The organism is Sphingobium sp. LF-16, from assembly GCF_003711185.1.
GTDB classification, from domain to species: Bacteria; Pseudomonadota; Alphaproteobacteria; order Sphingomonadales; family Sphingomonadaceae; genus Sphingobium; species Sphingobium yanoikuyae_A.
This window is the reverse complement of the sequence record NZ_CP029335.1, coordinates 2606636-2718775: the sequence shown is the minus strand read 5'-3', so window position 1 is coordinate 2718775 and position 112140 is coordinate 2606636. Positions and strand designations below refer to the sequence as shown.

The window sequence follows — 112140 nt, the reverse complement described above, 5'->3', positions numbered from 1 at the left end:
AAGCGCGCTCTATTCCTTTGCCGAGCCGGTCACGCCCAATGCGGTCGAGGCCACGGTGTCGCGGCTGCGCCGCAAGCTGGAGGAGGCTGGCGCGCGCGGCATGCTCCATACCGTGCGCGGCGTCGGCTATATGCTGAGGGAGCCGGCGGCATGAGCCCGCGTCGTTCGATCGCCCGTCGGCTCTTCATCGGCCTGTCGATCGTGGGCTTCATCGGCACCACGCTGCTGCTCGTCTTCATCATCAACGAACATCGGCAAAGCTTCACCGCGCTGGGCGACCCGGCGGCCGCCCGCCATGCCTTCCGCGAATTGTTCGAGCATGTGATCCTGCCGATCCTGGTGCTGATCATCCCGATGGGCATGGCCAGCCTGATGGTGATCCGAAAGGCGCTGGCGCCGCTGGGGGAGGCGGTCGCCCAGTTGCAGGTGGCCGAACGTCATCAGCGCGGCGTGCTGATCGATCATGCCGCCTTCCCGACCGAGGCGGTGCCCTTCGCCCAGGCGGTCAATCGCCTGCTCGGCCAACTCGACCAGGCAGCGCGTGACCATGAGGCGTTCGCCGCCGAAGTCGCGCATGAACTGCGCACGCCGCTCGCCGTGCTGGCACTGGAACTGGACGGGCTCGACCATCCCGACGCGCCGCGTCTGCGCGCCGAGGTGATCGCGATGCGCCGGCTGATCGACCAGCTGATGCTGCTCGCGCGGGTCGAGGCGCAGAGCGTGGCCCAGTCGATCCGCGACAGCGTCCGGCTGGAGGATGTGAGTGCCGACATCGTCAGCCTGATGGCGCCCGGCGCGATTGCGGCCGACAAGATCCTGTCGCTGACCCGCGTCGGCGATGTCGCGCCGATCATGGGGCAGCGCGAGACGGTCGCGGCGGCGCTGCGCAACCTCGTCGAAAATGCGCTGCGGGTAACGCCGCCCGGTGGCGCCGTCACCGTGATCGCCGGTCCCGGTCCCCGGCTGCGAGTGAAGGATGGCGGTGCTGGGTTGACGCCCGAGCGGCTGGCCGAACTGGTCCAGCGCCATCGCCGCGCGGATCATGCCAGCAGCGAAGGCGCCGGGCTGGGGCTGGCGATCGTCGCCCGCATCATGGCCGCGCATGGCGGCACCCTCTCCAGCGTGGCCGATGCACAGGAACTGGTGCTGGATTTCGCGCCGCCACGTTGATCGTCCGAAAACCCCTCGTCAGGGTCTCGTCAGTTTGATCCCATAGGGCAGGGCCATGGTCCCGCTATTCCGATTCGTGCGCCTGCCCGGCGCCCTCGCTCTCCTGTCGCTTGCTGCCTGTTCGGGGGAGCAGGCCACGCCCGCCAATGACAGCGCTGCGGCGCAACCGACGGACGGATCGATCCCGCTGACGGCGGACAATATCGCCCGGCTGGGTTTGAAATTCGGCGCGGCCGTCGCTGCCACCGAGGCGCCGATCGCCGTCGTGCCCGCCCTGATCGCGCCGCCGCCCAACGCCCGTGTCGCGGTCGCCGCTACCTTCCCCGGCGTCGTCACCCGCATCCTGGTGGTCGAGGGCGAGGAAGTGCGGCGCGGCCAGCCGCTGGCGATCGTCTCCAGCCGCGATGTCCTGTCCATGGGCGCGGACCTCAATCGCGCGAGCGCACGGCTGGGCGTGGCGCAGTCGAGCGCCGGCCGCCTGTCGCAACTGGAGCGCGAAGGCATCATCGCCGGCGCCCGCGCGGACGAGGCCCGCGCTGTGCTGGGCGAGGCCCGCGCCGATGTGTCGGAAAAGAGCCGCATCCTGACGATGGTGAACGGATCGGGCGCCAGCGGCACCTACACGCTGACCGCGCCGATCGCCGGCCGCGTGACCAGCGCCGCGATCCATGCCGGCAGCGTCGTCGATGGCACCACCGCCCCCTATGTGATCGATGCGGCCGGCCAATATGAGGCGCAGGCGCAATTGCCCGAGCGGCTGGCGGGGCAGGTGAAACCCGGCATGACCGTGGCGCTGGGCGATGATCTGCGCGGCACGGTGACCGCCGTCGGATCGACCATCGATCCCGCCACCCGGTCGGTAACATTGAAGGCCAGGCTGCCGGCCGGCCCCGGTGCCATGGCCGGCCGCGCCACCAGCCTGTCGATCTTCGGCCCGGCACCGACCGGTGCCGCCATGGTGCCCGCCGCCGCCGTCACGACGCTGCCCGGCGGCGACACATTGTTCGTGCGCACCCGCGCCGGCGTCGTTGCACGTCCGGTCAGGACCGGCGGCAAGGATGGCGACCATGTCCTGATCCTCTCCGGCGTGAAGCCGGGCGAGCAGGTCGTCGTCGCCGGCACCAGCGCGCTCAAACCGCTGGCGATGGGCGAGTAAGGCCGGATGCTCAAATCGCTAGCCGCCTGGGCGCTGTCCTATCGCCTGATCGTCATCGCGCTCGCCTTGCTGACCGCCGGGCTGGGCGCCTGGGCCTTCGTCAACCTGCCTGTCGATGCCTATCCCAACATCGCCCAGACCCAGGTGAAGGTGATCCTCAAGGCCCCCGGCATGACGCCGGAAGAGGTGGAAAGCCGCGTCATCACCCCGATCGAGATGGAGATGCTGGGCATTCCGGGCCAGGCCATCCTGCGTTCCTCGGCCAAATATGCAATCGCCGACATCACCATCGATTTCGTCGACGGCACCGACATCTACTGGGCACGCCAACAGGTCGCCGAACGGCTGTCGGGCGTGATGGGCGATCTGCCGCCGGCGGTATCGGGCGGCATGGCGCCGATCTCGACGCCCTTGTCCGACATCTTCATGTTCACGATCGAAGGGCCTTTGAGCCTGGAGGAAAAGCGCACCCTGCTCGACTGGACGATCCGGCCGGCGCTGCGCACCGTGCCCGGCGTCGCCGACGTCAATGCGTTGGGTGGCTATGTCCGCACCTTCGAAGTGCGGCCCGATCCCATCGCGCTCGCCAGCGCGAGCCTCAGCATTGCCGATCTTCAGGAAGCAATCGAGCGCGGCAACCGCAATGACGGCGCCGGCCGCCTGTCGCAGGGCGAGGAATCGCTGATCGTCCGGGCGGTCGGCGCGATCCAGTCGGAAGCGGACCTCCAGTCGATGGTGATCGCCACGCGCAATGGCCGCATTGTCCGCATGGGCGACGTCGCCACCGTCGGCACCGGCAGCCTGACCCGCTATGGCGCGGTCACCGCCAATGGCAAGGGCGAGGCGGTGCAGGGGCTGGTGATCGCGCTGCGCGGTGCCGATGCCCGCGCCGTGGTCGATGGCGTCAAGGCGCGCGTCGCCGAACTGGAAAAGACCCTGCCACAGGGGACGAAGATCGCCGTCTTCTATGATCGATCCGACCTGATCGGCCGCGCCGTCGGCACGGTCGAAAAGGCGCTGATCGAGGCGACCATCCTGGTCATCATCCTGCTGATCCTGTTCCTGGGCGACTGGCGCGCGGCGGCGATCGTGGCCGCCACCCTGCCGATGGCGGCGCTCGTCACCTTCCTGATGATGCGCGGCATGGGCCTGTCGGCCAACCTCATGAGCCTGGGCGGCCTGGCCATCGCCATCGGCATGCTGGTCGACGGCGCGGTCGTGGTGGTCGAAAATATCGTCGAACGGCTGAACCATGCGAAGGAGGACGGCCCTCCACGCCTCAACACCGTATTCCGCGCGACGAGCGAAGTCGTGGTGCCGGTATCGGCCGGCATCGTCATCATCGCGCTCGTCTTCCTGCCCCTGCTCTCGCTCGAAGGGCTGGAGGGCAAGCTGTTCGCCCCGGTTGCGCTCACCATCATCTTCGCGCTGGCGGGATCGCTGCTGATCGCGCTCACCCTGGTCCCGGTGCTGGCCTCGCTCGGCCTCAAGCCCGGCCATCATGGCGAACCCTGGATCATGCGCAAGCTGACGCCGCGCTATCGGGCGCTGCTCGACGGTGCCTTTGGCCGCAAACGGCTGGTCTATGGCCTGGCTGCGCTCGGCCTGGTGCTGGCGGGCCTGGCCTATGGCGCGGTGGGCAAGACCTTCATGCCGTCGATGGATGAAGGATCGGTGATCGTCCAGACCGCCAAGCTGCCGACCATCAATCTCGACCAGTCGGTGCTGGGCGACACGGCGGTGCAGCAGTCCCTGATGAAGGATGTGCCCGAAATAGCGCAAATCATCGCCCGCGTCGGCACGGACGAGATCGGCCTCGATCCGATGAGCCCGAACGAGACCGACAGTTTCGTGGTGCTGAAGCCGCAGAAAGAATGGCGCGGCGACAAGGCATTCGTCGTCGATGAAATCCGCAAGTCGCTCGACAAGCTGCCCGGCATCGAACCGACCTTCACCCAGCCGATCGAGATGCGCGTGTCGGAAATGCTGACCGGATCGCGCGGCGACCTTGCCGTCAAGATTTTCGGCCCGGACCTCGCCACCCTGTCGAACCTTGCCGGACAGGTGCAGAAGATATTGTCGAAGACGCGCGGCGCTTCGGAGGTGATGACCGTCGCCAACGATCATGTCGACTATCTCCAGCTCGATATCGATCGCGCCGCCGCCGGCCGTTTCGGCATGCCGATCGACCAGATGCAGGACACGCTGCGTGCCCAGATCGAGGGCGTGCATGCCGGCGTCGTCGCCGACGGGCAGAAGCGCGTACCGATCCTGGTCAAGGGCGACGAGACGATCCGCAGTGACGCGACCCGCTTCGCCGACCTGCCGCTGCGCACGCCGGACGGCACCGTCGCGCGAGTCAGCGACATGGCGCGGGTCGAGCGCACCGAGGGGCCGGTCAAGCTCGACCATGAAAATGGCTCGCGCTACGCGCTGGTCCAGGCCTTCGTCTCGGGCCGCGATCTGGTCGGCTATGTCGATGAGGCGCGCGCCACCGTCGATCGCGAGATCAAGATGCCCGCCGGCTATCGCATGGTCTGGGGCGGCCAGTTCGAAAATCAGCAGCGCGCCTCCGCCCGGCTGATGTTGGTCATCCCGGCCGCGCTGCTGCTGATCCTGCTGGTGCTGCTCATGACCCTGCGCTCGATGCGCGCGTCGCTGCTGATCCTCGCCAACATTCCCTTCGCCATGGTCGGCGGCATCATCTCGCTCTGGGTATCGGGCCAATATCTCTCCGTGCCTGCCTCGGTCGGTTTCATCGCCCTACTCGGCATCGCGGTGCTGAACGGCCTCGTCCTCGTCGCCTATTTCCGCCAGTTGCGCGAAGAAGGGCAGAGCATGGCCCAGGCCGTGCGACTGGGCGCCGAACGCCGGCTGCGCCCGGTGCTGATGACCGCCAGCATCACGGCCTTCGGCCTTGTCCCGCTGATGTTCGCGACCGGGCCAGGGTCGGAAATCCAGAAGCCGCTCGCCATCGTGGTGATCGGCGGACTGGTCAGTTCGACCCTGCTGACCCTCATCCTCCTGCCCATTTTGTTCGAGCGCTTCGGTGAAGGCGCCACGGAAGCCCGATCATGACCGACATGTTGCTGACCTTCTATTGCGCCGCGATCGACCGCGACGGCGTGGCCGACGCGCTGCGCGGCCACGCCCAGGCGCCGCTCCATCTGCGCGACGAGCAGGTGCTGGGCCGCGATTTCGCCGATGCCGGCGCAGGCGAGCAGGTGCGCGGCACGCTGCGCCGGGCGGCGATCGACCTGATCGTGGCGGCGGACGATGTCGCCCCGCTGGTCGCCGCCGTCACCGATGCGCGGCGGGGCCATCCGGTCCGCTGGCACGCCTGCCCGGTCGCGGCACGGGGGCGCATCGCATGATCCGTGCGCTTCTCCTGTCGGCCACCGCCCTCATTACCACGCCCGCCTGGGCCCAGCGCACCGACCTGCCGCCCGAACCCTTGGTGGTCGAAGCGCTTGATAGCCATCCCGCCGTGGCTGCGGCACAAGCGCGCGTGCGCTCGGCCGAGGCCGGCGCCGCCATGCTCCGCCGGGGCAGCCATGAGTTTACCTTCCAGGGCACGGTCTCCCGCCGCTCGGCCGAGGGGGAGGGTGATTATGGCGAATATGACGTCAACCTCACCCGCCCGTTCCGCCTGCCCGGCAAGGCGTCGCTGGATCGCAAGGCCGGCGAACTCGGCGTCGAGGTGGCGCATAACCTGATGGAGGATGTGCGGCATCAGACCGCGCTCGCCTTTTCCGATCTCTGGCATGACTGGCTGGTCGCCAGTGCCCAGCATCGCACCGACCTCGATTCCGCTGCCAGCCTGACGCAGGACATGGCGGCCGTGCGCCGCCGTGCCCAGTTGCGTGACGCGTCGCTACTGGACGTCGACCAGGCTGAAGCCGCGCTGGCTCAGGCGCAAGCGCAGGCCGCGACCTCCCGCGCGGCGCGGGATGAGGCGCGGGTGAAGCTCGCCGCCGGCTTCCCCGGCCTCGCTCTGCCTGAAGAGGCGCCCTTGCTTGCCGATCCGGCCATGCCCGCCACGGCGCTGGAGGATCTGCGCAATCTGGTGATCGAGCGCAGCCATGAAATTCGCGCGTCGGAGCGGGAGGCGCAGCGGCTGGCCATGGTCGCCCGCCGCGCCTCGGCCGATCGCATCGCCGATCCTTCATTCGGCGTGCGCGTCTTCAGCGAACGGGGTGGGCTGGAGAAGGGCGTCGGTCTGGTCGGCTCGATTCCGCTGGGCGGTGGCTATCGCCGCGCCGCTCATGACCAGGCAACCGCAGACGCCAGTGCTGCCGAACTGGAACTCGCCCGCGTGCGGCGCGAGATAGAGGCGACCGCTGCCGCCGACCTCAGCAATGTCCGCGCCCGCGAAGCGGTCTGGCGCAGTATGGAAAGCGCTGCCGCCAGCGCCGCCGCCGCCGCGACCCGGACGAAGAGAGGCTATGAACTGGGCCAGATCGACCTCGCCGATACGCTGCTCGCCCGCCGCCAGGCGAACGAGACCCGGCGCCAGGAAATCGATGCCCGCGCCACCCTGCTGCGCGCCATCCTGCGCATCCAGATCGACGCGCATGAGGTCTGGACCTCGCAGGAAGGGCATGAGGACTGAAGTCTACAATGGGCGCGAATCTGCCATCGACGACTGGCTGCGCAATCCCATGTTCTGGACGGTCTAGGATTTCGGCAAGTGGCAGAAGGCATCGTCATCATAACGTCATCGCTGCGCACCGTAGCCGGCCTCCCCCCATTATATTCCTTCCTTCAAAGATGGCCGCCATTGTAAGCAGATGATCCGGCAGCATGTGGCGCGCCGCCAGCAGCGCGCCACATGCTGCGACGATCAGATCTTGTAGCGCAGCGTCGCCAGGACGTTGCGTGGTGCCCCGATGAAGTTGGAGCCGGTAGGTGCCCCGACATTCTCGTAATAATATTTGTCGAAAACATTGTTCACATTGACCGTCACCGTCGCCCGGCTGGATACGGCATATTTGATCGACAGGTCGAGCAGCGCGTAACCGTCCTGTTGGACGAGGCCCCCATAGGGCGCGCTGTAGATCTTGCTCTGTGCCTGCAACGTGCCGCCCAGCGTCCAGCGGTCGAAGGCACCAGGCAGATTATAGGTCGTCGAAAGCTTGAACAGCCCACGCGGCAGGTTCGTGCCATAGCGCGTACCATCGGTATAGATACCGGTCGGATTATAGCTCGAACTGCTCAGATGTTTTGCAGTGTTGTAGGTATAGCCGCCCGAAAGCTGCCAGCCCTTGGCGAGTTCGCCCGACACTTCAAACTCCACGCCGCGGCTGCGGACCTTGCCGGAGGGGGCGTAGCAGGCGGTGAGACCGGCAGCGCATTCCGAGGCGAGCAGTGCCATAGGCAGGTTGGTCAGTTCGATCTGGAACAGCGCCAGGCTGGTGTTGAGGTGGCCGTCCCAATAGCTGCCCTTGACGCCCACTTCGTAATTCGCGCCCTCCTGCGGAGCGATGATCGCGCCAGTCCGGGTCAGGTTGTTCTGCGGATTGAAGATCCGCGTCCAGCTGGCATAGAGCGAGTGGTTGCGGTGGAAATCATAGACCACGCCGACATAGGGGGTGAACTGGCCCTTCACCTTGTAATCGGCGGTGCTGTAGATGGCGCCGGCCCAACCATTGGCCAGTTCCTGCTTGAACCAGTCGAAACGCCCGCCCAGGATCAGCGTCAAGGGTTCGGCCACGCTCAACCGGGCGGTGGAGTAGACGCCGATCTGCTCGCGCTTCTGATCACGCAGATACATGGTCCAGTCGCCGGTGATGGTGGGCGTGGGCACGGAACGCGGGTCCCAGTCCAGCGGGTCGAAGCTGACGGCGGTAAAATCGGTGGGAGCGCCGATATCGTCCCATGTCGCCTTGCGATAGCTGCCGCCGACGACCAGTTCGTGGGTCTGGCCGAACAGGGTCAACGGACCGGAGGCATAACCATCGAGGCTCAACTGGTCGCGATCATAATGATAGGCGAGCGCCGCGCCGCCCAGATTGAAGCGCGTTTCACCGGCCGTGGAGGTGGCATAGGACAGGAAGGTGCCGATCATCGACATCTCGCTCTGGATTGCGGTGGCGGCCAGCCGCGCCTTCCAACCATTGCCGAATTCATGGTCCAGATTGGCGAAATAGGTCGCGCTCTTCTTGTCCCAATAGGACCAACTGGGGCTCATGCGGGTGGAGCGGGCTATGTCCAGAAAGCTGCCGTCTGCGGCCGTGCCAAGGCCATTCCAGTCGACGCCGGGATTATCCTCATTGCTGTAGCTGGCGCCCACGGTCAGCAGGGTAGAAGAACCCAGATCCGCCTCGACTATGCCATAAAGCGACATGCGCTGATTATGGTAATCGTCGATGAAGCTGTCCTTGTCCTGATACGTTACCACGGCACGGGTGCGCAGCGTGCCTGCGCTGTTGACGGCGCCGCCCACATCCATCGTTCCCAGAAAATTGTTCCAGCTTCCTGCACTGAGCGTGAAGATCGCCTGCGTCTCCCGCGTGGGCCGCTTTCGGACCAGGTTGATCGATCCGGCGGGTGTGCCAGCCCCCTCCATCAGTCCCGCCGCGCCGCGCACGACCTCCACCCGGTCATACATGTCGAGAATGCCGGTGGAGAGCGCCGCCTCCTCATATTGCACCGGCATGCCATCGATCATCAGGTTTTCGAGCTGGAACATGCGGGCATTGAAGCGATAGCGCTCGCCGCCCCATTTGGTGAGATAGAGGCCGGGCGTGGCGCGCACCACGTCGCTCAACGTGGCAAGGCCCTGATCCTCTATCCGCTGGCGGGTGACGACCGTCAGCGACTGGGGCGTTTCACGTGGGGATAGCAACAGCTTCGTGGCCGTGCTCATCGCGGGAATGGTGTAGGAACCGCTGGCTTCAGTCGCGACCGGATCGCTGGTGATGCCGGCGAAGCTGCCCGAACCGCTGCCGCTATCCGCGCCTTCGACCCGCACCGGACCAAGCTGCACGGTGCCATTGGCAGCCTGCGGAGCGGGGTGCAGTTCGACCGACTTGGGGCCGATGAAGCGAAAGGTCAGGCCGGTGCCGCTCAGCAGGCGGCTCAGCGCCTCGGCCGGGGCGAAATTGCCGGCAACTGCGCTGCTGATCTTGCCGTTCAACAGGTCGGATCCGGCCGTCACCTCGACCCCGGACTGGCGGCCGAACAGGATGACGGCATCGGTCAATGGCTGCGCGGGCACATTGATGCGGCGCTGCGCGCTGTTGGGTGATGTTTGCGCCATGGCGGGCGACAGCAGGGCCGTTCCCGTCGCCGTTGATGCGAGCAGGCCGATGGCCAGCGCGCGCCCGAAATTTTGCCCCAATATGCTAACGTCCGTCAATTCTGCCTCCAACTGCACGAGGAGGTTGCTGACATGCTATTGCCTCGCAAGAACTCCTCTCCCTCGCTGGACGCCTGAGCGATGGAGCTTTTAACCAGCGACCGTAATTTTCCGTCGAAAATCTTTCCCGCGCGGTCAGCGGCCGGAAACGATCAGCAGCCATGGCGTGATCCGGGTGACGCGCCCGCCATAGGGATGGACCATGGTTTCCAACGCCTTCGCCGGATCATTGGCATGATAGATGCCGCTGATCGGGCGGGCTGCAAGACTGGGGTCGGTGACGATGATATGGCCGCCAAACCATGGGCGCAGTTCGTCGATCGCGGCGGCTATGGTCAGTCTGCGCGCCAGAATATCGCCGCTCTGCCAGGCACCGATAAGGTCGGGCTGTTCGGTCCCGGTTTTCAGCGCAGTGTCGGCGGCGGCCATGGCCCATTGGCCGGCCGTCAGTTCCCGCGCCGGCGTGCCCAGGGCCTCCACCCGCACGCGACCGTGACGCACCGCCACCGACGTCGCCGTGCCGATCATCCGCACGTCGAAGCCGGTGCCCAGCACGCTAGTGGTGACATGGCCCGCCATGACCCGGAAAGGCCGGGCCTTGTCCGGTCGGACCTCAAACCATGCCTGCCCGGACAGGAGGCGGATGTCGCGATGCCCCTTGTCGAAGGATGTCGCGATGGCGCTGTCCGGACCCAGGCGGATGTGGCTGCCGTCGTCCATCGCTACCATCAGGGTTTCGCCCGCGCCGGTGCGATGATCGGCGCGCAGGTGCAGCAGCAACGATGGCCCAGCCAAGACGCCCACGCAGACTGCCGCCACAGCCGCGATGGTCAATCTGCGCCGGCCATGGAACCGCCAACCCGCATGACGGGCCTCGGGCGCCGGACGCGATGGCGGAATGACGCCGGGAGCAGCATCCCACCTGTCCCGAAACGCCGGTTCGCCATCGGCGATGGCATCGGCCGTTTCCGCCATCCTGGCCCAGGCGATGACATGCCCGGCATCGGCATCCAGCCAGTCGTCGAAGGCATCCTTCAATGCTGCGTCGTCGGGGCGCTCCTGCAGGCGGACGAGCCAGTCGGCGGCCGCAAGGCGCAAGCTTTCTTCCGTCACAGACCACCTCCATCGCCAATCCGGCACGCCCGAAAAATCGAACGACCGGGCATGGCGCTCCTCCACAGGACCACAGACGATCGGCCTGCGCGGAATTTAAGCGGACGGAGGAAAAGGTGCATGGGCCGTTCACTCATCGCGATAGTCGTCACAAGCCGCCAGTCCCTTCACGATCAGGCCATGAACAAAGGGAATGGACACGCCCAGCCGCTCCGCAATCTCCCGCAGCTTGTAACGGCCGATGCGGTGCATCTCTATGGCCAGCCGCTGGCGTTCGGGGAGGCGCGCCAAAGCCCTCTGCACCCGAGCCAGTTCCTGACGGGCGATCAGGGCCTGCTCCGTTCCTGGCGCATTGTCCTGCACCGTGCGTTCGGCCTCTTCCATATCGCCGCCTGCGATCCGATCATAGCGCCTTGTCCGGCGCAGGGCGTCGATCGCCAGGTTGCGGATCATCCGCCGCAGGAAGAGATCGGGATTCTGGATCCCATTCTGATCTTCGATCGATGCGAACGATATCCAGGCATCCTGTACGATATCTTCGGCCCTGGCCCGATCACCCAGGATGCTGGCGGCATAGTCAACCAGCGCCGGGCGCTGCGCCGCATATAATCGCGCTGCTATAGTCGCTTGTTTCAACGCCCGCGGCTCCTGCGAACATGCGCAAGGCCCGTCCGGCGAAGAGCATTTGCGATCGATTCTCAAAAAGGCGCATAGAGGAAGAGCCTGATCGCTGCAATCCATCCCGCCGCGGACGTTGAGTCGTTACCAACCACTGCCCCTGCCCATCAGCCAAAAAGCAAGGAACAACGGGGCATATGATTGAACGCGCCGCCCCGATAGTAGTCATGAACAAGCGGCACATGAGTTGTTGCGAACGATTATCAATGCACGTAATGCGTCGGCAGATAGCGATGCTCAACAACGCCGCCGCCCTTACGCGCCTGCTCCTGCAAGAGCGCACGTCGCTCCTGCGACTTGTCGAAAGCATATTGCGCGATCGGCCGGCAGCGGAAGACGTCACGCAAAGCCTCTGGTTCAGGGTGCAGCGTATCGAGGATGATCCGCCAATCCTGAACAAGCGGGCCTATCTGTTCAGGCTGGCAGCCAATCTGGCGAAGGATCGCATCAGGGCGGACGGCAGATATGCTGCCCTGTTCCACGCCGCCGATACGCTCTCCGAGGAAATCCCGGCTGACATGGTTGGAGCCGATACCGAACTGTCCGATCGCCAGCGTCTGGCCGTGACGATGCGCCTTCTGCCTCAGATCGCACAGGCAGCGCTTGAGGCTTTCCCGACAGGCTTGAACGAGCCCGAGCCGGGCGAAGCCGACGCCTATTCTTACGACATCGTCATCACCTATGCCGACGCGCTGCAGGACAAGCTCGCGCTCGGTCGCTTCCTTCTCGAACCGGGGGTCACGCTGCCATGAGCTTTCAATATTTCAGCGGTCAGGTTCGCGGCCTGCGCGGTCCCGGGCTGACCGCCGAACAGGCTGCGGATGTGGCGGTCGCCGTCGCGCTCGGACCGACGGTAGAAGAACATGGCGAGCGTATCGATGCCGCCGAAACCGAGCTTGCGACCAAGGCCAATGCGGGCGACGTGAACACCGGTCTCAACACCCTGCAAAGCAACCTTAACGGGGTTGATGGGCAGTCTGTCGCCCGCGATAATGCTCTCGGCGGCAGGATCGACGCCGCCGAAACCGCGATCGCGACCAAAGCCAATGCGGGCGACGTGAACACCGGTCTCAACACCCTGCAAAGCAACCTTAACGGGGTTGATGGGCAGTCTGTCGCCCGCGATAATGCTCTCGGCGGCAGGATCGACGCCGCCGAAACCGCGATCGCGACCAAAGCCAATGCGGGCGACGTGAACACCGGTCTCAACACCCTGCAAAGCAACCTGAACGGGGTTGATGGGCAGTCTGTCGCCCGCGATAATGCTCTCGGCGGCAGGATCGACGAGGCCGAAACCGAGCTTGCGACGGAGGGTGAAAAGCGCCTGGGTGCCGATAATCGCGGGTTCGATTATGTCGGCGCCATCGTCGCCTCTGTGCGGGCATTCGTTATCCGAATGGTTGGTAATGCCGAAAGCCGCCTTGAGGGCCGCGCGGACCTGCGCGCTATCGCGGCAAGGGATCTCATGCGAAAGCGCACGGGCGCGGTGCAGAGCCTGTCCATCGACATGACCGGCTCCATGCGCTCGGTGCGCCGTGAAGGCATGCCGGCGACCGCGCTGGAGATCGAAGACGTGATCTGGTCGGTCACCGGCAATGTCGTCGCGCTGCAGGCCGGGCGCACTGCGCTGCGCTCCGCCGGCCGGGCAATCTATCCGATCGGCAGTGTCTCGATTGATCCGATCGCCTCTGCTTCGATTGTCGGCGAAGCTGTAACGATCAATTATGTGGCGAACGCGGCGGCGGCTAGCTTCGCGCTTGCCGGAACGGGGCGCCTCGCCCATGCGCGCGCATCCACCGTCGTGGTGCGCGACGCGGCGACCGATGCCGTTCTGGTATTGGGCACCGATTATCTGCTCAACGCCGAGCAGGGTGCGATCCAGCGGGCTGCGGCGGGATCGGCGCTGGCTGTCGAAGTCGACTATGATTATTCGGAAGTGCGCTACGACCTGATCGAGACGGACATCAACGGCGCGCTGAGCGTCAAGAAGGGGACCGCGCGCAACCGCGATGTCGCCGAATATCTGCCGGCGCGATCGGCCGGGAAATATCCGCTGCTGATTGTGCGCGTCACCGCCGCCGGCATGACAATCTGGCGCTGGCAGGATCAGGAACGGTCGCAGGTTCAGGCGCCGGCGATCATCCAGCGGGGCCGCGCGAAGGTGCTCGGCAACTTCCATCGCGCATTGCGGGATGGCGGCACGGTTCGGATTGCCGGCTACGGGACGAGCCGGACGAATCTGGGCGGCGTGGCGGCATCGCTTTATGCGGCGAACGGGCAGCAGCGCGATCGCATGGCCGACAGCGGCTTCATGGCGGCGCAGGATGCCGCGTTCATCGCTACCCTGCCGCTGTTCGATCATGGTGACGGCGCTGGACAGGTCCATACACGCGTAGGCTGGAACTGGACGCTGAAGGCGGCGATCGAGCAGCGCTATCCCAATATCGTCGAATATCTCAATTTCGGGATCGGCGGGACCACCAGCGGCAACACCGACAATGGCGGGACGGTGCCGGCGCGCCTGGCCGGGTTGACCGGCAGCGGTGCGCATCTGGCCGTGATCGAATTCGGAATGAATGAATTGGGGTCTGCCGGGGCCGACACGATCGCCAACCTGATCGCGATCGGGGAAGCCTGCCGGGCAGCAAATATCGACCCTGTGTTTATCGCGCCCGCCCGGCCCAATGCGACCTATTCAGCGGACATTCTGGATCGATGGGTCGTAGAAAATCGGCAAATAGCCGCCGCTGCGGATTATCTCGCCGCCCCCTTCATCGATACAGCTTCGGTGTTCGGCGTCGATCGCCTGGGACCGCTCGACCCTCGCGACATGTGCGGCTCCAACCTCTTCAATCATGACAGCGTATTCGAGCTCGGCATGATCGGCCGGGCGCTCACCTCCATCGTTCTCGGCTGAAAGGATCTCCCATGCCTCGCCCTCTTCGCTCGCCTGCCTTTCCCAACGGCCTTGTGCGGTTCACGCCATCGGACCCGGATGAAGCCTATTTTGTCGATCACCCGAACCTTGTCGCGTGGATCAGCGGCAGCGGTCTGGCCATCCGGGAGATGGATAATATCTGGGATGATCTGGCCAAGGACACGCTGAGCTACCGGACCCCCGGCACCGTTGAAACCGGCGCCAAGCCGTCCATGGCCTTCGGCTCGCGGCCGACCATCCGGATCAATGGTGCGGCTGCGCGACTGCTCGGCTCGCTGACCATGCCTGCCAGCTTCACGGTCGCGACTTCCTTCGTGATGGATAACCCGGTGGGTTCCCAGCAACTCCTGGCCGCCCCGGCCAACAGCTCGCCGCGCATGTCCTTCGGGGCTCAGGGATCCGGGTATCTTCAGTTGAATTTCAACACCGGAAGCACCGTCGCGGCCGTCGCCCAGGGCGTAATACCGGCGGCGGCAAGCGTGGCATGGGCTGACTTCAATAGCTCCACCTTGACCGCGCGCCTTGGCCTCAACAATTTCACCAGCGGGGGCACCGTGCTTTTCGGCGCAGGGCACTCAACGCCCGCAGGCATTGGCATCGGCGCGTTTGGTGACGGCAGCCAGCCGATGACCGGCGACATCGGCGATCTGCTGATCTTCAATGCGGTCCTGTCCGATGCCGATCGCGGCAAGCTGCTGGCGATGCTGGGGCGTCGTTCGGGCATCGTCGTGGCCAACCTGCCCAACGTCTGAGCGCGACGCGCCTCGCATCACAGATAATACCATCCACCCACCAGCAGGCTGATGACGAGGAAGGCCGCGGTGACCATGACGAATGTCAGGTTATTGCGCGCTTCTTCGTCCAGGCCCAGCGGGCTGTTCATCGCATTGTTGGGATCGGCCTCCTGCTCGGCGCGATCGCGCTCCAGCAGGGCGTTCCATTCCTCGTCGCTCAGTTCCTGTGTTCGTTCGCGGGTCAAAGCATCCTCCTTGCGTCCTATGCCAACACGCCACGCAGGTGGCGGGTTTCATGCTGCGCCGGGCTTTCCAATTTTCAAAGGGGTATAGTGCCGGTGAGTCCTGTGTTTGAGGCCGTGGTGGCCAAATATAGCTGGATCTGGATAGGCCTGACGTTCGGCTTTGCCGCCAAATATGCGATGCTGATCAAACGCGGCATTAAAGTGCAGGCGCGGCTGGTGGTCGCCGATCTGCTGATCCTGCCCCTGGTGGCGCTCATTTCCTACTCGCTGTGCCGACAGGCCGGAGCAGAAGGCGAAGCGGCGGCGATGGTGACAGCCTTCGTCACCGTTTGCGCCGACCGGGTGATCAAGCTCTACACCGAGCGCTTCATGCGTCAGGTCGAGGCCGTCACGCTGCGCGACGTCGCCAAGGAAGTGATCGAGAGCAGCGGCGAACTGCGGCAGGCAGTCCAGAAGGTCGAAAGCGCAAAGGCCGTGGCGGCCCGTCCGGCACTGCCCGCTGATCATCAATCCTGAAATCAATAGGAGCATTCATGGACACGAAACCGGTGCAACTCCGGTTGCAAGCGGCTGGCCATTATTCCGGCCGGATCGATGGCGACTTCGGGCCGCTGAGCTATGGCGGCCTCTTCTCCTACACCGGCGGCGCTGCCAGTGCGCTTACGCGCGATCTGGGCAAGGCGGCGGCTGAGATGTTCCCGCGCTATGCTATCGTCACCCCGCTGCGCCTGGCGCACGCGCTGGCTCGCTGGGCGGTCGAGACGCGCGGCTTCCGCGTCATGGAAGAAGATCTGAACTATTCCGCCAAGCGGATCGTCCAGGTCTGGCCCAGCCGCTTCCCGACGATCGCCGACGCGCAGCCCTATGCCGGAAAGCCGCAGGCGCTGGCGAACAAGGTCTATGGCGGCCGCTATGGCAATGACAATGTCAATGACGGCTGGCTCCATCGCGGGCGGGGCCCGACCCAGTTGACGTTCGAGGACAATTACCGCCAGGCGAAGGACCTGACCGGCATCGATGTCGTCGCGAAGCCGGATCTGGTGTCCGAGCCTCACACCGGCCTGCTGGTCGCCTGCGCCTATTGGGATGCTCGCAAGATCAACGCTACCGCCGATCGCGACGATGTCGTCGCCGTGTGCCGTCTGGTCCAGGGCGGTACCGGCGGACTGGCTGAGCAGCGCGCCTATCTCGCGAAGTTGAAGAAGGTTCTGGGCGTATGAACGTCGGCAAGATCCTGATCTCCATCGCGCGCTTCGGATGGAAGAAGATCATCAGGCCCGCGGCTGTCGAGTACGGGCCGCAGATCGTCGCAGATGTGGTCAGGGATCGGGGAAAGCGTGCCCCTGACACGCGCCGCTATGACGATGGACCGCGCCAGGGGTCTGGCGGGGATAGCGACCCCGGCGAGGCATAGCAACCAGCGCGGACGATTCGGCGTCTATGCGAATCAACGCTGTTCGCATTATGTTCCGCGCATGCCGACGCTAAACAAGAACGACACCGCCATCATCAAATTGTCGCTTCAGATCCTTGCCAGTGCTCGCGATGACGGCTCGCAGCAGGCAATCAAGACGGATGCCGTTCGCTTAGCTTTGCGCTGCCTGCGTCCATATATGCGGGAGCAATGGCCGCTGCACACCTTCTGCGACTCCAGCGAAAGCGAGAATGAGCTTGGCCGAAGTGCGAGCACGACCGCCAGCTTGAACGGGGTCGTCCATCAACTGCGGTCGGCAGGGATTAAGGTGGATGAAGGGCTGGTTTAGATGACGGCCACGCTTGCGATGGCGGCGGCCTAATCTGGTTGCAGGGGCTGGATTTGAACCAGCGACCTTCAGGTTATGAGCCTGACGAGCTACCGGACTGCTCCACCCTGCGAAGTGCTTATACCAGATCCCCGGCGGCAAGGGAAACCCTATCGGGCCGCCTTGCACACACGCGCCAACCGCTGGCCGTTGTCCCATTTGGCCTCATACACAGCATACCCGCGCAGCAGCTGCTCGCAGACCAGGTGCTTATCGCCCGAGTAAACTTGCGCGACCGGCCGCACATAGCGGTCGCGCAGGCTGGTCCAATCAGAGATAAATCCGACCTGCATGGTTGACCGTGCTATAGTACGGAATGACACATCCCCAAATCGAACAAGCCAGCCATGCTCTCGTCGCTGAGGTGCAACGGCAGACCACCAGTCATCAGGCGTTTTATGACCCGGAGGGGGACTTCCATTTAAGCGCAACGGCAATGGTTCGCGCTGTTCTGACTTCTATCCGGAACCCGAATCCGGCGATGATCGAGGCGGGAGTGTTCGAGGGCGGAACCGACCCCAGTGATTCAGTCCATCGGATCTGGCAGGCGATGATCGACGTGATGCTTGAGGGGCATTGATTGGAGATGAAAACCCCGCCGCGAGGTGGTCGGGCGGGGTGGGGTTTGGACACGGGATTTCTTAAGCGGCTAAGCGAAATTGACCTACATCGAGGGACCGAAACGAAACCCGTTCGCCAGCCATAGCAAGTAGGTTCATTGCGTCAGCGGGCCAGTGGTCTTGGTCGTCGTCGTAGACCAAGATAGGGCGCGCGCGGATTTCAGGCGCCTGCTTCGCGTCCAGGCTCTTCACGATCGCCGCATTCACAGACGACAGGTCGGGACTTACAGCGTCCAACACTATGACTTCGTTCTCCGTCTGGAGGCCGAAATCAAACTTTTGCAATCGCGCCTTTCCGTCAACCTTGAAATCGGTGCGGCCAGTTGGATAGCGTGTCAGCATCGAGTTTTTCAGTCTCACGTCTAGCGGCAGGCCAGTCTTCACCTTCGCATGTGAGAGCATGAACGCAGCTGCGCGCAAGGAAGCGTCCGCTACCAGCGCAACGCCGACGCCGACCTGGGATGGGTCGATATCATGCCTGAAAATCTCCCCAGTCGGCATCAACTGGAAATCAGTTTCAGCCAGCATTCGCTTTACGCCGCCGTTAGATTTCAGTTCCCCACCGTGCCGCGCCAATTCATCAAAGGCAGCCCCGTTGTCGTGGATCGACAGCTTGCCATCGCGCAACTGGATGTGGACCCGTATAACAGCCCCGGAAGGCATCATGGTGTCTGCTTTGACGCTAAACCCGTCATGGACTGGCTTAAAGGCGCGCGCTTTGCAAAGCGCTTCCCTGATCTCCTGCCAATCCATTAGAAAAGTCCTCCTTGGTCCGGCCAACGCACCGGAAGCCAGCCCGGCGATTCTATGCCAACCCGATCTAAAAACCAAGTAAATGCCGCGTCCCTACCCTCGATTTCGGCGGGCAGCGGAACGCAGTACGGCATACTCGCTGCGACCCTAGCTGGCAGATGCCTGTTCATCGACCAATCATGAAAATGAGCACCCTCTATGGCTTCACCAGTGATGCGATTGTTGTGTTCTACGTCCAATCCTATGCACATTCTTGCGATGCAAGGCGGCGCTATGAGAACGGCAACCAAATATTCTCGGTCGGATGACTTCAAGGTCATTTCCAACTCAATTTGAGAGATTGCACCATTGGCTTCTATTGGGAGGCGAGCCTTCTGCTCACCCACGCGAGACGAATGATCGCGCCAAGCAGGCGCGGCAGGCAAGCGCTTCTCCCGATCGGAAAAGAACGCCTCAATCTCTTCTGCCGTCAACCGCTTAGCCCCCACTTATCCACAGCTAAATTCGCGCGCCCACTTAATCGATGTTCAACGTCAGCGGTCGATTCGGTCAAGCCGCATCCGCCTGTCGTCGCAAAAACACCTTTTCAAGATGAAGCGCGCGCTTTGTCCTCATCACGAGCCGCAAAGTCCCAAACCTCGTGAACAGGTCAGTTGGGTTCGGCATCGATGGCTGGGCCGGCATTCAGCCGGCCGGGAGTTGAAACATGGAAACGATGATCGAAGAGCGTTGGAAGCTGTATAAAAACGGTCTCTCGGATGCCAAAATCAGCGCCATTCAAAACGTTACTCGGAGCGCAATTGCGCAGTGGCGCAAGAGTCACTCATTGAAAAGTAACGTGCCTAAAATTTCGAACGGAAGGCAGTTGGCTCCTATGCGCCATCTTCTGACCGAACTTGGATGGGGTAAGAGAGCGATCGCAAAAAGCCAAAACGTTTCAACAACGGTGATTAAGGATTGGCGTCAGCGCCATAGTGTGAAACCTCGCCCCGGCACACGGGCGATGACTGAGAGGCAGAGGCACGATCAGATCCATTCGTTGCAGAAGCGGGTTGTCAAGGCCGTCGGTTACGGCTTGCCTTTTGACATTGCTGCTGACGCCGCGGCAGAGTTGATGCTGGCGGTGATCGAAGGAAACGTGCCGATCAACGCCATTGAGGAGCAGGGGCGCCGCTTCGGAAATCAGGCGCTGCAAAAGTATGCAAATGCCTTCACCACGAAATCCCTGGATAACGATCTTCCCGGGCATGATGGCCTTACACTGCTCGACACGTTAGTCGATGAGTCATCCTCAATCTGGCTGGAACAAATGGGGGCGACGATACACTGACGAGGAGTCGAGGTGCGGAAGGGGTTGGAATGTGGCCCCATCCGCACCCAGGCAAATCCCCTCTGACGCTAGTTTGCCAATGCGCCGCGTGACAAACCCAGAGCCTTCGCGCGATGCTATTTGATGGCCTGCCTCGTGGCGGCACAGATATCCCAGTCGTCTAGCAGTGGTCGCCCTTCACTCGCTTATGGGCGAGATCGCCATAAACCTGCAAAACGCGGGCAGCATCTTCTGCCGTCCGACAAACCACTATTGTGCCAAATCGCATGCCTTCGGAAAGCAGCGTGTAATGGATTCCTTCCTCTCGGCACCGCTGTTTCACGGCCTGTGGGGTATCATCGACGCACACCGCATTTGCGATCCCGTTCATGCATTCAACCACTCGGCTTCAGCGTCATCAAGCGCTTCAAAGCTGTCGCCCTCGGCGCCCGCGTCATGAAGGCGCTTCCTTAGATCGTCCGGCGTGAGAGATTTCTGAAACTTCGGATCGTTCTTGGCCTGCTTCGCCAGTGTGCCGATCCAGTCATCGCGGCCGGCCTGCTTTAGTAGCCAAGCTCCGAAAGCCTCGCCCTGCTCGTTGGTGTCCATGGGCGATTCTCCGTAAGTTTTCGGCACGACAATATCATCATCGGCGCGGGCCATCCAGCAGGCTGCCGGCCGGTAGCATTCCCTCCATAAGCATGTCGGCCCATTCCTGCGCCAGCTCGCGCCGTCGCGGCATGTAGGCGGCCCGGTTATAGGCCGCCTCCACCTTGTTAGTGGGGACGTGCGCCAGCATCAGGTCGATGATGGCCCGGTCAGGTGATGCACCCCGGTGCCCGGATGCTCGCCAAACTCGGTCGGCGCGCTCATTCATGACTGTGGAGAACGCCGCGCGCCAGCCGTGCGGCACATGCCGCCCGTGATACCCGACCCGGTTATAGAGATAGCCGATCGCGTTCTCACTCAATGGGCGATGCGCATGCCGCTGGCCCGGAAATACCAATCTTCCGCGACCGGTCAGCCGGCGCACCTCTCGCAGGATGTCGACGGCCTGCCAGGGAAGGGGCACGATGTGCTCGAAGCTTTCCTCATCCTTTCGATCAAGGATCAGCTTCATCCGGGCGGCTGGCACGCGCCAGATCGGCAAGCCCGGCCCGACCGCATCGCCGGTCCAGTCGATCCCCTCGAACTCATCCCACGACACGCCCCGCACGACGGCCGGACGCACGGCGGTCAGCGCAAGCAGCCGCGAGGCCAGTTTCGTGACCGGCGATGCGCCCGACGCCTCTGCCGCGACCAGAACGCCGCGAAGGTCCACGAGTTCGGTCAGCGCCGGCTGCTTGCCTTTCTTGGGCAGGGGCTTGAGCGCCTTCGTCACGATCGCGGCAGGATCGTCCTTGGCGATGCCCTCCGATATGGCGTAGCAGAAGACTGATGATATGCGCTGCCGCAGGCGTCGCGCGGTCTCGATTGATCCGCGGCCCTCCACCTTCCGCAGCGTCCCTAGTACCGTCGGCGCATCGATCTCATCTAGGGCGAGTTCGCCAAGGTGGGGAAAGACGTCGCGGGCCAGGCTGTTGATCACGTCATCGGCATGCACCGGTGCCCAGCGCGGAGCCTGCAGTTCATGCCAAGCGCGGGCGACCTCCTCGAAGGATAGCTTGCCCGCCCGCTCCAGCCGCTCGGCTTCTTTCACAGCCTTCGCCTTTGCCCTGGCGCCGGACGGGTCGACATGCTCGCGGATTTGCCGGCGTGCGTCGTCGCGCTTCTGCCGCGCCTCCGAGAGGGACACGTCAGGGTAGGGCCCGAAGGTCAGCAGCTTCTCCTGCCCCTGGAAGCGGAACTTCATGCGCCACGACCGCAGGCCTGTCGGCGCGACGTAGAGATAGAGGCCGCCAGAATCGGCCATCTTGTATGGCTTTTCCTTCGGCGCCGCCTTTCGCGCCTGTGCGTCGGTGAGCATCGATACCCCGATCCTGAATTTGATACCCCAGATCATGCCCCCTGATACCCCGCGTTTGGACGCTGACAGGTGAGAGAACATGAGAGAGAACATAACAGGAAGGGTGGCTGAAATCAGCCCCTTTGATGCTATTTGAAATGGGTTGAATAGGGGTATCTGGCGGAGCGGGAGGGATTCGAACCCTCGATACGCTTTTGACGTATACTCACTTTCCAGGCGAGCGCCTTCGACCACTCGGCCACCGCTCCGCAGAAACCCCATCGTCGCTGTAAGCGGCGTGAATCGGGTTCATATTCCATCGCACTGGAGGCGGCTCCCTATCGCGCGACAACGCACTAGGCAAGGGGATGCTTTACTTTCTTGCGCGGCAATTGTTTGATCGGGTCATGACCCTTCCCCGCCGTGCCGCGCTGCTCGCGCCCTTCATCGCCATCCTGCCCCTTGCCGTTGCCGATGCGGCCGATCCGCCGGCCACGCCCAGCGCGGTCGTGGCGCAGGCGCCGGCCAGTGCCTGGCGTGCCGTCCCGGCGCAGGATCTGCTGGTGATGACGATCGAGGGGGGCAAGCGCGTGCTGATCCAGCTGGCGCCGCAATTCGGTCCGCGCCATGTCGCCAATATCCGCGCGCTCGCCACCGCCCATTGGTGGGACGGCACGAGCATCAACCGGGTGCAGGACAATTATGTCGTCCAATGGGGCGACGCGACCGAAAAGAAGCCGCTGCCCGCCGGCCTCGCGCCAACCAGTCCGGCCGACTATGCCCAGTCGCTTGGAGGCATGAAGGCGAAGCTGACGCCGCTGCCCTATCCTGATCCCTATGCGCGCGCGACCGGCTTCATCGATGGCTGGCCGGTGGCGATCGACGGGGACGCGGCCTGGCTGCCGCACTGCTATGGCATGATCGGCGTCGGCCGCAACATGTCGCCCGACGCCGGCACGGGCGCGGAACTCTATACCGTCATCGGCCAGGCGCCGCGCCAGCTCGATCGGAACATCGCCGTCGTCGGTCGCATCGTCGAGGGGATGACGGCCCTCACCAGCCTGCCGCGCGGCAGCGGTGATCTGGGCTTCTACACCGATGCCGAGCGCAAGCTGCCGATCGTCTCGGTGCGCCTCGCAAGCGATCTGCCGCAGGCGGAGCAGCCACATGTCCAGGTGATGGATACCGGCTCGGCCAGCTTCGCCGACTATCTGCGGCTGCGCGCCAACCGCAAGGATGATTTCTACGACCGGCCGGCGGGTGGCGTCGATCTGTGCAATGCGCCGGTGCCGGTGCGATTGGCGCCCTAAATAGGAAGATCGCGCAGCCGATAGCCGCGCCAGTCGCGGATGCGGCGGATGGCGAAGCTGGTGCGGATCGCCGACACGCCGGGCAGGCGGGCGAGGCAATCGCGGTGGACCGCGTCGAAGCCCTTGAGGTCGGCGGCGGCGACCCGCAGCAGATAGTCGGCCTGGCCCGCCATCAGATGGCATTCCAATATTTCCGGGAAGCCCGCGACCGCCGTTTCGAACCGTTCCATCGCCTCGCGGCTCTGGCTGGTCAGCGAAATTTCGACAAAGGCCTGGAGTGTCAGGCCGAGCGCCGCCGGATCGAGCCGGGCGGCATAGCCCTCGATCATGCCGGCATCCTCCAGCGCGCGGATGCGGCGATGGCAGGCGGAGGAGGAAAGGCCGATCTGCTCGCCCAGCTCGTTCATCGACCGGCGGGAATCGCTCTGCAGCGCCTCCAGCAACGCGATGTCGAACCGATCCATGCAATGTCATCCCGATGAAATAAGATTTTGCGATATATCGTCCTGCATGCGGGCGATCGCAAGCGCAAATCAGGGAACAATCGCCACCTGCTTGGCGATATGATGGGGCCACAACCGGCGGGGCTGCGTTGTCCTTTCAGGATGGGCCATCCCGCTGCAAAATGGAGAGCGTCTCATGATCGTCGGCACCGTCAAGGAAATCAAGAATCACGAATATCGCGTCGGCCTGACCCCCGAGAGCGTCCATGAACTGACGGCCCATGGCCATGAGGTTCTGGTCGAGACCGGCGCGGGTGAGGGCATTGGCGCGCATGACGCGCTCTATGAGCGGGCCGGCGCCATCATCATCGCGACGGCCGCCGAAGTGTTCGCGCGCGCCGAGATGATCGTCAAGGTGAAGGAGCCCCAGGCTGTCGAGCGGGCGATGCTGCGCCCCGGCCAGATCCTCTACACCTATCTCCACCTCGCGCCCGATCCGGAGCAGACCCGCGACCTGATCGCCTCAGGTGCGACCTGCATCGCCTATGAAACCGTGACCGACGCCAGCGGCGGCCTGCCGCTGCTGAAGCCCATGAGCCAGGTCGCTGGCCGCATGTCGATCCAGGCCGGTGCCACAGCCCTTGAAAAGGCGCATGGCGGCCGCGGCGTGCTGCTGGGCGGCGTGCCGGGCGTGCTGCCGGCCAAGGTCGTCGTGATCGGCGGCGGCGTCGTCGGCTTCAACGCGGCGCAGATGGCGGCCGGCCTTGGCGCCGACGTCACCATTCTCGACCGCAATCCCGAAGTGCTCGAAAAGCTCGGCATGTATTTCGAGGCGCGCGCCAAGACCCGTTTCTCGAACCGCGCAAACCTGGCCGAATGCGTGGCCGAGGCGGATCTGGTGATCGGTGCGGTGCTGATTCCGGGCGCCGCCGCGCCCAAGCTGGTCAGCGCCGACATGCTCAAGACCATGAAGAAGGGCGCGGTGCTGGTCGACGTCGCGATCGACCAGGGCGGCTGCTTCGAAACCAGCCATGCCACGACCCATGCCGACCCGACCTACATCATCGACGGCATCGTCCATTATTGCGTCGCCAACATGCCCGGTGCGGTCGCCCGCACCAGCACCTATGCGCTCAATAACGTCACCCTGCCGCACGCGCTGCGCATCGCCGAACTGGGCTGGAAGGACGCGCTGCGCCGCGATCCGCACCTGCTCGCGGGCCTCAATGTCTGGGACGGCAAGGTCACCTACAAGGCCGTCGCCGACGATCTGGGCCTGCCCTACACCCCGGCGGAAGACGCGATCGCCTGATCGCGCCGCCCCTGTTTCCCGGCGTCCCCGACAGGCGCCGGGCAAAAGGACGCCAGCCCTCCCTTGCGGGGCTGGCGTCCTTTTATTTTGCGCCGTTTTTCGTCTGGCGCGACGTCGCGTCGCCGGGCTTTGTTTCCCGATTGTCAAATAAACGCCATGGATTCTCTTGCGGGTTCCAAGACCTCGTTCGTCTAGTCGGGCAGGGGGACATGACCACATGCCCCCCATGCATCCTGGTTCCGCCGAAGAGAGGCATGGTTTAACATCATGGTCGATTTCCCCACATTCGCCGCCTTGATCCAAAAAGGCGATCGCTCCATCATGCGCGCCGGTCGCGCACTGCAGAAAGGGGCGTGCTGATGTCCGGTGATATCATGACCTGGCTCGTGCCACTGGTTGCCATGCTGGCCGCCGGCCTGCTCGCCGGCTTTGCCGCCGGCATCTTCGGCATCGGCGGCGGCTTCGTCGTCGTGCCGGCGCTGCTGGTCGTGCTGCCGCTGCTGGGCGGGACGAAGGACGGCATCGCCCATGTCGCGATCGGCACGTCGGCTGCGACGATCATCCTGACCTCCATCCGATCGCTGCTGGCGCATTCCAAGCGCGGGGCGGTGGAGTTCGACGTCCTCAAGACATGGGCGCCCTGGATCATATTGGGCTGCGGCGCGGGCGTCGTGCTGGCGGGCCATGTCGATGGCCGGACGCTCAAGATGATCTTTGGCGCAGGCGTCATCCTGATGTCGCTCAACTTCCTGATCCCGGTGCTGAACGGCAAGGTGATCAGCGACCAGATGCCGTCGGGGCTGGCGCGCATCGGCATTGCAGGCGGGTTGGGCACCTTTTCCTCGCTGCTGGGCATCGGCGGCGGCACCATTGCCATCATGACGATGACGCTGTGCGGCCGCACCATCCACCGCGCCATCGCCACCGCATCGGGCATCGGCACGCTGATCGCCATCCCGACCACCATCGGCTTTGCCATCATCGGCTTCCGCGAAGGCGGCCTGCCCTGGGGTTCGCTGGGCTATATCAACATCCCCGCGACGATAGCGATCGCATCGATGTCGATGCTGACCGCGCCGCTGGGCGTGGCCGCCGCCCACAGCCTGCCCGCCGGGCCGCTGAAGAAGATTTTCGGCGTCTATCTGCTGATCATCGGTGCGCTGATGCTGCGCGCGGGGCTCAAGATCTGATAATGATCTGATAATCCGGCTGTATTTCTTAACGGCCGCCAGTGACCGCCTTAACAGGCTTTGTCACTGGCGGCCGTTCGCGCTATCTGACAGGCGGTGAAGATGGCGCAAACCGACCCGATTTCCGTGCTGCTGGTGGAAGATGACCCGGCGGCCCGCGCCAATATTGCCGAAATCCTCGCCCGCGCCGGCATGGTCGTCGACCTGGCCGAGGATGGCGCCGAAGGGCTCAAGCGCGCCGCATCGGGCCGCTATCATGTCATCATCCTCGATCGCACCCTGCCGCATCTTTCGGGCATCGACGTGGTGACGCGCATGCGCGTCGCCGGGATCGAGGCGCCGGTGCTGATGCTGTCCGCGCTCGGCCGCAGCGAGCATCGGGTCGAGGGGCTGGAAAGCGGCGTCGATGACTATATGGCCAAGCCCTTCGAGCCGGACGAACTGGTCGCCCGCGTGCGCGCTTTGTGGCGCCGGGCCGGGCGGTTGCAGCAGGATTCGGTGCTGCTGTTCGGCGACCTGGAATGCCATGTTAAGGCGCGCACCGCCCATCGCGCGGGCCGCCATGTGCCGCTGTCGCCCAAGGAATTCGCGCTGTTCCGCTACCTCATGGAACATGCCGGCGAAGTGGTCACGCGCGAAATGCTGCTGCGCCATGTGTGGAAACTCAGCTTCGATCCCCAGACCAACGTCGTCGACGTCAATGTCGGCCGCCTGCGCCGCAAGCTGGAGGAAGGGTTCGATAGCGTCGTGCTGGAGACGGTCTGGGGCACCGGCTATCGGTTGATCGCCGCCCATGGCTAGGTTCGGCCTGCTGCGCTCGGTCTTCGGCCGGGTCACGCTGTCGGCCCTGCTGGTCAGCCTGGCGTCCACGCTGGTGCTGTTCCTGGTGGTCGAACGGATCGTCGAGACCGACGGGCGCGTGATGCTGGGGCGAGAGGTCGATACCGATCTGGCGGGCCTGGCCGACATCTATGTCAGCAGCGGCGAGGCGGAATTGAGGGCGCGGATCGCCGATCGGCTGGCGATGGAGCGCGGCGACAGCGAAAAGGCCTATTATCTGCTCGCCGATGCGGCCGGGCGCCGGGTGGCGGGCAATATCGATCACTGGCCCGCCTTGGCGTCCGAAGTGTCCGAGGCCCGGCTGATTCGCCTGCCGGGCGGCGACCGCATGTTCGCGCGGGCGACGCTGCTTGGCCCCGACACCCGGCTGATCGTCGGGCGCAGCAATGTTCGGGCGCGGGCGCTGCAGACCCGGCTCGCCATCGCCTTTGCCATCGCCGGGGCCATCGTCGCCCTGCTCAGCCTTGCCGCCGGCCATTTCGCGGCGCGCCGCCTGCGACGCCGGGTCGAACGGATCAACCATGTCTTCGACGCGGTGCGCGCCGGCGATATCGGTGCGCGCGCACGCGCCACCGGGGCGAGCGACGAACTGGCTGAACTGGCCGCCAACACCAATGCGATGCTGGATCAGGTGCAGCGGTTGATGGAGGCCCAGCGCTCCGTGTCGGATCAGACCGCGCACGAGATCCGCACCCCGCTGATGCATCTCGACACGCGTATCCTGAAAGCGATGGAACGGACTGGGGATGAGGGGCTGTTGCGCACCCTGGGGCGGTCGCGCGACGAGATACGCAGCGTCGTGCGCTTGCTCGATTCCCTGCTCGACATTGCCGGCACCCAGGCGCTGCGCGGCGATCGCCGGGGCCTTGCCGATGTCGACCTCAGCGAGATTGCCGACAATCTGGCGGACCTTTATGGCGCCAGCGCGGAGGATCTGGGCATCGCCTTCAACGCGATGGTGGCGCCGGGCATATCTTTCCGCGCCGATCCGATGCAGATCACCCGGCTCTTGTCCAACCTGCTCGACAATGCGTTCAAATATGTGCCGCGCGGCGGCAGCGTGCTGCTCAGCCTGGCGCCGGGCCCGCTCATCATCGTGCAGGATAATGGCCGGGGCATCCCGGCCGATGCGCGCGAACTGGTCTTCGACCGCTATGTCCGGCTCGATCCGTCGCCCGGCAGCGGCCATGGTCTGGGGCTGGCGCTGGCCCGTGCGATTGCCGAACGCCATGGCCTGACCATCCATGTCGAGGATGCCGCGCCCGGCGCCCGCTTCGTCGTGCAGCCGGAGATGGCGGATGATTAGGCTCTTCCTGCCCCTGCTGATGCTGGGCGTCGGTCCGGTCGCGGTGGTCGAGGAGCCGATGCCGACCGATGCGCTGATGCGCACCCTGGCGGAGGGGGATCTGGCGCAGGCGCGCGGCGATCAAGCCGCACTCGCGGCGGCGGCCGACACTCTCAAGCTGCTCGGCGCGCGCCCGGCCGAGGGGCAGGATGACCTGTCCACCCTCTGGTCGCAGCAGGCGCAGGCCGGCGGCGCCGTCCATGCAGGGCCAGTCTATCGCGGTCGCGCGCTCGGCCCCGCCTATCGCCGCGGGTCTCTGGCGGCGGGCGGGCGGGTGACGCTGCGCCAGCTGTTCCTTGCCGGCCAGCGCGCGCAGATTTCGGTGGCGCGCGCCACCGGCATGGCGGCATCCCTGTCGGTCCGGGTGCGCAATGCCGATGGCGGCACGCTGTGCGCCAAGCCGGTCGCCGCGCCGCAGGCCGATTGCGCCTGGCTACCGCTGTTCACCGAACGCTATGCGATCGAGATAGAAAATGGCGGCAGCGCGCCGGCGACCTTCTATCTGGTGATCCGCTGATCTGATCCCAATTGCCTGAAAACAGGGCGGAAAAGCCCGATATTCGGCCCTTTTTGGCGCTGCGGCCCACCGCCGCCGCGCCTCGCTTCGTCCATTCTGCACATCCGTTCAGGCGCAAAATGCCGGTCCCGGTGCGTTATTGCCGCAGGTTCGATGAGGAAAGAGGAGAAACGTCATGAACCGTTCGATGCTTCTGACCGCCATCGCCATGGTCGGCATGACCCCGATCGCCGCCATGGCCCAGCCCCAGGCGCGTGGCCCGGCTCCGGGTGAAGGCCCGGTGAGCTATGAGGAACAGCTGGCGTCGGTCGAGGACCAGCTTGTCTATGAAGCGCCGATCGCCGGCGTGGAGAACAACTACTGGTTCAATTATCAGACCGACCTGGCCGAGGCGCGCAAGGAACTGACCAAGGATCTGCGCCATTCCAGCGATGCGGAGGATAATCGCGACGCCTGGGAGGAATATCGCACCGAACTGGCCGATGCCCGTGGCGACTATGCCAAGGAAATGGCCGAGAAGGGCTATCCGGTCGGCGAAGTCCGGGTGCTGGGCAGCAGCGGCCGCTGATCCGCGCGGCGCTGGCCCAAGTAAAAAGGGCTGGTCCGGTTATCCGGGCCAGCCCTTTTCGCATTACTGTGTGTAAGCCTTGGTCAGGCGATAGAGGAAGGCGCGGCCGTCGAGCAGCGACTTGACCCGGATGCGCTCATTGAGGCCATGGACCCCCTGGCCATCGGGGTCGGCGAACATGCCCGACACGCCATAGGTGGGGATGCCCGCCGCATTGGTGAAGCGCCCGTCGGTCGCCCCGGTCGCAAGCCGCGGGATCACCGGCACGCCCGGCCACATCTCCTTGGTCAGCGCCTCGATCGGCGCCATGATCTGCGGCGTCAGCTGCGGCGCCGACGATTTGGGCTGCGGCGGATCGGCCAGCGTCACCTTGACCTTCTCGTCGCCGCCCACCTGCGCCAGCTTGGCACGCACCGCCTCGACATCCTCGCCCGGAATGATGCGGCAATTGACGTTCGCGGTCACCGACTGGGGCTGGGCATTGGGGGCATGGCCGCCATTGATCAGCGTCGGGATGCAGGTGGTGCGCAGGGTGGCGTTCCAGCTCGGATTGGCGGCCGAGATCGCGGCATAGTCCGCCTCGGTCGCCTTGCCCGCGCCGACCGCCGCCATCGGCTGCGACAGCTTGGGATAGAGCGGCGCCGACGCGCCGAAATAGGCCTTGGCCGCCGGGGTCAGGTTCACCGGGAAATCATAGGCGTTCACATTGGCCAGCGCCTGCGCCATCCAGCCGATCGCGTTGAAATGCGGTTCCTGGCGCGAACTGTGGCCGCCCGGCGCGGTCGCGGTGAAGGTGAAGTCCTGATAGACCTTCTCGCCCGCCTGCACGCCATGGCTGACCGGCTTGCCATTTTCGTCCAGCGACCCGCCGCCGCCTTCGTTGAGCGCCCATCCGGCCGCCATCGCATCGGGCTTGTTCTTCAGCAGATATTCGACGCCGTTCAGTGCCTTCTCCGTCTCCTCGCCACAGGTCAGCGCCATCTTGATCGTGCGCTTGGGCTTGTAGCCTTCCTGCTTGAAACGGATCATGGCGTCGGCGAAGCTCGCCGCCATCGCCTTGTCGTCCGACGTGCCCCGGCCATAGAAATAGCCGCCTTCCTCGATCAGGGTGAAGGGATCGCGGCTCCAGTCCGCGCGCTTGGCCGCGACCACGTCGATATGGGCGAGCAGCAGCAGCGCGGGCAGCTTGGCGTTCGAACCGCGCAGCACGGCGGTCAGATTGCCTTCCTTGGGATGGGCCGGATCGACCACGACAGCGATATCGCCATCGGCATAGCCCGCCGCCTTCAGCCGCGTCGCAATCTGTTCGGCGGCGAGCGTGCAGCTGCCATTGGGCCAGCTCGAATCGGTCTCCACCAGTTCCTTGTAGAGGGTGCGGAAGGCGGCTTCGCCGGCGCGGGCCTGCGTGTCGGCCGCGGTAGCGGCGTGCAGCGGGCTGAGGCTGGCGGCCAGCAGCGCGGCGGCGGGCAAGGCGGCAACTAAGCGACGGGATGGCATGGGGCGATGTCCTTGTTCTGATTGTGCGACGCTTGGAAATGCGTCTCCCTGGCCCGGCTGGGCGGCGCGACTGTGCAGAAAGCCGGGGGCGGCGGCAAGGGGATGATTGATGCCCGCTGGCCCTGTTTGGTTGTGCATATCATGCACAATGGCTGTGCCTTGGGCTCATATTGTTTCGCCACATGGACAGGCGCATAGAGGGTTTGCCTGAAGCTCCAGCAATGCGCGCCCGATCCGGCGTGGCGGGCCGACGCGTCCGGCTTTCATTCTCCCGACCGGCGTCGCCGCCCTGCCTGGCCCCGCCCGATGATGCTGGATGTGCCGCGTGACGCCTGCCTTGCCACAAGCGCGCTGGATGGCCGATCGCTACGGCGGCCATGACGCGCTGTTCACGCTCAAGGCCTTTATCGCGGCGATGCTGGCCTATTATATCGCGCTGCGGATCGGGCTGGACCGGCCCTATTGGGCGATCATCACCGCCTATATCGTTGCCCAGCCGCTCGCCGGCGCGGTGTCGTCCAAGGCGATGTTCCGCCTGCTCGGCACCGTCATCGGCGCGGGCGTGGCGATCCTGCTGGTGCCATTGCTCGGCAATGCCCCCGAACTTCTCTCGCTCGCGCTGGCGCTGTGGCTCGGGCTCTGCACCTTCGTCGCGCTGCTCGACCGGACCCCGCGCGCCTATACCTTCCTGCTGGCGGGCTATACCGCCGGCATCGTCGCCTTCCCGGCGGTCGAGGCGCAGGCGACGATCTTCACCGCCGCTAGCCTGCGCGCCCAGGAAATCGGCATCGGCATCGCCTCGGCCACGCTGGTCCACAGCCTCGTCTTCCCGCGCACCGTGTCGGCTCGCCTCCAGGCGCGGATCGATGCGATCATGATCGACGCGGAACGCTGGTCGCGCGATTCCCTGCGGGTCGACCATGGCGATGCGGTCGTGACCCGCGACCGCCGGCAATTGGCGACCGATATCCACGAACTGCACCAGCTTGCCACCCATTTGCCGTTCGAAAGCAGCGCGCTGCGGCTGAAGGCCGGGGTGTTGCGCGCGCTGGAGACGCAGCTTTGCCTGCTGCTGCCGCTGGCCAGCGCGGTCGAGGATCGCTGTCGCCAGTTGCAGCGGGCCGATGCCTTGCCGCCGGCGGTCCATGTCCTGCTGGATGATGTCGTCGCCTGGCTGGGCGCGCCGGACGGGGAGGGTGCCTCGCCTGAAGCGCTGCGCGCCCGCGCCCGTGCCTGCGAACCCGATTGCCGCTTGCCCTTCGCCTGGCACGCGGCATTGCAGCTCAGCATGCTCGACCGGCTGGCCGAACTGGTCGCCGTCCATGCCATCTGCCGCGAGTTGCAGGCGGCGATGGGCGCCGATCGCATCCCCCTGTCACCGCCCGCGCGGGAAGCGATCCGCAACGCCCGCCGCCGCGTCCTGCATCGCGATTATGGCCTAGCGCTGCGCGGCGCGCTGGCGACCAGCCTCACCGTGCTGATCGGCTGCCTGCTCTGGATTCTGTCGGCCTGGCCGGCCGGGGCAGGGGCGGTCGTCATCGCCAGCATCATCTGTGCCCTGTTCAGCAATATGGACGATCCCGCGCCTGCTGCCTGGAAAGTGTGGCAGGGCACCTGCTGCGCGGTGCTGGTGGCCGCGCCCTATGCCTTTGCCATCCTGCCGCGCGTGTCCGACTTTCCGGTTCTGGTCGCAGTGCTGGCGCCGGCCTTCCTGCTGGTCGGTGCGATGATGGTGCGGCGGCGGCTGGCGGCGATGGCGATCGGCATGATCCTCTCGCTGCCCGGCCTGATGGGCCTCGATGGCTATTATACCGGGCAGTTCGACAGTTTCGCCAATGCCGCCATCGCCCAGATGCTGGGCGCGTTGCTCGCGGTCTGGGCGCTCAAGATGGTTCGCACCGTGGGCGCCGAACAATCCGCGCTGCGCCTGCTCCGGGCGGGCTGGCGCGATCTTGCCCTGCGCACCGATCCGCGCCAGCAGCCCGATACAGTCAAATGGATCAACACCATGCTCGACCGTATCGGCCTGTTGACCCCGCGCCTTGCCGAACTGGGCAGCGACACCACCGCGCCCTTGCTCGATATCCTGCGCGACACGCGCGTGGGCATGTCGCTCGACGATCTCCACCGCTTCCGGGTGCGCGCCCATGCCCGCGACGACCGGCTGCTCGATGTCGTGCTGGGGCGGGTGCGCCAGCATTTCGATCGGCTTGGCGCCAGGGGGCAGGCCGATCCCGATCCTGCGCTGGTGCGGGCCATCGATACGGCGCTCGCCACGATCGGCCGGAACGGCGCGGTCGATGATCGGCGGCTGGCGCTGCTGGCGCTCACCAGCCTGCGCCGCAACATCGCGCCCGATATTCCGCTCAGTCCGCGTCGGGATCGCGAAAATTCAGCCGCCGCGTGACGGTATAGTCCAGCACGCCGACCAGCAGATAGCTGATCCACTGCTTGATCAGCGTCAGGCCGGTGCGGCTGGTGCGATAGGTCTCCAGCGAAATCTGCCGGCTCTCGCCCGTCCGCTGGGTGATGAAGCTGCGCATCGCCTCGGCAAAGCCGGCATCCTCCACCCGCAGCATCAGCTCCAGGTTGAGGAACAGGCTGCGCATGTCGAAATTGGCCGATCCGATATAGACCGCATCGTCGATCACGATCAGCTTCATGTGCAGCTTGCAGGGCTGATATTCATATATCTCGACGCCGCGTCGCAGCAGCGGACCATAGAGCAGCCGTGCCGCCGCGATCGTCGCGCCATTGTCCGACAGGGCCGGCAGGATCAGGCGCGCGCCCTTGCGCCGGGCGGCGCGGGCGATCCGCTTCATCATGCCCCGGCCGGGCGAGAAATAGGCCTCGACCATGTCCAGTCGCTGCGCCCGGTCCATGTCATGCTTCACCACCTGCGCCCAGGGGCTCAGCCGCCGGGTCGGCCCGCCGATCAGCCAGCGAAACGGATCGGCCGGATCATGGTGCAGCGATGGGTGCCAGTGCCGCACCATCGCCCGCAGGGTGCGGAACCTTTGCCCCTTGCTCGTGACCCAGCGCCATAGCTGGCCATACCAGCGCGCCATCGCCTCGGCCTGCGGCCCTTCCAGCAGCAGCCCCAGGTCGCGCCAGCAATCGTCGGCGGGTATGCCGAAATAGCCATCCTCGACATTGAAGCCGCCGATCATCAGCCTTTTGTCGTCGGCCAGGGCGATCTTCTGATGATTGCGGATCAGGTAGCGGGTCGACCGGCGCGTCCCGAACCGGCCGAAATGGCCGCCCGCCGCGATCAGCGGGGCGAACAGGCTGTCGGGCGTATCGGACGATCCGAAGCCGTCGATCATCAGCGTCACGGCCACGCCGCGTGCCCGCGCCGCCACCAGCCGCTCGCAGATCAGCCGGCCGCTGCCATCGTCGGCGAAGATATAATAATAGAGTTTCAGGCTCGTGCGCGCGCCGTCGATCAGTCTGACCAGCGCATCGCGCAGCGCCGCGCCTTCTTCGATGACGGTCAGTCGGTTGCCGTTCAGCGTGACGCTGATCGGGCTGGTCGGGGCTTGCTGTTGTCGCGACGCCATGGCCCCTTCATGCGCCGCTTTGCCGCGGCGCGCCATGGCTTTATGGGCTTTTCATTGACTCGACAGGCCGCCACTGCTAGGCGCCAAGTTCAAGATTCCCTATTGATTTTTCAGGAGGCCCGATTGGCCCGCGTCACCGTCGAAGATTGCGTCGACAAGGTTACCAACCGTTTCGATCTCGTCCTGCTCGCCGCCCAGCGCGCGCGTGAAATTTCCGGTGGCGCCGAGCTGACGCTTGAGCGTGACCGCGACAAGAATCCGGTCGTCGCCCTGCGCGAAATCGCCGAGGAAACCATTCTGCCCGCCGACCTGCATGATTCGGTCGTTGCGTCGCTGCAGAAGGTCCAGATTGACGACGACGATACGCCCGATGAAATCGGTTCGATCGCCCAGTCGGCGGAGGCCCTGCGCCTGACCGCAGCGGCTCCGCCGCGCAACCAGAATATCGGCGGCGATTACGACGGCTGATTTTTCCACTTTCCGGTTTGGAGAGGGAAGGGGTCCGGCCCGCGCAAGCGGGACCGGGCCTCAATGATTCTGGGCACCGGATTCTGGTGCGTTATTTCCAGGCCGTCGCCAGCATCGCGTCGAGCATGTCGGCATAGGACCAGCCATCGGCCCGCGCGGCGATCGCCGACAGGCAATCCTGGTCTGCGCGCCCCGGCCGGCCCGCACCGGTCATGTTCGGCTTCATGTTGAGGTCGAACAGCTTAAACTGGCCGCTGGTATCGGCGCGGCAGTCGATGCGGATCACCGCGCGCGATTCCACCAGCTCGGCCGCCTTCACACAGGCATCCAGCATCGCCAGCACCGGCGCCTCCGTCATCCGTTCCGGGCCGATCGCGACGCTGTTCTGCGTCACCGCGACATCGCCATTATAGGGGGCGACACCGTCCTTCTGGTCGAAGCGCAGCACCGGGCGCAGCGCGAAATGGCGGTCGCCCCTTTCGCCTGACGGGCGCGGCGCGGCCGGCGGCAGGACAGTAATGGTCATTTCCTCGCCGTCCAGAAATTCCTCGACCATCAGCAGCGTGCCGAACTTGCCCTCGTCGATCAGGCTGCGGGCCGCGGCGTTCAGCGCATCGGCATCGCGCACCAGCGTCACGCCCTGGCTGCCCCGGCCACGCACGGGCTTCACGATCAGCGGGAAGGGAATGGCCAGATCGGTCAGGAGTTGCCCGACATCGGCCAGCGCATGCACGCCTTGGCTCGGTCGATCAGCCAGCAAAAAACCGCGCGCCACCGGCAAGCCGGCCTGTTCCAGCATCCGGTTGGTGGCGAACTTGTCGTCATATTTCTGCGTGGCGGCCGGGGTCTGGCCGACGATCGCGACCTGGCCCATCACGGCCTCGATCGGATGCCCCTCGAACAGCACGCTATTGGCCCAGATCGTGTCGGCGCCCGCCGCGATCGCGGCTGCTATCCCGTCGGCCGTGTCGGGGAATACCCATTGCATCGCCTGCGCCGGATCGGGCGCGGGCACCGGCGTTACCACCGTGCGGCCCAGCCCCTTCAATGCAAAGCCGATATCGGCCCCACCGTCGGAATAGCCGCCGGGCTTGGCATCCTTGCGCAGCCCGTCGATCACCGGCGGCGGCAGCGCCTGATAGAGCAGGGCGACCGCCGGCCCGCTCATGCCACCACCTCCGGCAGGCGCCAGTCGATCGCGCCGCGCCCCTTGGCCTCCAGAAAGTCATTGGCCTGCGAGAAATGGCGGCAGCCCAGAAAGCCGTTATGCGCCGACAGTGGCGAAGGATGGGCGGCCTTCAGCACCAGATGGCGCCCGGAATCGACGAAGCCGGCCTTGCGCTGGGCATAGGCGCCCCACAGCAGGAACACGACCGGCTCCTCCTTCTGCGCCACCAGCCGGACGATCGCGTCCGTGAACGTCTCCCAGCCCTTGCCCTGGTGCGACGCGGCGCGGCCCATCTCGACCGTCAGCACGCTGTTGAGCAGCAGCACGCCCTGCCGCGCCCAATGCTCCAGGAAGCCGTGCCGCGCGCGCGGCAGGCCGAGGTCGCTTTCCAGCTCCTTGTAGATATTGACCAGCGAGGGCGGCGTCCGCACGCCGGGCTGGACCGAAAAGCACAGGCCATGCGCCTGGCCCTCGCCATGATAGGGGTCTTGCCCCAGCACCACCACCTTCACTTGGTCCAGCGGCGTCAGGTCCAGCGCCCGGAAATATTCATTCCCCTTGGGGAAGATGCGCTTGCCCGCCGCCTTTTCCGCTTCGATGAACTGTTTCAGGCCCTGCATATGGGGGCTGGCGAACTGGTCGCGCAGCGGCGCGCGCCAGCTTTCGTGCAGCTTGATGGTGTCGTTCATGGCCGGCGTGATGAACCCCCGGCATGCCTGCGTCAACCGCGGGAAAAGCCGATCAAATATCTTGCCACCCGACCCATGATGGGCGACAGACGGGCCATGCCGTCTCTCCGTCAAATTGGCGCCAGCTGCGCCGCCCTTGGCCTGTTCTTTGCGCCCTTGCCGAGCGCCGATGCCTTCGGTCCGCCGCCCCGGCCGCAAGTGCTGCTGACGGCGGAGGCGCATCTCCTGGCGGAATTTGATCGCTTTGCCGCTTTGTCGGACGGCACGGTCGGTGTCGCGGTGCAGGATCTGCAGACCGGCGAGGTCCAGTCGCGCAATGGCGACACCCTCTTCCCCATGGCCAGCGCCTACAAGGTCGCGGTCGCGGGCCGTATCCTCTCGCTGGTCGATGCCGGCAGCCTGAAGCTCGACGACCGGCTCGCGCTCGATCCAGCGCTGGCGAGCGAGGGCGGCATCGCCTGGATGTTCTCGCGCCCCGGCGCGACTCTGCCGGTCAGCCAGTTGCTCGACCTGATGCTGACGCGCAGCGACAATAATGCGACCGACGTGCTGGTCGCCCGCGCCGGCGGGCCGAAGGCGGTCAGCGATTTCGTCGCCGGCCTCGGCATCCATGGCCTGCGCGTCGATAGCGATACCGCGCATCTTCTCTACCGCGCCATGGGTATCAATCCCCAGTCCGGCACCTTCCAGCAGAATGCCGGCGCCGCCCGCCGCGCCGATCCGATGATCCAGCGGCGCGACGTGCGCGACCTGCCGAACATGGACTTCATGCTCGATCCGCGGGACACGGCGACGCCGCTGGCGATGAACCAGCTGCTGGTCGCCTATGAATCGGGCAAGGCATTGAAGCCGGACAGCACGCAACTGCTCTTCACCATCATGGGCCATTGCCAGACCGGCAAGCTGCGTCTGTCGGGCATGTTGCCGCCCGGCACCCCGGTCGCGCACAAGACCGGGTCGCTCAACGGCGTCGGCAATGATGTCGGCATCATCGGCCTACCCGATGGCCGCCGCTTCGCCATCACCGTGTTCGTGATGAAGGACAGCCGGGGCCATGTCTCGCGCGACCAGATCATGGCCCAGGCCGCCCGTGCGGCCTATGATTATTTCCTCTTTGCGCCCAAGCGGCGCGTGGCGCTTAACAAGTTGAACGTCCACGTATAAAAGATGGGGCATAACAGAGAGGATGCCCCTTATGACCCAGATCACCCGGTTCCGGGACTTCTGGCCCTATTATCTGCAGGAACATGCCCGGCCCGCGACGCGCGCCATGCATTATGCCGGGACCAGCCTGGTGGTCGGCATCGCGGCCACTGCGGCCATTACGGGGCGATGGTGGCTGGCCGCTGCGCTGCCGGTCGCCGGCTATGGCTTCGCCTGGGTCAGCCATATGCTTATCGAGCGCAATCGCCCCGCCACCTTCCGCTATCCACTCTGGTCGCTGCGCGCCGATTTCGTGATGCTCCAGCGCTTCCTGACCGGCCATATGCGCCGCGATCTGGTTCGGGCCGGCATCCGCGCCGACGGCACGGTCGATCCGCAGCGTCGCATTCGAGTGTGATCCACAGCACACCCGCTTGATTCCCGCCGCCGCTCTGTCACAAGAGGGGCGCGATGGGGCTCACCGCGACATTCTCCCTGCCGACCGACCGGTCGGCGCTGGCCGCCCGCTGGCAGGCGCTGGAGGCGCGCAGCGATGCGTCCTTCTTCCTGCGCTGGACCTGGGTGGGGGCCTGGCTCGACAGCTATGGCGTGCGAACCGAACTGCTCGCTGTCACCGATGAAAGCGGACAGGATGTCGCGCTGGCGCTGGTCGGCCATGCGATGCGCCCGCGCCTGCTCGGCCCGGTGGCGACGCTCAGCCTCAACCAGTCGGGCGATCCGGTGATCGACCGGCCCTATGTCGAATATAATGGCCTGCTCGCCGCGCGCGGGCAGGAGGCGGCGGCCGTCGCTGCCGCGATCGACGCCATCGCCCGGCGCCGAGACTGGCGTGTATTGCGGCTGAGCGGCATCGCCCCGGATTCGCCGCTGCTGGGCCTGCCTGCTCGCCGCAAATTGCGGGTCGATGCCTCGCCCGTCTACCAGGTCGATCTCGATGCCGTGCGCGCCGCCGATGGCGACTATCTCTCGCTGCTCAGCAGCAATACGCGCAGCCAGATTCGCCGCGCGATGAAGGATCATGGCGGGCCGCTGCCCGACGTCACGGTCGGCACGCTGGATGACATCGCCCCCTGGCTGGACGAGATGGCCGCGCTCAACATGGGGCGCCATGCCGACAATGCCTGGGACGATCAGGGCTTTCGCCAGTTCGTCGCCACCATCGCGGCCCGCGGCCTGCCATCGGGCGCGGTCGAACTGCTGCGCTTTGCCGATGCCGGCGGCCCGGTCGGCCTGCTGGTCAATTTCGTGCAGGACGGGCAGGCGATGAACTATCAGTCCGCCTTCGCCCAGCCACGCACCGCCAAGGACAAGCCGGGCCTGCTCTGTCACGCCGCCGCCGTCGGCCATTATGCCGCGCAGGATTTCCGGCTCTATTCGCTGCTCGCCGGCAAGGATCGCTACAAGCAGAGCCTCTCCACGCGCGAGGAAGCGCTGGAATGGTGGCATGTCGAGCGTTTCAGCCCCCGGCTGGAGGCCGAGGCGCTGGCGCGCAGGATCCTTAAACGCCCAGCTTCCGCATGACCCGATAGACGAAGCGGCGAATGCCCTGTTGCTCGGGGCGTTCGCTCACCGTGCCGGTCGGCAGGCCGCGCTTGCGCAGCAGGGCGTTGAAACTGTGCAGTTCGCCCTCCGCCACGCTGCGGTCGGACCGCCAGGTGATCGACAGGCTGATCGATACGGCCGGGCCATTTTCCACGAAATGCGGGGCCTTGACCGGCACATGCACGGCCTCGCCGGGGCTGAGCGGAAAGGGGGTGCCGCGCGCCTTGAACCCGTCCTGCCAGATCAGGTTGCGATGGCCGCCATTGTGGAATTCCTCGCTCTTTTGCGCCGGCACCAGTTCCTCGTCGCGCGCCGGGAACACGGTCATCACCTTGGCCCCCATGATCTGCAGCAGGATATTATGCTCCGGGTCCATGTGGAACGGGGTGACGCTGCCGGGGGAGGTCAGGAAGATGAAGGCCTCGCGGTGGAGCATCGGTCCGGTGCTGCGCGCGACGATCGGCTCCAGCTCCGCCAGCGCCGCGTCCAGCAACGCGCCATAGGCCGGGTCGCGCTCGACATTCTTCAGCACCGCCCAGCTGCCATTGCTCTCGATCGTGCGGATCGTCTCGGCCAGGCTCAGCCCATTGGAAGGCGTATCCTCCGGCCGCACGCCCAGCGGCAGCTTGCCCAGATTATATTCGACCGCGCTCGCCGGCATCCGCTCGGCCAGCGTCGCCAGCGCATCCAGCGTCAGCAGCGCATGCCCGACCAATTGATGCGTCAGCTTGGTCGGCTGGTCGGGATAGGCGGCGGCAAAGGCGGCGCGCGCGCTGTCCGAAAAATGCGGCGCGTCGGTGGCGGGCGCCATCGGGCTATGCACGGTCATTCCTGTCCTTTCATGCGGCTGGCGATCCGTTCGACCCCGCCGGCCAATGCAAAGGCCGCTGCCCGGCGCAGGCGCGTCGCGCCCTTGCCCTGCAGGGCGATACGATATTGGACGATGCTGCGGCGCTCGGCCCACAGGCTGTCGATCATCGGATGATCGGCGGCGGCGCAACTGTCCATCCAGCCGATCGCCGGATCATCCTGCACTGCGTGCAGATTGGCTATCTCGATCAGCACGCCGGGTGAAAAGCGGCCCATCTCCTCGTCAAAGGCGATCTTGAAGGAAAAGGCGCCGTCGCCATGGCGGAAATTGACCAGCATCGCGATCGCCCGGCCATCCAGGTCGATGCGCAGGAAATGCAGCCGACCCGCCGCAAAGGCCGCGGCGCAGGCGGCGCGGAAGAAGGCGATGTCATCCGGCCTGCTCGCCAATGCGCTGCCCTCGCGGCCCTTCCATCCGGACGCCTCCAGCGCCAGAAAGTCGCCACACCAGCGCGGCAGGTCCGTGCCATCGTCCAACAATCGCTGCTCGACCGTCCCCAGTTCCGCCAGTCGCTTCTGCAGGCGGCGGATTTCCTTGCGCTTCTTGGCGCGGACATGGGTTTCCCAATAGGCGTCGGCCGACAGGTCGGATCGCAGCATTGCCCGGTCATGGCGATGCACCTCGCGCCGGCCGCGCCCTTGTTCGACGCACAGTGCTTCCAGCGCGGCGGCATTGGCGCCGGCCGCATCCAGTGCGCGCAGATGCAGGAAATGGGGCGCCCATTCCGCCTCGTCCAGTTGCGCCAGCAGGCTGCGCCACGCCGCCATCTCCTGACCACGCCGGATCAGCGGCGCGCCGAAGAAACAATGGTCGTGCATCCAGTTGGCGACGCAGCCGATCGGCAAGCGGCCATGGCGCGCCTGCACCGTCACCGGCAAAAGGCCGATCAGATCGCCATCCGCCTGCGCCTCGATCAGACGCACGTCACCATTGCTGGCCAGATGGTCGATCGCCGCTGCCAACAGGTCGGGCGCATAGAAGGCATTGGGTTCGGCCGCATCTGCGGCGAGGGTCGCCCAGCGCGCGCGCGGGTCCGTCAGCGCCAGGCTGTCGGATGCAAAGGGGGGAGATGGGTGCGCTGCCATGTCCATCGCCTCGCCTTAGCCGGGAAAGATTAGGGAATGCCTAAGTATTCCGCCGCATGGAAGCCTGTATCGAACGGCTTATGAGGGAAAGGGCTTTACATCGCGCGTCGGATTGTCTGTGAACCGCCATGGCTCTGGCGGCGACCCGCCTGTCGGCCCGATCAAGGAGGATGACGCTTTGACGATCCTGGTAACCGGCGCGGCCGGCTTCATCGGCATGGCGGTGGCGGACCGGCTGCTGGCCGACGGGCGTGCCGTGATCGGCATCGACAATCTCAACGACTATTATCAGGTTTCGCTCAAGCGCGACCGGATCGCGGCGCTCGAACAGCGCCATGGCAAGCTGTTCACCTTCGCCGAACTGGACTTTGCCGACATGCCCGCACTTCAGGCGCTGCTCGCCGATCATCCGATCGAGGCGATCGTCCATCTCGGCGCCCAGGCCGGCGTGCGCTATTCGTTGATCAACCCCCATGCCTATGTCCGCTCCAACCTTGCCGGCCATGTGAACATGCTCGAACTGGCGCGGGAACGGCGGGTGCGTCATCTGGTCTACGCCTCCTCCTCATCCGTCTATGGCGGCAATGAGGTGCTGCCCTTCCGGGTGGAGGATCGCACCGATCATCCGGTCTCCCTCTATGCCGCGACCAAGCGGGCGGACGAGCTGATGAGCGAGACCTATGCCCATCTGTTCCGCGTGCCGATGACGGGACTGCGCTTCTTCACCGTCTATGGTCCCTGGGGCCGGCCCGACATGGCGATGTGGATCTTCACCCAGAAGATCCTCGCCGGCGAACCCATACCGGTCTTCAACCATGGCCGGATGCAGCGCGACTTCACCTATATCGACGACATCGTCGCCGGGGTGATCGGCTGCCTTGATTCCCCGCCGGGCGACGACGGCGCGCTCAAGGCGGGCGGCAGCCGGGCGCCGCATCGGCTTTACAATATCGGCAATAATCGGCCCGAGGAACTGATGCACCTGATCGCCGTGCTGGAGGAGGCTGTGGGGCGCAAGGCGCAGCTGGACTTCCAGCCGATGCAGCCGGGCGACGTGCCGGCGACCTTCGCCGACATCAGTGCGATTGCCCAGGATATCGGCTTTGCGCCCACCACCGGGATCGAGTCGGGCGTGCCCCGATTCGTCAACTGGTATCGCGACTATCATCGCCTCTGAGTGTTGCGGCATATGTCGAGCTGTCGAAAAGTTCCTCGGCTTGTCGATAATTTAGCTCATTTCATCTTGTATTTCTGCCCCATTCCCCCTGCCTTCCGACTTCAGTGCCCCTTGCCGCACTTGCGAAATGGATTGCCATAAGTGCCTGAAACGGCGTAGACAGTTGCAGGGTGCTGATTGCGAAATCGGCCTGGGGTCGCGGAACAAGGGATGGACGCTGCGCTGGCAAGGCGCATCGACACCGCGGGCGTCAGCCGGAGCATGTCGGCGGCGATACGCGGAAAAAAGGGCAAGAAGCGTGTCGACAGTTTCGAAGATCGTTCCTTTCGGCTCGGGTGCGCATATTGTGGAGACGGCGTGCAGCAGTCTCGCCCTGGCAGCCAGGGGGCTCAATACACTCGAAGCCAAATTTTCCGACCGGGAATTTTCCGCCGCCTTCCTGCGGCTCGTCGGTATCATCATCAATGTCCGGGGACGGGTGATCGTCACCGGCATCGGCAAGAGCGGCATCGTCGCGCGCAAGATGACGGCGACGCTCACCTCCACAGGCACGCCGGCGCTGTTCCTGCATCCGGCCGATGCCGGCCATGGCGATCTGGGCATGGTGACGCCGGACGATGTCGTGCTGATGCTGTCCCATTCGGGTGAATCCACCGAACTCGGGCCGATCATCCATTATTGCAAGCGCTTCGGCGTCCCGCTGCTGGCGATGACGGCGCAGGCGCAGAGCACCGTGGCCGAGGCTGCCGATGTCTGCATGCTGATGCCGGCGGTGCGCGAAGCCTGCCCCAACATGCTGGCGCCCACCACATCGACCACCTTGCAGATGGCCTTTGGTGACGCACTGGCGATGTCGCTGATGGAAATGCGCGGCTTTTCGGCCGACGATTTCTACAAATTCCACCCCAATGGCCGTCTCGGGGCACAGCTCGTCAAGGTGCGCGAACTGATGTCGGCGGGCAGCGACGTGCCGCGGGTGTGCGAGGATTCCTCGCTGCTCGACGCCACGATCGAGATGACCCGTGCGCGCCTTGGCGGCACGGCCATCGTCGACCAGGGTGGCCAACTGATCGGCGCCTTCACTGATGGCGATCTGCGCCGGGCCGTGACCGGCAAGCAGAATCTGACCGATGCGGTCGGCCGTTTCATGACCGTGACGCCGCAGTCGATCGGTCCCGACGAACTGGCGTCGGAAGCGCTGCGCATCATGCACGATCGCAACATCACCCTGCTGTTCGTGTGCGAGGATGGCGATCTGGTCGGCGCGCTTCACATGCATGATCTGCTGCACGCCGGGGTCGCCTGACCATATTGGTGGTCATTCCGGCGCGGGCGGGTTCGTCCCGCCTGCCGCGCAAGCCGCTGCGCCTCATTGCGGGGCGCAGCCTGCTGCATCGCACGATCGCCATGGCGCGCGCGGCGATCGGTTCGCGCGCCGGCGTCGCTCTGGTCGTCGCCACCGATGATGACGAGATTGCAGCCCATGCGCAGGCCGCCGGCTGCGACGCGGTGATGACCGACAGCGCGATCGCTACCGGCTCCGGCCGCGCGCTCGCTGCTGCCCGCGCGCAGGCCACCCAGCCCGACTTCGTCGTCAATCTCCAGGGGGATTCGCCCTTCCAGCCCAAGGGAGCGCTGGGCGCGGTGATCGAGGCGCTGGATGCCGGCGCGCAGGTCGCGACCCCGGTGATCGGGCTCGACTGGGCCGCGCTCGATGCGCTGCGCGAGCATAAGCAACGCTCGCCCTTCAGCGGCACGACCTGCGCGCGCGGTGCGGATGGCCGGGCGCTCTGGTTCTCCAAGACGATCATTCCCGCCATCCGCGACGAGAACAGGCTGCGCGCAGCCGGTCCCATATCCCCCGTCTGGCGTCATGTCGGCCTCTATGGCTATGCCTATGACGCGCTTGCCCGGTTCGAGGCATCGCCGCCCACGGCGCTCGAAAATCTGGAAGGGCTGGAGCAGTTGCGGCTGCTGGAACTGGGCATCGATATCATGACCGTCCCGGTCGATCTGCCCGTTTTCGACAGCAGCGGCATCGATACCGAGGCCGATATCCAGCGGGTCGAGGCGCTGATTGCCGCCCATGGAGACCCGACGCCGGCCCTGTCATGAGCCGGCGCATCTTCGTCATCCGCCACGGCAACACCTTCGCCTCCAGCGCCGATGCGCGCCGGGTCGGGGCCGGCACCGACATTCCGCTGGTCGACAGTGGCATGGCCCAGGCCCAGCGTCTCGCCAGCTATTTCGCGGCTCGGTCGTTGGGCGCCGTGCGCCTCTACAGCGGCCCGTTGCAGCGCGCGCGCCAGACTGCGGCGCCGATCGCGGCCGCGCTCGACCATCCGATCGACGCCATCCTGCCCTGGCTCGACGAGATCGACCATGGCCCGGACGAGGGGCAGCCCGAGGCGACCGTCGTTGCGCGGCTCGGCGAAGCGGCGATCGCCGCCTGGGACCGGGACGGGATCGCGCCCGATGGCTGGACCGTCGACGCCCCCGCACGCATCGCTGCCTGGCGCACCTGGTTCGCCGCGGAAGGGGAGGGGACGGAATTGCTGGTCACCAGCAACGGCGCCGCCCGCTTCGCCGTGCTGGCGCTGGGCCTCGCTTATGGCCAGCTCAAGCTGCGCACCGGGGCCTTTGGCGAACTGGTCGTCGATGCGCCGGGCCAGGTGCGGCTGTTGCGCTGGGACGAGCGCCCCTAAGGATTATTCCCGGCCGATCTCCGCAAAGCCCGCGATTGGCCCCCGCTCTTGATCGGGTCATTCTGTCCCCGCGCAGAATGTTCGAAAGGGGAAGGCGCTTGGCCATGCAGACCGGATATCATCGCAAGATCGCCTGGCTCGCAGGCCTGGTCGCCATGGCGCCGCTGCCGGCGATCGCGCAGGATGCGGGATCGCCGGCAGCGCCTGCCATCACCTCCGGCCCACCGCCGGCGGGCGGCAGCGACCAGGATCTGGCGCTGCAATTGTCCAACCCGGTCGCCTCGCTGATCAGCGTGCCGTTCCAGGAAAATCTCGACTTCGGCGCCGGGGATGATGGCATCAAGTCGACGCTGAATATCCAGCCGGTGGTGCCGATCAGCGTCGGCAAGGACTGGAACATGATCGTGCGCACCATCGTGCCGGTCGTCGCGCAGAATAGCTATCAGGGACCGGGCACGGATGCCTTCGGCCTTGGCGATATCACCCAGAGCTTCTTCTTCTCGCCCAAGGAGAATAAGGGCATCATCTGGGGCGTGGGCCCCGCCATCCTCTATCCCTCGGCAACCGATCGCTATCTGGGCGGGGACAAGTGGGGCGCCGGCCCGACCGTCGTGCTGCTCAAGCAGATGGGCCAGAACACGGTCGGTTTCCTCGGCAATCATATCTGGTCGATCGCCGGCAAGGACGACCGTTCCGACGTCAGCGCCAGCTTCATGCAGCCCTTCTTCAGCCACACCACGTCCCACGCCACCACCTATGGCATCAATGCCGAAGCCGCCTATGACTGGAAGGGCAAGGACTGGCTGATCCCGGTCAATCTCACCGTCACGCAACTGACCAAGGTCGGCGATCAGGCGGTGCAGGTGGGCCTTGGCGGCAAATATTATGCCGTCTCGCCCGACGGCGGCCCCGAATGGGGCATCCGCATGATCTTCACCCTGCTGTTCCCGAAGAAATAGCGGGCTTCCCAGCCGGCTAAGCCGAAGGCCAGCGTCCCTGGAGCGGAGCAAACAACATTCGGAGCCGTGAGACGACTACCCCAGATATGGGACGGCCGCGACATGATGCCAGCTGAATGGGCACGATGGGTGGTTAGCGGAATAGTATCTGTGGTCGCTCCATCGGATGCAAGCGGTAAATTAAGGCCTGTGGGGATTTAGGATTCCCATTTACCAGCAGATGTGATTCACACTGCGGATGGATCGCTTTGTACTGACCGACGCCCAATGGGCGAAGATTGAGCCGCACTGTTTGGGGAAGATCAGCGATCCCGGACGCAGCGGTAGGAACAATCGGCTATTTATGGAGGCGGTGCTGTGGATTGTCCGAACGGGCAGTCCGTGGCGCGACCTGCCTTCCCAGTTCGGAAACTGGAATACGGTGTTCCGGCGTTTCCGTGACTGGCGCGAAGCGGACGTTTTCAAGCGGATTTTCGATGCTTTGACGCATGAGCCTGACATGGAATACGCCATGATCGATGCCACCATCGTCAAGGTTCATCGTCATGGGCAAGGCGCAAAAGGGGGACTTCGGGCCAGGCCATTGGCCGCTCTAAAGGCGGCATGACGACCAAGATACTGGCGCTCACTGATGCCTTGGGCAACCTGGTGCACTTCCGTCTGATGCCAGGCAATCGCTTCGATAGCGTCGGTGTTGCGCCGTTGATCGAAGGCGTGGAGTTTGGCGCATTGCTTGCCGACAAGGCTTTCGACAACAACGACATCATCACCGATCTCAACGAACGCGGGGCCGGGATCGTTATCTCTCAGCATCCGCGCCGTGCCATACCCATCCCGCTTGACGCCGAAATGTACAAATGGCGGCACCTGATCGAGAACTTCTTCTGCAAACTCAAAGAGTTCAAACGCATCGCCATGCGCGCCTGCAAAACCGACAGCAGCTTCGAGGCCATCATCTACCTCGCCGCAGCCGTCATCAACTCTCGATGAATCCCCACAGGCCTTAGGGCATGTTGGCACGTAGTCGGATCCGGTCATCTGTCCGGCCTTGATGAGCAGCGCCATATGCTGCGAGCCAGTATGGGAGTTCACGGACCGGATCCATTTCAGGTTTACGCGCTTGGCTAGTGCCCTGCTATTCTCTGGTTCTTCCGCCCCGTCTCGCCGACTGTTGTGCCATACCCTTCTTCGACCGCCTACGTCCCCGACGCCTCGGACCGCTGCTTTGACATACGCCGCGACCGCTGCCGGAGCTCTGTAACCTTCGTTCTTTGCGAGCAACGCCCAGACCATGCGCGCCATCTTGTTGGCGAGCGCGACCGAGACGAGCATGCGCGGTTTGCGCGCAAGCATCCGCTCCAGCCACGAGCCGGCCGGCGCGCCGAACCGGTAGGCCTGTCGCACTATCGAGCTGACGCCGATGATCAGCAGCCGTCTGATCGTGCGCTCATCCATCTTCGATATGCTGCCGAGCCGTTGTTTGCCGCCGGTCGAGTGCTGATGCGGCGCGAGGCCAAGCCAAGCGGCGAAGTCGCGGCCATTGCGGAAGGTCTCGATCGGCGGTGCTAGCGCGATGATGGCCGTCGCAGCGATGGGGCCGGTCCCCGGGATGGTCATCAGTAGGCGTGCCGCTTCATCCTCCTTGCCACGCCGTGCGATCTCGCGGTCGAGCACAGATATCTGTCTGTCGAGCCCGGCCAACATGTCGACCATGAGCTTGAACATAGGCCGCGCCGCTTCCGGCAGGGGCGAGGCCATCTCATCATCTTCCAGAAGGTTAACCAGCATCGTCATATGCGCGGTGCCGCGCGGCGCGACCCCGCTATACTCCGCCAGATGTCTGCGGATCGCGTTGATCAACTGGGTGCGCTGTCGCACCGCCAGGTCTCGCGTGCGGAACACGAGCCCTGCGGCCTGCTGCGGCTCGCTCTTCACCGCCACGAAGCGCATGCCAGGGCGCTGCGCCGCCTCGCAGATCGCTTCAGCATCGATCGCGTCGTGCTTGTTCCGCTTCACGAACGGCTTGACGTAGGCTGGTGGGATTAAGCGTACCTTATGCCCCATTGTCTGCCGCTGGCGCGCCCAGTGATAGGCGCCACCGCACGCCTCGAGCGCTACCATGCAGGCTGGCTAACCGGCGAAGAAGTCGAGCAGTTTGCCTCTCGTCCGCAATCCACGGTGGGTTCAACGGGTGGCGGCAACACATGCTTGGAAACGCTCTGCGGGCGTTTGATATTCGAGCGTTTTCCTTGGCCGTTCGTTGAGTTGCCGTGCAACGGCACTCAGCTTGGCCTGGCTGTATAGCGACAGATCGGTTCCTCTGGGGAAATACTGTCGCAGCAGGCGATTGGTGTTTTCGTTGGAGCCGCGCTGCCAGGGCGATTGCGGGTCGCAGCAATAGACTTCGACATCGGTAGTCAGTGAGAGACGCGGATGATCGGCCAGTTCCTTGCCGCGATCCCAGGTGAGCGACTTGTAGAGTTCGCGCGGCAGGCGCTGCGTCTGCCTGATCAGCGCCGACACGACGCTCCTGGTGTCCTTGTTGGTGACCTTGACCAGTATCGCGTAGCGCGAATGCCGTTCGACCAGCGTCGCGATGTGGCTGTTCTTCGTGCCTCCGATCAGATCGCCTTCCCAGTGGCCGGGAATGGCGCGGTCCTCGACCGAGGCGGGGCGTTCGCTGATCGACACGGCACCCTTGATCTGGCCGAGGCCATTGCGCTTGAGGCTGGCGTGCCGCGACCGGCGGATGGTGCGCCGGGCGCGCAGATGCTCCAGCAGTTCCTTCTTCAGAACTCCCCGCGCCTGTATGTACAGGCTTCTGTAGATGGTCTCGTACGACACCTGCCTGTGCGGCTCCTGCGGAAAGCTGTGCCTGAGCCACCTCGCAATACCATTTGCGGCGCAGCTTGACCGATACCGCCTGTGCCAGTGACGGCGAGCAAGCCAGTTTGCAGGGCTTGGGCCGCAAGGCACGGTCCCATGCCGCCTGATCGGACGCCGTCGCCCGATACCGTGCAACACCGCCATTACGCCTGACTTCGCGACTGATCGTCGAGGGCGAGCGACCCAGTCGCCGTGCTATCGCACGCAAGGGTTCTCTGACGCTCAGGCCCCGCGATATCTCCTCCCGCTCGGCAAGGCTCAGCGCACGACTGCAACGCTTGCGAGCGGCGGGCCGGATGCCGCCGGTCGGCGAAATCACCGAAAATACCGACGAAGACTCTCGATCAAACCTTCGCCCGATCGAACTCATCGATTCCCCGCGCTGCCAGCAATCCCATATCCCCGCTCGCGCCGGGATGTGACATAGGCGTCGGTCGGGGACAGCATTGGGGCTTGAGGGCGCAGGATTGGCAGTCATGCTGACTGGCGCGGTAGCGCATGAAACCATCCTTATCGACGCCGGGCCGTGGGCTGACATAGTCCCTGCGATGCTGGACGAGGTGCTTGCCGCCGGGACAGACATAGAGATCGTTCCGGTGGTCATAGCGGAACGCGGTGTGCTGGAAGCTGCCGGTCCTGCGGCTTGCATGGTCGAAGACGGGGATATGCGGCTCAATGCCGCGCTCATGGACGAGCCAGGCAAGATTAGCCGCATCGCCATAGCCGGTATCGGCAGCTAACCGTTGGGGCCAGATGCCGGAGCGCTCCAGTGTCCTGTCGATCATCGTTCACTGCGCTGCCACCTCAGCCTGACGGATGGCGGTGCTGACCTCCACATCGACGATCACGGCATTAGCCAGATCGATGAGGTAGTTGGTGCTGTAGGCGAAGAAAGCCTGCCCACCATGGGCACCCGTCCAGCGTGCTGCCGGATCAGCCGGCCACAGATATTTGGGCGTGACGGGCGACGCCGCTCCGAAGGCCACCTCGTCGAGCACCTCCAGATACTCCCGAACAGCATGATTGACGATATCCGGCGAGAGCCCCTCTGCGCCGGGAACGCCGCACTGGCGATTGGCGTCGGCCTTGATCAGACTGGCGTCCACGGCAAAGCCTTCGCCACCGACCAGTCCTTCCTGGATGCAACGCGAGACGGTCATCTCGAACAGCTGCCGTAACAGATCACTGTCCCGGAAGCGGCCGTGCCGGTTCTTCGAGAATGTTGAGTGATCGGGCACGGATCCGTCGAGACCGAGGCGGCAGAACCAGCAAGAGGCCAGATTGAGATGCACTTCCTCGCACGGCCGCCGCTCAGGCCGGATTCCCAGACAATAGCCGATCAGTAGCATCCGGATCATCAGTTCAGGATCAATCGAGGGCCGGCCCTTCTCGCTATAGAATGACCGCAGCTTCTCCCAGATCCCGTCCAGATCAACGAAACGATCCACCGCCCGCAACAAGTGGCTCTGGGGAACATGATCTTCCAGGCTGAAGCTGTAAAACAGCACCTCCTGCATCACCGTCCGATCACCCATCATCAGCCCGTCGCCTAACGACAACGCCAGTGAATCAGAACCGCGCCATCACTGCAAAGACCGGGTCTTCAACACTATCGGTCGAAACACGTTGATCCCTATCAGCGTCATCCTAGCGAAAGGCTCTCTTGGACTCGTCGAAGGATCCGGGATTCCTTCTGTGCTGCGAGGGCGCGCTGAATGGATCCTGCATCTAATGCAGGATGACGGCCGGTTTGGCGGGCGATCTTTGGCTTTACCAGAGCACGCCGTCGACCGGCTGGACCGGCGGAGGCCCTTCGCGGCCAAGCGTGTCGCACATGTCCGCTTCGATCGTGGTGGTGATGCTGTCGAGCGGCAGGTCGTGGACGTCGTTGCCGAACGGATCGACCAGGTCGTCGCCGATCTGCAGCACGGCAAGATACATGAAGCCCGCGACCGCCGATCCGACCGGGGTGGCGATGCCCAATGTCTCGACCAGGCCGATCGGCAGCAGGATGCAGAAGAGCCGGGTAAAGAATTTGGGGAAGCTGCGATATTGGGCGGGCAGCGGCGTGTTCTTGATCCGCTCCATGCCGCCCTGCGCGTTCGACATGTCGACCAGCAGCCGTTCGATCTGGGTCTGCTGGATGCTGTCGATCCAGCCGTCCGCGCGCGCCTGTTCGACCCGGCGGCCCGATCCGTCGAGCAGGCCGTTGGCGGGATTGCGACGGCCCAGTTCCGGAATCTCCGGGCCGGCGAGCAGGCGGCGCACATCGGGCGCGGGATCGATCCGGCGGAGCTGGCAGCGCAGCGCTTGGACATAGGCGATATGGCGTTCGACCAGGGTCTGACGCAGGTCCGCCGTTTCGGCCCGGTCGGGGATGAAGTTCATCACCGCGCGTGCCCAGCTGCGCGAGACATTGACCATCGCACCCCACAGGATGCGGCCTTCCCACCAGCGCTGATAGGCGGAGTTGACGCGGAAGCCGAGGACCAGGGCGAGCGCGGTGCCGAAGATGGTCAGCGGCAGGGCCGGCGCCTTGAAGGGTGAGATGAAGTAGAAGATGGTGACCGCCAGATCCCAGAAGAACAGCGCGATCAGCGCGCGCCACGCGGTCTGGAAACTCTGGCGGATACGTGGGGCACGTCCGACGATCATAGGGGGAGCGGTTCTCTACAGGTCAGGCGATGTCCGTGCCGTCGGCTTCATCCAGTTTCAGCCAGGCATGGCGCAGCGCCATGCCGCCGATGATGCCGACCGCCTTCAGGATGGTCGCATAGATGGTGGGGGTGCTGTCGCTGATCGCCAGCCAGGCGCAGGCGAAGCAGAGCGCCATGGCGGCATAGATGGGCAGCGCCTCGATATCGTTCCAGGCAAGACGCTGATTGGTCTTGGGCGTGGGCGCGGCGCGCGTTGCGGCGAGCGTGCGGATCATGGCGGTCCTTTCCGAAATGGAGCCGACGGGCGGCCTTTGTTCGAAAAATGATGCGACGCACAAGCGACGGTCAACGTGGTCCACACCATGCAAGCCAGCCTTGCGGTAGCGGTAACGCCAGCAAAATTCCGTCGCATTTCCGTGCCGTTTGGGAGACGTGGCAATGTTTTCACACGGAACTGCAACCTTGCGCCTATTGCAATGCAGCGTAACGCGCATAGCTTTTTGCGCATGGCCGATCGCTATGCTGAAATCCTGTCCTTCGTGAAAATTGCCGAATCGGGCAGCCTGTCCGAAGCGGCCAAACGACTGGACCTGTCGCTTGCCGCGACCAGTCGCCGCCTGTCGCAACTGGAGTCGCGGCTGGGGGTGATGCTGGTGCGCCGCAACAGCCGGCACATGACGCTGACGCAGGAAGGCCAGATCTTCTACGAGAAGGCGGGGCAGGCGCTGTCCGACATCGACCAGGCGGAAAATGTCGTGATGCGCAACGCCACCGAACCGGTCGGGGCGCTGCGCGTGGTGACGACGCTGCATTCGGGCCGCAGCCGGCTGGCGCCGCTGTTCCAGCATTATGCGACGCTGCACCCCGAGGTGGCGGTGCATCTGGAGGCGGCGGGGCAGGCAGCCAATATCGTCGAGACCGGCCATGACATCGCCATCTGTTTCGATCCGCCGCCCGACAGCGGCCTGATCATGAAGCGGCTGGCCGACAATCCGCGCATGCTTTGCGCCTCGCCCGAATATCTGAGCCGACGCGGCGTGCCGCGCACGATCGAGGATCTGGCCAGCCATGACCGCATCGTCATTGGCGGCGGGCAGGATATGTGGCGCGCGATCGACATGGACATGGGGCGAGACAATAGCCGGGCGAGCCGGGTGCTGAGCACGAATGATGGCGAAATGGCGCGGATGTGGGCGCTCAATGGCGCCGGTATCGTCATCAAGTCGCTATGGGCGGTGTCGGACGATCTGGAAGAGGGGCGGTTGCAGACGGTGCTGCCCGCTGTCGCGCTGCCGGAATCGCCGATCGTTGCCCTCTATCTGCCGGCGCAGGGGGACAGTGCCAAGGTGCGCAGCTGCCTCGACTTCCTGGCACGCCATCTGAAGCCGGCCGAGGCGACCCCGGCCGCCGCCTGACCCGATTTTGACAATGCGCGATCGGCGCGATCGACTGTCTGCGGACCGTCGATCGCGCCGATGGTGATTCACGGCCGCCTGCTTCCGCCGGAGCGCAGCCATTCGCCATGACAATCGATCTGTCAGGCCAATTTGTCTGACAAGTGCCGTGTTCATCAATATTGGTTTGACCAATATGTTGCGCTGGCCTGATCTGTCGGTTACAGCCTTTTCGAAATCTGGAGCAGAGTCCCGCAATGTGGGCTTTGATGCCGGTGCAGTCGGGCAAACCGGCGCATCGGCCGATGGCTCCCGGTGGCAGCTTTGGAACACAGGATCGGGAGAGGTTGATGAAGGGGCAGTCGAAAATGGCAGTCGTGATGGCGAGCCTGCTGGTTGGCGTCGTATCGGGGGCGCTGGCGGGCATGGCCCATGCGCAGGCGCAGGATATGTCGGCTGGCGACATCATCGTGACGGCGCAGAAGCGCGAACAGAATGTGCAGGATGTGCCCTTGTCGGTGCAGGTGCTGGGCGAGGCCCAGTTGCAGGCCAATGCGGTGCAGGATTTCAACGATCTGAGCCGCGTGTCGCCGTCGCTGAGCATCCGGCCGGCGGAAAATCCGGCGAGCGCCAATGTCGCGATCCGCGGCGTCGGCACCCTGGCCTTCAGCCCCGGCGTCGAGCCGAGCGTCGCGGTCATCCTGGACGATGTGGCGCTGGCCTTCCAGTCGCGCGCCTTCACCGATCTTTCCGATATCGAGCGGATCGAGGTGCTGCGCGGGCCGCAGACGACGCTGTATGGCAAATCGGCCTCGGCTGGCCTGATCAATATCGTGTCCAAGGCGCCGACAAAGACGCTGACCGCGTCGGTGCGCGGCATGATCACCACGGATGACGAGCAGCAGATCGGCGCGGTTCTTTCCGGGCCGCTGACCGACACGCTGGGTTTCCGCACCAGCGTCAACTATGATGATTTCAAGGGCAATTCGCGCAACCTGGCCGATGGCAAGACGCTGAACGGGCGCCGCTATTTCTCCACCCGCAACAAGCTGCGCTGGAACCCGACGGCTGAGTTGCAGGCCGATCTGGCGATCGATTATGCCGATGGGCGGACGACATCGACGCGGCCCTTCATCGAACTGGGCGATAATGCGATCCTGCGCGGCAACCCGGCCTTCACCCAGGATGTGTTCGCGCCGGGCATCACGGTCGACAAGGACAATACGGACGTGTCGATCGATTTCCCGACCGGCAACACCTATAATGATTTCGCCCAGTCGCTGCGACTGAGCTATGATACGGGCGGGCCGACGATCATGTCGATCACCGCGCATGACCGCTACAAGTCGCATGACTGGTTCGACAGCGACGATTCCGCGATCACCAGCTTCCAGAATTTCCAATATGGCCATTTCGACAGCGAACAGTTCAGTCAGGAACTGCGGCTGATTTCGCCCGGCAAGGACCGGTTCCGCTATACGCTGGGCGCCTATTACAGCAATGTCGACATCGGCCGCGACTTCTATCGCGGGCCGCTCTTTTCTAACGCCAATTGGGATGCGACCAATGGCAGCGACCTGATCGCGGGCTTTGGCCAGCTGGAATATGATCCGCTGCCCGGCACGACGCTGATCGCCGGTGGCCGCTACAGCCGGGAAAAGATCGATTATGTGTTCACCGATCTGGCGGCCAGCCGGGTCTATGCGGGGCGCAGCAGCGACAGTTTCGGCACCTACAAGCTGGGCATCAAGCAGGATGTCGCGCGCGACATGAACCTCTATCTCACCTATGCGACCGGGCATAAGGGGCAGGCCTATGACATCTCGTCGGGCTTCAACCAGGCGCGCGCCGACGCCGGCCCGGTGAACCCGGAAAAATCCGACAGCCTGGAGCTTGGCTTCCGATCGCAGTTGCTGGATCGCAAGGTGACGCTGAACCTCACCGTCTTCAATTCCAACTTCCGCGATTTCCAGACCCAGGCGGTGGAAAATCTGGCCGACGGGACGCAGAATTTCCGCCTGACCAATGTCGGCAAGGTGCGCATCCGGGGCCTGGAAATGGAAACCAGCATCCGCCCGGTGGCCGGGCTGACCATCAATGGGTCGCTGACCTATCTGGACGCCAAGTTCAAGGAATTTGCCGGCGCGGCCTGCTATGTGAACCAGACCGCGGCGCAGGGATGCGTCGGCACGCCGCCGCGCCAGGATCTGAGCGGCAAGGCGATGCTGATCTCGCCCAAGTGGAAGCTGGCGGGCAATATCGATTATGCCCAGCCGCTGGGGCAGGGGCCGCTGGAACTGGTCGCGCAGGGCGCCGTCACCTGGCAGAGCAAGGTCGTGCCGCTGGACCAGAATCCGCGCACCATCCAGCCGGAATATGCGATGGTGAACATCGCGCTCGGCCTGCGCAGCGCCGACAAGTCATGGCAGGTGATGGGCTTCATCAACAATCTGTTCGACCAACATTATCGCTATCTGATCAACGATGTGTCGAACCGTTACGGGACGACGGCGATCCAGGGCTATGTGCCGCGTGATTTCCATCGTTATGGCGGCATCCGCCTGAGCTACAGCTATTGAGCTGGCGGGTTGCCGGGCTGGGCCTGGCCGCGCTGATCGGCGCGGCTGGCTCGGCCGGCGGCGCGGCGCCCTTGCCGGACATCTATGTGCTGGCCGGCCAGTCCAACATGTCGGGGCGGGGCGCGCTGGCGGACCTGACCGAGCCGGAAAGGGCGCCGGTGCCGGGCGTGAAGATGCTGGGCAATGACGGCATCGTGCGGCCGGCGATGGAGCCGATCGACAGTGCGCAGGGGCAGCAGGACATGGCGTCGGCGGACCGGCTGGCGGCGGTCGGGCCGGGCCTGTTCTTTGCCCGCGCGCTGATCGCGCGGCAGCGGCGGCCCATACTCCTGATCCCCTGCGCCAAGGGCGGCAGCGCGATCGCGCGCTGGCGACCCGGCGGGGATCGGACAACGCTCTATGGATCCTGTCTGGCGCGGGTGCGATCGGTCCGCGGACGGCTGGCCGGCATCCTCTGGTATCAGGGCGAGAGCGACGCGGAGAATGGGACGGCGGCAACGGGCTATGGCGCTGCGCTGGCCGATCTGGTCGGGCATTTCCGGCGGGATCTGGGACGCGCAGAGCTGCCGTTCCTCTTTGCGCAGATCGCCGATCGGCCGGCCGCGCCGGAGCATGTCGCGCGCTATCCGGGATGGGCGGTGGTGCAGGCGGCGCAGCGCGACATCGCCCTGCGCTGCGCCTATATGGTGCCGACCGGCGGCCTTGAGCGGCAGGCGGACGAACTGCATCTGGTGACCGATGCCCAGCGCCGGCTGGGCATGGCGATGGCGCGGGCGATGATGGCCTTGCAGGCGGATGGATGCGGGCGCTGAGGCGCGCCCGCTGCCTTACAGCGTCTTTTCGTAGACCTGATAGATCTTGTTGACCCTGGATTCGATGGCGTCGGCGATCGCGTTCATGCCCTGATTATCGTCCAGCACCCAGCCGATCTCGCCCCGCGTCGCGCTGTAATGGGCCAGGGCGTTGCGGCGGATATATTCGATCATCATGAAGGCGAGCTGGCTGGCCATGCGGGTGGATTGCAGCCGCTGGACCACGCCCATCAGCGGCACGCGCATCGTGCGCACCTGCGGCTTGCGCAGCCAGCGCAGCAGCTTGATCCAGCCGAACGGGAAGAGCGAACCGTTGAGCGGCTTCAATGCCTCGTTAAGGTCGGGCAGGGTCATCATGAAGGCGACCGGCTCGCCCTCCAACTCCGCGATCATGATCAGATCCTCGAACACCAGCGGCTTGAGCTTCTTGCCGGTGAAGGCGACTTCGGCGTCGGTGATCGGCACGAAGCCCCAATTCTTGCCCCAGGCATCGTTGAGGATGCCCAGGATGATCGCGGCTTCCTGATCGAACTTCGACTTGTCGACCTTGCGGATGGTGATGCGCGCGCTCTTTTCGCCGGAGGCGACGATGCGCTCGATCAGCGGCGGGAAATTCTTGGTGATGTCGAGCTCATAGGTCTTGAGCTGCTTGACCGGCTGATAGCCGGCGCCTTCGACCATCGGCTGATAGGCGGCGCTGTTATGGCCCATCATCACCGTCGGCGGATGATCATGGCCCTGGATCAGCAGGCCGGGCTCTTCCCAAATCGACAGCGAGATCGGGCCGAGCACGCGGGTCATGCCCTTGGCCTTGAGCCAGCCTTCGGCCGCGGCGATCAGGGCGGCGCCGGTTTCGGCATCTTCCGCCTCGAACAGGCCGAAATTGCCGGTGCCCGGACCCATACCCTGTTCGACCGGCTGGGCCAGCGCCAGCTTGTCGAAATGCGCGGAAATGCGGCCGACCACCTTGTTTCCGCGCCGGGCGAGGAAATATTGAGCCTCGGCATGGTCGAAGAAGGGATTCTTGCCGGGCGTCAGCAGGCCATAGACTTCGGACTTGAGCGGCGGCACCCAATTGGGATCATTGGCGTAGAGCCGCCAGGGCAGGTCGACAAAGGCCTTGAGATCGGCCTTGGAGGAAACGGGGGTGATGACGAGATCGGTTGATGCCACGGCGCAGGCCCTTGAAGAAATGTGTCGAGCAGTTCGGCGCTTGTTTGCGGAATGTCAATCTCGGGCCGGTGTCGGGGCGCTAGGAGTCGGTCTGGAAATGCGCGTCTTGCGCATCTGTACCGGCCCACACCCCCAACCGGGGTGAATATGTCACGTTGCTGCCACGATTGCAGCGCATTTGGAGTGTAGGGAAGGCAGCATGACTGTGCATGATCCCATATTGGCCGCCGCGTCGCGCACGCGGTCGGCTATACCCGACGATACGAAGATGCTGCGCGCTGCCGCGGATCTGACGCGCACCCTGTCGACCGCGAACTCGGCCATCTACTGGCCGGACATGCTGGCGTCGGCGCTGATCGGCTATGGCGCGCTGGCCGGTGCGATTCTGGCCCAGAATGTGGCGATCGCGATCGGCTGTGCCCTGTTGTCGATGATGGCGCTCTATCGCGCGGCCAGCTTCATCCATGAGCTGACCCATATCCGCAAGGGCGCGCTGCCCGGCTTCCGATTCGGCTGGAACCTGCTGGTCGGCATTCCGCTGATGATCCCGTCCTTCCTGTATGAAGGCGTGCATACCCAGCATCATGCCCGCACCCGTTATGGCACGGCGGAAGACCCCGAATATCTGCCGCTGGCGCTGATGAAGCCCTGGTCGCTGCCCCTGTTCATCGTCGTCGCCGCGCTGGCGCCGGTCGGCCTGATCCTGCGCTTTGGCGTGCTGACGCCGCTCAGCCTGATCATCCCGCCGCTGCGGCGCAAGGTGGTGGCGGAGTTTTCGGCGCTGTCGATCAATCCCGCCTATCGCCGCCGTGCGCCCGAGGGTGAGTTCGCCCGCATGTGGCATTGGCAGGAAGCGGGCGCCTGCCTGTTCGCGCTGGCGCTGGTCGGCAGTGTCTTCGCCTTCGGCTGGAAGCCCTTGCTCGTCTATATGGCGATCCATTCGGCGATGACCGTCATCAACCAGCTGCGCACCCTGGTCGCGCATCTGTGGGAGAATGAGGGCGAGGCGATGACCGTGACGGCGCAATATCTGGATTCGGTCAATGTGCCGCCGCCCGGCACGCTGCCCGAACTGTGGGCGCCGGTCGGCCTGCGTTATCATGCGTTGCATCACCTGCTGCCGAGCGTGCCCTATCATAATCTGGCGGCTGCCCATCGGCAGCTGATGGCGACGCTCGACATCGACTCGCCCTATCGCCAGGGCAATTATACCGGCATGTTCCCGCTGGTCGCCAAGATCGCCCGGAGCACGATGCACGCGCGCTGATCGCGGTGGATCGGGACAGGAAAGAAGGCCGGTGGAAACGCCGGCCTTTTTTATGGGCGGACGGGGGAGGCGGGTTGCGCGGCGACGCAGAAGGGCACCATGAGGTTGGTGCACTGGTCGCGATGCGGCACCATCAGTTCGAAGGGCAGCGGCGAGCGTTGATATTTGCCGCCGGCGGGCAGCATGAAATGGCCTTCGTTGACGATGCCCCATTGCCCCCGTTCGTCCCGGACCGCGATGCGGCTGGCGGCGTGGCTGTCCTGCCAGTAGGAGGCCATGGCGACGATCGAGGGGAGGCGCGGGGGCACGCCATCGATATCCGACACGTCCCGGCCCGACCAGGCAAGGCCATTGTCCAGCCGGCGCGCCTCGCGCACATAGAGCTGGGGCGACCAGCCGGGCGTGTCGGCGGGATGGCAATCGGTGTGGCGGCCGCGCACCAGGCCCCAGTTGCGCACATCGCGTTGCAGCCCGGCGGGAATGCGGGGATCGCGGCCATGGGCCATGGCGTGGAACCAGCCGCGAATATAATTTTCATGCGCCTTCCATATGCGTTCGCGCGCATCATAGTCGGCCGCCGGATAGGCGCGGTTGAGGCCGACCGCGTCGAGCGACATGGTGCCGCGATTGTTGATGTCGTAGATGCCCGGCGCGACCTCGTCCGCCTTCACCAGATCGCGGGCGAAATGCCAGTCCCGGCCATAGAGCTGGCCGGCGCGCCGGCGTCGGTCGAAATCGCGAAACAGCAGTTCATAGTCGGCCTCGCGATAGCCATCGGGCGCGGTGGCGGGCAGGTCGAGCCGCAGTTCGGGCCGATCGGTCATGGTCAGGCGGAAGCAATAGGCCTGCACGCCATCGTCGGCGGCGCCGACCGGTCGGTTCGGCGCGGGATCGACCCCGGCGATCAGGCGGCCCGACGGCTGGTCGACGAAAGGGTTGATCGGCAGGATATTGTCCTTCTGCGGCGGATCGGTCCGGGTCAGCAGCTCATAGCGTGACCCGCGATAGCCATTATAGGGATTGGCCCGGTCGGCGGCTTCGCGCCCGACCCTGGTGCTGATGCCGGCGCGGGCCATCAGGTCGCCTTCATAGGAGGCGTCGATGAAGATGCGGCCATGGGCGCGAACGCCCGAGCGGGTGATGATCTCGCGGATGGCGCGATCGGTCCGGTCGACGGTCTCGACCCCGTCCGACCAGAGGACCGGCACCCCGGCGGCATCGAGCAGGTCGCGGAAATAGGGGGCAGCAACGGCCGGGTCGAAGGCGTAGCGATTGCCCGGCATGCCGCCCGCCGCCGCCAGCGCGGCCATGGTGGTGCGGGCATAGCCGCCGACCGCATCGATATCGCGTATGTCGGTCCAGCTGAGCCCGCCGGCCAGCATGCCGCCGGGCTGGATTTCGCGCCAGCCGCCGATCAGCACCGCCGACGCGCCCAGATTGGCGGCGCTGACCGCGGCGATGACGCCGGCGGGGGTGGCGCCATAGACGACGACATCGGCATCGGCCCAGGCTTCCCCGGCGAGCGCGGTGCGGCGCGGATGGATGAGGGCGGCCGGCTTGCCGCTGGCCTGATGGCAGCTGACCAGGCCGGCCGCACCCGCTGCGCCCGCCATCGTCGCCAGAAACGCGCGTCTGTCCATGACCGCCCCCATCCCGGATTGCCCCTGCAAAGGCTTTCCGATTTGCGGGGGCGTGGAAATTCCGGTCGAACACCTAATGGATTGCGCGGTCAGGGCCGGGCAGGACGGGACTGGACCGTTGCAATATGCGACTGGTCTGGCAGGATCGGCGCTCCACCACCAGAAAAGCAGGAGTGGGTGCATGATCATCTATGGCGCGCGGCCGTCGCCCTTTGTGCGCAAGGTCATTGTCTTTGCAGCGGAAAAGGGGATTGCGGTCGAGGTGCGGCCGGCCGGGTTCGGCAAGGGCGGCGAGGCGTTCGAGCGGGCGTCCCCCTTTGGCAAGATCCCGGCCCTGGTCGACGGCGATTTCGCGATCAGCGATTCGTCCGCGATCATAACCTATATGGATGCGCTGCATCCCGAGCCGAACCTGATCCCGACCGAGGCGAAGGCGCGGGCGCGGACGATATGGTATGAGGAATTTGCCGACACCATCGCCCAGCCGGTGGGCGTCGACATCTTCTTCAACCGGGTGGTCGGCAAGCTGCTCGACATGCCGCATGACCCGGCCCGTGCCGACCGGGCTGAGGCAGAGAAGATGCCGGGCATCTATGATTATCTGGAGGCGGTTCTGCCCGAGAGCGGCTGGCTGGTGGAGGATCGCTTCACTTTGGCCGACATTGCGGTGGCCTGTCCGCTGATCAATGTCTGCTATTGCAGCAACGGGTTGAAGGACGGGCGCTGGCCCAGGGTGAAGACCTGGCTCGACGGATTGCGGGCGCGGCCGAGCTTTGCCGGGGCGATGGCGCAGGAGGCGCGGATGCTGGGCAAGGCTGTATAACCCATATGGAACATTTTGCTTGACATCGTCACGCTGATCGGGCAGAGAAGAGGAAAGTCGATAATTGCGACTCGTCGGCGTCGGTCGGTGGTGGCGCGATGGGTCGGCTGGGCTGTGGAAGGCGGGGTCTTCGAGGGCGGCTTTTGGGCTGGGTCTTTGGGCTGGTCTTCCAGGTCAGGATTGGCAGTCGGTCCTTGAGGGCTGGTGCGTGACGGTGCGGGGCTTTTGGAATGCCGGCGCCGTGATGCGATGCTGACGGATATTGCCATCAGGTGAGGCGAAAGGGGCTGGTTCGGTTGGGCCGGCCCCTTTTGCGTTGGGCGAGCGCGCGGGGCTGAAGCTGAAGCTGGCGCTGTCGGGGCGGTGTGCGGGGAGCCGTCGAGCGGCGGGGTGGCGCGGGGCTGCTGCCGATGGCGGCGTGCGGCGCGTGGTCGCTCGGCGGGGCGATGGTTCGGGACAATCGGGGGAGAGGGTGATGGCGGCGCGAAAGGGGGCGGCCGGGCGGCCGGAGCGCGTGGCGCAGCGGCAGGCGGCGGGCGAGGGGGTGCGGACGCAATTGCGACAGGTGCGCAGGGATGGCTGGGCGCAGAAGGACCGCGCGCGCTTCCTGGCGGAGCTGGCCGAGACCTGCAATGTCAGCGAGGCGGCGCGGACCGTGGGGAAGAGCCGGCAGGCGGCCTATGGGCTGAAGCAGCGCGACGCGGAATTTGCGCGCGACTGGGATGCGGCGATCGAGCAGGGCTATGGCGAGATCGAGGCGATGCTGATCGGGCTGGCGCTGCATGGTTGCGAGAGCGAGGAAATCATCGAGGATGGCGAGGGTGCGGTGAAGACCCGCAAGGTCAAGCGCGCGCCCAATCCGTCGCTGGGGCTGCAATTGCTGAAGCTGCATGCGGCCCAGGTCGCGGCGCGCCGGGCGGCGCGGGGCGATGCGACCGGACCGGGCAGCCCCGAAGCGATCGCCAGCGTCGAGCGGGTGCTGGCGGAGATACGCCGACGCCGCGCGGCGGCGGGGACGTGAGGGGGAGGGCCTGTGCGCGGCGCCGGCTTTCCGTGCGGGGATCTTCGATGGATGGCGCGCTGGGGCAGCGCTTTCGCGGCACTGTCGCAAAAATGGGCATGTATTACTACGTGTAGACGGGGGTCGGGATAATATTGATGATGTATTGAAGATGATTCGGTGAATATCCATGTGCTGATCGAGGTGTTGTCGTGAACGATCAAGACCGATTGGCGCGATCCAAGATCGCCATTGATGCGCGATTGAAGCGGCGAGATCATCAACTGGCGCGCGAGCAGCTGGAACTTCAGAAAGCTGATTTTGAACTGCGGAAAAGAACCGCGACAGCTGATGGATTTCATTTCCTGCTGACGCCGACCGGCGTGGTGTTGATGGGGGCTGCGCTGGGGCTGATCGGGACGGCACTGGGCAAGGCCGCCGACTACGCCATAAAAAGACGCGAGCTGGAAACGAATATCATTCTGAAATCGAGTGATGTTCCGTCAAATGCGGATGTGAATGTGCAAGCCCGCCAGCGTGCGCTCAACCTCCTGTGGTTTGCCCAGGCCGGCTATATCGCGCTGTCCGATGACTATCTGTCCAAATTGCGCGCGACGGCCAATGTCGATGAGGGGCAGGCGGTCCCCCCGCCGGTCATCGCCAGCACGGCGAGTGCGACCAATTATACGGCAGAGGATGCCTCTTTGGTCGAGGCCGCGACGAAGACGAAGGCTGCCGCCTGGATGCGCGTGGCCCAGGGCGAGATAGGGCAGCGGGAAATTCCGGGGCCGGAAAGCAATCCGCGCATCGTCGCTTATAACAAGGCCGCGGGCCTGCCTGCCGATGACGCGGTTCCATGGGTCGGATCCTTCATGTGCTGGACGTTCAAGCAGGTGGGCAAGCCTTGCCCGGCCGCGCCCGGCCGCGCGTTGAGCTGGGAGAATTGGGGCCGGGAGATCGAGGATCCTGTGCTGGGCGCAATCGTGATAATGCAGCGCGACACACGCCTTGGCGCCGGATCGGGTGCGGTCGGCTTCTATCTTTCGGAAAAGCCGCAATCGGTTCGCGTGCTGATGGGCAACGCCTATGATCAGGTGACAGCCATCAATTTTCCGAGAGCCCAGGTGAAATCCTATCGGCTGCCACCTGATTGAGAACAGCTTTTGATCCGGGGGCGGGAAGGGGGATTGCGGACCACCCCATTTCGATCATGCCAGCGAAGGCTGGCATCTTAGGCAGGCGCACGCGACATAAACGGATAGCGCTTGAGCAGATTTCGATCCGACTGCCTCGGCGCGACTGTTCTATGCTCCTGTTTTGACGCGTTTTCCGGGTCATCAGGTGATTCCACCTGATTGGGAAATGCTCTAATGTTCCCCCATGGGCGATCAGGCGATGCTGACGAAAATCGATGGATTGATGTTGGCGGAGGCATTTGCGCCGGCGCATCGCTCCATGGCTCTGTCGGCCGGGGAAGCGGTGGTTCGGGCGCTGACAAGTCGACAATGGACGGAGCGATTTGCGGTCCAGGCTGAAGGACAGGCTGTGCTGATTCCGGCGCGCCTCTATTTTGCCACTGACCGGCTGCGATTGAGCAAGGGCGATCCGGCCTGGGGTTTGGCGCGCGCGTTGCAGACGCGCAGCAGCGATGGCTTCCTGCGCCAGGTTGCCGCGCGCGATCTGATCGGCGATTTTCAGCCCTGGGCCGCCCCGTTCATCGTCGCGCTGATCGGCGAATATATCGTGGAGATACTGGAAGACATAGCGGCCGGTCTCACGCCGGAAATGACGCCGGTGCTGGCCGCTTTCATTGCTGAAAATCCAGCCTATTGGCGGACCACGAAGCGCCGCGTGATGAGCTATTGGGACGCCTATTATCGACATGGCGGCTATGACATGCCCGTCACGCATGTGTCCCCTATGGAAGAGCCAAGCTGCTGGAGCCGGGTGAAGCGCCGCATGTTGCGCTATTGGAGTGTCTGTTATCGACATGATCGAGGTGATGTGATGCACCGCAGCTATCGACGGGACGAATATATCGGTTTCAAGCTGATCAATCGCCTCGACCTGGCCGTGGCTGGCCAGGCCTGACGAAGGAGGCGATGGGCGTTCTGGCTGCGAGGCCCTCTGCGGGCTTTCGTCAGCCACGCTTTCGCAAGCGAGAATGATGCTGCGCCTCGGCTCAGGCCTGTCCCCAGCCTGTGAAAACGGCAGCCCCGAAGCGATCACCAGCGTCGAGCGGGTGCTGGCAGAGATACGCCGGCGCCGCGCGGCGGAGGGGACGTGAGTTACGATTTTGGCGTGCGCCATAGTCGCTGAATGATGGTCGTGGCGAGGCGCCGATGGGCGATCCGCGCGACGCGAGTCTTTGCAAATATCCAGAATATCCGGCGACGGCCGCGCGCAATTTGTGTGTGCGCCGCTTTGGCGCGGCTCGCCCCTTTCATCGTTGCAATCAAAATATGTTGAAGGAGTGATTTCAAGAAGATTTGTCCAGTTAAATCATTATATTAGGAGCTTTGCATGACGGTTGTTTCTCCCATCAGTTATGGTGCTGTCGGTGATGGCGTGGCCAATGACAGTGCTGCTTTCAACAGCGCCATCGCGGCGCTGCCGTCTGGCGGTGGCGTGGTCGATATGCAGGGGCGGCCCTATGGCCTTCTGAATAGCGTCAATATCGACAAGCCGGTTCGCTTCATCAATGGAGGCAAATTCATTGCCCTTTCGGCGACGGGCGACCTGTTGAAGGTCGGTAGCGGCGTGGAGGGCTTCTCCTGCTCGGAAGTGACCTTTGATGTGTCGAGTGCCATCGCGCGGACCAGTGGCGCCGCCATCAATATTGCGGGTGATCCCAACCTGCTGGGCGCCGTCATCGGCCCCGTGATCACCAACAATATCTTCCGCAACCAGTTCCTGGCGATCAATGTCGACTATGCGCAGCATCCCGTCATTTCGGGCAACACGATTTTCAATACCGTGCGGACCGGTTCCGGCATCGTCATCGGCAACCAATATTATGTCCATGGCGCGACATTGAGCGGCAATCATCTGCAGGTCTCCGACGACAAGGACAAAGCGGCGGTCGGCATCCGGATCGGCTGGTGCGATGTCTATTTCATCGGCTTCAACAGTTCCGTGCGGCATGAAATCGGCGTGTCGATCAAGCCCGTCGGCAGTAGTCAATATGCCGGAACCGGCAAATTGATCGGCAATAATCTGGATACTTCCACCATCGCTGTCCTGGTCGAGCCGGAAAATGGCGGGCGGGTCTACACGCTTCTGGTCGACGGCAACTGGCTGTCGGCCAGCACGGCGGCTGCGGCGAAGATCAGGTCGAACAGCGGCATTGTGCGCGGTATTTCCATCACCAACAATGAAGCCAAATATGGCAGCGACAATGGGATCGTGTGCGAAGGGCCGGCGTCGGGGGACGGCGTTCGACGGGCTGTTCATTCGCGGCAACGTCGCTGCGTCGAACCCGAGCGGACGGGGTATCGACCTGAGCGGGGTCATCACGCATGTCAGTTCGTCCAACAATTATTGCGGTGTGGAACTGAACCCCGCCGGGATCGCGGACGCCAATCATACCGGCTATCATGTCAATGTCGGGGTCAGCGGCAAGTCCTGCTGCGACGATGTGGCCGGCAACAGCGTGGCGCAATTCCAGAATCTGAGCTCGACCTTCGCTGTGGCGGCTTGATCGAGCAAGGGCGGGGGCCATGAAGTTGGCCCCCGCCCGACTGGGTGAGGCGGTCGGATGATGAGGTGCAGGCCTGAGCTTTGAGCGTCGGGCTTTTGCGGTTGGGCGCTTCCTCTGATAGTCTGAGCACGAGGCTTTGGAGATCGGGCGATGCTGGTTGGGCTGATCCTGTTGGCGGCGGGGGCGATGATCGCGCTGTCGGTGCGCGCCGATTGGCGGTTCCGGGCGATCGACCGGCTGCCGATGCAATGGACGCTGACCGGGACGGTGAGCTGGCATGCGCCGCGGGCCGTGGCGCTGGCCTTCACGCCGGTGCTGGGGACGATGCTGATCCTGGCCGTGGGCGCGATGGCTTTGTGGGTGCCGCCGCGCGCCGGACAGGAGGGGCTGGTGATCCCGGTGCTGCTGGCGATCGCGGCGGGCATGGTGGCGATCCATGCGCTGCATATCTGGATGATCGGGCGCTGGGCGAGGGCGCGGCACTGAACGGGCATTGGGGCTGAGGAGGCGAGGATGCGGCGTGTGACCCGGAGCAGGATGGCGCTGATGCTGGTGGCGCCGATGGTGATGATGCTGCGCGCTGGCGCGCGCGGCGCGCCGCCGACAAGCTGGGCCAAGGCGGGCGTGTCGCTGGCCGACTATGCCGGCGATGCAGGGGCCTGCGCGGAGGCGACGCGGGACAGGGCGGTGACGGTGCGACCGGAGACGGCGCAGGCGCTGGATGCACTGAGCATGGTCGACCTGACGATGATCCTGCGGACCTATGGTGGCGATAGCGATGCCAGCCCGCTGATGGCGGCGGCGAATATCGGCATGCATCATGACGATGCCAATGTGGCGCGGCGAACGGCGAATTTCGGCGCGAAATATCAGGCGATAACGCGCAGCGACGTGCGCGCGCAGTTGCAGGCGGCGCTGGACCAGTGCCTGGTTGATCGCGGCTATGTGCGGATCATGCTGACGCCGGAACAGGTGGGCGGGCTGGCGAAGCTGAAGCGCGGGACCGCCGAGCGCACCGCCTATCTGCATGCGATCGACAGCGATCCGGCGGTGATCGCGGCGCAGCGGGTGGTGGAAGAATGACGATGCGGATCGGGATCGTCCTGGCCAGCCTGGCCTTGTGCGGGGCCTTGTTCTGGAGCGGGACGGTGCTGGTCGCGCTGATGATGGAATGGCTGGTCGCGCATCCGTGGGTGGCGAAGGCGATGGCGGCGTTGCCGATGCTGGTGCTGCCGCTGATGGCGGTGACGATCGTGCATTGGCGCCGCGATGCGGCGGACGCCGGCTGAACGGAAGGCGGCGGGCTGGCAAAGCGCCAATGTGGGACGGCGGAACGCACCGCCTATCTGCATGTGATCAACAACGATCCGGCGGTGATGGCGGCGCATCGGATGATGGAGGAATGAAGGCGCGCGGTGTGCCGCTCACTATATTATGCGGTGGACAATATAGAACGTGCAGTTTTCAATGATGACAATATTTGTTTCTTAATGTTTCATACATGGATTGGCTATAGCCGCCTCTGCGGGGTAAAGATCTGTGGGGGTTTTGGTGATCGGCAATATTGTCGTTCGCGTGCGCAGCGTGTGCGCGGGATGTCTCCACGATTTTCGGCATTCATGGCCGGTCATTCTGCTCGCGATGCTGATGACGATCCTGCTGGCGGCTGCCGCGACGGTGCAGTCCTTCCATGTCGACATCGTGGATCTGGCGCCGCTCTATGTTGCAATCATCATATTCTTGGCCAGCGGACTTTATATTCTTCGCCGCACGCCATCCGGGAATGCCGCCATGGCAGCGCGGGAAGGGAGCGGTCAGCGGCTGGGCCATATATTGGTGCTTACCGGGCTGTTCTACTTCATGGCAGCGACAGCTGCGCTGGGCTGTGCGGCGCTGGCGCGAACGGCATTGCCCTATGCGGATACGATGCTGGCCGCAGCGGACCGTGCGCTATATTTCGACTGGCTGGCGATGATGGCGTGGTTTCAGGCCAGTCCGCGGATCGCGACCTTGTTGATCCACGCCTATGCCGCGATCAACTGGCAACCGCAGTTGGCGATATTGCTGCTTTGCGGGCTGGGGCATCCAGCGCTGGCCTATCGGTTCATGACCGCCTGGGGCATGTGTTTGTTGCTGACGATAGTGATGTTCCCCTTCTTTCCGGCGGTGGCTGCATTCCATCATTATAATGTCGATCCGGCGCAGATGCCGGGTGCGACCGCCTGGGCTTCCTGGCATTTGGAGGCGTTGATGGAGGAACTGCGGTCCGGGGCTAAGGCCACGCTGGATAGCGATGCGCTGACGGGGATCATCACCATGCCGAGTTTTCATGCGGCATCGGCGATCCTTCTGATATTTGCCTTCTGGCCCTTCCCCTGGCTGCGCTGGCCGTTTCTGCTGCTGAACATGGTGATGTTCGCATCGGCCGTGCCGGTCGGCGGCCATTATCTGGTGGATACGCTGGGCGGTCTGATGCTGGCCCTCATCGCCATTGGGACGGCGATTGCCGTGCATGGAAGAGGCGAGGATATCCGTCTGGACTGGAAAACGATCGGGCATCAGGTCCGGCGACGGGAAGCGGGGCTGGCATCTGCCTGACGATGGCGGGCCGGCCTGTCGAGGATGAACGATCAGATGATTTTACCTGATGGGAAAAGCCTCTAAGAGACTGGTCAGATGAAGAAACTGATCCTGCTCGCCGCCGCTTCGGCCCTTGCAACCCCAGTGCTGGCGGCACCCGCCGCGCCGTCCGCGCCCGATGCGGCGCGGTTGAAGGCGACGGTCGAGAAGCTGGTCAGTTTCGGCACGCGTCATACGCTGTCGAGTGCGACCGACCCCAAGCGCGGGATCGGTGCGGCGCGGGCCTGGGGCAAGGCCGAGTTCGAGAAGATCGGCAAGGGCTGTGGCGGCTGTCTGAGCGTCGAGACGGTGGCGGATCGCTTCACGGGCCCGCGCGCGCCCGATGGCGTCGAGGTGGTCGATGTGCTGGCGATCCAGAAGGGTAGCGGTGATCCCAACGAGGTGGTGATCGTCGCGGGCCATATCGACAGCCGCGTGACCGATGTCATGAACATCACCAGCGATGCGCCGGGCGCCAATGACAATGCGTCGGGCACGGCGCTGGTGATCGAGGCGGCGCGGGTGCTGGCCGGGCAGAAATTCAACGGCACGATCGTCTATGCGCTGCTGTCGGGCGAGGAGCAGGGATTGTGGGGCGGCAAGCTGCTTGCCAGCACGGCCAAGGCGCGCGGCTGGCATGTGCGGGCGATGCTGAACAATGATATTGTCGGCAACACGGTGGGCCAGAATGGGCAAGTGGTTGCGGATCGCGTGCGGGTGTTCTCCGAAGGCATTCGCGCGGGCGACGACGCCAAGGCGAACCTGACGCGCCGGGCGATCGGCGGCGAGGATGACGGCCCGTCGCGGGCGCTGGCCAAGGCGATCGACGGCATTGCGCAGGCGGACCCGAAGATCGGGCTGGAGGTGCTGGCGGTGCGGCGGTTCGACCGGTTCGGGCGCGGCGGCGACCATTCGCCCTTCCTGGACCTGGGCTTCCCGGCGGTGCGCTTTTCGGTGGGGATCGAAAATTATGACCGGCAGCATCAGGACCTGCGCACCGAAAATGGCCGGGTCTATGGCGACACGGTCGATGGCATGGACTTTCCCTATCTGGCGAAGGTGACGGCGCTCAATGTTGCGACCTTGCGGCGGCTGGCCGATGCGCCCGCGGCGCCGGCGACGGTGTCGCTCGATGGCGCGCTGTCGATGGATACGCGGGTCTTCTGGGACGCGGTGCCGGGGGCGACGGCTTACAAGGTCTATTGGCGGCGCGCGGACAAGCAGGACTGGAGCGACAGCCGGGTCGTGACCGGCGCGACGCAGACGGTGCTGAAAGATATCGTGGTCGACGATCATTTCATCGGCGTCGCGGCGGTGGCCAAGGACGGGGCCGAGAGCCTGGTGACCTTTGGCGGGATGGCGCCGCGTAAATAGGATTTGGTTCGCGCGGAGGCGCGGAGGCGCGGAGATTTTCGGGAAGGCCGCCTGCGGGCGGCCTTTTTTGTTGCGCGCTGTTTGGGGAGAGGGGGCGGGGATGCAGATGGCCGATTGCGACTGGGTCGAGCAGGCGGCGGCCTGGCCCGAGCTGGCGCGCTGGCTGAGCGACGATGCGGCCGAGCGGCTGGGGCGGGACTGGCATTTCCTGGCGCGGCCCGCGCAACTGGCGCCGGCGGGCGACTGGCGCATCTGGCTGATGATGGCGGGGCGCGGTTTCGGCAAGACGCGGGCCGGGGCGGAATGGGTGCGCGCCATTGCCGAGGGCGATCCCGAGGCGCGGATCGCGCTGGTCGGTGCGACTTTGGGCGAGGCGCGCAGCGTGATGGTGGAGGGGGCGAGCGGCCTGCTGGCGGTGGCGCCCTGGTGGGCAAGGCCGGCCTATGCCCCGGCGCTGCGCACGCTGACCTGGCCCAATGGCGCGCAGGCGCGGCTGTTCGGCGCGGCCGAGCCCGAAAGCCTGCGCGGGCCGCAGTTCAGCCATGGCTGGGCCGACGAGATCGGCAAATGGCCGGGCGGGCAGGCGGCCTGGGACAATATGATGATGGCGATGCGGCTGGGGCATGATCCGCGCGTGGTGGCGACGACGACGCCGCGCCCGGTGCCGCTCGTGCGGGCGCTGGTGGCGAGAGATGGCGCCGATGTGGTCCTGACGCGGGGGCGGACGGCGGACAATGCAGCGCATCTGGCGGCGGGCTTTGTCGATGATGTGACGCGGCTTTATGGTGGCACGCGGCTGGGGCGGCAGGAACTGGATGGCGAACTGATCGAGGAGGCGGAAGGGGCGCTGTGGACCCGCGCGGCGCTGGAGGCGTGCCGGGTGCGGCATGTGCCGGGCGTGCTGGCGCGGGTGGTGGTGGCGGTCGATCCGCCGGCGACGGCGGGCGGCGATGCGTGCGGCATCGTCGTGGTCGGGCTGGGCGGGGACGGGCGCGGCTATGTGATCGCGGACGCGAGCGTGGCGGGCTGCTCGCCCGAAGGCTGGGCGCGGGCGGTGCGGATGGTGCAGTGCCACGAGGCGGATCATCCGTCCCGCTGGGCGGCCATCGTTTCGATCTCAGAGATTGCTCCGAAATTAAGTTGATTCGTATCAGTGGGTTATATTGACAGTGCATCCTGTCGTTGATTCAGCGGTATTGCAAAAAACTAAAGGAAATCAACGATGTGGGCCGATACCACTGAAACGCAGTATGTGCGTGCAGACTTGGCGGCCAAGCGATTTGATCGATGCCGAATGGGCGCTGCTCGAGCCATTCTTTCCGCCGCCCTCGCATGTAGGGCGGCCGCACAAGTGGTCATTCAGGCGGATTGTCGAGGCAATCCTGCATCTGTTGCGTGGCGGCAGCTCGTGGCGGATGCTTCCGCCGTGTTTGCCGCCGGTCTCGACGGCGCGGCGTTGGTTCTATCTTTGGCTGGACAACAGACTATGGTTGTCGTCGAGCCATACCCTGCTGCTGATCGGACGCGAAGCTGCAGGCCGCCAGGGCTCACCCAGTGCTGGCCTGATCGACAGCCAGAGCGTCAAAGCCACGGAAAGCGGCGGGTCGCGGGGGTATGACGCGGACAAGAAGACCAAGGGGCGCAAGCGCCATATCCTGACAGATACCGATTGTCCCGTGCATCTACCACGAGCGTGTCGTACAACGGCGTGATCCGGAGCGGCTATCGATCTGAGCCCGGCGCGATCAGGATCTGAAGGCGGAGGTGGTGCGCGTCTTTACTGAGAACTTCGGCGTCCACGGCGTGCGCAAAGTCTGGCGGCAGATCAACCGCGAGGGCTTTGCCGTCGCCCGATGCATCGTCGAACGGCTAATGCGCGATCTGCGTTTACAGGGGGTAATCCGTGGCAAGCCCGTGCGCGCCACGGTCAGCAACAAGGCTGCGCCTTGCTCACTCAATCACGTCAACCGGCGGGGCTGTCAGAAATTTCGTGTGCGGTGAGGCATAATGGGTGACAAGGAGACCCAGTATGTTTCGACTGAAAGACCCCTCGATACCAAACGACATTCTAGCGCGGATCGACATTCACGGCAGCCAGATCATAGCCGCGGCGATATGAACGAATCCGGTGAAGTGGGCGGTGCGGCGATCGTAGCGTGTAGCGAAGCGGCGGAAATGCTTGAGGCGGCTAAAGCATCGCTCGATCCGGTTGCGGTGCTTGTAGATGGCTGTGTCGTGCGGAATGAAGGTCTTGCGATTACGCTTCGAGGGGATGACCGCTTCGGCCTTCATGGCGGCGATCCTTCCACGTAAGCCATTGCTGTCATAGGCTTTGTCGGCGAGTACGGCCTCGGCCTTCTGGCATTCCAGAAGGTCAGGAGCGGCGGTGACGTCGCTGGCCTGCCCCGATGTGATGCGAAAGCGTAATGGCTGGCCAAGCGTATCCGCCAGCATGTGGATCTTGGCCGTCAGTCCACCTCGGGAACGCCCCAGCGCCTGGTCCTTGCTCCCCTTTTCCGGTCGCCGCCTGTTGATGGGCGCGGACGATGGTACTGTCGATCATCAGATACTGCTTGTCGCGGTCGGCGGTCAGCGTGTCGAACACCCGCTCCCATACACCAGCATGGCACCACCGGCTGAAACGCCGATGAACTGTCTTCCAACGGGTGTAGCGTTCCGGCAGATCGCACCAGTGTGCGCCTGAGCGTGAAATCCACAAACATCCGTTCACGAACAATCGGTTATCCGATCCCGTTCGGCCCGGATCGCCGGCCTTACCGGGCAGCAAAAGGGCTATCCTCGCCCACTGCGCCTCGGTTAGCTCATATCGCTTGATCCCCATCCATCCGCTCCGCGCCTCAACACGGAGCCACATGAATCAGACATCACGCCGTTTGTGAATCCTGAATGGCGATCCGGCCTAGCTGACACTGATGCCGCGGCTGCGCTAAGCCAAGGCGGCCGGCTCGATTCCCAGAAGAAGGCGTTTGCCGAACGGGCGCTCAATGCGGAGATGGATCACCATCTTGGCCAGGACGAACAAAGGGGCAACACCCCAAACGGCTATTGCCGCAAGACAGTGACGACTGACGGGCGGCGGATCGAGATGGAAGTAGCACGCGATCGGACGGGCAGTTTCGCCCCGCAGCTGATTGCTAAATGCCAGCGCTGTTTCCCTGGCTTCGATGACAAGATCATATCGATGTACGCGCCTGGAATGAGTACGAGAGAGATCACCGGTCATCTGCGTGAACTGTACGGGATCGACGCATCCCTCGACCTGATCAGCACGATCACCAACGCGGTGCTGGAGGAAGTCTCAATCTGGCAACAGCGCCCGCTGGACCCAGCTGATCCGCTGGCTTTCTTCGATGCGATCCGGGGTAAGGTCCGCGATTAGGGCATGGTCCGCAACAAGGCGGTTCATATTGCCTTGGGGGACTTGTCCACCACAGCGATCACGGCAGCCAATCGGTCAGATATGCCGGCCTCAATCTCCTGTTCTGCAAGCGGAAGCGACGGGCGGGCGTGCGGTGCGTTCGATCAGGATGTCATTGCGTTGCGGTCTGCCGCTTCGCCGACGGTCAGGTGAAAGGCGAACGGCCTTTTCGGGGCGCCGGACCCCTGTAAACGTCTTGGCAATAATCCTGCCCCAAAGTGGGGCATGTGCTTTCAGGTTTACTATGGGGCTTGGCTATGATGCGGTCGGCGCCTAGCCTTGATGCCATGCGCATCTTCTTGACCCTGCTGCTGGTGTCCGCAGCCATCACCGCGTCGGCCTTTGCCCAGAGTGCGCCGGCCCCGTTCACCCTTGCCGAAAATGGCCGGGGCTTTGTCTCGCTTGCCGATGCGATCGGCGCGATCGGCGATGGCAAGGGCACGATCATCGTCGCGCCGGGCACCTATCGCCAATGCGCCGTGCAGAATGGCGGCGAGGTGACGATCAAGGCGGCAACGCCGGGCAGTGCGATTTTCGACGGGGTGGTTTGTGAGGAAAAGGCAGCTCTGGTGCTGCGCGGCCGCACCACCATGGTCGACGGCCTGATCTTCCAGAATCTGCGCGTGCCTGACGGCAATGGATCGGGCATCCGCCTCGAAAAAGGCAATCTTTCCGTCAGCAACAGCCTGTTCCGCAACAGCGAGGAAGGCATTCTGACCGGCGAGGATCGCGGTGCCACGGTCCAGATCGACAAGTCGACTTTCCGCCATCTGGGCCGGTGCGACCGCGATCTCGACTGCGCCCATGGCATCTATATCGGCCGGGTCGCGCGCCTTAGCGTCACCCGTTCGCGCTTCGACCAGGGCGATGGCGGCCATTATCTCAAGAGCCGCGCCGCGCAGGTCGATATCCGCGACAACAGCTTTGACGACAGCGGCGGCCATCTCACCAATTACATGATCGACCTCAGTAACGGCGCCAGTGGCCAGATCGTCGGCAACGACATGGTGCAGGGCAAGGACAAGGATAATTGGTCGGCCTTCATCACCATTGCGCCAGAGGGCCGCGAGCAGGACAGCAGCGCCCTGGTGATCGAAGGGAACAAGGCCGGCTTCGTGCCGGGCCTTGCGCGCGGCTCGACCTTCGTCGCCAATTTTACCGACGATGTCGTCCGTATCGGCCAGAACCAGCTTGCCCCGAGCATGAAGGTGAAGGACCGGCGCTGACTTTGCCGCGCCGATCTGATAGGGAAGGGCGATGCGCACCACCTATGACAGCGCGACCGTCCGCCTCTATCATCTGGGCGACGACGGTGCGGCGATGACGATCCTGTACGGCCCCCTGAGCGAAGCCCTGCGCGTCGCCGAGCAGCAGCCGCAGGACGTGCAGGACGGTCTGTTCCTCGCCACCGACAATGATGTCGTCGCTTATCTCGACCTGATCGAAAGCTGAGCGGTCGCGCATTTCGGACGAGAGAATAGGAAAAAGGCCGGTCCGTCAGGGGAACGGACCGGCCTTCGCTGGCCTGAAAACCAGAAGGGGGGAACTGGTTCAGGCGGGCATTTTTCAGGCTGCCTCGGCCGCTTCCTCGGCAGTGGGCAGGCGGATCAGATAGTCGAAGGCCGACAGGGCTGCGGTTGACCCTGCCCCCATCGCGATGACGATCTGCTTGTAGGGCACGGTGGTGCAGTCGCCGGCAGCGAAGATGCCGGGCTGGCTGGTTTCGCCGCGCGCGTCGATCTCGATCTCGCCACGGGGCGAGAGGGCGATCGTGTCCTTGAGCCATTCGGTGTTCGGGACCAGGCCGATCTGGACGAAAATGCCTTCCAGCTCGACATCATGCTCGGTGCCGCTGTTGCGGTCCTTGTAGCTGAGGCCACTCACCCGCTCGCCATTGCCGTTCACCCTGGTGGTCAGGGCCGAGGTGATGATCTTGACGTTGGGCAGGCTGGCGAGCTTGCGCTGCAGCACCGCGTCGGCGCGCAGCTGGCTGTCAAACTCGATCAGGGTGACATGGGCGACGATGCCGGCCAGGTCGATCGCCGCTTCGACGCCGCTATTGCCGCCGCCGATCACCGCCACGCGCTTGCCCTTGAACAGCGGACCATCGCAGTGCGGGCAGTAAGCCACGCCCTTGTTGCGATATTCGTCTTCGCCGGGCACGCCCATCTGGCGCCAGCGGGCGCCGGTCGACAGGATGATGGTGCGGCCCTTCAGCGACGCGCCATTTTCCAGCACGACCTCATGATAGCCGCCTTCGGTCTTGGCCGGGATCAGCTTCGCCGCCTTCTGCAGGTTCATGATCTCGACGTCATAATCCTTGACGTGCGCCTCCAGCGCCGAGGCGAGCTTGGGGCCTTCGGTGCGGCTGACCGAGATGAAATTCTCGATGTCCATGGTGTCGAGCACCTGACCGCCGAAGCGTTCCGCCGCCACGCCGGTGCGAATGCCTTTGCGTGCCGAATAGATGGCCGCAGCCGCGCCAGCGGGGCCGCCGCCGACCACCAGCACCTCGAAGGGATCCTGCTTGCGAATCTTCTCCGCCGCCTTCGCCTCGGCGCCGCTGTCGATCTTGGCGACGATCTGCTCCAGCTCCATCCGGCCCTGGCCGAAGGGTTCGCCGTTGAGGAAGATGGTGGGCACGGCCATGACCTTGCGGGCGTCGACCTCATCCTTGAACAGGCCGCCGTCGATCGCGACATGGCTGATCCGGGGGTTCAAGACGCTCATCAGGTTCAGCGCCTGCACCACGTCGGGGCAGTTCTGGCACGACAGCGAGAAATAGGTTTCGAACGCATAGTCGCCGTCCAGATCCTTCACCTGCTGGATCAGATCCTGCGCGGCCTTGGACGGATGACCGCCGACCTGCAGCAGGGCGAGCACGAGCGAGGTGAATTCATGGCCCATCGGCAGGCCGGCGAAGGTGACGCCGATATCGGTGCCGACGCGGCGGATCATGAAGCTGGGCTTGCGCTTGTCCGAACCGGTGGCAAGGCTGACCTTGTCCGAAAGCTCGGCGATTTCGGTCAGCAATTCGTTCATTTCGCGCGACTTCGCGCTTTCATCCAGCGAAGCCACCAGCTCGATCGGCTGGGTGATGTTCGCCAGATAGGCTTTCAACTGCCCCTTGAGATTTGCGTCCAACATGTCTGTCTGGCTCCGTGGGAAAAAATGGCGGGCCGTCCCGATCGGGAGGACGCGACGGCCCGTCCGGGGAATTGGTGCGACCCAAAAGCCCCGTTGAAATAGAGATAAGTCTGTAGAAAGCTTTTTGAAGGTCCGCCGGGTCCCCTCAATCTGGGCGAACCCGGCGGCCTTTCAGCACCTAAAGATGCTTAGATCTTGCCGACGAGGTCGAGCGAGGGGGCGAGGGTTTCCGCGCCTTCTTCCCACTTGGCGGGGCAGACTTCGCCCGGATGGCTGGTCCAGTACTGCAGCGCCTTGATCTTGCGCAGCAGTTCGGCCGCGTTGCGACCCACGCCCTCGGGGGTGATTTCGACCAGCTGGATCACGCCTTCGGGATCGAGCACGAAGGTGCCGCGGTCGGCCAGGCCAACGCCTTCGCGCAGCACGCCGAACTGGTTCGAGATGTCGTGGTTCTGGTCACCCAGCATGTAATAGTTGATCTTGCCGATGGCCGGCGAGGTGTCGTGCCAGGCCTTGTGGCAGAAGTGGGTGTCGGTCGACACCGAGTAAACTTCCACGCCCATGCCCTGCAGGGTGGGGTAGATGTCGGCCAGGTCTTCCAGCTCGGTCGGGCAGACGAAGGTGAAGTCGGCCGGGTAGAAGAAGAAGACGGCCCACTTGCCCTTGACGTCGGCATCGGTGACGTCGACGAACTTGCCTTCCTTGAAAGCGGTTGCCTTGAAAGGCTGCAGGGGGGTGTTGATGAGAGCCATGGGCTATCCAGTTCCTTGATTAGGGTTGCTGTTGCGAAGCCTGTTTAGGGAAGCGGATGATTCGGGGGAAATTGGTTTTCTCGGACATGTTGATAGATAAAAGCGATCACACACTATCCGATTAATCGAACAGCTCATTGATCCCGCAGGGCATGACCCATGGCCCGTTCGACCAGCTGCTGCGCCTCCGCCGCGCTGAAACTGGTGGGATCCAGGCAATATTCCAGCCACAGCCCGTCGACCAGCGCGGTGAGGCCGATGGCCTTGAGCCGTACCTGCGCGGCGGAGAAGGCCGGCGCGGCGGCGGCGACCAGCCCCTCCAGCTGCGCGCGCGATGCGGCATAGATGTCGGCATGGGCGGCCGCGACATCGGCGTTGGACTTGATCAGGCTCCAGAAGGCGATCCAGGTGGCGAGCAGGTCGGCGTCCAGCACGGGCTCACGGAAATTGGCCTGGAGAAAGGCACGCAGCCGGTCCAGCGGATCATCGCCCGCGCCCATGATCGCATCGTCCATGGCCTGGGACACGCGCTGCCCGACATCGCGATAAGTGGCCAGGATCAGCGCATCGACACCCTCGAAATAATGGGTCAGCAGCCCGGACGACACGCCCGCGGCGGCGCAGATGGCGCGGACAGAGGTGCCTGCCACGCCCTTTTCCGCCAGACATTTTGCCGTTGCGTCGATCAGTGCCTGCCGCCGGACATCGGCGGACTCCCGTACGAATTTCGCTCTCACTTGCCCCCCGGCATGGGACGACCCGGCGTCCCGAACATGCTATATTGTTGCCGCTCATTGTGCGGAAATGACGGGCGCTGGCAAGCGCCGTTCGACCCGATTGCGGATCGATCCGGCCGGTTCGCCCGTTTCCCCCGCATATTGTCGTCATGACAGCAAGGAGACCATGGATGATCCGACAGCCCGCCACCACGTCCGCCCTTCGCCTGATCCTGCCCGGTCTGGGCGCGCTATTGCTGCTGGGTGGCTGCGCCAAGGGCGTGGACAATGAAGCGGTGGCGAACAATGCGAGCGTGCCGGCCCATGCCGAGGCGATCGAGGATACGGACTCTGTCGCGGCCCCGGACAATGTAGGTGCGGCGCTGCCTACCGACGAATGGGTCGGGCGCTGGACCGGGCCGGAAGGGCTGTTCCTCGACATCCAGCCCGCACCCGACGGCAAGCCGGGCCATTATGCGCTGGCCAACAAGGATAATCTCGACCGGGAGGCGACCTATAGCGGCCTGGCCGATGGCGCGACGATCCGTTTCGTGCGCGATGGCCGCGATCTCGCCATCCGGCCCGGCACGGGGGCGGAGACGGGCTTCAAATATCTCGCCGACAAGCAGGACTGCCTGATCGTGAAGCCGGGCGAGGAAGGTTATTGCCGATAAAGCGGGATCGGCAAGGGGCATGCCGACGCGACAGGGGCGAAGTTCACAGTGTCGTGTGGCATTTCGGGCTGTTTGCACTGGATACGCGCTCGCCACGCGCCCATGGCGCGCCAGTCGCGCGTCAACTGGGTCAGGACAGCGTCGGGCCGACGCGCCGGTTGGGTCATGCCGACGCGACAGGGAGGTGACACATGGGGCACCGACCGTGGCGGGCTCCGGCCGGGGCGAGAGAAGGGGGCGGTGCTGGTGCTTCGCTCAGGGTAGATCAGAGATTAGGCGAGACGGACAGGGCTTTGCTGCGCTTGCCTGACGATGTCGGGTTTTGACGGCTGACGCGCAAATGCTGGCCTCTCCATCTTCGTCATCCCGGACTTGATCCGGGATCCATTCTGCGCTCGCTCTCGGGCGTAGTGCCGAATGGATCCCCTGAGTTCACAAGCGAAGTGCAACACCGCAGACAGGTGTTGCCATGTCAGGATATTACCAGCTTACGCTTGAGGAACGGTGTTCGATTGCCCGTCTTCATGAAGACGGGCAATCGATCCGGCAAATCGCTGCAGCTCTGGATCGCTCGGCATCGACGATCTCTCGGGAACTGAAGCACAACAGCGGCCACACGATCGGCTATCGCCCCGTCCATGCGCAGGAACGGGCAGCGGCACGACGGTGGTCGGGCTCCCGGCTTGAGCGCGATCACGCGCTACGCGAAGCCGTGCTCGACCGAATGGCGGCGGGGATGATCACCCGAACAGATCGTCGGGCGCATGACACATGATGCCCGTCACGCCGTCGTCAGTCATGAGCGCATCTATCGCTTCGTCTATGCCCAGATACGGCGAACCCAGGACTTCAGCTGGCGCCTCTACCTTGCGCGCGGCAAGTCCAAACGCGGCTGGCGCCGAAAGCCGGGCGGCTCGCCGGCAAACTTCATTACTGGCAGAAAACCGCTCTGCGAGCGCCCCGGCGAGGCCGACGACCGATGCACGCCAGGCCATTGGGAAGCCGACGCCATGCTCTTTGCAACCTATGGACAAGCCATCCTAGTCGCCCATGAGCGGCAATCCTGCCTGACGCTCGTCGTCAAAATGAAAGACCGCAAGGCTACAACCACCGCCAGAACACTCCGGGCCCTGCTCGCTCCCATACACCAGCATGGCACCACCGGCTGAAACGCCGATGAACTGTCTTCCAACGGGTGTAGCGTTCCGGCAGATCGCACCAGTGTGCGCCTGAGCGTAAAATCCACAAACATCCGTTCACGAACAATCGGTTATCCGATCCCGTTCGGCCCGGATCGCCGGCCTTACCGGGCAGCAAAAGGGCTATCCTCGCCCACTGCGCCTCGGTTAGCTCATACCGCTTGATCCCCATCCATCCGCTCCGCGCCTCAACACGGAGCCACATGAATCAGACATCACGCCGTTTGTGAATCCTGAATGGCGATCCGGCCTAGAAGGCAGACGTTGCTGCAACGCTTCCTTATCGATCAATGCGCTGCCAGCGTGATAGAATTGGTGGACGCATTGCTACGGCGATTCAGACCGAGAGGTCGGATCGATGCCCTGCCGCGAGGCAATGCCCATGAGCGTTATGTCGCCAGATGGGATCATCCGACGGATCAGGTAAGGGGTGTTCTGCGCCGAACCAAGGGTAATAACGGAATGCGACTGACTGTGTACAATAAACTGGCACGGCAAGATAATAGTCAACAAATGCTGAGTGCGGTTTAGGTCGGTCAATGCCAGTGAAGGTATAGAGGCTTTGCTCGATCTTGATTTTCTGCTCAGGCGGTATCGCAAAATGGGTTGTTGAATTGCAGCAGCGCTGGCTCATAGGTCAGCTTCATAACATATCAGCGAGGGCCTGCTATTCCCCCAGCTTGAAGCGGTAATCTCATCGCCGTCGGCGCTCGGCAAGATGATGGGCACGCACTGGCTCGTAGCCGTCAGGCCGCGCCTTTGTCTTGGCGCTGTTGCGCCGCGGTTCGTGACTGATCGTGAACGCTGACCGTCCTGGGCGTGTCGCTATGCTTTTTCGAGATTTACCGGCTGCATGCAGCCGGTAAATCTCGATCCGCTCTTCAAGGCTGAAGTGGCCATGATTTTCTCCCATCGCGGCAACATTCTAACAGTTGTTGCACTTGTTCCGTGAACTCAAGGCGGCGGTAGAAGGAAGGCCGGCCGTCTCGCTATTCGTTGACGTGGCGTGCGCATGCCTGAGATGCCAGCCTTCGCTGGCATGACGGGATTTGCCAGCCCTTAACCACGCTTATTCCTCGGTTCTGAACAGCACCGTCTCGCCGAGCAGCAGGAAGAGGAGGAAGGGCGCCCAGGCGGCGAGAATGGGGGGGTAGGCGCCCAGATTGCCCATGGCGAGCGAGAAATTGTCGGCGACGAAATAGGCGAAGCCCAGCGCCATGCCCATCACCGCGCGCAGGAAGAGCTGGCCCGAGCGGGCGAGGCCGAAGGCGGCGACGGAGCCGAGGATCGGCATCAGCACGGCCGAGAGCGGCCCGGACAGCTTGTGCCACAGGCTGCCTTCCAGTTCTGCGGTCGGCCGCCCGGCATCGTGCAGGTCGCCGATCGCCGCCTGCAACTCGCTGAAGGTCAGGGCGTCGGGATCGACCTTGGCCAAGGTGAACTGGTCGGGACGGATGTCGCTGCCGAAGCGCACGGTGCCGACATTCTGGAGCGTGCCGCGGGCGACGTCGAACTGGCGCGCGCCTTCCAGCACCCAGCTCTTGCTGGCGGCGTCATAATGGCCCTTGGGCGCGGTAATGATGGTGGTGAGGCTGTTGTTGATGCGGTTGAAGATCTCGACCTTGCGCAGCTGCACGTCCTGGCCATGGCCCGCGACGATTGCCGCGGTGACGAGATTATTGCCGTCACGCACCCAGGGATTGGTCTTGATGCCGCTGTCCGCGGGCACCGGGCCGAAGTCGACCGCCTGCCAGGCGCTGAGCATCGCGGTCGAGCGGGCGACGATCCGTTCGTTGAAGGCGTAGCTGAGGACCGAGACGCCGAGTGCGGCGGCGATCAGCGGGGCGAGGATCTGCTGGGCGGAGAGGCCCGCCGCCTTCATCGCGATGATCTCGCTATTCTGGTTGAGCGTCGCCAGCATGATGAGGGTGCCGAGCAGCACCGAGAAGGGCAGGAAGCGGGCGACGATCTGGGGCGCGCGCAGGCCGACATAATGCCAGAGCTGCGCATCGCCATTGCCCGGATAGGCGAGGATGTCGCCCGAATTGCCGAGCAGGTCGAGCATCTGCAGCACGACCACCAGCATCGCTAGCACGGCAAGGGTGCGGGTCAGGAACAGCCGCACCATGTACCAGCTGACCTGGCGCGAGGGGAAGAAATCGAACTGCATGGGGTCAGGCTGCTCCTTGCGCCGGCTCGCCACGCCGCGTCACGAAGCGCAGCAGGCGGCCGATCTGCTTGCCGAGCTTGGCGAAGGCATATTCCAGCGCCGCGATCGGCTGTCCGCCGGGGCGGTGGGCGATGACATGATACATCCAGAAGATCAGCCCGGACGCCAGCAGGAACGGCCCCCATAGCGCGATGATCGGATCGATCTTGCCCAGCGAGCCGATGCTTTCGCCATATTGGTTGATCTTGTGATAGGTGACGATGAAGACGATCGAGAGGAACACGCCGAGCGCCGAGGTCGAGCGCTTGGGCGGGATCGCGAAGGCGAGCGCGGCCATCGGCAGCAGCATCATCATCACCACTTCGACCATGCGGAAATGGAAGTTGGAGCGGACCTCGTTGCGCAGCTTGGTCGGCGTGGCGGGATCACGCCCCATCGAGAAGAGTTCGGGCAGGGTCTTTTCCCGGTCGACGTCGCGGCCGCGGAAATTCTCGATCTGCGGCAGGTCGATCGGCAGATCGTGGCTGGAGAAGGAGAGGATGCGCGGTGTCTTGTATTTGGGTGCATCGTTCACCAGCACGCCGTCGCGCAGGCGGAAGATGATGGTGTCGGGATCGTCGGTGGCGAGGAAGGCGCCCTGGGCAGCCGTGACCGCGACCGACTGGCCATCCTTGCCGACGGCGCGGACGAAGATGCCGCGCAGGTTGCGTCCTTCGTCCAGGCTGCGTTCGATCCGCAGGGTCATGCGCTTGCCCAGGCTGGTGAACTCGCCGACCTTGATCGACGCGCCCAGCGCGCCCGAGCGCAGTTCGAAGCGCAATGCCTCATAGGCGTGGCGGGACAAGGGCTGGACCCAGCCGACAATGCCGAGGTTGAGCAGGGCGAGGGCGAAGGCGAACATGTAGGGGACGCGCAGCAGCCGGCCATAGGAGAGGCCGACGGCGCGCATCACGTCGAGTTCGGACGAGGTGGCAAGCTTGCGGAAGGCGAGCAGGATGCCGAGCATCAGCCCGATCGGAATGCCGAGCGAGAGATATTCGGGCAGCATGTTGGCGAGCATGCGCCACACGACGCTGACGGGGCCGCCTTCGGCCGCGACAAAATCGAACAGGCTCAACATCTTGTCGAGCACCAGCAGCATCGCGGCGATCACCAGGGTGCCAAGCAATGGCAGCGCGATCAGGCGGGCGAGATATCGGTCGATGGCAGTCAGCATTTCTCTATGTCGTCGTCCCATCACCATGTTTTGGCCGCAAACCCCGCCCATATGCGAGTCAGCTAATAAAAGAGTCGCGGGGCGAACAGGGGCTCGCCGTCCGATCACATCGGGCGGCTATAGCTTCCAGGAGTCTGATGGTCATGTTGAAAGTTGCAATGGGTCTGATGCCGGTGGCGGTTCTGTTGGCCGCAACGCCTGCCTTGGCCCATGGTCAGGAAATCACGAACGATCTGTCCCGTTGCGCCGCGTCGGCCAAGGGGCCGGCGGTGCTGGTCGATGTGCGCGGCTTTGCCGAGGCGACCGGCCGCGTGCGCATGCAGTCCTATCACGCCACCAAGGCGAGCTGGCTGACCAAGGGCGAATGGCTGAACCGGATCGACACCGTGGTCCGCCCGTCCGAAGGCGGCATGCGATTCTGCATGCCGATCCCGGAGCCGGGCAAATATGGCATCGCCGTGCGGCACGACCGGGACGGCAATGGCAAGACGGACATTTCGCGGGATGGCGGCGGTTTTTCGAACAATCCGTCGATCAACATCTTCAATCTGGGCAAGCCGTCGGTCGACAAGGCCGCCTTCTATGCTGGACCGGGCGTGACCCGGATCACCATCAACCTCAAATATATGTAAGGTCGTCATGGTTCGCGTCGCGCTCCTGTCCAATCCCAAGTCCACGGGCAACCGGCAGACCTTGCCGCGCGTGCGCAGTTTTTGTGCCAACAACCCGGACATCTTCCATTATGAGGTCGAGCATGTCGACCAGATCGGCCGCGCGCTGCAGACGATTGCGCGGGTCGATCCGGCCGTCATCGTCATCAATGGCGGCGACGGGACGGTGCAGGCGGCGCTGACCGAACTCTATCAGGGCGAGCATTTCTGCGGTCGGGTGCCGCCGATCGCGGTGCTGCCCAATGGCAAGACCAATCTGATCGCGCTGGACTTGGGCATCCATGGCGACCCGATCAAGGCGCTGGAGCGCATTGTCGAGATCGCCAAGTCGGGGCTGGGCGACCATGTCGTGCAGCGCGAGCTGATCGCGCTGACCGACGGGCAGACGACCCGTCCGGTGCTGGGCATGTTCCTGGGCGGTGCGGGCCTGGCCGACTATATCCTCTATTGCCGGGACAAGATCTATCCGCTGGGCCTGTCTAACGGGTTCAGCCATTTCCTGACCGCGCTCGCCGTGCTGGCGTCGCTGGTGTTCGGCATTCGTGCCCGATTCCTGCCACAATCCAGCCACCCGGTCAGCATCTCGCTGATGCGCGAGGGGCAGTTGGCGGGGCGCTTCTCGGTCCTGATCGTGACCACGCTGGAGCGGCTGCTGCTGGGCGTCGATCCGGGTGACAGCCGCCGTGGCAACATGAAGCTGATGGCGGTCGACCAGAGCGTGTCGGCGCTGCTGCGCCTGGTGTGGGCCAGCGTCTTCCGCCGGATGGGCAAGCAGCAGATGCAGGGAATCCATCTGGAGCAGGGCGACACGATCCGCATCGAGGGTGCGCAGAGCAGCGTGATCCTGGACGGCGAAATCTTCCGCGCGTCGGAAGGCAAGCCGATCCTGCTGCGCTCGACCGAACCGGTGCCCTTCCTGCGCCTGGCCGCCTGAGATCGGCCGAGCGGCGGGGGCTGTTTCGGCGCCCGCTGAATGGTTGAGATGGGTGGGCACAAGACATTCCTCCCCGGCACGGGGAGGGGGACCGCTCGCGTAGCGAGTGGTGGAGGGGCACAGGCCGGATAGCGCAGCGCTAAGAGGCACCTGCCCCTCCGTCAGCGCTTCGCGCTGCCACCTCCCCGTTCCGGGGAGGAACGTCCGCTCCTGATCGTTTCACGACAATTTAGACTTGTCCTCGCCACCTAGTCGCGTGGCACCGCTACATCGACCGCGCCCGGCGCGATCTTTACCGTGACCGGGGTTTTTGCCAGAACTTCGCCGTCGATCGATATCTTCTGTGGCGGGTGGCAGGCGAGCTTGAACTGGCGGCCGTGAAATTCCTCCGTATGGGCATTGCGGTCGCGCAGCTTCACGAATTTGGCATACCAGTCCCAGGCGAGGCGCGGCTTGGAGCGGCCGACGACGGCCTGGATCACGATCTCGCCGGTATCGACGGCAGCATGGTCCGATAGCTCGACCCCGCCGTGATAGGGGCCGTTGAGGATACGCACTTCTGTCGACCACAGGCGCCGTTCCTTCACGCCATCGTCGATGGTCAGGCGGAAGGCGCGGAAGCCGACCGAGCATTTGACCGCCCAGATGAGATAGCCGATGCGGCCGAGATAGCGTTTGAGCTTGTGCGGCACGGTCTGGCCGATCATCGGCGACAGGCCCAATGAGGCGGCATTCACGAAATAGTCGCGATCGATCATGCCGAGGTCCACGCGGCGGCGCTGGCCGGTGGCGATGGCGCGGACCGCGCCATCGAGGTCGAGCGGCAGGCCCAATGTGCGGGCGAAGCTGTTGGCGGTGCCGAGCGGCAGCACGCCGAAGACGCAATCCTTGCCGACCAGTTCGTCGACCGTGCCCGACATGGAGCCATCGCCGCCGCCGACGATGACCATCGGCGCGCCGCTTTCCACCGCCTGGCGGACGGTTGCGGCCATCTGTTCGGGGTCATCGACCGCATGGGCAGCGATCAGCTCGACGCCGGCGGCTTCGAGCTTTTCCCTTGCCTGATTGAAATTGTCCTGGCCGCGTCGGCTATGGGCGTTGACGACCAGGATCGCCTGCCGGGGGAGCGTTTTCGTTTCCATGCCGCAATAACACCGTGCGGCGATTTCGGGTCCATCGGAAACGAATAGCGATGGATTCGTTGGGGAGGCATGGCCCGTATCGCCCATCTGTCCGACATTCATTTCGGCGCGCATGATCCGCGCATCGTCGACGCCGCCACCGCCTGGCTGGAGGAACGCCGGCCCGACCTGGTCGTCATCAGCGGCGACTTGACCCAGCGGGCGCGGGTGGAGCAGTTCAGGGCGGCGGCGGCCTGGCTGGGTCGCCTGCGCGCTGCGGGGCTGAAGATCCTGGTGATCCCCGGCAATCATGACGTGCCGCTGTTCGACGTGGTGCGACGCTTCGCCCGGCCGCTGGCGCGCTACAAACGCTATATCAGCCGCGACCTCTGTCCCTTTTACGAGGATGACGAGGTCGCGATACTGGGCCTCAACACCGCCCGGTCGCTGACGATCAAGGACGGGCGGATCAACCATGACCAGATGGACCGGCTGCGCGAGAGTTTCGCGCAGGTCGCGCAGGCCAAGACCCGCATCCTGGTGACCCATCATCCGCTGTTCGCCATGCCGATCGGCCGCGGTGGAGAATTGAGCGAGGCGGTGGGGCGGCATGAGGATGCGGTGCAGGCGGCGTGCGAGGCGGGGGTGCATGTTGCGCTGGCCGGGCATTTCCACCGCACCTATGCGGAGGCCGCGCAGAAGATGGTGGCGCATAGCGGCGGGGCCCTGGTCATCCAGGCGGGGACGGCGACATCGACCCGGCTGCGCAATGCCGAGCCGCAAAGCTTCAACTGGCTGCATGTCCGGCGCAGCAATGCGATTGAACTGCAGGTGATCGTCTGGGACGGCAACGCGTTTCGTCGGGCCAGCCATGTCGATTATGTGCGGGAAGGCGACGCATGGACGGGACGGGATGTTATCGATCCGCCGACGGTTGGCAGCCTGGCTGTGCTACAAGGGACAGGCTGAGGCAGGAGTCTTCGATCGGTCGCAATTCTCCCTAAAAAACAATGATTCATGTTGCATCGGCGAAGCGATTGACCAAAGGCGATGGGCTTGCGGACCCAGGGAGTGTCAGTTGGTCGGATCATTGTCCCATCGGATTGTGGTGCTGTGCGGCATATTGTGCGTGGTTATGGTGCTGCTCGCCGGGTTGTTGCTCGACGGGTCGGCGCAGATGCGCGGTAGCCTGGGCTGGGTGACTCATTCCTCGCAGGTGCTCAAGACCGCAAACCGGACGCTGGGTCATCTGCAGGAAGCGGAGTCGGGACAGCGCGGCTATGTGCTGACCCGCAATCCCGAATTTGCCGAGACCGTCGCGGCCGAGATCGCCGCCGCCAAGCATGATGCGGCCGCGCTGGTCAGGCTGACGGCCGACAATCCGCCGCAGAATGAACGGGCGCAGCAGGTGCGTGCGCTGGTGACGGAACGGGCCGCGAGCCTGGAGAAGTCGGCGGCCATGACCCGCGCGGGCGACTTTGCCGGGGCGCAGGCATCGACCGCGACCGGGCGGGGGCGCTATCTGATGCTGATGGTAGAAGCGCGGGTCGGCGATCTGCTGGCCGAGGAGCGCGCGCTGTCGGTCGATCGCATGGGCGCGGTGGAACGGCGGCTCAACTATATTCGCTGGCTGGTGCTGCTGGGCACGCCGCTGACGGTGGCGATAATCGTCATCATGGGCGTGGCGCTGATCCGCGGCATCCGCCGTCCGGTCGATGCGATGATGACGGTGATGGGCAAGCTGGGCGCGGGCGACCGCAGTGCGCGCATCGATGTCGAGATGCGGTCGAGCGAGTTCGAGCGGCTGGCCGGCGGCTATAATGAAATGGCGCGCGAACTGGAGGCTGCGGTCGCCGACCAGGTGGACAGCGAGGGGCGGCTGAAGGTCGCCAACCAGGAACTGAGCGCCAATGCGCAGGTGTTGCGCGAACGGGGCGAGGTGATCGAACTGCTGGGCGGCATGGCCCACCGGATGCAGGCGGCCCGCACCGACGAGGAACTGGCGTCGATCATCCGGGTGTTCGTGCCACGCGTGCTGCCCGATATTCCCGGCGCCCTCTATGCCCATAATAATTCCCGTAACCTGCTGGTGCCGATCGCGGCCTGGGGCGGGCTGGAGGTCGAGCAGGCGGGCTTTGCGCCCGACCAGTGCTGGGCGCTGCGGCGCGGGCAGAGCCATTATGTGACCGAGCAGGGATCGGACATCGTCTGCGCCCATGTCGGGGCCGAGGCGGACCATTATCATTGCGAGCCGCTGCTGGCCGGCGGCGAGGTGATCGGCGTGCTGTATCTGCGCGGCGTGGTGGGGGCCGAGAACCGGTTCCGCCTGACCGTGCTGACCGAGAATATCGCGTCGGCCCTGGTCAACCATCGTCTGCAGCGCGGCCTGCGCGAACAGACGATCCGTGATCCGCTGACCAGCCTGTTCAACCGCCGCTACATGGAAGAGACGCTGGCGCTGGAGATTGCGCGGGCGACGCGCACCGGTAGCCCGCTGAGCCTGGTGATGTGCGACGTCGACCATTTCAAGCGCTTCAATGACGAGTTCGGCCATGAGGCGGGCGACGCGGTGTTGCAGGCGGTCGCGACCGAAATGCGCAGCCGCTTCCGCGACGGCGATGTCGTCTGCCGCTTTGGCGGCGAGGAGTTCACCATCATCGCGCCGGGCACGTCGGCCGTGGTGCTGGCCGACCGGGTGGAGATCGTCCGCCAGGCGATCAGCGAGCTGATGGTCAACCAGGGTGGGCGCACGCTGGGGTCGACGACCATGTCCTTCGGCGTCGCCACCTGGGAAGAGAGCATGGAGCGCGACGGCTCGACACTGATCAAGGCGGCCGATGCCGCGCTCTATCGCGCCAAGCGCGAGGGGCGAAACCGGGTGGTGCTGGACGCGCGGGCGGAAGCGCTGTCAGCCTGACCAAAGTGGCCTGAAAGGGGCGGCGGAAAATAGGAAAGTCGCCGCTTAACTTCGCATATTTCCCGCACATTTCGACATTTTATGCCGATGGTTGGAAATTTCCTTGCGTCGTCCAGCTTGCCTGAGTTGAGAAAGAGCCGGGCGCGATCATGGCAGTTCGGCGCGCTGTAGGACAGCGGACCGTTTCATGCGGGCTGGAGGCTGTCGGCGATCGCGCGCAGATGGGTGAGCGCCGGATTGCGGGCGTCGGGGCGGACCATCAGCAACTGTTCGACCATCGGCGCGTCGACCAGCGGCACGAAGCGCACGCTGGTCATGGCGAGCCGTCGCAGCGATTCCGGTACGATCGCGACGCCCAGCCCTTCGCCGACCAGGCTGACGATCGTCTGCTGCAACTGGGTTTCGAGCAATATGGCGGGTGGCGCGGCCAGCCAGCCCAGGATCGCGCGGCGCAGCGTGGGCGTCACATCCGCGGGCGAGAGGATGAAGCGTTCGCCGGCCAACTGGTCGGGGGTGAGGGCGCTGGCACTGGCCAGATGATGGTCCGACGGGACGACGGCGGCGAGCGGCTCGCGATAGAGCGGGCTGGTGACGAGGCCGCGCCGGGGGCCGGGATCGAAGCCGATGGCGGCGTCAAAGCGCCCCTCCATCACGCCGTCGGCCAGCATCATCGGCAGTGTTTCGCGCAGGTGCAACGTCACGTCGGGATGGGCGGTGGCGAAGCGGCGGGTGAGCAGGGGCACGCTGCTATAGGCGGCATGCATCATGAAGCCGATCGTCAGTTCGCCACGGTCGCCGGACTGCCAGGCGCGGGCATCGCGACAGGCGCGGTCGAGCGCGGCGATGATCTGTCGCGCATCCTCCAGGAAGCGGGCGCCGGCCGGGGTCAGCACGGCGCTGCGCGAATGGCGCTCGATCAGGCGGACGCCCAGTTCCTGTTCCAGTGCAGCCACCTGGCGGCTGAGCGGCGGCTGGGTGACGTGCAGCCGTTCGGCCGCGCGGCCAAAATGCAGCGTTTCGGCGACGGCGACGAAATAGCGGAGCTGGCGAATATCAATCATACGGAAACGGTATCAATCATTCCATGCAATGGCATTGGTATGCATCGATCCGGCGGCGTAGGCGAGCGCTGTTTCCGCTGTCCCGAAAGTCCTCCGATGTTGTCCGTAATGCTGATCGTCCTGCCCATCTTCGCGCTGATCGGGGCGGGATGGATCGCCCGCAGGAGTGGCGTGCTGGGGCCGCATGCGACCGGCGAGATCAATCGCTTCGTGGTGTGGCTGGCGCTGCCGGCGCTGCTGTTCGACATCGTTGCCAAGGCGCGGTGGAGCGACATCTGGCAGCCCGGCTTCATCGCCGTCTTCGGCATCGGCGCGGGGCTGAGCTTTGCCGCGACGCTATTGCTGCGGCGACGCGAAGGGCGGCATCTGGCGGATGCGACGGTCGATGGGCTGAATTCAGGCTATGCCAATACCGGCTTCATCGGCTTTCCGCTGGCGGCGACGATATTGGGGCCGGCATCGCTGGCGCCGACTTTGGTGGCGACGATCATGACCGTCTGCCTGCTGTTTGCGGTGGCGCTGATCCTGATCGAGATCGGGATGCAGAGCGAGCGGCGGCCGGGGCACATGATGGCCAAGGTCGCACGGTCGCTGGCGACCAATCCGCTGCTGGTCGCGCCGCTGGTCGGTGGGCTGTTCCTGGCCTTTGCCATTCCGCTGCCGGCGCCGCTGGACAAGTTCCTGTCGCTGCTGGGCGGTGCGGCGTCGCCCTGTGCGCTGGTCGCGCTGGGGCTGTTCATTGCCGAGAAGCGGGAGGGCGCCCCGCCGCCGGCGGGTGCGGTGGGGTTTCTGGTCGGCATGAAATTGCTGGCGCAGCCGCTGCTGACCGGGGCGCTGGCGCTGGTCTTCCGCCTGCCGCCGGCGCTGGCGGCGACGGCGGTGCTGATGGCGGCGCTGCCGACCGGCACCGGTCCGTTCATGGTCGCCGAATTCTATGGCCGGGAAGCGGGTATTACCGCGCGGGTGGTGCTGGTCTCCACCATCGCCTCGCTGGTGACCATTACCCTCTATCTGAGCCTGCGCTGAGCATTAGGGCGACAGGGCGTTGGGCTTTCACGCGCAAGGACAGGCCGTTAACAAAATAAATACTCGTCTTTGCTCTGCTGAGGGCGCAGGTTTTGCTGCTCCGATGGCGAATGAAGATGGGGGCCGGACTTGCGGCGACGGATCATTATCTTTCTGGCCCTGATATTGGCGATATTGGCGATCGTCATTCCACTGGCACTGACCGTCCATTTTTCGCGCGAGCGGGCGATCGCCGCCGAGCGCGCGCATATGCAGGAATATGCCAACTGGACGCTGCTGCGCGCCGAACAGGTGCTGACCGACGCCAAGGATGTGCTGGCGCAGGTCGGCAAGGGCGATTGTTCCGTCGGCCATATCGAGCGGATGCGCCAGTTGGCGATCGACAGCGGGGCAGTGGAGGAAGTAGGCCATTATGATGGCGATCGGCTGGCCTGCACCGGTTGGGGCAAGGTGCCGGCGGATGTCGTCATCGGGCGCGGGACGCCTTCGGCGACGCTGGCGGGCGGTTATGCGCTGCATCTGCATGTGAAGCCGCGCATCAGCCATGCCCGCGAGGTGATGGTGCTGGGCTATCGTGACCATAATGTGCTGATCCTGCCGCAGCGGCTGGTCGATGTCTTGTCCGACAGCCACATGATCCTGGGCATCGCGACGCGGCAGGGGACACTGATCGCCATTACCGGGCGGGCCAATGACGGGCTGGTGGGACAATTGAGCCGGCAGGCGATGACCGGGATGGACGAGACGGACATCTATGCGTCGGTGCAGCGCGGCGACCTGACCGCCTTTGCCATTGCCGACCGCAGCGCCATCGATGCGAAGCTGGGCAGCGAGATGCGCCTGTTATTGCCGATCGGGCTGGTGGCGTCCGCGATCCTGATGCTGCTGATCCTGTGGGTGTCACGCCAGCGCCTGTCGCCGGAAAAGGAACTGAAGCTGGCCATCCGCAAGCGCGAGTTCCAGGTTCATTATCAGCCGCTGATCGAGCTGGCGACTGGCTATTGCGTGGGCGCCGAGGCGCTGGTGCGGTGGCGGCGGCCCGATGGCCGGTGGATAGCGCCCGACCTGTTCATCCCGCTGGCCGAGCAGAGCGGGCTGATCCTGGACATTACCGACCATGTGATCGAGCAGGTGGTGGCGGACCTGCACGCCATGCTGCTGGCCGAACAGCAGGTGCATGTGGCGATCAACATTTCCGCGCGCGACCTGGAAAGCGGCCGCTTCCTGGACGTGCTGGAGCGCGAGATAGCCAAGGCCGGCATCGCGCCGGGCCAGATCTGGCTGGAGGTGACCGAGCGCAGCCTGATCAACCCGGACACGGCCCGCGCGACCATCGCCCGCGCGCGCGATGCCGGGCATCTGATGGCGATCGACGATTTCGGCACCGGCTATTCCAGCCTGTCGCTGCTGGAGACATTGCCGCTCGACGCGCTCAAGATCGACAAATGCTTCATCGATGCGATCGGCCGGGATGCGGCGGCCAGCGTGGTCACGCCCCATATCATCGGGATGGGGCGGGCGCTGAAGCTGAACCTGATCGCAGAAGGGGTGGAGACCCGCGAACAGGATGCCTATGTCCGCAAGGCCGGCGTCCAGTTCGCGCAGGGCTGGTATTATGCCAAGGCGTTGCCGGCGGACGAGTTCATGGCCTTCTACCGCGACTATAATCGGGGCAAGCGATCCCGCTTCCTGAGCGTCGCGGCCTGAGGATCAGTCCTTGCCCTTCAAGGCGGCGGCCAGCGAGACGGTGGCGCTGCCGCGGCGGGCGGGAGCGGCCTGGCTGGCGTCGGGTTTCCAGCCGGAGAGATAGATCAGCGCCATCTGTTCGGCGGTGCGGCCGTCGGGATCGGCGGCATCGGCGAAATGGGCGGCGGCGCGCATCAGTACGTCGCGCGACAGGGTTGGCGGGCGGGTGGCGAGCGCATTGCCCGCGCCCATGCCGCGCAGATCGTGCATCAGCCGGACCACGTCGCCATAGCGGATATTGAGCGTCTCGCCATCGGCCACCGGCATGGCGAAGCCGGCGCGGCTGAGCAGGTCGCCGGCCGAGCGGACATCGACCTGGGGATGGACATGCTGACCGGGGCGGTCGCCTTCGGCCGCGAGCAGGGCGGACTTGAGGCGCGGCAGGCTGCCTGCGCCGGCAAAGGCGGCGAGCATCAGCCCGTCGGGCCGCAGCACGCGGCGCATCAGGATCAGCGCGCCGGGCAGATCATTGACGCTGTCGAGTGTGCCGCAGGCGATGACCAGGTCGAAACTATTGTCGGCAAAGGGCAGGGCATCCTCGTCCGCCTGCACGCCGCCGGCCCGCTGCGCGGCGAGAAAGCCGGGATCGGCGCAGGCGACGCGCTTGCCCATGGCTTCGAGCGCGGCCTTCGCGCTGCCGTCCGGGCAGCCGACCAGCAACACTTCGGGCAGGTCGCGCTGCACATCGGCCAGCCGTTCGAGCAGTTCGTCCAGCATCGCGCGGTGGAGGAAGTCATGATCGGCAAAGGTGCCGAGCATCCGGTCGCGGTGGCGGGCGCGCAGAGCGCGGTCGAAAATGTCGGGGCGGGTTTCGGGGGCAGTCATGGCGGGCCTTGTGCATCGGGGACGAAGCGGGGACAAGGCAGATGATGTCGCTGGTCCCGCTTCTCAAGACCGTGATGCGTCCGGTCATGGATTATGCCCTTCCGCCACGCTGCCCCGGATGCGGCGCGATCGTCGGTGCGGACCATGGTTTCTGCCTCGATTGCTGGAGCGGGATGCGGTTTCTGGGGCCACCCTGCTGCGCGCGCTGCGGCCTGCCGTTCGCGCATGAGATGGGCGAGGGCGCGGCCTGTGGCGCCTGCCTGGCACAGCCGCCGCCGTTCGACAGCGCGCGGGCGGTGCTGGCCTATGGCGATGTCGCGCGGACTGTGGCGCTGCGGTTGAAATATGGGCGGCGGATAGGCCTGGCCCGGCTGGTGGCGGGGCAGATGTTGCGCCATGTGCGGCCGGAGATGGAGGACGCGCTGATCGTGCCGGTGCCGTTGCATCGCTGGCGGCTATGGGGGCGCGGCTTCAACCAGTCGGCGCTGATCGCCGATCATCTGGGGCGGCTGACGGGGCTGGCGGTGGACAAGCATGGCTTGCGCCGGGTGAAGCGGACGCAGCCGCTGCGGGGCATGAACCCCAAGCAGCGGGCGCAGGCGGTGCGCGGCGCCTTTGCGTTGGCGCAGGGGCACGGGCTGGCGGGACGGGTGATATGGCTGGTCGACGATGTCCATACTAGCGGGGCGACGGCGGCGGCCTGCGCGAAGCTGCTGAAGGGCGGCGGCGCGCGCGAGGTGCATCTGCTGTGCTGGGCGCGGGCGTTACCCAGAACCGGCGACGATTGACAAAGTGCGCATTCCCCCCAATTTCGGGGCAAAGGAGTTTTACCGAGATAATGGCAAAGGTCGAAATCTATACCAAGGACTGGTGCGGCTATTGCGCGCGGGCCAAGGCACTGCTGGAGGGCAAGGGTGTTGCCTTCGAGGAATATGACATCTCGCTGGGCGGCCCCAGGCGCGAGGAAATGCTGGAGCGGGCGCCCGGACGCACCACCGTGCCGCAAATCTTCATCGACGGCCAGCATATCGGCGGCAGCGACGATCTCGCCGCGCTGAACCGCGAGGGCAAGCTCGACCCGCTGCTGGGGCTGTAGGGCCGATGCGCGCCGCGATTCTTCAGATGACGACCGGGATCGACCCGGCCGCCAATGCCGCCGCGATTGAGGAGGCGGCGGCGCGCGCCAAGGGCGAGGGGGCGGACATGCTCTTCACCCCGGAAATGGCGGGCTATCTGGACCGCGATCGCAAGCGCGCGGCGGAAACGCTGCGCGGCGAGGCGGACGATATCGTGCTAGCCGCGGTGCGCGAGGCGGCGGCGCGCGAGGGGCTGTGGGTCCATATCGGGTCGCTGCCGCTGAAAGAGGCACGCAGCGACGGGCGCTGGGCCAATCGCAGCTTCATGATCGACGATCAGGGCGAAATACGGGCGCGCTACGACAAGATCCATCTGTTCGACGTCGACCTGGCATCGGGCGAAAGCTGGCGCGAATCCTCGGTCTATGGGCCGGGGGAAAGCGTGGTGGCGGTCGATACGCCCTGGGCACGGATGGGCTTTTCCATCTGCTACGACATGCGCTTTCCCGATCTCTATCGGGCGCTGACCAATGCCGGGGCGACAGTGCTGCTGGCACCGGCCGCCTTCACCGTGTCCACGGGCCAGGCGCACTGGCATGTGCTGCTGCGCGCCCGCGCGATCGAGGCGGGCTGTTTCCTGATCGCTGCCGCGCAGGCGGGCGCGCATCAGGACGGGCGCACCACCTATGGCCATAGCCTGGTGGTCGATCCGTGGGGCGATGTGCTGCTGGACATGGGCGAGGGCGCGGGGCTGGCCCTTGCCGATCTTGACCTGACCCGCGTAGAGGCGGTGCGCGGGCGGGTGCCCGCCATCGCCAATCGGCGCGTGATACCGCAGGATGTTGAGATCAGGTGATCGTTTTCGACCTTAAGTGCGAGGGCCAGGGCCATGTGTTCGAGGCCTGGTTCGGCTCCAGCGCAGACTATGCGGACCAGAAGGAACGGGGCCTGCTCGCCTGTCCGCTGTGCGGCGATACGCGTGTCGGCAAGGCGCTGATGGCGCCGGCGGTGGCGGCCAAGGGCAACCAGCGGCGCGAGATCGTCCAGCAGCAGCCGGCGGCCGAAGCGGAGACGGCACCGGTGGCGGCCGGGCCGGACGAGGCGAAGATGCGCGCGCTGGTCGAGGCGCTGGCGGACGCGCAGAAGAAGGTGCTGGAAGGCTCGACCTGGGTCGGGCGCGGCTTTGCCGAGCAGGCGCGGGCCATGCATTATGGCGAGCAGGACAAGGGCAGCATCCATGGCGAGGTCGCCCCGGCCGAGGCCAAGGCGCTGGCCGAGGAAGGCATCAATGTCGCGCAACTGCCCTTTCCGGTGATTCCGCCCGAAGCGAAGAATTGACCGCGCGCGCCGCGCATAATAGAGCCGGCGCTGCGTGCACCCGTAGCTCAGCAGGATAGAGCATCAGATTCCTAATCTGAGGGCCATGGGTTCGAATCCCGTCGGGTGCACCATTTTCCTGCCTGTTAGACTGGCGCGCCGTGGCTAATGGAAGCGGATGCCGATGCGGCCGACGAAACCGCTATAGTCGCGGGTGGGGACGTTGGAATCATTACTGGCATAGCCGGCCTCGCCGAACAGGTTGATCCGCCGGGTCAGCGCCTGTTCGACGCCGCCGGTCAGGCGCAATTGCGTATCCTCCCGCTTGAAGGGATAGGCGTTGGAGAAGGCCGCCTTGTAGTTGCGATGGACCAGATAGAGCCGGCCATAGACTTCCAGCCCCTCGCGCAGCGGTGTGCGGGCGATCAGCATCGTGCCATAGCCATTATAGCTGAAGCGGTTGGCCTGCGCATTGGCATGCAGGCCCAATAGCGATCCCATGATGCGGGTCTGCCCGCCGCCCGGCCGCCAGAGATGGCGCAGTTCGCCCAGCCACTCGCTCTGGTCATAGCCCTGGAAGCGCTGTTCGCTCTGGTTGCGATAGCCGTAACGCAGGCGCACCGTGCTGGTGTGGGCAGGATTGTGGCGGTGGATGAGCTGCATATCCATGCGCGCGCGATCGAACACCCGGCCATCATCGCCCAACACATATTCATAGCTGGGCTGGAAGCGCAGCCTGGTCCGCCCCCTGGCCGCCAGTGGCCAGTCGATCTGCGCGCCGACGGTCAGCGGATAGCGATTATAATCGGCTTCCGACGGATAGATGTGGGCGCCCGCGGACGCGCGCAGGATCGCCGGGCCGGCATCATAGGCCAGGCCCACTTCGCCGGTGAACAGCGACTTGATCCGATCCTGATCGGGACTGTTGTCGACCACGTCGGGTGGCACCACGTCGAGCCCGTAGGAAAGTTCACCCTCGACCGACAGGTCGCCCGGCTTTGCCCAGCCGGCCTGAGGCATGGCGGCGAGGCCCAGCAGGGCGGCGGGAATGACGATCTGTTTCATGAGACCTCCGGCGATGAAGGGGGGGATGGCGGGGGAAGCGGATCGGGCGGCGGGCTTTGCGGCCAGGGGTCGCGCCCGATCTGGATGCGCGTGGACATCGACGTGATCGGGATCGTGAGCGCGGATTCGAGCGTGTACCAGGCGCGCAGTGCGCGGAAGAAGATATAGGGAGGCAGCGCCAGCAGGGCGCGCGGGCGGTTATTCGCCAGGATCGCGATCGCCGCGGCAACCAGGGGGGATCCGACCAGAACGGCGACGATCGCCTGCCAATGGGGCAAGGCGATCGATCTCGACGTGATGAACAGTTCGAGCAGGCCGAAGATGACGAGTGGGATCATCATCGCCCGGCGCGCGGTGTTCATCAGCATATAGGGCAGGACCAGCTTGCCGCGGATGCTGAAGTCCGGGGCGCTGATGAGCGAATGGGCGCGTGCGCTGACATGATAGACCGACCGGAACCAGCGCAGCCGCTGTTCGCGCAGATGGGCGAAGCTGGTCGGCACTTCGGACACATAGCTGACCCGATGATCGACCAGCGTGCGATAGCCCAGTTCGGCGATGCGCAGCGAGATGTCGGTATCCTCGCCATTCATGCCGGAGGCGAACTGGCCGACCCGGCGCAGCGCGTCCGCCCGATAGATGACGAACATGCCGGGAATGCCGACCAGCCCGGCCATGACGCTGAGCGCGGGCGAATAATAGCCATGCTTGACGATCACCTCGACCAGGCGCCCGGCATCGAAGATCGCGCCGCCTGGCGGCAAGGGCACGCCGCCGACCGCGCCGGCATCGGGATCGGCAAAATTCTGCATTGCCAGCGTCAGATTATCCTCGCCCACCAGCGTGTCGGCGTCGATCCGCACGATGAACGGATGGCGCGCATGCAGCACGCCTTCGTTCAGGGCATGGGCCTTGCCGGGCGTCGCGACATGCACGACCCGCCCCTTGAGCGCGGAGCAGGCGTCGATCACGGCGCGGGCGATGTCCGCCGTGCCATCGATCGAGCCATTGTCCATCACGATCAGTTCGACCTCCGCACCATAATGGGCGGCGGCGCGGTCGATATGCTGGATCGTCTGGCCGATCACATATTGTTCGTTGAAGGCGGGCACGATGACGCTGACCGGGGCGGCGAAGTCGGGGCGCGACAGGCGATAGCGTTCCGCGACGGCAACGATGTAGAGCTGGGCAAAGGTCAGCAGCACGAACAGGATGACGCCCGGACCGATGCCGCCGAGCAGGCTGATGTCGCGCATCTCCTCGAACAGCAGGATCGGTTGCTGTGCCGCCCAGATGGCGATGATCGCCGCGATCGTGCCGGCAATGGCGAGGCGGTAGAGGGCGCGGCCCTTGGGCTGGGGGCCGCGCAGCACCGGCACCGGGGCAGGCATGGTGCCGCGCCGGATGATGACGAAGGCGAAGACCGCCATGCCCGCAAGGCCCGCCATGATCTGGATCGCGGCCAGCGAAAAGGGGGTGCCGACATAGGCGAACAGCGCCACGCTGCCCAGGTCAAGGATGGTGCAGAGCGCCATGTAGCGCAGGCACAGGTCGAGGCAGAGCAGGATGCGCGCCCGCACCGATCCCGCTGCATAGAGCGAGAAGGAGATGAAATAGGAATAGATGAAGGTCCGGATCGAGATCGCGCTGAAGCCCAGATAGGGGCCGAACACATAATCATGGGTGCGGAAGAAGCGGTCGAGAAAACCCAGTTCGAACAGCCATAGCTGGAACAGGGCGATGGTCGTGAAGGTCAGCAGCAGGGCGGGTGCGCGCAACATCGATACCGGGCGGGCCAGCCCGCCGGCGAAACTGTCCGTCGACTGGAAATTGGCCTGGGTCCGGTCATAATCCGGGGGCGGCGGCATCAGGGGGCAGGGGCTGTTGCGCGCAGCGGGGTGGTCGCCGGCGTGGCGGGCGGCGGGACGGGAACCGGGCGATGGACCGTCACCAGCAGGGCCACGGCGGCCCCGGCCGCCGATGCACCACGCGCGAAGGGTTCCACCATGACGCCTTCGCGCCGGTCATCGGGGAAGTGGACCAGCCATTGCCGTCCGGCGGGGCGGACCCGTGCCAGCGCGCCGGCAATGTCGCCCGTCAGCACCTCGATCGTGGTGCCCGGCCTTTGGGTGCCGAAGGCAAGGGCGCTGGGCCGCATCTGACCCAGCAACTGGGCTGTGGCCTGTCCCTGCGGTGCGGTCAGTGCGCCGGCCTTCAAGGCGACCGGGCGATTGGCCGCAAGCAGGCCCCGCAACTGGACGATCGCCGGCACAAGCCGTTCGCCGCCGCCCCGCAAGATGGTTTCCGGCAGCATTTCCGCGGCGATCAGACGGCGCGCGCCGCACCGCATTTCTTCCCGCTCATGCGCGGTCAGGGTGATTTCCAACTGGTTGCGATCCAGATGATCGGCGGTCGGCAGCGCGATCGAATGGCTGAAGCGCTGATCCTCGTCGGTCAGGGTGCGGGTGAAAAGCAGATGATCGTTGAGCGTCACGAACAGCGCGGTGCGGGTTTCGGCGATCGGCCCGAGCAGCAGGCGCAGGTCGAGCGCGGACGGCAGCTCGCCATTGGGCAATTGCCCGACATCATAGCGATAGCGCCAGGTGGTTTCCCGATCGAAACGGCGCGCGCCGCCATTCTCGATCGCGCTGACCAGGCTAACCGGATAGCGCAGCGCCTGCGTCCGGCCGGGACGGATCGCTGCGCCCTTGTCGATGTCGGTCAGCGCCTGGGCGGCATAGCCGCTTTCGCCAAAATAGATGCCATAGCCTTTCTCGCTCAGCCGTGCGGCGGCGAGCAGGGTGGCGAGATCCGCCGCCTTGTCATCCTCGTCCCATTTGACCGGGATCAGGTCGCCCCACAAGGCGAGCCGGTCGCGGGTGGTGGACGGCGCCTTGTCCAGTTTGAGGTGCAGGCCGCTTTCCGGCAGGATCGTGACGACGGCGGCCAGCGCTTCATTGGGCGTGCATTCGGCCATCGGGCCACGCCCGACCAGCGCCAGTTTGACCTCCAACTGGCCCGAGGCCAGTTCGGCGGGGGTCAGTTCGATCTTGGCGCGCCGTTTGAAGCGCCCCTGGTTCAGCACGACGTCGGCGCGCTTGACCCCGTTGATGCTGATCCGCAGCGCACCTTCGGCATCGGGCACGGCGTCGGTCGCGAAGGCGATATTATAGGTGCCGCTGAGCGGCCGGCTATCGGTCGGCAGGCGGAAGAGCTTGCTGGCATAGGCCGGAAAGCCGGACAGGATCAGGGGATTGTCCGGGTGCGACTGCGCCACGAACACGTCGCGTCCATCGACGTCGATGAAGGGGATGGAGCCGCGCTGATAATCCTCGAACAGAGGGTCGCCCAGCCGGACGTTGCGGCCCATGACCGTGTCGAACAGGCCGCTCTGGCCGATCGCGATCAGCAGGCCGATGAACAACAGCGCCTGAAGGCAGATGACCCATAATCTCATCGGCCCGCTCCCGCCACGCCGGACAGGGCGGGATGGACCGTCTCGATCGACCCCGCCTGGTCGAGCGCCGCCTGCTGTTCGCGCGTCCAGGCCGTGCGTGCCGGGATGTGGCGCTGGTCGACGCGGTCGGCATAACGGGCGGAAATTTCCAGCGTCTCGGCCAGCAGGCCGTCGGTCAGCAGGATCGGGTCGAGGCCCAGCGCGCGGAAGGTGGCGTTGCTGACGTCGAGGTCATTTTCTGCCGCTTCCTTGCGGGGGTTGGGCAGATATTCGATCGCCGCGCCGGTCAGGTCGGATACCAGAAGGGCAAGGTCGCGCACGCGCAGGCTTTCGGCGATCTGGTTGATGATCTTGACCCGGTCGCCGCGCTCCGGCGGATGGGCAACGGCGAGCGCAATGCAGCGCACCGTGTCCTGGATGTTGAGGAAGGCGCGGGTCTGGCCGCCGGTGCCATGGACGGTCAGCGGATGGCCGAGCGCCGCCTGCACCAGAAAGCGGTTGAGCACGGTGCCATATTCGCCCTCATAATCGAACCGGTTGATGAGCGCGGGGTGGCGTCGCGTCTCCGCCGTCTGGGTGCCCCAGACGATGCCCTGGTGCAGGTCGGTGATGCGCAGCCGGTCATTCTGGGCATAGAATTGGAACAGCAGCTGATCGATCGACTTGGTCATGTGATAGACGCTGCCCGGCCGGGTCGGATACAGGATTTCCCAGTCATGCGGGGCACCGGCATCGTCGTGGATCTGGACGGTCAGATAGCCTTCGGGGATTTCGAAGCCGGCACCGCCATAGCCATAGACGCCCATGGTGCCGAGATGGACGAGATGCGCGTCGAGGTCGCAGGCGACCAGCGCGGTCAGGACATTGTGGGTGCCGCCGACATTGTTGTTGACGGTATAGCGCTTCTCGGTCGGTCCGCGCATCGAATAGGGGGCGGCGCGCTGTTCGGCGAAATGGACGATCACGTCGGGGCGCTCCTCCGCCAGCAGGGCAAGGAGGCGGGCATAATCCTGGGCGACGTCGAGATAATGGAAGCGGATGGTCCGCCCGCTGACCTGGTGCCAGGCATCCAGCCGCTGGTCGACCATGGCGATCGGCGTCAGGCTGTGGACGCCCAGTTCCGCGTCGATCCGGCGACGCGAAAGATTGTCGATGATGACGACCTCATGGCCCAGTTCGGACAGATGCAACGCTGTCGGCCAGCCGCAAAAGCCGTCGCCGCCGAGCACGAAAATCTTTTTCGCCACACGATCTCCTGTCCTTGGCGCGCGCCGCACCGGAAATGTGCGCGGCGGCCGGCAATCGAGAAGAAGGGAGGTCGGATGATCCCGCTTAGTCGGCCCAAGAGCTATCGGGGTAAATACCGAGTGCCGGGAAAAACGGCAGCAGATCAATGCAATGCAAGGATATGAGGGGCGCTAGGCCCATTCGTGGAAAGGGCGGATCTCGATTTCGCTGGGGCCGGGCATGGGGTTGGGGCAGCGTTTCACCCAGGCGACGGCTTCGTCCATATCGGCCACTTCCCATAGCCAGAAGCCCGCGACCAGTTCGCCGACCTGGGGAAAGGGGCCATCGATGACGCGGCGATCGGCGCCGTCGAAGGCGATACGCTTGCCATGAGAGGAGGGGAGCAGGCCGTCGGCCATGCGCAATATGCCGGCCGCTTCCAGTTCGTCGTTGAAGCGGCCCATCGCCGCCATCATCTCCGGGTCGGGCGGGCCGCCTGCCTCGCTGTCCCGCGTCGCCTTCACCAGCACCATCACGCGCATCGATCGCCTCCCTGTCCGGACCGCAGGAGGATAAGCGAAAATGGCCGATTGCGGTAGGCGCAGCGACATCATCGGCCGGTACAGGAGGCTGCCTCCCGCGACCGGGAAGAGAATTGCCGGCTTTCAAGCAGTTGCCGCACCTGCATGCGACGAAGCGAAGCTGCACTTTCGCGGCTGGAAGGGGGATCTTAACCTTTTGGAAAGGCACGACCTGCGAAATGAAAGCGGGGACTACGGGGCCGTATAAATGCTGAAAAAAATCCGCACCCAGGACGTGAAACTGGGGATGTTCTTGCACAAGCTGGACGGGTCGTGGTTTTCCCACCCCTTCTGGAAGCGCAAGATGCTGCTCGACGATCCCGAGCAACTGGCGGACTTGCATGCCAGCAAGGTCGAGTGGGTGACGATCGACGTGTCGCGCGGTGCGGATGTGGCCCCGGCCCAGCCGGTGCCATCCCGCGTGGTGCCGATAGCCGAGCCGCGCGAACGGGTGTTCGGCCGTGCCGGGCCGACGATCGTGCGCCGCGCCGCGCCCCAGCCGGTCGACCGTCCCTTCGACCCGCTGTCCAAGGACAAGCTGCCGATCCGCGCCGAGATGGTCCATGCCCAGCGGCTGGCGCGCAAGTCGGGTCGCACCATGCACAAGCTCTATGAGGATGTGCGGCTGGGCAAGGCGGTGAAGGCGGCCAAGCTGGAAACCATGGTCGACGAGATTTCCAGTTCCGTGCAGCGCAATCCGCACGCCTTCATGGCGATCACGCGGATGAAGAATAGTGGCGAATATCTGTATCAGCATGCGCTGTCGGTCTGCGCGCTGATGATCGGCCTTGCCCAGCAGATGCACCTGTCGCCCGACGATATCCGCAAGGCTGGCCTGGCCGGCCTGCTGATGGACATGGGCATGGCCCATGTGCCGCAGGAAGTGTGGGACAAGGATGCGCCGCTGACGCCGGAGGAGTGGGACGTGGTCAAGAGCCACACCACGCTGGCGCATGAATTCCTGACCCTGGGCGGCGAAATGCCGGCGGAAGTGCTGGACGTGTGCCTCAACCATCATGAGCGGCTGGATGGCAGCGGCTATCCCAATGGCCTGGCCGGCGAGCAGATCGGCATGTTCGCGCGCATGGCCGCGATCTGCGACAGCTATGACGCCATGACGTCCAATCGCTTGCACCGCAGTGGCGAAGACCCGTCGCGCGCCTTGCTGAAGATCGACGAGGATGGCGGCGCGCTGTTCGACGCGGAAATCTTCCAGGCGTTTCAGCGCGCGGTCGGCATCTATCCGATCGGGTCGCTGGTGCGGCTGCGATCGCACCGGCTGGCGATCGTGGTCGAGCAGAATCCCGATGACCTGACCCTGCCCAAGGTCCGCCCCTTCTATTCGCTCGCCGACCGGGCGTTCGAGAAGAGCGAGGATATCGATCTCGGCAATTGCTTCGGCGCGGACCAGATCATCACCCGCGAGACGCCCGAAGGATGGGACATGAGCGAATGGCCGGCGATGAGTGCCAAGCTGCTGGCAGTCGCAAGCTGAACCAGGGCAGGCGGCTCGGTCAGATCCGCGTCGCCTGCAACTCTTCCGTCCATTGGAGCAGGCGCTCCTTCAACCGGCGGTCGCGGCCGGCCCCGAGATCATCCGCTTTCAGCCGTTCGAGAATCTCGAAACCGAAGGCGTCTTCGCCATGGGTATTCCAGGCGTCCTGGAGGCCGGGATGCCGATCATTGCCCAGTCGCAGGGTGAACCAGAGCCGGTTGCGGATCGTGGCGAGATTGAGCGCGCTGCCAACCCAGCGCTGGTCCGAGGGCGCGCAATATAGGGTGTAAATGCCGCTTTCGACTTTCTGCTCCCTGTAGGCGGCGATCGCGGCCCGCTTTTCCTCTTCGGTCATGGAATAAGTCTAATATTACCCGGATATATTTTCAAACGATATTTGTCCGGGTTCAATTTGGCTCGATTCGACGGTAGTGGGAACGTCGGTCTACCCCCATTTCTCTGGCGGATGGAGAGCTTCGCATAAGGGAAAACCCATATGGCGCATTATTCGAACAACCTGCCGGAGGCTTAACCAAATCGTGCAACCGGGGTGAAGACATTGCCTGACTATGCTGGCTAAGGGCCCGCCTCCTTTGGGTCTGACAGGATAGATAATTTCATGAAAAAGATGGGGGGCGGCATTGCAGCCGCAGGGGTTGCGATTGCCGCGACGGGTGTTTTTGCGGCCGTTTCGCTATCGGGCGGAGATGCCGGTACGCCCGAAGCACGGGTGATTACCATCCCGTCATCGGCCAGCTCGATGCCGGTTGTCAGCAGCAGCACGACGGTGCCGACGACAACGGCGGCGCAGGCCTTTACCGCTGCGATAGCCGCTGGGCCTGCCGGTGCGACGACAAGCACGTCCAAGGTTCTGCCTGGGATCAATATCTCCGGCGGCGAATTTGGCGGCACCGGCGGCAAGCTTGGCAGCAACTATATCTATCCCAGCACGGCCGAGATGCGCAGCTATGCGGCGCAGGGCTTCAAGCTGTTGCGCGTGCCGTTCCGCTGGGAACGGTTGCAGCCCGACCTTTACGGTCCTCTGTCGGAGGTCGATCGCAAGGCGCTGAAGTCGGTCGTGACCCAGGCCAATGCGCTGGGCCTGACCGTCATCCTGGACATGCATAATTATGGTGCGCGCCAGGTGAAGGGTGCCACCGCTCTTGTCGGCAGCGGCACATTGGCGACGACGGCACTCACCGACGCCTGGGTCAAGATAATGGAGGACTATCGCTCCAATTCCAATGTCTGGATCGGCCTGATGAACGAGCCGAACCGGCAGAATGTCACACAATGGTGGGCGATCGCCGGGCAGGTGACCAAGGATATCCGTGCCCAGAAGATCAGCAACAAGCTGCTGATTCCCGGCACGGCCTGGACCGGGGCGCATAATTGGGTGAGTTCGGGCAATGCCGCGCAGGCGGTGAAGTTCGTCGATCCCGGCAAGAATTACGCCTTTGAAGTGCATCAATATCTGGATGCCTGGTCGACCGGCACCACCGACAATTGCGAGGTCAAGGCCGGCCAGCGCGTGAATGCGGCGCTGACCTGGGCCGAGAAGTACAAGGTGAAGCTGTTCTTCGGCGAGATTGCCGCGTCGGGCCAGCCGCAATGCGCGAAGGAATATCCCGACATGCTGCGCCGTCTGAAGACGTCGTCGGCGGTGCTGGGCTGGACCGCCTGGGGCGGCGGCGCCTGGTGGGCCTATGACTATATGTTCCGTCTCCAGTCGCGCACGACCACGCCGACGGCACATATGAAGCTGCTGCTCGCCAACATGCCCTGAGGCTGGCGCTACTCCAATGCCAGCAGGGCGAAGCTGGCCAGCCAATGTTCCCCCATATAGTCGCCGGCTATGTGGGGGAGCGCGGCGTCGAGATGGACGAGGGCCGCCTGCTCGGCGATCGGCGCGATCGGCGTGTCGGCACCCAGCGCGGCGGCGATGCCGCGCCAGCACCAGGCGCGGCTGAGGTTGAGGCCGTCGAGATGGGCGATCTTGCCGTCGCTGCGGTCCGACACAGTGGCCGGGGTGAACAGGGTGGCCGGCTGGCCGGTCAGAAGATCGGGCAGGAAGGCGCCGAACCAGTCGGCAAATTCATCGCGCGCGAGCAGCCGGCTCATCAGCAGCGCTTCGGTGAGCGCCGAGGAGAGAAATTCGTCGCCGCCCGGTTCCCAGGCCTGGCAGGCGCGGTCCTGGCCGAACCAGGCAAGGGCACGCTCGCGGATCAGCGCCTGGAGCGCGGGATCGCGGTCCTTGGCCCAGTCATAAGCGTGGATCAGCGCGAAGCTGCTGTTGAAATGGGTGCCGACGCGCAGCGGATAGGTCATTTTCGGCAGGAAGGCGTGGAAGCGCGCGGCGAAATCGAGCGCCAGCGGTTCGATCGCGGCGGCCCAGGGCCCGTCCTGCCGGGCAAGTTCGGCATGGAGCGCGAGCAGCCAGGCCCAGCCATAGGGGCGCTCGAACCCGCCGGCGGTCGGGCGGGTGAGGAAAGCGCGTTCGCCCGCAACCTTGTCCGGGACCAGCATCATGTCGGCGCGGGCGCGGATGGCATCGGCCTGGGCCATGTCGGGATAGAGGCGGCGCAGGCGCATCACCTGCCACCAGCCATGGACGCAGCTGTGCCAGTCATAGCTGCCATGGAAGATCGGATGATGGTCCGCCGGGATGCGCGCATCCTCCGGTCCCTGATAGGTCAGGTCCATCTTGTAGGGATATTGCCGCCCCAGATGGGACAGGGTGAGGGCGGCGAAACGGTCGGCAATATCTTGGGTCAGTCGGGTCATCGGAAGGCCAGCCAATAGATCAGGAGGATGTTGACGCAGAGCAGGGGGAGGGCGGTGCCGACCTGGCGGCGGATCACGCCATATTCATCCTTGAGCTGCAGCAGCGCGGCGGGGAGGAGGTTGAAATTGGCGGCCATCGGCGTCAGCAATGTGCCGCAGAAGCCTGCGAGCATGCCGATCGCGCAGATGATCGCCGGATCGCCATGATAGTGGTGGATCAGCAGCGGGATGCCGATCGCGGCAGTCATCACCGGGAAGGCGGCAAAGGCATTGCCCATGACGATGGTGAAGAGCGCCATGCCCAGGCCATAGGCGATCACTGCGCCGAGCAGGCTGCCATCGGGAATGGCGAGGCGGACGATGCCGCCGACGACATCGCCAACGCCGGCGAGCGCGAACACCGCGCCAAGGCTGGCCAGCATCTGCGGCAATATGCCCACCCAGCCGACCGAGTCCATCAATTGCCGCCCCTGTTGCAGGGCGACGATTGGCCGGGCGCGCAGCCAGGTGCAGCCGATGGCGAGCGCGATCAGGACGCCGAGCGCCAGCGAAATGAGGGTGGTCTGCTTGGGATCGATCCAGGCGGGGAACGCCTTGAACAGGAAGGTGCCGGCCAGCGCGGTGACGGGGATGACCAGGGCGATGGCGAACAGGCCATTGCCATGACGGTCGGCGCGCGCCTGCCGCTCCGCCAGCGGCACGCCGCCGCTGCCGCGACCCAGCCCCTTGAAGCCGGCGATGGCGACGAGGCCGAGGACAAGGACGCCATTGCCGATCTCACCGATCCGGTCGCCCGCCCACATGCTGAGCGCCAGCAACGCCCAGAAGGCGGCGGTGGTGAATCGACGCGGGTTGCTGCGGTCGGCGGCGCCGAGCAGGGCATAGCCCGCGAACACCGCGCCCATCAGCGCGTAGACCCAGTGGAGGGTGATCATGCGGTGTGCTCCGCTTCCTTGGCGCCCTGCGCGTTCAGCCGGCGGTCGAGCCGCCACAGGCGAAAGCCGTGGATCAGCAGCGCGGCGATCGCGGTCGGGATTGCCCAGACCGAGAGCTGGAGCGGTTCGAGCAATATGCCATATTGCTCCAGCAGCCCCTTGATCAGCAGGATCGACCCGATGGCGAGGAAGATATCCTCGCCAAAGAAGACGCCGACATTGTCGGTCGCGGCGGCCCAGGCCTTGATCTCGTCGCGCTGCTCCTCATCGAGCGCGCCGGCCTGTTTCTCGGCCGCGGCTTCGGCAATCGGGGCGACCAGCGGCCGCACGGTCTGGGCATGGCCGGCGACCGAGATCAGGCCCATGGCGGCCGAAATCTGACGGGCGACCAGGTAGAAGAGGAGGAAGCGGCCGGTGGTAGCGCCGCGCATCCGGTCAATGAGGCCGCGCGCCCGTTCCTGAAGCCCATGCGCTTCGAGCAGGCCGATCACCGGCAGCACCACCCAGACGACCGAGACATAGCGCGAGTCGTTGAACGCCTTGCCAAAGGCGGCGAGGATGGTGAGCGGATCGAGCCCGGCGGCAAGGCCGGTGGCGATGGCCGAGGCCAGGATCACCAGCAGCGGATTGAAGCGCAGCACGAAGCCCGCGACGATCAGGGCGATGCCCAGCAACACCCACATTAGTCGTTCGCGTCCCGCAGTCGTCCGTCCGTCATCGCCATGGGGTAGCGGCAATGCAGGCCGCTGGCCATAGGCGGTTGAAATCCGGTGCGATGGTCGCACCGGTCGCACCGGACCGTCGGTTCACATCTTTTCCGAAAATCCTGATGGCCAATGACATCGGCCTGACATAGTTGGAGGAGACAGGGGCGTATCAGACGTGGACGGCCAGACCCAAAAATGGGGCGGACGTGGAATTATTCGGAGAGAGCCTTTGACCATCATGGCGATCGATTTCGAGGCGTCGTGCCTGCCCCGGCACGGACGATCTTTCCCGATCGAAGTGGGCATAGCGGGCGGCGGCATTGCCCGCAGCTGGATCATTCGACCTCATGCAGCCTGGGCCGGCTGGGACTGGACCGCCGAAGCCGAGGCGCTGCACGGCCTATCGCGCGCGCGGATCGAGGCGGAGGGCGAGCCGGCGGACGTGGTGCTGGCACAACTGGCGGCGGCGGTTGCCGGCTGCCGCGTGGTCGCCGACAGCGTGATCGATCAATATTGGCTGCAGACGCTGGCCGATACGGAGGCCGTGGTGGCGCCGTTCGCGATCGATCATGTCTCATTGTTGCTGGATGAGTGGGGCGCGGACGAGCCGCGGATCGCGGCCGCCATGGCCCATGCCGATGCGCTGCATACCGCGCGGCACCGCGCCGTGGCCGATGCACTGTGGCTTTCCGGGCTGATCGAGGCCCTGTCGGGGGCGGCGCGGCCGCTTCAGGCCAGCCCGGTAATCGCAAGGGTCGCTTGACGACATGCTGCGGCACAGCAATAATTTGTAACGTTCGGCATATTGGGGAGACATTCTCCCTGCCTAAACCCGTCGGAAGGATCCCGCTTATTGCTGGATATTGTCTGTTTCGAAGGGAAGCCATCCATGTTGCCGATCCTTGCCAGTGTCGCGGCGCTCGCCGCTTCCTCCACCCCGATCCACAGCGCCGAACTGACTCACGGCGCCCAGGCCTATACGGCCAGCTATCACACCGCATCGTCGGTGCGCTTCACCCAGGTCGAGCCGCGCTTCGGCAACCGCAATGCCATTCCGGTCTGCCGCTGGCAGGCCGATGTGCGCGTCGACCGCGCCGTCGCGGCCCAGGGCCAGTCGGTGCCGGCCTTCGGCAAGGCGGTCCATCGCTTCGCCCCGCTGTCGGGCAGCTATGCCGGCACCTGTGCCGCCGCCCGCAGCCAGGTGGATGCCGAGGTCGCCCGCTATGCCAGCGCCCGCAATGCCGAGGCCGTGTCGGTCGCGCAGCAGGACCGCGCCGTGCTGGTGAATGAACTGGACAGCGTACGCGCGCTGACCGTGAAGGGCTGATGAGTCCACCGCTGATACTGGTCGCCGAGACGCAGCAGGATTTGCGGCACAAGGTGCGCGAATTTCTGGAGCAGAGCGGGTTTCGCGCTCTGCCTGCGGCCTCGTCGAGCGATATATTCAGTGCCATGGACCGGATGCCGGTCGGCGCGGTCGTGCTGGATGCAGGACTGCGCGGGCCGGACGGCATGGACCTGTGTCGTGACGTGCGTGAGCGTAGCGACGTGCCGATCATCCTGGTCGGCGCCGACAGCAGCGAGGTCGACCGGGTGGTCGGCCTGGAACTGGGCGCCGACGACTATATGGCCAAGCCCTATTCGACCCGCGAACTCGCGGCGCGGCTGCGCGCCGTGCTGCGGCGCGGGCGCAGCGAGCGGGCGCTGGGCCTGCGGCGTCAGACCCAGGCGCGCTTCGACGACTGGGTGGTCGATTTCGCCCGGCGCGAAGTGACCGACCCGGCCGGCGCGCTGGTCGAACTGACGGCGGCGGAATTTTCGCTGCTCGCCGTGTTGCTGGATCATGCCCAGGCGGTGATTGCCCGTGCGCGGCTGATGGAACTGGCGGGCGTGCGCGATGCGCCCTCGTCCGATCGCAGTGTCGACGTGCTGATCAGCCGGTTGCGACGCAAGTTGTCCCATGAGGGACGGCCCGCCGCGATCGTGACTGTTCGTGGCGTCGGATACATGTTCAGCGCGGTCGTCGACCGGCGCTGACCCTCCCGAAAAGGCGCGCTGATGGCGGTTTTCCGCCATTTGGCGCGCCTGTCGGGCGCTTTGCATCCCAGACATGATTTTTAACAATTCCGCTGCGCCGCAGCAAAATCTGCTGCGTATTTTGCAAGCTAGGCCGGTCCGCCCCCTGACCGGCAACGCAATAGCAATAAGAGGATGAAAGCCATGAACGAGCTTATCGGTCGTGTATTCAGTTTCGAGACCAAGGTCTTCCCGAACGAAAGCACGCTCTACAATCAGTTGGCCAGCCATGGTCAGAGCCCCAAGGCGCTGATGATCTCCTGCGCCGACTCGCGCATCGTTCCCGAGCACATCATGCAGGCCCAGCCGGGCGACCTGTTCGTCTGCCGCAATGCTGGCAATATCGTGCCGCCGCATGACAGCCAGCTGGGCGGCGTGACCGCCACGGTCGAATATGCCGTCATGGTGCTGGGCGTGCGCGACATCATCGTGTGCGGTCACAGCGACTGCGGCGCGATGAAGGCGCTGGCCACCGACGCCGACCTGACCGGCATGCCCAATGTCGCCGCCTGGCTGCGCCACAGTCATGCCGCGCAGAAGCTGTGCCGCGAATCCTATCCTGCCGACCTGGATGCCGCCGAAAAGCTGCGCAACATGGCGCTGGAAAATGTCGTCGTACAGCTGTCGCACCTGCGCACCCATCCGTCGGTCGCGTCGGGCATCGCCCGCGGCGAGATTGCCCTGCATGGCTGGTATGTCGACATCCATGCCGGCCAGGTCCTGGGTCTGGACGGTGAAACCGGCCGTTTCTCGGTGCTGCGCGAAGGGCAGAAGCTGCCCGTGGCGCTGCCGCATGGGCGTCGCCTGGCCGGCGAATCGCTCATCGCACAAGCTGCGGAGTAAATCATGTTGAAGGCCTTTTCCGGCGGCACGTTCAGCCGCGACTTCACGGCGTCGATCGTCGTGTTCCTGGTGGCCATGCCGCTGTGCATGGGCATCGCCATTGCCTCCGGCGTGCCGCCGGAAAAAGGCCTGATCACCGGCATCATCGGCGGCCTGGTCGTCGGCCTGCTGGCGGGTTCGCCGCTGCAGGTCAGCGGTCCGGCGGCCGGTCTTGCGGTCATCGTCTTCGAAATCGTGCGGGAACAGGGGCTGTCCGCCCTTGGCCCCATCCTGATCCTGGCAGGCGCGATCCAGATCGTCGCCGGCCTGCTGAAGGTCGGCGGCTGGTTCCGCGCCATTTCGCCGGCGGTCGTGCATGGCATGCTGGCGGGCATCGGCGTGCTGATCGTCGTCGGCCAGTTCCATGTGCTGTTCGATGACAAGCCGCTGTCGAGCGGTCTGCACAATCTGATCGCGATGCCGGGCCAGATATTGGGCCTGACCAATCAGGATGCGGCCACCGCCTTCGCTGTCGGCCTGGTCACCATCGGCGCGATGCTGGGCTGGGAGAAGTTCCGCCCCGCATCGATGAAGCTGGTGCCGGGGGCGCTGGTCGGCGTTGTCGCCGCGACGCTGGTCGCCTTCGCGCTCGGCCTGCCGGTCGCCCGTGTTGTCGTGCCGGAATCGATCCTGTCTGCCATCAGCCTGCCCGAGCAGGGCCTGCTGGCGCAGCTGATGAGCCCGACGATCATCACCACCGCCATCGCGATCGCCTTCATCGCCAGTGCCGAGACTTTGCTGTCGGCCGCTGCGGTCGACCGCATGCA

106 protein-coding genes, 3 tRNA genes and 7 pseudogenes (2 of these 116 only partly in view) are annotated in these 112140 nt (G+C 64.8%); 73 read left to right on the top strand and 43 right to left on the bottom strand.

Going from position 1 to position 112140, the window contains the following annotated elements; all coding sequences use genetic code 11:
• The 6 genes in view from DIZ22_RS12785 to DIZ22_RS12760 are tightly spaced (at most 55 nt apart) and all read left to right on the top strand, a layout consistent with a single transcriptional unit that may run on beyond the window.
• Nucleotides 1-154, top strand: partial view of a response regulator transcription factor gene (locus DIZ22_RS12785; RefSeq protein WP_048938504.1) — the end only. The gene continues 524 nt to the left of window position 1, outside the view; the window shows 154 of its 678 coding nt (coding positions 525-678); its start codon lies off the left edge, out of view; its stop codon occupies nucleotides 152-154.
• Entirely contained in the window at nucleotides 151-1170 is a 1020-nt protein-coding gene (locus tag DIZ22_RS12780) for a HAMP domain-containing sensor histidine kinase (protein WP_122928244.1), read from the top strand. The genes DIZ22_RS12785 and DIZ22_RS12780 overlap by 4 nt, the downstream gene beginning before the upstream one ends.
• Nucleotides 1171-1225: 55 nt before the next feature.
• On the top strand, nucleotides 1226-2326 hold the full coding sequence (locus DIZ22_RS12775) for an efflux RND transporter periplasmic adaptor subunit (protein ID WP_122928243.1): 1101 nt from the start codon (nucleotides 1226-1228) through the stop codon (nucleotides 2324-2326).
• A gap of 6 nt (nucleotides 2327-2332) precedes the next feature.
• Nucleotides 2333-5404 carry a CusA/CzcA family heavy metal efflux RND transporter gene (locus DIZ22_RS12770; protein WP_122928242.1) on the top strand — a complete coding sequence of 1024 codons (3072 nt, stop codon included), beginning with the start codon at nucleotides 2333-2335 and terminating at the stop codon, nucleotides 5402-5404.
• Nucleotides 5401-5700 (top strand): DUF3240 family protein, encoded by a 300-nt coding sequence (locus DIZ22_RS12765; RefSeq protein ID WP_122928241.1) that lies wholly within the window; start codon nucleotides 5401-5403, stop codon nucleotides 5698-5700. The genes DIZ22_RS12770 and DIZ22_RS12765 overlap by 4 nt, the downstream gene beginning before the upstream one ends.
• A complete protein-coding gene (locus tag DIZ22_RS12760) occupies nucleotides 5697-6938 on the top strand; it encodes a TolC family protein (RefSeq protein ID WP_122928240.1) in 1242 nt (413 codons plus the stop codon). The genes DIZ22_RS12765 and DIZ22_RS12760 overlap by 4 nt, the downstream gene beginning before the upstream one ends.
• Before the next feature lie 231 nt (nucleotides 6939-7169).
• On the opposite strand, the gene DIZ22_RS12755 is transcribed toward DIZ22_RS12760, so the two are convergent.
• From DIZ22_RS12755 to DIZ22_RS12745, 3 genes are all read right to left on the bottom strand, one after another.
• Nucleotides 7170-9686 (bottom strand): TonB-dependent receptor, encoded by a 2517-nt coding sequence (locus tag DIZ22_RS12755; protein WP_048938490.1) that lies wholly within the window; start codon nucleotides 9684-9686, stop codon nucleotides 7170-7172.
• A gap of 135 nt (nucleotides 9687-9821) precedes the next feature.
• Nucleotides 9822-10799: a FecR domain-containing protein gene (locus tag DIZ22_RS12750; protein WP_048938491.1), complete on the bottom strand. Its 978-nt coding sequence runs from the start codon at nucleotides 10797-10799 to the stop codon at nucleotides 9822-9824.
• A 129-nt stretch (nucleotides 10800-10928) separates the two neighbouring features.
• A complete protein-coding gene (locus tag DIZ22_RS12745) occupies nucleotides 10929-11435 on the bottom strand; it encodes a sigma-70 family RNA polymerase sigma factor (RefSeq protein ID WP_048938492.1) in 507 nt (168 codons plus the stop codon).
• A gap of 179 nt (nucleotides 11436-11614) precedes the next feature.
• On the opposite strand from DIZ22_RS12745, the gene DIZ22_RS22250 reads away from it, so the two are divergent.
• From DIZ22_RS22250 to DIZ22_RS12730, 3 genes are read left to right on the top strand one after another with little or no spacing between them, the layout of a single operon-like run.
• Nucleotides 11615-12229 carry a sigma factor gene (locus tag DIZ22_RS22250; RefSeq protein WP_240626725.1) on the top strand — a complete coding sequence of 205 codons (615 nt, stop codon included), beginning with the start codon at nucleotides 11615-11617 and terminating at the stop codon, nucleotides 12227-12229.
• Nucleotides 12226-14394 (top strand): SGNH/GDSL hydrolase family protein, encoded by a 2169-nt coding sequence (locus DIZ22_RS12735; RefSeq protein ID WP_122928239.1) that lies wholly within the window; start codon nucleotides 12226-12228, stop codon nucleotides 14392-14394. Before DIZ22_RS22250 ends, DIZ22_RS12735 begins: the two co-directional genes overlap by 4 nt.
• Before the next feature lie 11 nt (nucleotides 14395-14405).
• Nucleotides 14406-15167 carry a hypothetical protein gene (locus DIZ22_RS12730; RefSeq protein ID WP_122928238.1) on the top strand — a complete coding sequence of 254 codons (762 nt, stop codon included), beginning with the start codon at nucleotides 14406-14408 and terminating at the stop codon, nucleotides 15165-15167.
• 17 nt (nucleotides 15168-15184) lie between these two features.
• Here DIZ22_RS12730 and DIZ22_RS12725 read toward each other — a convergent pair whose 3' ends face one another.
• The gene (locus DIZ22_RS12725; RefSeq protein ID WP_048938495.1) at nucleotides 15185-15394 is read right to left on the bottom strand and encodes a hypothetical protein; all 210 of its coding nucleotides are present in this window, start codon (nucleotides 15392-15394) and stop codon (nucleotides 15185-15187) included.
• 93 nt (nucleotides 15395-15487) lie between these two features.
• On the opposite strand from DIZ22_RS12725, the gene DIZ22_RS12720 reads away from it, so the two are divergent.
• The 3 genes from DIZ22_RS12720 (at nucleotide 15488) to DIZ22_RS12705 (ending at nucleotide 17157) form a co-directional block, all read left to right on the top strand.
• The gene (locus DIZ22_RS12720; RefSeq protein WP_137405267.1) at nucleotides 15488-15910 is read left to right on the top strand and encodes a hypothetical protein; all 423 of its coding nucleotides are present in this window, start codon (nucleotides 15488-15490) and stop codon (nucleotides 15908-15910) included.
• A 17-nt stretch (nucleotides 15911-15927) separates the two neighbouring features.
• Complete coding sequence (locus tag DIZ22_RS12715; protein WP_122928237.1) at nucleotides 15928-16614, top strand: glycoside hydrolase family 19 protein; 687 nt, start codon at nucleotides 15928-15930, stop codon at nucleotides 16612-16614.
• 138 nt (nucleotides 16615-16752) lie between these two features.
• A complete protein-coding gene (locus tag DIZ22_RS12705) occupies nucleotides 16753-17157 on the top strand; it encodes a hypothetical protein (RefSeq protein WP_137405265.1) in 405 nt (134 codons plus the stop codon).
• Nucleotides 17158-17192: 35 nt separating this feature from the next.
• On the opposite strand, the gene DIZ22_RS12700 is transcribed toward DIZ22_RS12705, so the two are convergent.
• Nucleotides 17193-17269, bottom strand: a tRNA-Met gene (locus tag DIZ22_RS12700).
• 243 nt (nucleotides 17270-17512) lie between these two features.
• Here DIZ22_RS12700 and DIZ22_RS12690 point away from each other — a divergent pair.
• A complete protein-coding gene (locus DIZ22_RS12690) occupies nucleotides 17513-17776 on the top strand; it encodes a hypothetical protein (protein WP_122928233.1) in 264 nt (87 codons plus the stop codon).
• 61 nt (nucleotides 17777-17837) lie between these two features.
• Here the strand turns inward: DIZ22_RS12690 and DIZ22_RS12685 are convergent, their stop codons facing one another.
• Nucleotides 17838-18569, bottom strand: coding sequence for a hypothetical protein (locus tag DIZ22_RS12685; protein ID WP_122928232.1), 732 nt, complete (start codon nucleotides 18567-18569; stop codon nucleotides 17838-17840).
• A complete protein-coding gene (locus DIZ22_RS21825) occupies nucleotides 18569-19042 on the bottom strand; it encodes a hypothetical protein (protein ID WP_137405264.1) in 474 nt (157 codons plus the stop codon). The genes DIZ22_RS12685 and DIZ22_RS21825 overlap by 1 nt, the downstream gene beginning before the upstream one ends.
• Nucleotides 19043-19275: 233 nt before the next feature.
• Between DIZ22_RS21825 and DIZ22_RS21820 the strand changes: the two genes are divergently transcribed.
• Nucleotides 19276-19899, top strand: coding sequence for a hypothetical protein (locus DIZ22_RS21820; protein WP_137405263.1), 624 nt, complete (start codon nucleotides 19276-19278; stop codon nucleotides 19897-19899).
• Nucleotides 19900-20265: 366 nt separating this feature from the next.
• On the opposite strand, the gene DIZ22_RS12675 is transcribed toward DIZ22_RS21820, so the two are convergent.
• The 3 genes from DIZ22_RS12675 to DIZ22_RS12665 all read right to left on the bottom strand — a co-directional run bounded on the left by DIZ22_RS12675 (nucleotide 20266) and on the right by DIZ22_RS12665 (nucleotide 22092).
• Complete coding sequence (locus DIZ22_RS12675; protein ID WP_122928815.1) at nucleotides 20266-20487, bottom strand: hypothetical protein; 222 nt, start codon at nucleotides 20485-20487, stop codon at nucleotides 20266-20268.
• 37 nt (nucleotides 20488-20524) lie between these two features.
• On the bottom strand, nucleotides 20525-21880 hold the full coding sequence (locus tag DIZ22_RS12670) for an integrase arm-type DNA-binding domain-containing protein (RefSeq protein WP_313039313.1): 1356 nt from the start codon (nucleotides 21878-21880) through the stop codon (nucleotides 20525-20527).
• Nucleotides 21881-22001: 121 nt separating this feature from the next.
• Nucleotides 22002-22092, bottom strand: a tRNA-Ser gene (locus tag DIZ22_RS12665).
• Between the two features lie 138 nt (nucleotides 22093-22230).
• Here DIZ22_RS12665 and DIZ22_RS12660 point away from each other — a divergent pair.
• Nucleotides 22231-23133 (top strand): peptidylprolyl isomerase, encoded by a 903-nt coding sequence (locus DIZ22_RS12660; protein WP_048939360.1) that lies wholly within the window; start codon nucleotides 22231-22233, stop codon nucleotides 23131-23133.
• Here DIZ22_RS12660 and DIZ22_RS12655 read toward each other — a convergent pair.
• Nucleotides 23130-23597 (bottom strand): Lrp/AsnC family transcriptional regulator, encoded by a 468-nt coding sequence (locus DIZ22_RS12655; protein ID WP_017498975.1) that lies wholly within the window; start codon nucleotides 23595-23597, stop codon nucleotides 23130-23132. The genes DIZ22_RS12660 and DIZ22_RS12655 overlap by 4 nt on opposite strands.
• Nucleotides 23598-23772: 175 nt before the next feature.
• Here DIZ22_RS12655 and ald point away from each other — a divergent pair, with 175 nt between their 5' ends.
• The 6 genes from ald (at nucleotide 23773) to DIZ22_RS12625 (ending at nucleotide 29348) form a co-directional block, all read left to right on the top strand.
• Nucleotides 23773-24888, top strand: coding sequence for an alanine dehydrogenase (gene ald, locus DIZ22_RS12650; RefSeq protein ID WP_048939359.1), 1116 nt, complete (start codon nucleotides 23773-23775; stop codon nucleotides 24886-24888).
• 359 nt (nucleotides 24889-25247) lie between these two features.
• Nucleotides 25248-26078: a sulfite exporter TauE/SafE family protein gene (locus tag DIZ22_RS12645; RefSeq protein ID WP_004208288.1), complete on the top strand. Its 831-nt coding sequence runs from the start codon at nucleotides 25248-25250 to the stop codon at nucleotides 26076-26078.
• A 102-nt stretch (nucleotides 26079-26180) separates the two neighbouring features.
• Nucleotides 26181-26879 carry a response regulator transcription factor gene (locus DIZ22_RS12640; RefSeq protein WP_048939358.1) on the top strand — a complete coding sequence of 233 codons (699 nt, stop codon included), beginning with the start codon at nucleotides 26181-26183 and terminating at the stop codon, nucleotides 26877-26879.
• Nucleotides 26872-28224: a HAMP domain-containing sensor histidine kinase gene (locus DIZ22_RS12635; protein ID WP_048939357.1), complete on the top strand. Its 1353-nt coding sequence runs from the start codon at nucleotides 26872-26874 to the stop codon at nucleotides 28222-28224. The genes DIZ22_RS12640 and DIZ22_RS12635 overlap by 8 nt, the downstream gene beginning before the upstream one ends.
• Nucleotides 28217-28780, top strand: coding sequence for a hypothetical protein (locus tag DIZ22_RS12630; protein WP_026108717.1), 564 nt, complete (start codon nucleotides 28217-28219; stop codon nucleotides 28778-28780). Before DIZ22_RS12635 ends, DIZ22_RS12630 begins: the two co-directional genes overlap by 8 nt.
• A gap of 175 nt (nucleotides 28781-28955) precedes the next feature.
• Nucleotides 28956-29348: a hypothetical protein gene (locus tag DIZ22_RS12625; protein WP_004208283.1), complete on the top strand. Its 393-nt coding sequence runs from the start codon at nucleotides 28956-28958 to the stop codon at nucleotides 29346-29348.
• Nucleotides 29349-29411: 63 nt separating this feature from the next.
• On the opposite strand, the gene DIZ22_RS12620 is transcribed toward DIZ22_RS12625, so the two are convergent.
• The gene (locus tag DIZ22_RS12620; protein ID WP_048939356.1) at nucleotides 29412-30845 is read right to left on the bottom strand and encodes a M20/M25/M40 family metallo-hydrolase; all 1434 of its coding nucleotides are present in this window, start codon (nucleotides 30843-30845) and stop codon (nucleotides 29412-29414) included.
• A 355-nt stretch (nucleotides 30846-31200) separates the two neighbouring features.
• Between DIZ22_RS12620 and DIZ22_RS12615 the strand changes: the two genes are divergently transcribed.
• Complete coding sequence (locus tag DIZ22_RS12615; protein ID WP_048939355.1) at nucleotides 31201-33252, top strand: FUSC family protein; 2052 nt, start codon at nucleotides 31201-31203, stop codon at nucleotides 33250-33252.
• Here DIZ22_RS12615 and DIZ22_RS12610 read toward each other — a convergent pair.
• The gene (locus DIZ22_RS12610; RefSeq protein ID WP_048939354.1) at nucleotides 33212-34441 is read right to left on the bottom strand and encodes a phospholipase D-like domain-containing protein; all 1230 of its coding nucleotides are present in this window, start codon (nucleotides 34439-34441) and stop codon (nucleotides 33212-33214) included. The two genes, DIZ22_RS12615 and DIZ22_RS12610, sit on opposite strands and share 41 nt — an antisense overlap.
• Before the next feature lie 87 nt (nucleotides 34442-34528).
• Here DIZ22_RS12610 and rpoZ point away from each other — a divergent pair, with 87 nt between their 5' ends.
• Nucleotides 34529-34873: a DNA-directed RNA polymerase subunit omega gene (rpoZ, locus tag DIZ22_RS12605; protein WP_004208279.1), complete on the top strand. Its 345-nt coding sequence runs from the start codon at nucleotides 34529-34531 to the stop codon at nucleotides 34871-34873.
• Between the two features lie 91 nt (nucleotides 34874-34964).
• On the opposite strand, the gene DIZ22_RS12600 is transcribed toward rpoZ, so the two are convergent.
• Nucleotides 34965-36041, bottom strand: a complete 1077-nt coding sequence (locus DIZ22_RS12600; RefSeq protein ID WP_048939353.1) for a biotin carboxylase — start codon at nucleotides 36039-36041, stop codon at nucleotides 34965-34967.
• Nucleotides 36038-36730, bottom strand: coding sequence for a uracil-DNA glycosylase (ung, locus tag DIZ22_RS12595; protein ID WP_004208277.1), 693 nt, complete (start codon nucleotides 36728-36730; stop codon nucleotides 36038-36040). Before ung ends, DIZ22_RS12600 begins: the two co-directional genes overlap by 4 nt.
• A 96-nt stretch (nucleotides 36731-36826) precedes the next feature.
• On the opposite strand from ung, the gene bla reads away from it, so the two are divergent.
• The 3 genes from bla to DIZ22_RS12580 are packed head-to-tail and all read left to right on the top strand — an operon-like array spanning nucleotide 36827 to nucleotide 39415.
• Nucleotides 36827-37894 carry a class A beta-lactamase gene (gene bla / locus DIZ22_RS12590; RefSeq protein ID WP_048939363.1) on the top strand — a complete coding sequence of 356 codons (1068 nt, stop codon included), beginning with the start codon at nucleotides 36827-36829 and terminating at the stop codon, nucleotides 37892-37894.
• 31 nt (nucleotides 37895-37925) lie between these two features.
• Nucleotides 37926-38291: a DUF962 domain-containing protein gene (locus DIZ22_RS12585; protein WP_048939352.1), complete on the top strand. Its 366-nt coding sequence runs from the start codon at nucleotides 37926-37928 to the stop codon at nucleotides 38289-38291.
• A gap of 53 nt (nucleotides 38292-38344) precedes the next feature.
• Complete coding sequence (locus tag DIZ22_RS12580) at nucleotides 38345-39415, top strand: GNAT family N-acetyltransferase (protein WP_048939351.1); 1071 nt, start codon at nucleotides 38345-38347, stop codon at nucleotides 39413-39415.
• Here DIZ22_RS12580 and DIZ22_RS12575 read toward each other — a convergent pair.
• Nucleotides 39393-40265, bottom strand: a complete 873-nt coding sequence (locus DIZ22_RS12575; RefSeq protein ID WP_048939350.1) for a cupin-like domain-containing protein — start codon at nucleotides 40263-40265, stop codon at nucleotides 39393-39395. The genes DIZ22_RS12580 and DIZ22_RS12575 overlap by 23 nt on opposite strands.
• Nucleotides 40262-41398, bottom strand: a complete 1137-nt coding sequence (locus DIZ22_RS12570) for a GNAT family N-acetyltransferase (protein WP_048939349.1) — start codon at nucleotides 41396-41398, stop codon at nucleotides 40262-40264. Before DIZ22_RS12570 ends, DIZ22_RS12575 begins: the two co-directional genes overlap by 4 nt.
• 172 nt (nucleotides 41399-41570) lie before the next feature.
• Between DIZ22_RS12570 and DIZ22_RS12565 the strand changes: the two genes are divergently transcribed.
• From DIZ22_RS12565 to DIZ22_RS12540, 6 genes are all read left to right on the top strand, one after another.
• Nucleotides 41571-42569 carry an NAD-dependent epimerase/dehydratase family protein gene (locus DIZ22_RS12565; protein ID WP_048939362.1) on the top strand — a complete coding sequence of 333 codons (999 nt, stop codon included), beginning with the start codon at nucleotides 41571-41573 and terminating at the stop codon, nucleotides 42567-42569.
• A gap of 298 nt (nucleotides 42570-42867) precedes the next feature.
• A complete protein-coding gene (locus DIZ22_RS12560) occupies nucleotides 42868-43875 on the top strand; it encodes a KpsF/GutQ family sugar-phosphate isomerase (protein ID WP_004208270.1) in 1008 nt (335 codons plus the stop codon).
• Nucleotides 43876-43883: 8 nt separating this feature from the next.
• Nucleotides 43884-44684, top strand: coding sequence for a 3-deoxy-manno-octulosonate cytidylyltransferase (gene kdsB / locus DIZ22_RS12555; RefSeq protein WP_048939348.1), 801 nt, complete (start codon nucleotides 43884-43886; stop codon nucleotides 44682-44684).
• The gene (locus DIZ22_RS12550) at nucleotides 44681-45274 is read left to right on the top strand and encodes a histidine phosphatase family protein (RefSeq protein WP_048939347.1); all 594 of its coding nucleotides are present in this window, start codon (nucleotides 44681-44683) and stop codon (nucleotides 45272-45274) included. Before kdsB ends, DIZ22_RS12550 begins: the two co-directional genes overlap by 4 nt.
• A 104-nt stretch (nucleotides 45275-45378) precedes the next feature.
• Nucleotides 45379-46233: a hypothetical protein gene (locus tag DIZ22_RS12545; protein WP_017498995.1), complete on the top strand. Its 855-nt coding sequence runs from the start codon at nucleotides 45379-45381 to the stop codon at nucleotides 46231-46233.
• 238 nt (nucleotides 46234-46471) lie between these two features.
• Nucleotides 46472-47223, top strand: a protein-coding gene (locus DIZ22_RS12540; protein ID WP_107917673.1) for an IS5 family transposase whose coding sequence is annotated in 2 segments (ribosomal slippage) — nucleotides 46472-46802 and nucleotides 46802-47223 — 753 coding nt in all. Because the reading frame shifts where the segments join, the coding sequence is not laid out codon by codon here.
• Between the two features lie 246 nt (nucleotides 47224-47469).
• Here DIZ22_RS12540 and DIZ22_RS12535 read toward each other — a convergent pair.
• The 5 genes and pseudogenes from DIZ22_RS12535 to DIZ22_RS12515 all read right to left on the bottom strand — a co-directional run.
• Nucleotides 47470-48405, bottom strand: a pseudogene (locus DIZ22_RS12535) (IS110 family transposase); the annotation flags it as partial.
• A gap of 12 nt (nucleotides 48406-48417) precedes the next feature.
• Nucleotides 48418-49597 (bottom strand): annotated as a pseudogene (locus DIZ22_RS12530) (IS30 family transposase).
• Nucleotides 49557-50657, bottom strand: a pseudogene (locus DIZ22_RS12525) (IS1182 family transposase); the annotation flags it as partial. The pseudogenes DIZ22_RS12525 and DIZ22_RS12530, both read right to left, overlap by 41 nt.
• Nucleotides 50658-50889: 232 nt before the next feature.
• Nucleotides 50890-51774: a bestrophin family ion channel gene (locus DIZ22_RS12520; RefSeq protein WP_048939596.1), complete on the bottom strand. Its 885-nt coding sequence runs from the start codon at nucleotides 51772-51774 to the stop codon at nucleotides 50890-50892.
• Between the two features lie 22 nt (nucleotides 51775-51796).
• A complete protein-coding gene (locus DIZ22_RS12515) occupies nucleotides 51797-52051 on the bottom strand; it encodes a hypothetical protein (RefSeq protein ID WP_004211015.1) in 255 nt (84 codons plus the stop codon).
• 231 nt (nucleotides 52052-52282) lie between these two features.
• Between DIZ22_RS12515 and DIZ22_RS12510 the strand changes: the two genes are divergently transcribed.
• From DIZ22_RS12510 to DIZ22_RS12500, 3 genes are all read left to right on the top strand, one after another.
• Nucleotides 52283-53191, top strand: coding sequence for a LysR family transcriptional regulator (locus DIZ22_RS12510; protein ID WP_037509690.1), 909 nt, complete (start codon nucleotides 52283-52285; stop codon nucleotides 53189-53191).
• A gap of 347 nt (nucleotides 53192-53538) precedes the next feature.
• Nucleotides 53539-55749, top strand: coding sequence for a TonB-dependent receptor (locus tag DIZ22_RS12505; RefSeq protein ID WP_234415733.1), 2211 nt, complete (start codon nucleotides 53539-53541; stop codon nucleotides 55747-55749).
• Nucleotides 55746-56561: a sialate O-acetylesterase gene (locus DIZ22_RS12500; RefSeq protein ID WP_048939598.1), complete on the top strand. Its 816-nt coding sequence runs from the start codon at nucleotides 55746-55748 to the stop codon at nucleotides 56559-56561. Before DIZ22_RS12505 ends, DIZ22_RS12500 begins: the two co-directional genes overlap by 4 nt.
• A 15-nt stretch (nucleotides 56562-56576) precedes the next feature.
• On the opposite strand, the gene DIZ22_RS12495 is transcribed toward DIZ22_RS12500, so the two are convergent.
• A complete protein-coding gene (locus DIZ22_RS12495; protein ID WP_048939599.1) occupies nucleotides 56577-57734 on the bottom strand; it encodes a hypothetical protein in 1158 nt (385 codons plus the stop codon).
• 199 nt (nucleotides 57735-57933) lie between these two features.
• On the opposite strand from DIZ22_RS12495, the gene DIZ22_RS12490 reads away from it, so the two are divergent.
• Entirely contained in the window at nucleotides 57934-59001 is a 1068-nt protein-coding gene (locus tag DIZ22_RS12490; RefSeq protein ID WP_122928230.1) for a fatty acid desaturase, read from the top strand.
• A gap of 50 nt (nucleotides 59002-59051) precedes the next feature.
• On the opposite strand, the gene DIZ22_RS12485 is transcribed toward DIZ22_RS12490, so the two are convergent.
• A complete protein-coding gene (locus tag DIZ22_RS12485; RefSeq protein WP_234415734.1) occupies nucleotides 59052-60641 on the bottom strand; it encodes an FAD-dependent oxidoreductase in 1590 nt (529 codons plus the stop codon).
• A 181-nt stretch (nucleotides 60642-60822) separates the two neighbouring features.
• Here DIZ22_RS12485 and DIZ22_RS12480 point away from each other — a divergent pair, with 181 nt between their 5' ends.
• The 13 genes and pseudogenes from DIZ22_RS12480 (at nucleotide 60823) to DIZ22_RS12420 (ending at nucleotide 72158) form a co-directional block, all read left to right on the top strand.
• Complete coding sequence (locus tag DIZ22_RS12480) at nucleotides 60823-61464, top strand: glutathione S-transferase family protein (protein ID WP_048938268.1); 642 nt, start codon at nucleotides 60823-60825, stop codon at nucleotides 61462-61464.
• A 475-nt stretch (nucleotides 61465-61939) separates the two neighbouring features.
• Complete coding sequence (locus DIZ22_RS12475; protein WP_122928229.1) at nucleotides 61940-62485, top strand: hypothetical protein; 546 nt, start codon at nucleotides 61940-61942, stop codon at nucleotides 62483-62485.
• Between the two features lie 191 nt (nucleotides 62486-62676).
• A complete protein-coding gene (locus DIZ22_RS12470; RefSeq protein ID WP_164488894.1) occupies nucleotides 62677-63618 on the top strand; it encodes a TIGR02594 family protein in 942 nt (313 codons plus the stop codon).
• A gap of 391 nt (nucleotides 63619-64009) precedes the next feature.
• Nucleotides 64010-64555, top strand: coding sequence for a hypothetical protein (locus DIZ22_RS12465; RefSeq protein ID WP_164488893.1), 546 nt, complete (start codon nucleotides 64010-64012; stop codon nucleotides 64553-64555).
• A gap of 432 nt (nucleotides 64556-64987) precedes the next feature.
• Nucleotides 64988-66187 (top strand): hypothetical protein, encoded by a 1200-nt coding sequence (locus DIZ22_RS12460; protein ID WP_122928227.1) that lies wholly within the window; start codon nucleotides 64988-64990, stop codon nucleotides 66185-66187.
• 127 nt (nucleotides 66188-66314) lie between these two features.
• The gene (locus DIZ22_RS12455; protein ID WP_048938273.1) at nucleotides 66315-66650 is read left to right on the top strand and encodes a hypothetical protein; all 336 of its coding nucleotides are present in this window, start codon (nucleotides 66315-66317) and stop codon (nucleotides 66648-66650) included.
• Nucleotides 66651-66677: 27 nt separating this feature from the next.
• Complete coding sequence (locus tag DIZ22_RS12450) at nucleotides 66678-67247, top strand: hypothetical protein (protein WP_048938274.1); 570 nt, start codon at nucleotides 66678-66680, stop codon at nucleotides 67245-67247.
• Nucleotides 67244-67453 (top strand): hypothetical protein, encoded by a 210-nt coding sequence (locus DIZ22_RS12445; RefSeq protein WP_048938275.1) that lies wholly within the window; start codon nucleotides 67244-67246, stop codon nucleotides 67451-67453. The genes DIZ22_RS12450 and DIZ22_RS12445 overlap by 4 nt, the downstream gene beginning before the upstream one ends.
• Nucleotides 67454-67715: 262 nt before the next feature.
• Entirely contained in the window at nucleotides 67716-68762 is a 1047-nt protein-coding gene (locus DIZ22_RS12440; RefSeq protein ID WP_164488892.1) for a phosphatase PAP2 family protein, read from the top strand.
• A 78-nt stretch (nucleotides 68763-68840) separates the two neighbouring features.
• Nucleotides 68841-70157 carry a M28 family peptidase gene (locus DIZ22_RS12435; RefSeq protein WP_048938277.1) on the top strand — a complete coding sequence of 439 codons (1317 nt, stop codon included), beginning with the start codon at nucleotides 68841-68843 and terminating at the stop codon, nucleotides 70155-70157.
• Between the two features lie 100 nt (nucleotides 70158-70257).
• Nucleotides 70258-71214: pseudogene (locus DIZ22_RS12430) on the top strand (terminase family protein); the annotation flags it as partial.
• A gap of 165 nt (nucleotides 71215-71379) precedes the next feature.
• Nucleotides 71380-71824, top strand: a pseudogene (locus tag DIZ22_RS12425) (transposase); the annotation flags it as partial.
• Between the two features lie 85 nt (nucleotides 71825-71909).
• The gene (locus tag DIZ22_RS12420; protein WP_080993623.1) at nucleotides 71910-72158 is read left to right on the top strand and encodes an IS3 family transposase; all 249 of its coding nucleotides are present in this window, start codon (nucleotides 71910-71912) and stop codon (nucleotides 72156-72158) included.
• Nucleotides 72159-72242: 84 nt separating this feature from the next.
• On the opposite strand, the gene DIZ22_RS12415 is transcribed toward DIZ22_RS12420, so the two are convergent.
• Nucleotides 72243-72993, bottom strand: a protein-coding gene (locus DIZ22_RS12415; protein WP_199909712.1) for an IS5 family transposase whose coding sequence is annotated in 2 segments (ribosomal slippage) — nucleotides 72243-72669 and nucleotides 72668-72993 — 753 coding nt in all. Because the reading frame shifts where the segments join, the coding sequence is not laid out codon by codon here.
• Between the two features lie 60 nt (nucleotides 72994-73053).
• Between DIZ22_RS12415 and DIZ22_RS12410 the strand changes: the two are divergent.
• From DIZ22_RS12410 to DIZ22_RS12400, 3 genes and pseudogenes are all read left to right on the top strand, one after another.
• Nucleotides 73054-73554 (top strand): annotated as a pseudogene (locus DIZ22_RS12410) (transposase); the annotation flags it as partial.
• Between the two features lie 329 nt (nucleotides 73555-73883).
• Entirely contained in the window at nucleotides 73884-74822 is a 939-nt protein-coding gene (locus DIZ22_RS12405) for a right-handed parallel beta-helix repeat-containing protein (RefSeq protein ID WP_048938345.1), read from the top strand.
• 31 nt (nucleotides 74823-74853) lie between these two features.
• Nucleotides 74854-75048 carry a hypothetical protein gene (locus DIZ22_RS12400; RefSeq protein WP_048938279.1) on the top strand — a complete coding sequence of 65 codons (195 nt, stop codon included), beginning with the start codon at nucleotides 74854-74856 and terminating at the stop codon, nucleotides 75046-75048.
• 114 nt (nucleotides 75049-75162) lie between these two features.
• Here DIZ22_RS12400 and ahpF read toward each other — a convergent pair whose 3' ends face one another.
• From ahpF to betI, 3 genes are all read right to left on the bottom strand, one after another.
• On the bottom strand, nucleotides 75163-76743 hold the full coding sequence (gene ahpF, locus DIZ22_RS12395; protein WP_048938280.1) for an alkyl hydroperoxide reductase subunit F: 1581 nt from the start codon (nucleotides 76741-76743) through the stop codon (nucleotides 75163-75165).
• 188 nt (nucleotides 76744-76931) lie between these two features.
• Complete coding sequence (gene ahpC / locus DIZ22_RS12390) at nucleotides 76932-77495, bottom strand: alkyl hydroperoxide reductase subunit C (protein ID WP_004210655.1); 564 nt, start codon at nucleotides 77493-77495, stop codon at nucleotides 76932-76934.
• Between the two features lie 134 nt (nucleotides 77496-77629).
• Entirely contained in the window at nucleotides 77630-78232 is a 603-nt protein-coding gene (betI, locus tag DIZ22_RS12385; RefSeq protein ID WP_048938281.1) for a transcriptional regulator BetI, read from the bottom strand.
• 170 nt (nucleotides 78233-78402) lie between these two features.
• Between betI and DIZ22_RS12380 the strand changes: the two genes are divergently transcribed.
• From DIZ22_RS12380 to DIZ22_RS12365, 3 genes are all read left to right on the top strand, one after another.
• A complete protein-coding gene (locus DIZ22_RS12380; RefSeq protein ID WP_048938282.1) occupies nucleotides 78403-78885 on the top strand; it encodes a hypothetical protein in 483 nt (160 codons plus the stop codon).
• A 469-nt stretch (nucleotides 78886-79354) separates the two neighbouring features.
• Nucleotides 79355-79660 (top strand): helix-turn-helix domain-containing protein, encoded by a 306-nt coding sequence (locus DIZ22_RS12370; protein WP_080993624.1) that lies wholly within the window; start codon nucleotides 79355-79357, stop codon nucleotides 79658-79660.
• A complete protein-coding gene (locus DIZ22_RS12365) occupies nucleotides 79650-80054 on the top strand; it encodes a hypothetical protein (RefSeq protein WP_048938283.1) in 405 nt (134 codons plus the stop codon). The genes DIZ22_RS12370 and DIZ22_RS12365 overlap by 11 nt, the downstream gene beginning before the upstream one ends.
• On the opposite strand, the pseudogene DIZ22_RS12360 reads toward DIZ22_RS12365, so the two are convergent.
• The 3 genes and pseudogenes from DIZ22_RS12360 to lptF form a co-directional block, all read right to left on the bottom strand.
• Nucleotides 80020-80250, bottom strand: a pseudogene (locus tag DIZ22_RS12360) (transposase); the annotation flags it as partial. The gene DIZ22_RS12365 and the pseudogene DIZ22_RS12360 overlap by 35 nt on opposite strands.
• A 903-nt stretch (nucleotides 80251-81153) precedes the next feature.
• Nucleotides 81154-82254 (bottom strand): LPS export ABC transporter permease LptG, encoded by a 1101-nt coding sequence (lptG, locus tag DIZ22_RS12350; RefSeq protein WP_004211023.1) that lies wholly within the window; start codon nucleotides 82252-82254, stop codon nucleotides 81154-81156.
• Nucleotides 82255-82258: 4 nt separating this feature from the next.
• Complete coding sequence (gene lptF / locus DIZ22_RS12345) at nucleotides 82259-83470, bottom strand: LPS export ABC transporter permease LptF (RefSeq protein WP_004211025.1); 1212 nt, start codon at nucleotides 83468-83470, stop codon at nucleotides 82259-82261.
• A 137-nt stretch (nucleotides 83471-83607) separates the two neighbouring features.
• Between lptF and DIZ22_RS12340 the strand changes: the two genes are divergently transcribed.
• Nucleotides 83608-84102, top strand: coding sequence for a DUF2141 domain-containing protein (locus DIZ22_RS12340; RefSeq protein WP_010337967.1), 495 nt, complete (start codon nucleotides 83608-83610; stop codon nucleotides 84100-84102).
• A gap of 7 nt (nucleotides 84103-84109) precedes the next feature.
• Entirely contained in the window at nucleotides 84110-85075 is a 966-nt protein-coding gene (locus tag DIZ22_RS12335) for an acylglycerol kinase family protein (RefSeq protein WP_010337966.1), read from the top strand.
• Between the two features lie 248 nt (nucleotides 85076-85323).
• Here the strand turns inward: DIZ22_RS12335 and DIZ22_RS12330 are convergent, their stop codons facing one another.
• Nucleotides 85324-86217 (bottom strand): YegS/Rv2252/BmrU family lipid kinase, encoded by an 894-nt coding sequence (locus tag DIZ22_RS12330; protein WP_048938284.1) that lies wholly within the window; start codon nucleotides 86215-86217, stop codon nucleotides 85324-85326.
• Nucleotides 86218-86286: 69 nt separating this feature from the next.
• Here DIZ22_RS12330 and DIZ22_RS12325 point away from each other — a divergent pair, with 69 nt between their 5' ends.
• Complete coding sequence (locus DIZ22_RS12325; protein WP_048938285.1) at nucleotides 86287-87165, top strand: metallophosphoesterase; 879 nt, start codon at nucleotides 86287-86289, stop codon at nucleotides 87163-87165.
• Nucleotides 87166-87331: 166 nt separating this feature from the next.
• Complete coding sequence (locus DIZ22_RS12320; RefSeq protein WP_048938286.1) at nucleotides 87332-89113, top strand: diguanylate cyclase; 1782 nt, start codon at nucleotides 87332-87334, stop codon at nucleotides 89111-89113.
• Nucleotides 89114-89298: 185 nt separating this feature from the next.
• Here the strand turns inward: DIZ22_RS12320 and DIZ22_RS12315 are convergent, their stop codons facing one another.
• Nucleotides 89299-90174: a LysR substrate-binding domain-containing protein gene (locus tag DIZ22_RS12315; RefSeq protein ID WP_048938287.1), complete on the bottom strand. Its 876-nt coding sequence runs from the start codon at nucleotides 90172-90174 to the stop codon at nucleotides 89299-89301.
• Between the two features lie 96 nt (nucleotides 90175-90270).
• On the opposite strand from DIZ22_RS12315, the gene DIZ22_RS12310 reads away from it, so the two are divergent.
• Nucleotides 90271-91200: an AEC family transporter gene (locus DIZ22_RS12310; protein ID WP_048938288.1), complete on the top strand. Its 930-nt coding sequence runs from the start codon at nucleotides 90271-90273 to the stop codon at nucleotides 91198-91200.
• A gap of 129 nt (nucleotides 91201-91329) precedes the next feature.
• Nucleotides 91330-92907 carry an EAL domain-containing protein gene (locus tag DIZ22_RS12305; protein ID WP_122928226.1) on the top strand — a complete coding sequence of 526 codons (1578 nt, stop codon included), beginning with the start codon at nucleotides 91330-91332 and terminating at the stop codon, nucleotides 92905-92907.
• Between the two features lie 3 nt (nucleotides 92908-92910).
• Here the strand turns inward: DIZ22_RS12305 and DIZ22_RS12300 are convergent, their stop codons facing one another.
• Nucleotides 92911-93771, bottom strand: a complete 861-nt coding sequence (locus tag DIZ22_RS12300) for a methyltransferase domain-containing protein (protein WP_048938290.1) — start codon at nucleotides 93769-93771, stop codon at nucleotides 92911-92913.
• Between the two features lie 41 nt (nucleotides 93772-93812).
• Here DIZ22_RS12300 and DIZ22_RS12295 point away from each other — a divergent pair, with 41 nt between their 5' ends.
• The 5 genes from DIZ22_RS12295 to DIZ22_RS12275 all read left to right on the top strand — a co-directional run bounded on the left by DIZ22_RS12295 (nucleotide 93813) and on the right by DIZ22_RS12275 (nucleotide 96298).
• A complete protein-coding gene (locus DIZ22_RS12295; RefSeq protein ID WP_048938291.1) occupies nucleotides 93813-94559 on the top strand; it encodes a ComF family protein in 747 nt (248 codons plus the stop codon).
• Between the two features lie 50 nt (nucleotides 94560-94609).
• A complete protein-coding gene (grxC, locus tag DIZ22_RS12290) occupies nucleotides 94610-94867 on the top strand; it encodes a glutaredoxin 3 (protein WP_017500202.1) in 258 nt (85 codons plus the stop codon).
• A gap of 5 nt (nucleotides 94868-94872) precedes the next feature.
• Nucleotides 94873-95703: a carbon-nitrogen hydrolase family protein gene (locus DIZ22_RS12285; RefSeq protein ID WP_048938292.1), complete on the top strand. Its 831-nt coding sequence runs from the start codon at nucleotides 94873-94875 to the stop codon at nucleotides 95701-95703.
• Nucleotides 95700-96185 carry a DUF1178 family protein gene (locus DIZ22_RS12280; protein ID WP_048938293.1) on the top strand — a complete coding sequence of 162 codons (486 nt, stop codon included), beginning with the start codon at nucleotides 95700-95702 and terminating at the stop codon, nucleotides 96183-96185. The genes DIZ22_RS12285 and DIZ22_RS12280 overlap by 4 nt, the downstream gene beginning before the upstream one ends.
• Before the next feature lie 36 nt (nucleotides 96186-96221).
• Nucleotides 96222-96298: transfer RNA gene (locus tag DIZ22_RS12275), tRNA-Arg, on the top strand.
• A 31-nt stretch (nucleotides 96299-96329) separates the two neighbouring features.
• On the opposite strand, the gene DIZ22_RS12270 is transcribed toward DIZ22_RS12275, so the two are convergent.
• From DIZ22_RS12270 to DIZ22_RS12250, 5 genes are all read right to left on the bottom strand, one after another.
• Nucleotides 96330-97229, bottom strand: coding sequence for a hypothetical protein (locus DIZ22_RS12270; protein ID WP_048938330.1), 900 nt, complete (start codon nucleotides 97227-97229; stop codon nucleotides 96330-96332).
• Nucleotides 97226-99097, bottom strand: coding sequence for a glycosyltransferase (locus tag DIZ22_RS12265; protein ID WP_048938331.1), 1872 nt, complete (start codon nucleotides 99095-99097; stop codon nucleotides 97226-97228). The genes DIZ22_RS12270 and DIZ22_RS12265 overlap by 4 nt, the downstream gene beginning before the upstream one ends.
• The gene (locus DIZ22_RS12260; protein ID WP_048938332.1) at nucleotides 99097-100686 is read right to left on the bottom strand and encodes a cellulose biosynthesis cyclic di-GMP-binding regulatory protein BcsB; all 1590 of its coding nucleotides are present in this window, start codon (nucleotides 100684-100686) and stop codon (nucleotides 99097-99099) included. Before DIZ22_RS12260 ends, DIZ22_RS12265 begins: the two co-directional genes overlap by 1 nt.
• Complete coding sequence (locus DIZ22_RS12255) at nucleotides 100683-101933, bottom strand: NAD-dependent epimerase/dehydratase family protein (RefSeq protein WP_048938333.1); 1251 nt, start codon at nucleotides 101931-101933, stop codon at nucleotides 100683-100685. The genes DIZ22_RS12260 and DIZ22_RS12255 overlap by 4 nt, the downstream gene beginning before the upstream one ends.
• A gap of 171 nt (nucleotides 101934-102104) precedes the next feature.
• Nucleotides 102105-102455 carry a YciI family protein gene (locus tag DIZ22_RS12250; RefSeq protein WP_048938334.1) on the bottom strand — a complete coding sequence of 117 codons (351 nt, stop codon included), beginning with the start codon at nucleotides 102453-102455 and terminating at the stop codon, nucleotides 102105-102107.
• A gap of 247 nt (nucleotides 102456-102702) precedes the next feature.
• Here DIZ22_RS12250 and DIZ22_RS12240 point away from each other — a divergent pair, with 247 nt between their 5' ends.
• A complete protein-coding gene (locus DIZ22_RS12240; protein ID WP_122928225.1) occupies nucleotides 102703-103989 on the top strand; it encodes an HD-GYP domain-containing protein in 1287 nt (428 codons plus the stop codon).
• 19 nt (nucleotides 103990-104008) lie between these two features.
• Here the strand turns inward: DIZ22_RS12240 and DIZ22_RS12235 are convergent, their stop codons facing one another.
• Nucleotides 104009-104344, bottom strand: coding sequence for a GIY-YIG nuclease family protein (locus DIZ22_RS12235; RefSeq protein ID WP_048938336.1), 336 nt, complete (start codon nucleotides 104342-104344; stop codon nucleotides 104009-104011).
• 264 nt (nucleotides 104345-104608) lie between these two features.
• Between DIZ22_RS12235 and DIZ22_RS12230 the strand changes: the two genes are divergently transcribed.
• Nucleotides 104609-105775: a cellulase family glycosylhydrolase gene (locus DIZ22_RS12230; RefSeq protein WP_122928224.1), complete on the top strand. Its 1167-nt coding sequence runs from the start codon at nucleotides 104609-104611 to the stop codon at nucleotides 105773-105775.
• Between the two features lie 8 nt (nucleotides 105776-105783).
• Here the strand turns inward: DIZ22_RS12230 and DIZ22_RS12225 are convergent, their stop codons facing one another.
• Genes DIZ22_RS12225 through DIZ22_RS12215 form a run of 3 tightly spaced genes read right to left on the bottom strand, consistent with a single transcriptional unit; the run spans nucleotide 105784 to nucleotide 108391 of the window.
• On the bottom strand, nucleotides 105784-106773 hold the full coding sequence (locus DIZ22_RS12225; protein ID WP_048938338.1) for a DUF2891 domain-containing protein: 990 nt from the start codon (nucleotides 106771-106773) through the stop codon (nucleotides 105784-105786).
• The gene (locus DIZ22_RS12220) at nucleotides 106770-107708 is read right to left on the bottom strand and encodes a DUF979 domain-containing protein (protein ID WP_048938339.1); all 939 of its coding nucleotides are present in this window, start codon (nucleotides 107706-107708) and stop codon (nucleotides 106770-106772) included. The genes DIZ22_RS12225 and DIZ22_RS12220 overlap by 4 nt, the downstream gene beginning before the upstream one ends.
• Nucleotides 107705-108391, bottom strand: coding sequence for a DUF969 domain-containing protein (locus tag DIZ22_RS12215; RefSeq protein ID WP_048938340.1), 687 nt, complete (start codon nucleotides 108389-108391; stop codon nucleotides 107705-107707). Before DIZ22_RS12215 ends, DIZ22_RS12220 begins: the two co-directional genes overlap by 4 nt.
• Before the next feature lie 262 nt (nucleotides 108392-108653).
• Between DIZ22_RS12215 and DIZ22_RS12210 the strand changes: the two genes are divergently transcribed.
• The 5 genes from DIZ22_RS12210 to DIZ22_RS12190 all read left to right on the top strand — a co-directional run.
• Nucleotides 108654-109178, top strand: a complete 525-nt coding sequence (locus DIZ22_RS12210; protein ID WP_048938346.1) for a hypothetical protein — start codon at nucleotides 108654-108656, stop codon at nucleotides 109176-109178.
• Nucleotides 109179-109304: 126 nt separating this feature from the next.
• On the top strand, nucleotides 109305-109742 hold the full coding sequence (locus tag DIZ22_RS12205) for a hypothetical protein (protein WP_004211071.1): 438 nt from the start codon (nucleotides 109305-109307) through the stop codon (nucleotides 109740-109742).
• Complete coding sequence (locus tag DIZ22_RS12200) at nucleotides 109742-110452, top strand: response regulator transcription factor (protein WP_004211073.1); 711 nt, start codon at nucleotides 109742-109744, stop codon at nucleotides 110450-110452. Before DIZ22_RS12205 ends, DIZ22_RS12200 begins: the two co-directional genes overlap by 1 nt.
• Nucleotides 110453-110635: 183 nt before the next feature.
• Nucleotides 110636-111334, top strand: coding sequence for a carbonic anhydrase (locus tag DIZ22_RS12195; RefSeq protein WP_004211075.1), 699 nt, complete (start codon nucleotides 110636-110638; stop codon nucleotides 111332-111334).
• A gap of 3 nt (nucleotides 111335-111337) precedes the next feature.
• On the top strand, nucleotides 111338-112140 hold the 5' portion of the coding sequence (locus DIZ22_RS12190; RefSeq protein WP_004211076.1) for a SulP family inorganic anion transporter. 694 nt of this gene lie beyond the right edge of the window; only the first 803 of its 1497 coding nucleotides appear in the window; the start codon lies at nucleotides 111338-111340; its stop codon lies beyond the right edge, outside the window.

Coding starts and splice junctions, on each gene's coding strand:
- DIZ22_RS12300 (WP_048938290.1), bottom strand. CDS start 93,771: ATGACTGCCCCCGAAACCCGCCCCGACATTTTCGACCGCGCTCTGCGC.
- DIZ22_RS12330 (WP_048938284.1), bottom strand. CDS start 86,217: ATGGAAACGAAAACGCTCCCCCGGCAGGCGATCCTGGTCGTCAACGCC.
- DIZ22_RS12380 (WP_048938282.1), top strand. CDS start 78,403: ATGATCCGACAGCCCGCCACCACGTCCGCCCTTCGCCTGATCCTGCCC.
- DIZ22_RS12640 (WP_048939358.1), top strand. CDS start 26,181: ATGGCGCAAACCGACCCGATTTCCGTGCTGCTGGTGGAAGATGACCCG.
- DIZ22_RS12670 (WP_313039313.1), bottom strand. CDS start 21,880: ATGATCTGGGGTATCAAATTCAGGATCGGGGTATCGATGCTCACCGAC.
- DIZ22_RS12550 (WP_048939347.1), top strand. CDS start 44,681: ATGAGCCGGCGCATCTTCGTCATCCGCCACGGCAACACCTTCGCCTCC.
- DIZ22_RS12260 (WP_048938332.1), bottom strand. CDS start 100,686: ATGAGATTATGGGTCATCTGCCTTCAGGCGCTGTTGTTCATCGGCCTG.
- DIZ22_RS12285 (WP_048938292.1), top strand. CDS start 94,873: ATGCGCGCCGCGATTCTTCAGATGACGACCGGGATCGACCCGGCCGCC.
- bla (WP_048939363.1), top strand. CDS start 36,827: ATGCCGTCTCTCCGTCAAATTGGCGCCAGCTGCGCCGCCCTTGGCCTG.
- lptF (WP_004211025.1), bottom strand. CDS start 83,470: ATGCTGACTGCCATCGACCGATATCTCGCCCGCCTGATCGCGCTGCCA.
- DIZ22_RS12715 (WP_122928237.1), top strand. CDS start 15,928: ATGGACACGAAACCGGTGCAACTCCGGTTGCAAGCGGCTGGCCATTAT.
- DIZ22_RS12405 (WP_048938345.1), top strand. CDS start 73,884: ATGCGCATCTTCTTGACCCTGCTGCTGGTGTCCGCAGCCATCACCGCG.
- DIZ22_RS12230 (WP_122928224.1), top strand. CDS start 104,609: ATGAAAAAGATGGGGGGCGGCATTGCAGCCGCAGGGGTTGCGATTGCC.
- DIZ22_RS12340 (WP_010337967.1), top strand. CDS start 83,608: ATGGTCATGTTGAAAGTTGCAATGGGTCTGATGCCGGTGGCGGTTCTG.
- DIZ22_RS12335 (WP_010337966.1), top strand. CDS start 84,110: ATGGTTCGCGTCGCGCTCCTGTCCAATCCCAAGTCCACGGGCAACCGG.
- ahpC (WP_004210655.1), bottom strand. CDS start 77,495: ATGGCTCTCATCAACACCCCCCTGCAGCCTTTCAAGGCAACCGCTTTC.
- DIZ22_RS21820 (WP_137405263.1), top strand. CDS start 19,276: ATGGAAACGATGATCGAAGAGCGTTGGAAGCTGTATAAAAACGGTCTC.
- DIZ22_RS12460 (WP_122928227.1), top strand. CDS start 64,988: ATGACGGTTGTTTCTCCCATCAGTTATGGTGCTGTCGGTGATGGCGTG.
- DIZ22_RS12655 (WP_017498975.1), bottom strand. CDS start 23,597: ATGGATCGGTTCGACATCGCGTTGCTGGAGGCGCTGCAGAGCGATTCC.
- DIZ22_RS12780 (WP_122928244.1), top strand. CDS start 151: ATGAGCCCGCGTCGTTCGATCGCCCGTCGGCTCTTCATCGGCCTGTCG.
- DIZ22_RS12320 (WP_048938286.1), top strand. CDS start 87,332: ATGGTGCTGCTCGCCGGGTTGTTGCTCGACGGGTCGGCGCAGATGCGC.
- grxC (WP_017500202.1), top strand. CDS start 94,610: ATGGCAAAGGTCGAAATCTATACCAAGGACTGGTGCGGCTATTGCGCG.
- DIZ22_RS12225 (WP_048938338.1), bottom strand. CDS start 106,773: ATGACCCGACTGACCCAAGATATTGCCGACCGTTTCGCCGCCCTCACC.
- DIZ22_RS12270 (WP_048938330.1), bottom strand. CDS start 97,229: ATGAAACAGATCGTCATTCCCGCCGCCCTGCTGGGCCTCGCCGCCATG.
- DIZ22_RS12610 (WP_048939354.1), bottom strand. CDS start 34,441: ATGGCGCGCCGCGGCAAAGCGGCGCATGAAGGGGCCATGGCGTCGCGA.
- DIZ22_RS12240 (WP_122928225.1), top strand. CDS start 102,703: ATGCTGAAAAAAATCCGCACCCAGGACGTGAAACTGGGGATGTTCTTG.
- DIZ22_RS12250 (WP_048938334.1), bottom strand. CDS start 102,455: ATGCGCGTGATGGTGCTGGTGAAGGCGACGCGGGACAGCGAGGCAGGC.
- DIZ22_RS12235 (WP_048938336.1), bottom strand. CDS start 104,344: ATGACCGAAGAGGAAAAGCGGGCCGCGATCGCCGCCTACAGGGAGCAG.
- DIZ22_RS12505 (WP_234415733.1), top strand. CDS start 53,539: ATGGCAGTCGTGATGGCGAGCCTGCTGGTTGGCGTCGTATCGGGGGCG.
- ald (WP_048939359.1), top strand. CDS start 23,773: ATGATCGTCGGCACCGTCAAGGAAATCAAGAATCACGAATATCGCGTC.
- DIZ22_RS12760 (WP_122928240.1), top strand. CDS start 5,697: ATGATCCGTGCGCTTCTCCTGTCGGCCACCGCCCTCATTACCACGCCC.
- DIZ22_RS12480 (WP_048938268.1), top strand. CDS start 60,823: ATGATCATCTATGGCGCGCGGCCGTCGCCCTTTGTGCGCAAGGTCATT.
- DIZ22_RS12585 (WP_048939352.1), top strand. CDS start 37,926: ATGACCCAGATCACCCGGTTCCGGGACTTCTGGCCCTATTATCTGCAG.
- DIZ22_RS12580 (WP_048939351.1), top strand. CDS start 38,345: ATGGGGCTCACCGCGACATTCTCCCTGCCGACCGACCGGTCGGCGCTG.
- DIZ22_RS12545 (WP_017498995.1), top strand. CDS start 45,379: ATGCAGACCGGATATCATCGCAAGATCGCCTGGCTCGCAGGCCTGGTC.
- DIZ22_RS12265 (WP_048938331.1), bottom strand. CDS start 99,097: ATGCCGCCGCCCCCGGATTATGACCGGACCCAGGCCAATTTCCAGTCG.
- DIZ22_RS12735 (WP_122928239.1), top strand. CDS start 12,226: ATGAGCTTTCAATATTTCAGCGGTCAGGTTCGCGGCCTGCGCGGTCCC.
- DIZ22_RS12510 (WP_037509690.1), top strand. CDS start 52,283: ATGGCCGATCGCTATGCTGAAATCCTGTCCTTCGTGAAAATTGCCGAA.
- DIZ22_RS12685 (WP_122928232.1), bottom strand. CDS start 18,569: ATGGATTGGCAGGAGATCAGGGAAGCGCTTTGCAAAGCGCGCGCCTTT.
- DIZ22_RS12210 (WP_048938346.1), top strand. CDS start 108,654: ATGGCGATCGATTTCGAGGCGTCGTGCCTGCCCCGGCACGGACGATCT.
- DIZ22_RS12600 (WP_048939353.1), bottom strand. CDS start 36,041: ATGAGCGGGCCGGCGGTCGCCCTGCTCTATCAGGCGCTGCCGCCGCCG.
- DIZ22_RS12660 (WP_048939360.1), top strand. CDS start 22,231: ATGACCCTTCCCCGCCGTGCCGCGCTGCTCGCGCCCTTCATCGCCATC.
- DIZ22_RS12515 (WP_004211015.1), bottom strand. CDS start 52,051: ATGATCCGCACGCTCGCCGCAACGCGCGCCGCGCCCACGCCCAAGACC.
- DIZ22_RS12575 (WP_048939350.1), bottom strand. CDS start 40,265: ATGACCGTGCATAGCCCGATGGCGCCCGCCACCGACGCGCCGCATTTT.
- DIZ22_RS12705 (WP_137405265.1), top strand. CDS start 16,753: ATGACGATGGACCGCGCCAGGGGTCTGGCGGGGATAGCGACCCCGGCG.
- DIZ22_RS12775 (WP_122928243.1), top strand. CDS start 1,226: ATGGTCCCGCTATTCCGATTCGTGCGCCTGCCCGGCGCCCTCGCTCTC.
- DIZ22_RS12450 (WP_048938274.1), top strand. CDS start 66,678: ATGCGGCGTGTGACCCGGAGCAGGATGGCGCTGATGCTGGTGGCGCCG.
- DIZ22_RS12485 (WP_234415734.1), bottom strand. CDS start 60,641: ATGGACAGACGCGCGTTTCTGGCGACGATGGCGGGCGCAGCGGGTGCG.
- DIZ22_RS12200 (WP_004211073.1), top strand. CDS start 109,742: ATGAGTCCACCGCTGATACTGGTCGCCGAGACGCAGCAGGATTTGCGG.
- DIZ22_RS12615 (WP_048939355.1), top strand. CDS start 31,201: ATGGCCGATCGCTACGGCGGCCATGACGCGCTGTTCACGCTCAAGGCC.
- DIZ22_RS12215 (WP_048938340.1), bottom strand. CDS start 108,391: ATGTGGGTGTTGCTGGGCATCGCCCTGATCGTCGCGGGCTTCGTGCTG.
- DIZ22_RS12205 (WP_004211071.1), top strand. CDS start 109,305: ATGTTGCCGATCCTTGCCAGTGTCGCGGCGCTCGCCGCTTCCTCCACC.
- DIZ22_RS12520 (WP_048939596.1), bottom strand. CDS start 51,774: ATGATCGTCGGACGTGCCCCACGTATCCGCCAGAGTTTCCAGACCGCG.
- DIZ22_RS12630 (WP_026108717.1), top strand. CDS start 28,217: ATGATTAGGCTCTTCCTGCCCCTGCTGATGCTGGGCGTCGGTCCGGTC.
- DIZ22_RS12675 (WP_122928815.1), bottom strand. CDS start 20,487: ATGGACACCAACGAGCAGGGCGAGGCTTTCGGAGCTTGGCTACTAAAG.
- DIZ22_RS12295 (WP_048938291.1), top strand. CDS start 93,813: ATGATGTCGCTGGTCCCGCTTCTCAAGACCGTGATGCGTCCGGTCATG.
- DIZ22_RS12445 (WP_048938275.1), top strand. CDS start 67,244: ATGACGATGCGGATCGGGATCGTCCTGGCCAGCCTGGCCTTGTGCGGG.
- DIZ22_RS12325 (WP_048938285.1), top strand. CDS start 86,287: ATGGCCCGTATCGCCCATCTGTCCGACATTCATTTCGGCGCGCATGAT.
- DIZ22_RS12400 (WP_048938279.1), top strand. CDS start 74,854: ATGCGCACCACCTATGACAGCGCGACCGTCCGCCTCTATCATCTGGGC.
- DIZ22_RS12730 (WP_122928238.1), top strand. CDS start 14,406: ATGCCTCGCCCTCTTCGCTCGCCTGCCTTTCCCAACGGCCTTGTGCGG.
- DIZ22_RS12635 (WP_048939357.1), top strand. CDS start 26,872: ATGGCTAGGTTCGGCCTGCTGCGCTCGGTCTTCGGCCGGGTCACGCTG.
- DIZ22_RS12770 (WP_122928242.1), top strand. CDS start 2,333: ATGCTCAAATCGCTAGCCGCCTGGGCGCTGTCCTATCGCCTGATCGTC.
- DIZ22_RS12490 (WP_122928230.1), top strand. CDS start 57,934: ATGACTGTGCATGATCCCATATTGGCCGCCGCGTCGCGCACGCGGTCG.
- ahpF (WP_048938280.1), bottom strand. CDS start 76,743: ATGTTGGACGCAAATCTCAAGGGGCAGTTGAAAGCCTATCTGGCGAAC.
- DIZ22_RS12315 (WP_048938287.1), bottom strand. CDS start 90,174: ATGATTGATATTCGCCAGCTCCGCTATTTCGTCGCCGTCGCCGAAACG.
- DIZ22_RS12365 (WP_048938283.1), top strand. CDS start 79,650: ATGACACATGATGCCCGTCACGCCGTCGTCAGTCATGAGCGCATCTAT.
- DIZ22_RS12625 (WP_004208283.1), top strand. CDS start 28,956: ATGAACCGTTCGATGCTTCTGACCGCCATCGCCATGGTCGGCATGACC.
- DIZ22_RS12220 (WP_048938339.1), bottom strand. CDS start 107,708: ATGATCACCCTCCACTGGGTCTACGCGCTGATGGGCGCGGTGTTCGCG.
- DIZ22_RS12690 (WP_122928233.1), top strand. CDS start 17,513: ATGACACATCCCCAAATCGAACAAGCCAGCCATGCTCTCGTCGCTGAG.
- DIZ22_RS12370 (WP_080993624.1), top strand. CDS start 79,355: ATGTCAGGATATTACCAGCTTACGCTTGAGGAACGGTGTTCGATTGCC.
- DIZ22_RS12765 (WP_122928241.1), top strand. CDS start 5,401: ATGACCGACATGTTGCTGACCTTCTATTGCGCCGCGATCGACCGCGAC.
- DIZ22_RS12570 (WP_048939349.1), bottom strand. CDS start 41,398: ATGGACATGGCAGCGCACCCATCTCCCCCCTTTGCATCCGACAGCCTG.
- DIZ22_RS12475 (WP_122928229.1), top strand. CDS start 61,940: ATGGCGGCGCGAAAGGGGGCGGCCGGGCGGCCGGAGCGCGTGGCGCAG.
- DIZ22_RS22250 (WP_240626725.1), top strand. CDS start 11,615: ATGATTGAACGCGCCGCCCCGATAGTAGTCATGAACAAGCGGCACATG.
- lptG (WP_004211023.1), bottom strand. CDS start 82,254: ATGCAGTTCGATTTCTTCCCCTCGCGCCAGGTCAGCTGGTACATGGTG.
- DIZ22_RS12195 (WP_004211075.1), top strand. CDS start 110,636: ATGAACGAGCTTATCGGTCGTGTATTCAGTTTCGAGACCAAGGTCTTC.
- DIZ22_RS12645 (WP_004208288.1), top strand. CDS start 25,248: ATGTCCGGTGATATCATGACCTGGCTCGTGCCACTGGTTGCCATGCTG.
- ung (WP_004208277.1), bottom strand. CDS start 36,730: ATGAACGACACCATCAAGCTGCACGAAAGCTGGCGCGCGCCGCTGCGC.
- DIZ22_RS12310 (WP_048938288.1), top strand. CDS start 90,271: ATGTTGTCCGTAATGCTGATCGTCCTGCCCATCTTCGCGCTGATCGGG.
- DIZ22_RS12620 (WP_048939356.1), bottom strand. CDS start 30,845: ATGCCATCCCGTCGCTTAGTTGCCGCCTTGCCCGCCGCCGCGCTGCTG.
- DIZ22_RS12435 (WP_048938277.1), top strand. CDS start 68,841: ATGAAGAAACTGATCCTGCTCGCCGCCGCTTCGGCCCTTGCAACCCCA.
- DIZ22_RS12455 (WP_048938273.1), top strand. CDS start 66,315: ATGCTGGTTGGGCTGATCCTGTTGGCGGCGGGGGCGATGATCGCGCTG.